The organism is Nonomuraea sp. NPDC049655, assembly GCF_044465465.1.
Taxonomy (GTDB): Bacteria; Actinomycetota; Actinomycetes; order Streptosporangiales; family Streptosporangiaceae; genus Nonomuraea.
The window spans coordinates 931,644-1,044,721 of sequence record NZ_JBITLS010000001.1 but is presented as its reverse complement, the minus strand read 5'-3'; the positions used below and the strand labels follow the sequence as shown (position 1 = coordinate 1,044,721).

Sequence of the window (113,078 nt, the reverse complement as noted above, 5' to 3'; positions counted from 1 at the left end):
CCACCAGCTCAGCCAGTACCCCCTCAGCATCTACGCCCGCGACCTGGTCCGCGGCGTCACGTACGCGCTGCCCCTGGCCTTCGTCAACTGGCAGCCCGGCCTCTACGTCCTGGGCCGGGACGACCCGTTCGGCACGCCCGGGTTCATGCGCTTCCTCGGACCGGCCGCCGCGCTGGTCCTCGCCCTGGCCGCCGCGGCGGCCTGGCGGCAGGGCATCAGGCACTACCGATCGACGGGGAGTTAACGATGATCGAGCTGCGCGAAGCGGGACGCTCGTTCAAGGTCAGGCGCACTGTCGTGCACGCCGTACGCGATCTGTCGTTCAGCGTGCCGGCCGGCGAGTTCGTCGGCTACCTCGGGCCCAACGGCGCGGGCAAGTCCACCACGATCAAGATGTTGTGCGGCATCCTCACCCCCACCACCGGCTCGGTGCGGGTGGCCGGGCTCGACCCCTCGCGCCGGCGCACCACGCTCGCCCGGCGCATCGGCGTGGTGTTCGGCCAGCGGACGACCCTGTGGTGGGACCTGCCGCTCAAGGACAGCTTCGAACTGGTCCGGCACCTTTACAAAGTAGATCGTGGAACCTTCCGGGTCCGGCTGGCCGAGCTGACCGAGACCCTCGACCTCGGCTCCTTCCTGCGCACCCCGGTGCGTCAGCTCAGCCTGGGGCAGCGCATGCGCGGCGACCTGGCCGCGGCGCTGCTGCACGCGCCCGACGTGCTGGTGCTGGACGAGCCGACCGTCGGCCTCGACGTGGTCAGCAAGGCCAGCATCCGCGGCTTCCTGAAGCGGCAGAACGCCGAACGCGGCACGACCGTGCTGCTGACCACGCACGACCTCGGCGACATCGAGCGCCTGTGCCGCCGGATCATGCTGATCGACCACGGCCGGCTGGCCTTCGACGGGACGCTCGCCGAGCTCATGGCCACGGCGCCGGAGCAGGCCACCATCGAGGACGTGGTGACCAGGCTCTACACCGGCACTCAGTAGTAGCCGCCCTCCTGCGTGGTCTCGTAGTCGTCGTCGTCGAGGTCGTCGTGCGGGCGCGACCAGCGGGAGGGCATCAGCACGGGGATGAACAGGACCACGCCGAGCAGGGCCAGCACGCCCGTGGTGAGCAGGGTCCTGTCGCCCGCGCCGGCGTCCAGGACGATCTGGTGGACCGACGCCTGGTCGGGGATGAGGGACAGCGCCCTGCCGGTGTCGAGGGCGTAGACGACGGTCCAGGCCAGCAGCACCATCGAGGGCACGAACGTGGCCAGCGGCGAGATCCGGCCGGCCACGACGAGGCCGACGACCAGCCCGACCGCGGCCATGGCGCCGAGGGCGATCCACATCTTCTGGTTGTCGGGCGGCGGCGGGGTGATCGCCGCGCTGGCGAGGGCCTGCTGCACGGCCCATCCGCCACCCCCGAGGACGGCCGCCGTGACCACGACGCCGATGAGCAAACCTGCTAAGTGCCGCAACGTTCTCACCTCAAATGTCAACGCGAATGTCAACGCGCTCGGCACGACCCTAGCGACAAATGCCATTTCCGGACCAGGCATCAGCCCGCCCGGAAGTTAGGGGTCTCATGCGAGGGAGCCTCGTGAGACCATGTGGCACACATGCGTGCGCGACTTCCCCTCCGGCTCGCGCGGACGGCCGCCTTCGCCGCCGTCTGCGTGACCCTCGCTGCCCTCGCCCACATGGCGGGCGGCGGCGGGCGTCCGGGGCCGTGGGCGGCTGCGCTGGGCCTGGTGGCGGTGTCCGGCCTGGGGCTGGCGCTGTCCGGCAGGGAACGCTCGGCGCCGCTGATCAACGTCGTGCTGGGTGTGGCGCAGTTCGGCCTGCACGAACTCTTCGCGGGCGGCAGCCCGTCCTCCTACGTCTTCGAGCACGGCCACGGCCAGGGCCTGGCCGTCAACGCGGGCATGCTGCTCGCGCACCTCACGGCGACCCTGATGACCGGCTGGTGGCTCTCGCGCGGCGAGATCGTGCTGTGGTCGCTGCTGCGCCGGCTGGGGTTGCGGCTCGTGCCGCCGCTGCTCGCGGTCGTGCCCGCGGTGCGGCCGGGCGTCCCGGTCGTGCACACCAGGGTGGTCCCCCCGCAGCCGGAGTTCCGGCACCGGGTGGCCAGGCGTGGTCCTCCACTTCCCGCCTGACCTGCTGACACCCGTAGACCCCTGTCATTTTCCGAAGTGGAGTTCCGCCATGTCCTTCGTCCGTCGCGCGGCGACCGTGCTCGCCGCCGCCACCGCCCTCACCGCCGGCCTGGCGCTGCCCGCGCTGGCCCACGTCTCCATCAACCCGGGCACCGCCGAGCAGGGCGGGTTCACCAAGGTCGCCTTCCGGGTGCCCAACGAGCGGGACAACGCCGCCACGACCAAGGTCCAGGTCAGCTTCCCCACCGACCATCCGCTGGCGTTCGTGTCGGTCAAGCCCGTGCCGGGCTGGGACGTCAAGGTCACCGAGGGCAAGCTGCCCAAGCCGGTCAAGACGGAGTACGGCGACCTGGAGGAGGCCGTCACCACGGTCGTGTGGTCCGGCGGCAAGATCAACCCGGGTGAGTTCCAGGAGTTCGAGGTGTCCATGGGCCAGCTCCCCAAGGACGTCGACTCGCTGACGTTCCCGACGAAGCAGACCTACTCCGGCGGCGAGGTGGTCGACTGGGCCGACGCGCCCAAGTCCGACGGCACCGAGGCCGAGCACCCCGTTCCCACGCTGAAGCTCGTCCCGGCCTCCGGCGACGACGACCACCACTCCGCCGCGAGCGCGCCGGCCTCGGCCGCGCCGGCCGCCGCCACGGGCCCGTCGGTGGCGCCGGTGGCGGCCTCCGCGGCCTCCTCCTCCGACGGCACGGCCCGCCTGCTGGGCGGCGCCGGGCTGGTCGTCGGCGTCATCGGCGTCGTCGTCGGCGCCCTGGGCCTGCGCCGCCGGTCGGCCTGACCCTCGCGCCCCTGACCCTCGCGACGCGGCGTCCCCGGCCGGGCATCCTCGCCCGGCCGGGGACGCGCCGCCCGGTCAGGACGTGATGTCCTTGCCGGAGAAGCGCGCCCACGCGATCGAGCAGAACAGCACGATGTAGGCGCCGAAGGCCAGCAGCCCGTCCCGCAGCGCCGACAGGTCCATCGGGCTGCGCAGCACCGCGTCGAAGTTGGTGAACCTGGTCGGCAGCAGGTACGGCGTCACCGCGCTCAGCTCGGGGAAGGCCCGCAGCACCTGGCAGACGACCACCAGCACGAGCGTGGCGGCCACCGCCCCGATGGACACCTCGGTGAACGTCGACAGCGCCAGCGCGACGGCCGCCAGCGCCGCCATGCCGGCCCCGACGTAGCCGACGGCGATGAGGATGCGCAGCAGCCCCTCGCCCATGGAGATCGTCGTGCCCGACAGCAGCGTCACCGGCCCGGCCGGGAACAGGATCAGCCCGGTGACCAGCGCCGACAGCGCCACCACCGCCGTGACGGCGTAGGCGAAGACGACCGCGTTGAGGTATTTGACGGCCAGCAGGCGGGTGCGTCCCGCGGGCGCGGCCAGCAGGTAGCGCAGGGTGCCGCCGCCCGCCTCCCCGGCCACCGAGTCACCGGCGACCACGCTGACGGCGACCGGCATCAGCAGCAGCACGAGGAACGAGAACGCGACGAACGTGAGCATGAGGCTGTTGCCCGCCACGCTCTGGATGAACCCGCCCATCCCGTCGCGGTCGTCGCCGCCGAACGCGCGCAGGGCGAGGCCGAGGACGGCCGGCACGGAGGCGAGCACGGCCAGCATCACCAGGTTGCGCGGCCGGCGGAAGGTCAGGCCCAGCTCCGAGCCGAGCAGCCGCCAGAACGCCCACCTCGCCCGCCGCGGGCCGTCGGCGGCGTCCGTCCCGGAGTCCCGCGCCGGGACGGCCGCGGCCTGTCGGGCCGGGTCCGGTGTGTGCCGCTCCACCGTGCGCAGCGTCTCGGTCACGGGCACCAGGCCGGGCATGCGCCCATCGGACCGGCCGTCCCGCGCCTGCGGCGCCCCGGTGTCCCGCGTCCGCGGCGCGTGTGTCCCAGCGTCCGGCGCCGAGGTGTCAGCCGTCGACATCGAAGCCCTCCCCCGTCAGTCCGACGAACACGTCCTCCAGGCTCGGCCGCAGCACGGCCAGCCCCCGTACGGCGACCCCTTCGCCGACCAGCGCGGCGTTGATCCGCTCCGGCGCGTGGCCGCCCAGCTCGGCCGTCACGTCGGCGTCGCCGCGCCGCACGTCGGCCAGCCCCAGCCCGCCGAGCACCCGCGCGGCGTCGGCCACGTCGGGTGTCTCGACCCGGACGCGCGTGGCCAGGCCGCCGTTCAGCGAGGCGATCGTGCCCTGGGCGGCCAGCTTGCCGGTCCGCATGATGGCGGCGTGCGTGCACATCTGCTCGACCTCGGCCAGCAGGTGCGAGGAGACGAAGACGGTGGTGCCGCCGGCGGCGATGTCCTTGACCAGCGCGCGCACCTCGCGGGTGCCCTGCGGGTCGAGGCCGTTGGTCGGCTCGTCCAGGACGAGCAGCTCGCGCGGGCCGAGCAGCGCGGCCGCGATGGCCAGCCGCTGGCGCATGCCGAGCGAATAGTTGCGGTAGCGCTTGCCGGCCGCGGCCGACAGGCCCACCCGGTCGAGCGCGGCGGCGACGCGCGCCCGCGCGGTGCGGCGCACCGCCGTGGGGTCGGCGGCGTCGAAGCGCATCAGGTTGGCCTCGCCCGACAGGTACGGGTAGAACGCCGGCCCCTCCACCACCGCCCCCACCCGGGGCAGCGCCCGCGGCAGCGGCAGCCCGAGCAGGGAGTGCTCCCCCTCGGTGGGCGCGATGAGGCCCAGCAGCATGCGGATGGTCGTGGTCTTGCCCGAGCCGTTGGGCCCGAGGAAGCCGAAGACCGAGCCGCGCGGCACCGCCAGGTCGAGCGCGTCCACGGCCACCTGGCCGCCGCGGAAACGCTTGGTCAGGCCGCGCGTGACGATGGCGTGCTCCCCGGAGGGCGGGGCCGCCCCGAAGGGCGCCCCCGCTTCCTGCGTGACGGCGGTGGTCACCTGACGCCCGCCGCCTGGGTGATCTCCTCCGGGGTGACCGCGCCGGCCAGCAGGCGGCCGTCGTCGGTCAGCAGGACGGTGACGAGCTTCGTCCTGATCAGCCGGCCCGAGCCCCACGTGCCGCTCACCGGCGTGGCCGACTTCAGGACGGTGTCGGCCAGCGCCCCCACGTCGGCCTTCGAGCCGTCGCCGGGCGTCGGGCCCTCGCCCGCCGCCGGACGGCCGGCCGCCGTGAGGTCCTCCGGCTTGAACGGCAGGACGGCCACGGTCGTCCACCCGTCGCCGACGACCTTGAGCTCGCCGGCGACCTTCTCGGCCTGCTCGGCGTGCTGCTCAGCGCGCTTGGCGTCGCCCAGCTCGCTGAGGTCCTTCTCCTCCACCTTGGCGCCCGCGGGCGGGGTGAAGGCGAAGTTCTCCGCGGCCGGCGGCGTGAACGTCACCTGGGTGAAGCCGACCTGGAAGGCCGGTTCGGCCGAGCCCTTGGCGTAGACCTGGACCTGGAGCGGGACGTAGGTCTCGCCGTCGAGCGCGAGCCGCACCTCCTGCACCAGCGAGCCCTCGTCCTTGGGGGCGAGGACGAGCTGGTAGACCGGACGGCCCGCCACCTCAGCGGTGTTGATCACGCGGACCGCGGTGTGCTCGCCGGCCTTGGCCAGCAGTTGCTCGGCCACCTGCGGCGGCGTCAGCTGGGTCGGCGGCGTGCTGGGCAGCTTGTGCTCCTGGCCCGTGCCCGGCTTGATGGTCAACCTGGTCGCGGTGTTGGTGGCGCTCTCCCAGTACCAGCCCTGTTCGCCGTTGACGATCAGGTTGGTCTCGTTCAGCTGGGTCGGCATGGCCACCCGGAACCGGTCGGCGCCGCCGTACCAGACCTTGATCTCGTGCGAGCCGGACAGCAGGCTCAGCGGCGACTCACCGCCGGTCTGGGGCAGCGACGGCAGGCCGAGCGAGGCCGTCTGCTGCACCGTGCCGGACATGGGCGGCAGGCCGCCTCCCTTGCTCGTCGCCGCCACGGCGTCGGCCAGCAGCTGCTGGGCCGAACGCTCGGGCAGGACGGGCTCGCCGCTCACCGCCGCGATGACCGGGCCGGCTCCGATCGCGCCACCGATCAGCGCCGCCGCGGCGATCGGGACTCCCCACCTCACGAACGTGCCTCTGCGCATCTCACTCCTTAACGGTATGTCGATGACCAGAGCCTGCGGCATGCATCCTGTGGCCGGCCTGAGACTGTCTGAGACGCCTCTCAGCCTTCTCAGCGGCGTCTCAGCTCAGGGACGGGAGAATCAGCACATGAGAGTACTGGTCGTCGAGGACGAGCGGCGGATGGCCGCGGCCCTCCAGCGCGGGCTGCAGGCCGAGGGGTTCGCCGTGGACCTCGCCCACGACGGCGAGGAGGGCCTGCACGCGGCCCGGCAGGGCGACTACGACGTCGTGGTGCTGGACATCATGCTGCCGAGGCTGTCGGGCTACAACGTGTGCAAGCAGTTGCGCGCGGAGGAGAACTGGGTGCCGATCCTCATGCTGTCGGCCAAGGACGGCGAGTACGACATGGCCGACGGCCTCGACCTCGGCGCCGACGACTACCTGACCAAGCCCTTCTCGTACGTGGTGCTGGTGGCCAGGCTCCGGGCCCTGCTGCGGCGCGACTCGGGGCGGCGGCCGTCGGTGCTGGCGGCCGGCGACCTGACCCTCGACCCGGCCCGCCGGAAGGTGCAGCGGGGCGAGACGCCGGTGGAGCTGACGCCGAGGGAGTTCGCGCTGCTGGAGTTCCTCATGCGCCGCCGTGACGAGGTGGTGTCGAAGTCGGAGATCCTGGAACACGTGTGGGACACCTTCGACACCGACCCGAATGTGGTCGAGGTCTACGTCGGCTACCTGCGGCGCAAGGTCGACGCCCCCTTCGGCAGGAACGCGCTGCAGACCGTGCGCGGCGCGGGCTACCGGCTGGCGGGCGACGGTGGCTGACACCCCGATGGCCTGGTGGCGGCGTCAGGGGCTGCGGTTCAGGCTGACGGTCGCGGCGGCCGCCGTGCTGGGGCTGGCGCTGGCTCTGTCGGCCTCGGTGCTGCTGTCGGTGCTCGACCGGGCGCTGATCGACACGGTCGACACCTCGACCAGGCAGCAGGCCCAGACCGTGCGCGTGGCGGCCGACGCCGGGACGCTGACCAGCCCGATCACCACGCACGACGGCACGATCGTCCAGGTGCTCGACCGCAACGGGCGGATCACGCACGTCACGTACGGCACCGACCGGCTGGTGCCGCTGCTGGACGCGGCGGCCAGGGCCAGGGTGCTGCGCGAGGGGCGGGCGACATTCCTGGACGGACGGCCGTACGCGATCCCGGGGCCGCTGCGGGTGGTGGTGCTCAGCGCCGACCACGGGCAGACGGTGCTGGCCGCCAGGCCGATCGGCGAGATCCAGACGAGCCTGGGCGTGGCCGGACGCGTCCTGCTGGTCGGCACGCCCGCGCTGGTCGTGCTGCTGGCGGTGGCGAGCTGGCTGATGATCGGCAGGACACTGCGCCCGATCTCGTCGCTGCGCCGGGTCGCCGCCGAGATCACGCACACGGCCCGGTCCCGGCGGCTGCCGGTGCCGCAGTCGCGCGACGAGGTGTACGCCCTGGCCACCACGCTCAACGGCATGCTGGCCCGGCTGGAGGAGGCCGAGCAGCGCCAGCGCGCGCTGGTCTCCGACGCCGCCCACGAGCTGCGCAGCCCGCTGGCCAGCATCCGGCTCCAGCTGGAGGTGGCGCTCGGCCATCCGGAGGGCCAGGAGTGGCGGGAGACCGCCGAGGGCGTGCTGGAGGACGCCCTGCGGCTGTCCAGGCTGGCCGAGGACCTGCTCGCGCTGGCCCGCCTGGACGAGCGCGGCGGCGTGCCGGCCCGCGACGAGCCGGTCAACCTCGACGAGGTGGTGCGCCAGGTCGCCGAGCGGTACGGCGAGGCCCGGCTGACCGCGTGCGACCCCGTGGTGGTGCGCGGGGACGCCCTCGACCTGAGCCGGGTGCTGACGAACCTGATGGACAACGCCGTCCGGCACACCTCCTCGAAGGTCGAGGTGGCGCTGACCGCCGACGGCGTGCTGACGGTGACCGACGACGGGCCCGGCATCCCCGAGCAGGACCGGGAGCGGGTGTTCAACCGGTTCACCCGGCTGGACTCCGGGCGCAGCAGGGACGAGGGTGGGGCCGGCCTGGGGCTGGCGATCGTCCGGGAGACCGTGCGCGCCCACGGCGGGACGGTGGTGCTGCAGGACGCGGCGCCGGGCCTGCGTGCCGTGGTCCGCCTTCCGGTGTCCCGCTAGGCGGGCGCCGGGGCCGAGCGATCGGCGGGAGCGATCGGCGGGAGCGATCGGCGGGAGCGATCGGCGGGGACGCTCGCCCGCGCGACGCGCTCGGGGCGCCGGCGGGCTGGGGGTCAACGGCGGGGACTGCGGGGGATCATGGAACGTTCCTGGTCAGGCGGCTGTGCCCTTCTCCGCGGTGGACAGGAAGTCCTGGGCGATGAGGGGCAGGCGGCGGCGTGCGTGCACCACGGCGATGACGCGCCGCACGGCCGGTTCGAGTGAGCGCACCACCAGGCCCGCCCTGGTGGCCTGGTCGGCCATGCCGCGGTACCACAGCAGCGAGGCCTGGCCGGCGCGGACCGCGTTCAGCCAGCCGTTGCGCTCGTCGGTCTCCAGGACGACCACGGGGGTGACGGCGTACTTGCCGAACATGGCGTCGAGCTCCCTGCGCCGCGAGCTGCCGCGGGCGGGCAGCGCCAGGCGCATGCCGTGCAGCTTGCCCATGGGGACCGGGTTGGGCAGGTCGAGCCCGGGCGGGGAGATCAGCACGATCTCCTGGCGTTCGAGCGGGTGGGTGATGAGGTCGGTGGGCACGGGCAGATCGGTGAGCCCGAGGTCGGCCCGCTGATCCCGGATGGCGCTGACGACGCCGTCGCGGCCGTCGCAGCGCACGATGTGCACGCGTACCCCTGGGTGCTCGGCCGCGTAGGCAGGGAGCAGCCGCCCCGCGAGTCCCGGTTCGAGACTCGGGGTGGAGGCGATGCGCAGTTCGGCCTCCGTCACGCCGGCGTGGTTGGCCAGGCCCTCGATCTCGTGCACGGCGTCGAGCGCCTCCCTCGCCAGCTTGACCACGCGGCGGCCCTGGGCGGTGACCACCACGCCGCGGCCGGAGCGGGCGAAGAGCGTCATGCCGAGCTCTCGCTCAAGATCGCGGATCGCGCGGGACAGCGCAGGCTGCGCGATGTAGAGCGACCTGGCCGCGTCGGTCATGGTGCGGTGCTCCGCAGTCGCGACCACATAGCGGAGCTGCTGGAGATTCATGCCAACGAAGCTAGGACACCGCCCTGCTCCGGGACCGGTAGATAGCGGAGATCACCTCGATTGATTTCGGATCGTGACCGAGTACCGCTACATCCGTGACGGGTGATAAATCAGTATGCTTTTGCCCCAAATTTGGCAAAGATCCTTTGGGGTCTGCCGCAAAGCCGTGCATTGCAGACAAGCGGGTTAACGGGGAGACACGGTGACAGCAAACGGGCAATATCCACCTCCGCCACAAGGGCCCGGGCAGCCCCTGCGGCCTCCTTCGCGGCCCTGGCCGCCGCCGGGCTACCGGCAGCCGCAGCCGCAGGGCGGTCAGCCCTACCCGCAGGCGCCGCCGACCCCGCCCCAGGGCCCTCCTCAGGGTCCGCCGCCCGGCCGTCCCTATCCGCCGCAGCACCCCCAGCCGCAGGGCTATCCGCCGCAGCCGCCGCCCCCGCAGGGCCCCCCTCAGGGTCCTCCGCAGGGCCCCCCGCAGCCTCCGCAGGGTTATCCGCCGCAGGGCCATCCGCCGCGCGGCCCGCAGTATCCGCCGCCGCAGTACGGGCAGCAGTACCAGCCGCCGCCCCCGCCGCCGCCGCCCATGCCGCCCATGCCCACGAGGCAGTGGCCGCAGCAGCCGAGGAAGAAGTCCGGCATGGGGGTCGCCGGCGTCCTCGGGGCGGTGTTCGGGTCGCTGGCGGCGCTGTTCGTGCTGATCGTCATCGGGGCGGCGCTGCTGAAGTCGTCCTCGCACCCGGACACGACCACGCCGGTCGCGCTCCCGTCGTACGAGCCGTCGCACACCGACGAGCCCTTCCCCAGCCACGAGCCGACGCACGACACCTCGTCGCAGGAGCCCACCCAGGAACAGACCCAGGAACCGACCCAGCAGCCCACCGAGCAGCCGACCGAGCAGCCGACCCAGGAGACGGTGACGCCGCCCAAGCAGGTCACGCTCAACACCAGCCTGAAGAACAACACCCTCTACCGGGCGGGCAGCCTGCCCCGGGTGAACTGCCGGGCGGGGAACACCAACATCTTCAGCCACAGCCAGCTCAAGGCGCTGATCCTGAAGACCGGCCGGTGCATGGACAAGGCGTGGGGGCCGATCCTGCAGCGGCAGGGCATCGCGTTCAGCCCGCCGAACTACGCCGTCGCGGCCGGGCGCGGACGGGGCGCGTGCGGCGACTATCCGTCGGCCGGGAGCATGGTGCCGTACTACTGCCCGCGCAACAACACGATCTACGCCTCCACCTCGGCGATGTCCAGGGGCAACGGCAACGCCCGCGGCTACGGGCAGATCATCTCCTGGCACGGCGGCATCATCAGCATGATGGCCCACGAGTACGGCCACCACGTCCAGAACATCACCGGCGTGATGGACTCCTGGTGGCAGGGCACCGTCAACTCCTCCAGCCAGAGCGGCAAGCTGGCGCTGAGCAGGAAACTGGAGCTCCAGGCCACCTGTCTCGGCGGCATGTGGATGCGTTCGGTCGCCTCGTCCTACCCGGTCCCGTCCTCGCTGCGCTCGCGGCTGTTCTGGTTCTACGCGCAGGTGGGCGACTACCCCGGCTATCCGCGCGACCACGGCACGCCCGCCAACAACAACCGCTGGTTCCGGCAGGGGTGGGAGCGGGACAAGACGTACCAGTGCAACACGTGGCTGGCGCCGTCCTCGACGACCTCCTGAGCGACACGTGGCGTTCATCTCATGTTGAAGAGTTGTCTCTGATGTCCAGGTATGGGGGCTAGAATCCTGGCAATCTTGTGCCCGACATGGGGCGAACGTCATTTTTTGCCTGGTAGGCGTGTGAAGGAGCCGGTGTGAGCAAGCGCGATCGGGTGGACGCCGTGCCCGGAGGCGCCAAACGGCGGACTCCACGCCCGCGCAAGGGCTCCTCCCCCACGCCGCGCTTCGCCAAACCCCTGACGACCGCCTCCGTCATCGGCTGGACGGCTCTGTCCGCCCTCGTGCCCGGCGCCGCGCATCTGCGGGCCGGGCGCCGTCGTACCGGGCTGATCATGATCGGCGCGTACGCGGTGCTGCTGCTCGCGGCCCTGGCCTTCGGCCTGACCCGGGATCTGAGCAACGTGACAGGCCTGGCCGAGGACGGCGCCATGGTCACGGTGATCGTCATCGCGGCCGCGTGCGCGCTGGCCTGGTTCGCCGTGATCGCCGTCTCGTACGTGGCGCTGGGCCCCAACAGGCTGAACCAGCAGGGCCAGGTGGTGACCGGGATCGTCGTGGGCGTGCTGTGCGTGGCCGTCATGTCGCCGTTCGCGCTGACGGCCAACTACGTGCTGGCCGGGCGGAACGCCGTCAACGCGATCTTCCCCTCGCACCCGGACCCGGAGAACCCCGTCCAGATCAAGAACCCCGAGGACCCCTGGGACGGCAAGACCCGGGTGAACTTCCTGCTGGTCGGCGGGGACGCCGCGGGCAACCGCGTGGGCGTGCGCACCGACAGCATGACGGTGGCCAGCGTGGACACCAGGACCGGCAACACCGTGCTGTTCAGCCTGCCGCGCAACCTGCAGCACGTGCGCTTCCCGCCGTCCTCGCCGCTGCACAAGCACTTCCCCAACGGCTACATGGCCGAGCTGCCCAACGGCGGCCTGCTCAACGAGGTCTGGCAGTACGCCAACGACAACCCGCAGCTCATGGGCGGCAAGAACCGCGGCCCCCGGGCCCTCATGGACGCCATCGGCTACACCCTGAACCTCAGGATCGACTACTACGCCCTGATCAACATGTACGGCTTCGCCGCCCTGGTGGACGCCATCGGCGGCCTGAAGATCCGGGTGGAGGAGGACGTCAAGTGGGGCGGCCACTTCGGCACCGCGGGCACGATCAAGGCGGGCTACCGCAAGCTGTCGGGCGAGCAGGCCCTGTGGTACGGCCGCTCCCGCGTCAACAGCGACGACTTCTCCCGCATGGGACGCCAGCGCTGCGTGATCGGCGCCTTCGCCCAGCAGGCCACGCCCGGCGTGATCCTGACGAACTTCACCAAGATCGCCGGGGCGGCCAAGCGGCTGGCCCAGACGAACATCCCGCGTCCGCTCGTCGCGCCGCTGGCGGACCTGGCGCTCAAGGTCAAGGACGCCAAGATCACCAGCCTGCAGTTCGTGCCGCCGGACTTCTACTCGGGCAGGCCCGACTGGGTCAAGATCCGCGCGGCCGCGAAGAAGGCGATCGCCGACTCCGACCGCTCCGCCCGCCAGGCCCAGACCGCCAACGTGACCGCGTCCCCCGGCTCCCCGACGGCCACGCCGTCGCGGACCCGCACGCAGGCCCAGGGGGGCACGCCGACCGAGACCCCGACCCGCAACAGCCAGCGGGGCGGCGCGAAGTCCCTGACGGAGCTGTGCGGCCTGTGACCGCCACGCCCGCCGGAGCCCGGCTCCGGCGGGAGCTCTGATCGGCGAAGGCCCGCGGCCTCGGGTCACTTCGTCAGGTGCCCGAGGATCCAGTCGGCCAGCGTGCCGGTGACCGTGCCGTGCTCGGAGTTGTCGGAGTCGCACTGGTAGTCGTCCAGCTCGCTGTGCTCCGGCGACAGGGCGGTGATGTCGGTGTAGAGGTCCACGGTCCAGTCCACGGGGTCGTACTGGAGCGCGACGGCGCTCACGGTGGGGACGAAGCAGGCCGACCGGAACCGGCCGGTGATCGGCGCGCCGAACGCGTCGGCGACCATGCCGTAGGAGGGCAGCGTGCCGCCGGGCGCCCCGTCGAAGGCCGCGACGTCGCTGGTGCGGCTGGTGCTGGCCCACAGCGGGACGGCCCGCATGCCGCCCACCCGCTGGCGGGCGCCCCGGTCCGGCTGGGTGCGCACGGTGGCGCCGGCCAGCCCGTCCAGGGCGGTCCACTCGAAGGCCAGGGCGTCGGGCGGGACGTTGCGGCCGGTGCCGTCGGCGGCGCCGTTGGAGACGCCGAGCTTGCGCGGCCTGAGCGGGAACCAGCCGGCGGCGCGCAGGTCCTCGATGAACGCCAGGCGCAGCGGGCTGGCCGTGGCGACCGGCCCGGAGTAGCGCTCGTCCTGGACCCAGCCCCACAGGAGCTGCTGCGCGGCGGGGCTCCTGATCAGCGCGGCCTGGCCGGGCGCGGCCGGCGCCAGGGCCTCGGCGAAGTAGGCGAGTTGTTGCAGGACGAGCGGGATCCAGGCGCCGTTGTGCGGGGAGTCGTAGGACAGGTAGGTCATCGTCTGGTGGTCCTCGCGGCGGCGTTCCATCTCCGCCAGCGCGTACCGGGTGACCAGGCCGCCCGCGCCGACGCCCCCGACGATCAGCGGCGTGGTGCCGAGCCGCTCGCGGATCGCGCGTCCCACGCACGTCGCCGCGACCCCGGCGTTGGCCTGGATGTGGGTGTGGCGGGCGGCGAAGCCGAGCAGCACGACGTCGATGCCCTGGGCGAGCAGCCGGCTGAGCAGCCGGTCGCCGTGCGGCGGGTACGGCGCGTCGAGCCGTCCCCACAGCCCGGCCAGGTCGCTGGGCCCGTGGCCGAACCCGTCGGCGAAGATCATGGGACGGACGAGCGCGTCGTGGCCCGCGGCGAGATGGACGGCGGCCGTCCCCGTGGCGAGCCGGCCCTGGTAGGGCCAGTCGGAGGTGAGCTCCCACCGCGCGTCGGGCGCGCGGTGCTCCCCGGAGCCGCCGGGGTCGTGCGCGAAGAACATCCCCGTGGGGAGCGCTCCGGCGACCTGTTGCGCGCGTCCGGCGGGCGCGGGCCCGGACTCCTGTGCCTGAATGCGCTCGACGTCGATCCTGGCCGCCCCTGCTGTCGCCATGACTGTCACCTTTTCTCGTGGGTTACCGGATGTGACCCCCGATTCGCGTGCCCGCCTTTCTGAATATCGTTCGATCTTTTTCCGGATTCGATGACGTCTCCAGCTCACCTCGCCCACGGCGACAAATCAACCCGCGCCGCCGACAATTCACCCTGACCGCCGGTCAAGGCATTACACAGGACCGCCGCGAACCATTTCCCTTTGTCACACGAGCGCGGTCTTTCGCGGCATCAGCGCCAGGGCGCCCAGGTAGAGCAGGGCGGCCACGATGAGCAGGCCCTTGTAGCCGATCACCAGCGCCAGGTATTCCAGGCAGCCGCCGACCATCGCGCCGAGCAGGTTCGCGCCGAAGGACGTGGTCGCGTCGGCGGTGTCGGAGAAACGTTTGGCGAAGACCACGTTCGCGGCGAAGATCGGCAGGAACGCCACCGTCACGGCCGCCACGGCGCGCAGCGGCACCGGCAGCGACAACAGCCACGCGTTGGGCACCAGCCAGGCCAGCAGCAGGCCGGCCAGCAGCACGGCGTACATGACGGGCAGCGGCGGGGTGCGGAAGCGGCGGGTCACCTCGACGGCGGCGAGCACGGCGACCAGCACCCCGGCGAAGACGATCGCGTTGACCACCCAGGTGGTGCCGAACAGCAGCGCGAAGCCCGTCACGCTCTTGGTCTCCAGCAGCATGAACGCCACCCCGAGCAGGAACAGGTCGGCGTAGGGCTTCATGCGCCCGTAGGGGCCCGCCACCACGCGGACGGCCAGCAGGCTGACGATGAGGATCAGGCCGAGGGTGATGATGTAGATCGGCGGGATCGTCCGGTCCTTCAGGTAGAGGAAGGGGCGGTCGTCGTCGGCGGGGGCCGGGGTGCCCGCGGCGGCGCCGGGCCACTGGCTCGCGCAGCGCTGGTCGGCGGCGGTCAGGCCGGCGGTGATGACGGCCTGCTGGCCGGCGGTGCTGACCACGTCGACGCACGGCTTGTGGCCGAAGGCGGTCTGCATGGTCGAGGCCAGCCGGTCGACCAGCCAGCTCTCGCGGTAGTAGTTGTACATCGAGAACGTGCCGCCCGGCCGCAGGTGGTCGCGGGCGGCCCGCATGGCCTCCTCGGTGAACAGGTAGCTCTCCAGGCGCAGCGAGCTGGCCCCGGACACGAGGGTGAGCGAGTCGGGCAGGGCGAACAGGATCAGGTCGTAGCGGTCGCCGCTGCGCTCCAGGAAGGCGCGGCCGTCGGTGATGTGGGTGGTGACGCGCGGGTCGGCGTAGGGCTTGTCGGGGTGCAGGCTGCCGCCCAGCTCGCGCAGCTTGGGGTCGATCTCGACGGCGTCGACGTGCTGGGCGCCCTTGGACAGCGCGATGGCCACGTCGGTGCCGCTGCCCGCGCCGACGATCAGCACGTCCTCGGGCGGCCTGGTGGTGCGCTCGTAGGGCAGCCCGTACTGGCGTTCCCACTGCAGACGGGCGTAGGCGGGCACGGCCTGCTGGTGCGGGATGCCGTTGACGGAGATGTCGGTGACCGGCACGCCGAGCATCTGCATCGCCTTGTAGGTCACCTTGTAGTACGGCGACCACAGAGCCCCGGCCGTCAGCGTCTCCGACAGCAGCAGGCCGGCGACCAGGAGTGAGGGCAGGACCACCAGGCCGAGGTAGAGCGAGCGGGGCCGGGGCACCAGGAGCAGGCCGTAGCACAGGGCCGCGACCACCCCCCAGAACACCGGCGGCGCCGACAGGAACGACAGCGCCGTGAACGCGGCGATGCCGCTGAGGCTGCCGATCAGGTCGTAGCGGTAGGCCTCCAGGCGCGGCAGCTCGGGGAAGCAGCGCCCGACCAGTTCGGCGGGCCCCATGAGCACCGCCGCCGCGGCGATGAAGATCACCGGCAGGATCAGCCAGGCGGGCGGCCCGACGGTGCCCAGGCTCGTCCAGTACAGGACGCCCTCGGTGTCGCGGTCGACCGTCACCGGGAAGGCCAGCACGAGGGCCACCAGGACGAGCAGGACGACCGGCGAGTAATACGGCTGGCGGCGCGAACGCCCCACGCGCAGAAATCCGAGCCCGATTCCCAGAAAAGAACCGAGCAGGACAAAATTGGTGAAATAGCTCAGATGAACGATGTTCGAGCCTGTCCATCTGATGAGCGCCAGTTCGAGGAAGAGCATGAAGGCACTGGCGAGGACGAGCCTCGGCCGGACCGGCAGCCAGTGTTGTCTTTCCCCGTCGGAAACCGGCGTCTGCGCCTGGAGCGTCATGATGCATCACCGTAGTGAACAGACCGAGGACAAGGAAGCCTGACGCCCCGGAAACAATTATGGTCCACTTCGCCACTTATGCGGTGTTTTCGCAGGTCACAACCACCGTAAGGGGGTGGACGCGCCTTGACGGATGCAGGAATGTTGGGTCGTTCGTTTGCCTCCATTACGTTCGGTGGTGACTCATGCGGGTCCTGATCCAGCTCCGTCCCTCCCCCGATCTGGTCGCGGCCGTCGCCGATCCCGGCCAGACCGCCACCACGGCCGACGTCGCCGACGGCCTGCCCGGCGTCGAACTCGACACGGCCTTCACACCGGTCGCCGTGCCGAGGCCGGTCCCCGCGGCCGGCGGCGATCCCCTCTCCCTCCACCAGCCCCTCGACTTCTCGCTGGCCCCCGAGGACGCCTCCGTGCTGGTCCGCGGCACGATCTCCGACGACGAGCTGACCTCGCGGGTCACGCTGCTGCCCACGCTGCGCCCCGACGTCGTCGGGGTGTTCGCCGACCCGGTGATCGAGTCCAGCCTGACCTGCGGCGGCGATCCGCCGGTGGGCGACTGGCACGACGTCGAACGCCTGCTCAACGTGGCCGGGCTGCACGCCGAGGGGCTCGACGGCGCCGGGGTGGCGCTGGCCGTCCTGGACACCGGCGTCAACGCCGCGCACGTGGCCCGCCAGCTCGGCCGCGGCGTCACGCTGGACGCCGAGCGGAGCTGGAACCCCTCCGGCGTCACCGGCCGGGCCGGCCAGTTCGAGGTCGACCACGGCACGATGTGCGCCTTCGACGCGCTCATCGCCGCGCCGCAGGCGTCCCTGATCGACGTGCCGCTGCTGCGATCGGCCCGGCCGGGCGGCTCGGCGCTCGACGGCCTGCTGTCGGACGCGGTGGCCGCCTTCACCCATCTGCGCACGGTGCTGGAGGCCCAGCCCGCGGCGTCCAGGTCGCTGGTGGTGAGCAACTCGTGGGGGTCGTTCTCCCCCGAGTGGGACTTCCCCGTCGGGCATCCGGGCAACTACTCCGACAACGCCGCCCACCCGTTCAACCTGGTCGTGGCCAGTCTCGACCGGGCGGGCGCGGACGTGCTGTTCGCGGCGGGCAACTGCGGCAGGCAGTGCCCCGACGGCCGGTGCGCCTTCCCCAACCGGCCCATCGGGGGCGCCAACTCCCATCCCAAGGCGTTGTCGATCGGCGGGGTCGACGTCAACGGCGAGCGGGTGGGCTACTCCTCGCAGGGGCCGGGGCGGCTGACCGCGCGCAAGCCCGACGTGTGCGCGTACACGCACTTCTCGGGGTCGCGGGCGTTCGGCGACGGCGAGCCGGACACGGGCACCTCGGCGGCGACGCCGGTGGCCGCCGGGCTGGTGGCCGCGGTGCGCACCCGGTGGCCGGCCGCCAAGCTGTCGCCGGCGCAGCTGCGGGCGCTGCTGCGGCGCACCGCCGAGGACCGCAGCGAGGTGGGCTTCGACTACGACTACGGCTACGGGACGGTCGATCCGGCGGGCATCCTGGCCGCGCTGCACCGGCGGGCCAAGGCCGCGGCCTGAGCACGGACCTGCCCACTCCCCTGGGCACGGGCGGGCGGGCCGTCCCGGAGCGGCCCGCTCACGCGGTCTCCCGGTTGAACACGCGGGCCCCGACGGTCAGGCCGACCACGGCGAGCCCCGCCGTGACGGCCACGCCGAGCCCGACCGTGCCGGTGGCGTAGTGCCCGGCGAACAGGTCGCGCAGCGCCTCCAGGACGTACCTGAAGGGGCTGAGGCGCGACAGCGCGTCCAGCCAGCCGGGCGCCATCGACATCGGCAGGAACGCGCCCGACAGCAGCACCAGCGGGATGACCGCCGTCGACATCACCGGCGCGAACAGCTGCTCGCCGATGGTCAGCGCGACGGCGTACGACAGGGCGGCCAGGCTCGCCCCCAGCACCACGACCAGCACGAACCCGGCCGCGAGCCCGGCCACCGGCACCCGCATCCCGAAGGCGAACCCGGCGGCCAGCACCATCGTCGTCTGGACGGCCATCGTCACGACGTTGTCGAGCACCCGTCCGAGCAGCAGGGCCAGGCGGCTGGCCGGGGTGACGCGCAGCCGTTCCAGCACGCCGAAGCGCTTGTCGAAGACCACCCCGAACCCGGCCAGCCCCATGCTCATCAGGCCGAGCTGGACGATCAGCCCCGGCACCAGCACCTCCCAGGTGCCGAAGGTGGCGAAGATCGGCCCGAACAGCACCAGGAACAGCAGCGGCTGGACGGCGCCGAAGACGATGCCGAGCTTCTGGCGCAGGGTGGCGCGCAGGGAGTGGCGGAACAGCACCCAGGTGTCGCGCAGCATCAGACCCCCGCCTCCTCGCGCAGCGACCGGCCGGTGATGTCGAGGAACGCCTCGTCGAGGGTGCGTCCCGCCTTGAGCTCGGCCGGGGTGCCCGCGGCGGCGATCCGGCCGTCGTCGATGATCAGCAGCCGGTCGCAGAGCGCGTCGGCCTCGTCCAGGTAGTGGGTGGTCAGGAAGATCGTCACGCCGTGCTCCTCGCGCAGGGAGCGGACGTGCTCCCACAGGTTGGCGCGGCTCTGGGGGTCCAGGCCGGTGGTCGGCTCGTCCAGGAAGAGCAGACGGGGGTCGTGCAGCAGGGCGAAGGCGATGTCGAAGCGACGTCGCTGCCCGCCCGACAGCGCGGCGCCCACTCGCCCCTCCAGACCGGACAGGCCGAGCCGGGCCAGCACCTCGCGGTACCGGGTCCTGGCCTCGGCCCTGGTCAGGCCGTACAGCATGCCCTGGAGCTCCAGTTGCTCGGCGAGCGGGGCCATGACGTTGACGCCGCCGCCCTGCGAGACGTAGCCGATGCGGCGGCGCACCTCGCGCGGGTCGCCCAGCAGGTCGCGGCCCGCCACGGTGGCGGTGCCCGAGGTGGGGCGGAGCAGGGTCGTCAGCATGCGCATGGTCGTGGTCTTGCCGGCGCCGTTGGGCCCGAGGAAGCCGACGATCTCGCCGGCCGCCACCGAGATGTCGACGCCTTTGACGGCCTCCACGCCGCCTTCGAAGGTCTTGGTCAGACCTGTGGTTCTCAACATGTGATCGCCTCCAAAATTAGGGTAGCCATAATTTTGGAGTCACTGCAAGTTCGGTATCATGGCGGCATGGAAGAGGGGCTGCGGGAGCGCAAGAAGCGGGAGACCAGGCAGCGCATCGCGGACGTGGCGATGGGCCTGTTCATGACGCGCGGGTTCGACCCCGTGACGGTGGCCGAGATCGCCCGCACCGCGGACGTGTCCGTCAACACGGTGTTCAACTACTTCCCGACCAAGGAAGACCTGTTCGCCGACCGGCAGGAGCTGGTGACCGACCTGCCGCAGCAGGTGGTGCGCGGGCGGCGGCCCGGCGAGAGCGTGGCGCGGGCCTTCCGGCGCGACTTCCTGGAGGCCCTCGACTCACGCCACTGGCGCTACGGCCTCAACGAGGGCGGCGACGTGTTCGCCCGCATCGTCAACGGCAGCCCGTCACTGGTGGCCAAGCTGCGCGAGCTGCACGTCGCGCGGGAGCGGGCGCTGGCCCGGGCCCTGGCCGACGAGCTCGACGCCGACCCCGACGACCTGACCCCGCAGATGGTGGCCACCCAGATCCTCGGCACGACCAGGATCCTCGGCACTCACGCGGTGACCCGGATGCTGGCCGGCGAGAGCTGGGAGACGATCGCGCCCGACCTGCGGGCCCAGGCCACGGCGGCCTTCGACCTGCTGGAGTCGGGCATCGGCGACTACTGCGTGCGGCCCTCAGTTGGAGAAGACGGCCGACAGGATGCCGGCCCCGAGCCCGAGGACCATGAACACGGCCCCGAGGATTAGCAGGATCGTGGCGATCATGCCGCAGATGCGGCCGGCCTGCACCGCGCCGCGGTTGTCGTAGGCGTAGCCGCTGGCGTCGATCTCCTTGAGCGCCTTGTTGCCCATCGACCAGGCGAACGGGCCGAGGATGCCGCAGACCACCAGGCTGAGGATGCCGAGCACGAGGATCGTGGTGCCGTTGGGGTGGCTCTGGGGCGGCGGCCCGTAATAGGACGGACCGTAGTTCGGATACGACATGCCCCTTGCGCCCCCTTGCCCCTGTGACTGTCAGGTGCGATTTATACCACAGGCACCTCCTTGATCATGTTGCTGCATCATGGAACGGCACATGACCGATCTTTAGGAGCTTGCCCCCGTGCGTGAACGCGTCCGCGCCTTCCTCGCCGACCGGCGTTTCCAGCGCTTCGTCGTCGGCGTCATCCTGGTCAACGCGGCCACCCTCGGCCTGGAGACCGTTCCCGCCGTCGTCGGGGAGTTCGGCCACCTGCTGGTCGTGATCGACCACGCCGCCCTCTACATCTTCGTGGCCGAGCTGCTGGCCAAGGTCTACGTCGAGCGTTCGGCGTTCGTGCGCGACCCGTGGAACCTGTTCGACACCCTGATCGTGGGCATCGCCCTGGTCCCGGCGACCGGCGGGCTGTCGGTGCTGCGCTCGCTGCGCATCCTGCGGGCCCTGCGGCTGCTGTCGGTGGTGCCGAGCCTGCGCCGGGTGGTCTCGGCGCTGCTGCGCGCCCTGCCCGGGATGAGCTCGATCGTGCTGCTGCTCTCCCTGGTCCTGTACGTCGCCGCCGTCATGGCCACCAAGCTGTACGGCGGCGACTCCCCCGAGCGCTTCGGCAGCCTGCCGACCTCGCTGTTCACCCTCTACCAGACGATGACCGGGGACGACTGGGGCAACATCGCCCGCGAGGTGATGGGCGCCCACCCCACGGCCTGGATCTTCTTCACCATCTTCATCCTGGTCTGCACGTTCGTCGTGCTGAACCTGTTCATGGCGGTCGTGGTCAGCGCCATGGACGAGGAGTCGGCCGAGGAGCGCGCCGCGCTGGAGCAGGACAACACCCTGCACACCCAGCGCATCCTGGAGGAGCTGACCGCCCTGCGCCGCGAGGTCGCCGAGCTACGCCGGCAGGACGTCGCCGGCTGAGCGCACCCGGTCAGCATGCTCGGAGCCGGTCCGGCCGGGCCGGTAGACCAGCCGCCACAGGGCCACGGCCAGCAGCAGCGTGACCGAGACGTACCCGGGGACGAGCCCCGACAGCGCGGCGACCCCCAGCGGCGCGAGGGCGGTGGGCACCGCCCACCCCCAGATCCAGCGCCATCCGGCGCGCAGGGCCACGCCGAGCACGGCCGAGGCGGCGAAGTACAGCGCCAGCCCGCCGCCCAGCACCCAGCCGGCGCCGTGGTGCAGGGACTGCGCCGGCTGGGCGGCGACGACGCCGAGCCCGGCCGCCGTGGCCGTCACCCCGGCGGTCATGGCGAAGTGCGCGGGCAGCGCGACGTACGGCGGCAGGCCGCGCTCGGCGGCCCCCGGCACGGTGGTCAGGCCGTACTGGAAGGTCAGCCACCACAGGGCGACGATCAGCCCGAAGCCGGCCGCGGCGGCGACGGCGAGCTCCGGCCCCCACGAGTGGCCCGAGGCCGAGACGACGACCTGCATGACCGCCTCGCCCAGCACGATGATCACGAACAGGCCGAGCCGCTCCCCCAGGTGGGCCGGGTCGAGCACGGCGGCGGCGGGCCTGGGCAGCGGGCGGGCCGGGCGGCCGGCCCTGACCCGGCGTTCCTCGCGCTCGGCCAGCCGGTGCGCCTGACCGCGCATCTCGGCCAGGAAACGCTCGGGCCGGCGGCTGTTGACGACGGAGAAGACCACGTCGAGCAGGATGCCGAGGGCCCACAGGCCGTAGCGCGTCGAGCCGTCCGCCCAGATGGAGGCGACCCAGGGGAACAGCCCGGCGCCGAGCTGGGCCGCCGGCCAGGCCGTCATGACCGTGCCGGCGTGCTGGATCGATCGGGAGGCGCTGATCCGGCAGACGATGTACGCCGCGATGAACCACCCGTCGTGCGTGCCGGCCGCCTTGTCGATCTCGTGGGCCACGTCGGGCGCGGCGGCGGCCATCACCGCGATGCCGAACATGCCGACCAGCATGCTGGGCACCCGCGTCTTGCCGGCCCGGACGTTGGAGTAGAGCGTCAAGGACGTCCAGACGCTCCACACCGCGTAGTAGAGCACCACGAACAGGACGACGTTCGTCCAGGTCGGATGCTGGAGCCGATGGGCGAGCTGGGCGACCGCCACGACGACGACCAGGTCGAAGAACAGCTCAAGCCAGCTCGCGTGGCGCTCTCCCGCTTCAGTCACGGCTAACGAGAATAGAACTCCACCACGAGCTGCTCGTCCACGGGGACCGCGATCTGCTCGCGCTCGGGCCGGTGCAGGAGGGTGACGCGCAGCTCGGCGTGGTCGACCGACAGGTAGGGCGCGACGCGCTCGTCGGCGTGCACGCCCTCGGCGGCGGCCACGAAGGGCTGCATCCGGCGCGAGCGCTCCCGCACGGTGATGACCTGGCCGGGTTTGACCAGGTAGCTGGGGATGTCCACCTTGCGGCCGTCCACGGCGATGTGGCCGTGGTTGACGTACTGGCGGGCGGCGTAGATCGACGGGGCCAGGCCGGCCCGCAGCACCAGGGAGGCCAGGCGGGTCTCCAGGATGGCGACCAGCTCGGCGCCCGAGGCGCCCGGCTTGCGCACCGCCAGGTCCCAGTAGCGGCGCAGCTGCCGCTCCGACACGTCGTAGTACCAGCGCAGCTTCTGCTTCTCCATCAGCCGCAGCCCGTAGTCGCCGGTGGTGCGGCGGTTGGTCTTGCGGCCGTGCTCGCCCGGCGGGTAGGGGCGCTGCTCGAAGTAGCGGACGGCTTTCCTGGTCAGCGGGACGCCCGCGCGACGCGACAGTCGCACCTTCGGGCCGGTGTAGCGCACGTTCACCTCGATGTGGTTAGGTAATCCTTACTTAGGTAAGGCTAACCTACCAGTGGATGTGATCTCAATGTTGCCCCTCGCCGAGCGGATCCGTACTCTCGCCTCGACCTCGACCCTGGCCAAGCTCACGGTGGACGGCGCCTGTTCCCCCGCCCGGGGCGGCGTGGACGAGAGCGGCCGCCCGGTGCTGCTGGTCCGGCCCGGCGAACCGCTGCACGGGTTGCGCGAGGACGCCGTGGTCGCGGTGAACCTGACGGCCATGCGGCAGCTCGGCGCGGTGACACACCCGCGGGCGATGATCGAGGTGCACGGATGGGCGGAGGCCGTGCCGGAGTCGCAGGCCCGCTCCGCGGCGGTGGCGGTGGCCGCGCACAGCGCCGACGAGGGCCTGTTCGACGCCCTGGAGCGGTACGGCCGTCCCGACGCCCCGCGCCTGCTGCGCCTGGACGTGGCCCAGGTCGTCTACCTGACCGGCCAGGAGTCCGGCCTGCTGGACGCCGACGACTACCTCGGCGCGGCCCCCGACCCGCTCACCGAGACGGCCGAACGGGTGATCGCGCACGTCAACGACTCCCACCGGCCGCAGCTCGCCGCGGGCGTGGCCAGGCAGCTCGGCGAGGAGCCCGGTGAGGTGTGGTTGTGGGAGCTCGACCGGTACGGCGCCACCGTGCGCGTGGACGAGTCGCTGGTGCGCTTCCCGTGGCCGGTTCCCGCCCGGTCCGGGCTGTGCCTGGAGACGGCGCTGCGCGGGCTGCTGTGCGGCTGTTGATCACGATTGACGCTGAATTTCCCCGCTGGACGTCCGCCATGGGCCGACCCGTGCCCGCACGTCACTACCATCGGGGTACGTGAGCGGAACCCATCGATCGACGACGCGGACCGCCTCCTCCCCGGCGGAGGGGGGCGCGCGGCGCGGGCGGGCGCTGATGGCGGCCGGGGTGCTGCTCGGCACGCTCATGCTGGCCGGGGCGGGGGCGCTGATGGGCGACGCGTTCAGCTCGCCCGGCCTCGACCCGGTGCACTGGCCGCACGACGCGAGCCGGACCTCCGGCGAGCCGGGGCCCGTCGCCGTGGGTTCGGAACAGGCCACGGCCACCCCCCTCACCCCCACCGCCACCGCCACGACCCGGCCCACCAGGGTCCGCACGGGGCCCGCCGTGACCGGTTCCACGCCTGAGGGCGTCCGGCCCGAGGGCGGGCGGGGGACGCGTAAGCCGCGCTCGACCACGTCCGGCGCCGTCCCCGGCGCCACCCCCGGCGCCGTCGTCACCTCCCCCGGCAGGACCCCGGCCCCCTCGCCGTCCTCGTCGCCCTCGCAGGGCTCTCGTCCCAGTCCTGCGCCGACGCCGTCCTGGAGCGCCGGTCCGGTGACGACTCCGCCGTCGCACCCGCACGGCACCCCGCCGGGCCGCCACCCGTCCAGGACCCACAAGCCCGGGAGATGACCATCCGTCGCCGGTGTGCGACGGGTGCCGACGGCGGTGTGCGGGCGGTTCAGCCGGCGTCGTGCGTCATGCCGCGCAGCAGGTAGCCGAGGCCCGTGGCGAAGGTGGCGTCCCAGTCGTGGCCGAGGCCGTGCTCGGCCAGCGCCGGGTAGCTGGCGGCCCGCTCGCGCAGGAACGCGTCGGTGTCGAGCCGGTCGCGGCGCTGCCAGGTGACCTGCATGATGACCGAGCCCATGACGTAGTTGGACAGGCTGTAGGCGGCCTGCGGGCCGTCCAGGCCGGCCCCGGACAGGGTGCGGTAGAGGAACTCGGTGCGCTCCAGGGCGTGGGGGCCCATGAGCGGGCGGTCGAGGATGGTGGCCGACCAGGGGTGGCGCAGCAGGGCGGCGCGCCAGCCGTCCATGAGGTCGCGCGCGGCGGCCCGCCAGTCGTCGTGCCCGCCGGGGAGCGGCACCTCGCCGAAGACGGCGTCGAGCGCCAGGTCCAGGACGTCCTCCTTGGTCCGGACGTGCCAGTAGAGGGTGGTCGAGCCCGTGTCGAGGCGTTCGGCCAGGCGGCGCATGGTCAGCCCGGCCACGCCCTCCTCGTCGAGCAGCGCGACGGCCTCGGTGACGATCCGGTCGAGCGTCAGCCTCGGCTTGGCGTCCTTGCGGGGGCGAACCCAAACGTTGTCCATCCGACGGATAATACGGTGTACGCGAACCGGATCGATGGTCTAGTAATGGAACATGGGTCATATCGAGGTGAGCGGCTTGACGTACCTGCTGCCGGACGGGCGTCCGCTGCTGCTGGAGGCGTCGTTCAAGGTGGGCGACGGCGCCAAGGCGGCGCTGGTCGGCCCCAACGGCGCGGGCAAGACGACGCTGCTCCGGCTGATCGCGGGCGACCTGCGGCCCGACGACGGGCGCGTCACCACCGGCGGCGGCGTCGGGGTGATGCGGCAGTTCCTCGGCACCGGCAGCGTGCGCGACCTGCTGCTGGGCGTCGCGCCCGCGCGGGTCCGGGCGGCCGCGGCCGAGCTGGCCCGCGCCGAGGCCGCGATCGGGCTGCGCGACGACGAGCCCCGGCAGCTCGCCTACGCCCAGGCCGTCGCCGACTACGCCGACGCGGGCGGCTACGAGCTGGAGGTGGTGTGGGACGCGTGCGCGACCGAGGCGCTCGGGCTGCCGTACGAGCAGGTCGCCGGCCGGAGCCTGGCCACGCTGTCCGGCGGCGAGCAGAAACGGCTCATGCTGGCGGCGCTGCTGCGCGGCCCCGACGAGATCCTGCTGCTCGACGAGCCGGACAACTACCTCGACGTGCCGGCCAAGCAGTGGCTGGAGCGGGCGATCAGGAGCTCGGCCAAGACCGTGCTGCTGGTCTCGCACGACCGGCGGCTGCTGGCCGAGGCGGCCGACCGCATCGTCACCGTCGAGGGCCGCGAGGTGTGGGTGCACGGCGGCGGCTTCGCCGGTTACGCCGAGGCCCGCAGGCGGCGTGGCGAGCGCCTGGAGGAGCGGCGGCGGCGCTGGGAGGACGAGCGGGCCCGGCTGCGCCGGCTGGTGCACGTGCTGCGGCAGCGGTCGGCGAACAACGACGCGCTGGCGGGGGCCTACCGGTCGGCGGTGTCCCGGCTGGAGCGCTTCGAGCGGGCGGGGCCGCCGAGCCGGCCGCCGAAGGAGCAGAACGTACGGATGCGGCTGCGCGGCGGGCGTACCGGGAAACGGGCCGTGACGTGCGAGAACCTGGAGCTGACCGGGCTGGTGCGGCCGTTCTCGGCCGAGGTGGCCTACGGCGAGCGGGTCGGCGTGCTCGGCCTGAACGGCACCGGCAAGAGCCACTTCCTGCGCCTGTTGGCCGGCGAGCCCGTCGCGCACACCGGCGTGGCCCGGCTGGGCGCCCGCGTCGTCCCCGGCCACTTCGCGCAGACCCACCTGCGGCCCGACCTGCACGGACGGCCCATCGGCGAGCTGGTGACGGAGACGTTCGCGCTGACCAGGAACGACGCCATGGCCGCGCTGGCCCGCTACGAGCTGGCGCCGGCCGGCGGGCAGCGGTTCGAGACGTTGTCCGGCGGCCAGCAGGCGCGGCTGCAGATCCTGCTGCTGGAGCTGTCGGGGGCGACACTGCTGCTGCTCGACGAGCCGACCGACAATCTCGACCTGGCCAGCGCGCAGGCGTTGCAGGAGGGCCTGAACGGCTTCGCGGGAACGGTGCTGGCGGTCACGCACGACCGCTGGTTCGCCGACGACCTGGACCGCCACCTGATCTTCGGCGCGGACGGCGTGGTGCGGGAGAGCCCCGAACCTCGCTGGGACCTCTAGCCGGCGCCGGCCAGGCCGCGCTCGCGGCGCAGCGTCGAGACGGTCATCGTCTCGTCGACCGCCTCGGGCGAGAGCACGTGGTCGAGCACCATCACCGCGCAGCCGCTGATGCCCGCGCCCGCGCCGAGCCGGCTCGGCTCGATGCGCAGCCGCCGGGTAGCCAGGGCGGTGGAGCGGCGGTAGACGACCTCGCGGATGCTCGACACCAGCGGGCCGAACGCCTCGGCCATGTCGCCGCCGAGCACCACGACCGAGGGGTTGAGGATGTTGACCGCCCCGGCCAGCACCTCGCCGATGCGGCGGCCGGCCGTGCGCACGATGGCCATCGTCTCGGCGTCGCCCGCGCGCACCAGCGCGGTCACGTCGGCGATGGTGCCGACGTCCTTGCCCGCCTCGCGCAGGTCGCGCAGCAGCGCGGTGCCGCTGGCGACGGAGTCGACGCAGTCGGTGTTGCCGCAGCGGCACAACACGCCGCCGCCGTCGAGCACGGGGATGTGACCGATCTCGCCGGCCGCGCCGAGCGCGCCGCGCAGGATCTCGCCGCCGGCGATCACGCCCGCGCCGATGCGGGTGGAGACCTTCACGAACATCAGGTCGCCGAGGTCGGGGTAGGCGCCGCGGTGCTCGCCGATGGCCAGCACGTTGACGTCGTTGTCGACGAGCACCGGCACGGGGAACCGCTCGCGGATGATCGGCGGGATGACCACGCCGGTCCAGGAGGCCATCACCCGGGCGCTCTCGGTGCGGCCCTGGGCGAACTCGACGGTGGCGGGCACGCCCATGCCGACGCCCCTGACGCAGGAGCCGGGGCGGTCGCCGAGCAGCTCGTCCCAGGTGTCCATGAGCAGCGGGAGCACGACGTCGGGGCCCTGCTCGACGTCGATGAAGAAGTCGCGGCCGGCCAGCTCGCGCCCGGCCAGGTCGCAGATCGCGACCCGGGTGCGGCTCGCGCCCAGCGCGGCGACCAGGACGACGCCGCCCCCGGCGTTGAACTCCAGCCGGACCGGCGGCCGCCCGCCGGTCGAGGGGGCGTCGGTGCGCTCGACGACCAGGCCGCGGTCGAGCAGCTCGCCGACGCGCAGTTGCACCGCCGGGCGCGACAGACCGGTCACGCGGCCGAGGTCGGCGCGCGTGACGGCCTCACCCGTGCGGATGAGGCGGAGCACCTCGCCACTCGTGGCGAGGGTCGCGGCGGTACGTCGAGGCATCGGCCAAGTGAATCACATGGGCTTCGGTAATGAAAAGTGAAGACTTTTTCATCTCAGATACCAAAACCCTGCTTGTGCACGACCCAAACTCTCGTTAGTGTCCGTTCTGTCCTTGCTTGGTAGATCAACGGAGCTTCGCCTTGTCCCCCCTCTCGACCGCCAGCCCCGCTCATACCGCCGATCTCGTCGTCTTCGGCGGCACCGGCGACCTGTCCATGCGCAAGCTGATCCCGGCGCTCTACCACAGCGACAGGGACGGCCGGCTGTCCCCCGAGACCCGCGTCATCGCCATGTCCCGGGGCGGGCTGACCGACGCCGACTTCCGCGGCAAGGTGGACGCCGAGGTACGCGACCAGGTCCCCGTGGACGACCCCGCCGTCTGGCAGCGCTTCCTGGGCCGCCTGAACCACGTCTCGGTGGACGTCGGCGGCGAGGACAAGTCGGGCTGGGGCGCGCTGACCAGGCTGCTGGCCGGTCACGAGCAGCGCGACCGGGTGTTCTACCTGGCCAGCCCGCCGATGACGTTCGGCCCCTTCTGCCGCGAGTTGGAGGAGGCCGGCCTGGTCACCCCGCTGTCGCGGGTGGTGCTGGAGAAGCCGCTCGGCCGCGACCTGCCCAGCGCCCAGCGGATCAACGACGAGGTCGGCGCCATCTTCGACGAGCGCCAGATCTTCCGCATCGACCACTACCTGGGCAAGGAGACGGTGCAGAACCTGCTGGTGCTGCGCTTCGCCAACGCCTTCCTGGAGCCGATCTGGAACTCGTTGTGGATCGACCACGTCCAGATCACCGCCGCCGAGACCGTCGGCACGCCGGGACGGCGCGGCTACTACGACCACGCGGGCGCGCTGCGCGACATGGTGCAGAACCACCTGCTCCAGCTGCTCACGCTGACCGCGATGGAGCCGCCGTCGCGCAACGACCGCGAGTCCATCCGGGACGAGAAGGTCAAGGTGCTGCAGTCGCTGCGGCCGATCGTGGGGACCGAGGTGGACCGGTTCACCGTGCGCGGCCAGTACACCGAGGCCGGCGGCATGCCGTCCTACCTGGACGAGCCCGCCTCCACGCCGACGACCGAGGCCTCGCGGCGGGTGGAGACGTTCACCGCGATCCGGGCCGAGATCAAGAACTGGCGCTGGGCGGGGGTGCCGTTCTACCTGCGGACCGGCAAGCGCATGCCGTACCGGCGGTCGGAGATCGTGGTGCAGTTCAAGGACGTGCCGCACTCCATCTTCCCCGGCGGCACGCCGAACCGCCTGGTGCTGCGGCTGCAGCCCGAGGAGGGCATCGAGCTGCACATCATGGCCAAGGAGCCGGGCGCCGGCGAGGTGACGCTGAAGCCGGTGCCGCTGTCGCTCAGCTTCGGCAAGACGTTCACCGCCCGGGTGCCGGAGGCCTACGAGCGGCTGCTGACCGACGTGCTGGCGGGCAACCCGACGCTGTTCATGCGGCGTGACGAGGTGGAGGCGGCCTGGCGCTGGATCGATCCGATCCTGGCGGCCTGGGAGTCCTCCGCCGACCTGCCCGAGCCCTACCCCGCAGGAACCACCGGCCCCGCCGGGGCCCACGAACTGCTCGGCCGCAGCGGTCGCGCCTGGCACGAGGAGGAAGACCTGTGAATTCCGTCATCCAGGAGATCACCGATCGGATCGCCGAGCGCAGCGCGGCCAGCCGTACCGCCTACCTGGCGCGGATCCGGCGCGACGGCGAGGCGGCGCGGGCCAAGGGCCCGGCGCGCGCCCACCTGGGCTGCGCGAACCTGGCGCACGGCTTCGCCGCCGCCTCCGACGAGGACAAGCTGATCTTGCGCGGTGCCGGGAGCGCCGCAAAGCCCGGCGTGGCGATCGTCACCAGCTACAACGACATGCTCTCCGCTCACCAGCCGTACGAGACCTACCCGCCCGAGCTGAAGGCGGCGGTGCGCAGGGCGGGCGGCGTGGCGCAGGTCGCCGGCGGCGTGCCCGCGATGTGCGACGGCATCACGCAGGGCCGCGCCGGCATGGAGCTGTCCCTCTACAGCCGCGACGTGATCGCCATGGCGGCCGCCATCGCGCTGTCGCACGACATGTTCGACTCGTCGCTGCTGCTGGGCGTCTGCGACAAGATCGTGCCTGGCCTGTTCATCGGGGCGCTGCACTTCGGGCACCTGCCGGCGATCTTCGTGCCGGCCGGGCCGATGACCTCCGGCCTGCCGAACAAGGTCAAGGCGCGCACCCGCCAGCTCTTCGCCGAGGGCAAGGTCGGACGGGCGGAGCTGCTGGACGCCGAGGCCGAGTCCTACCACTCCCCCGGCACCTGCACCTTCTACGGCACCGCCAACTCCAACCAGGCGCTGATGGAGGTCATGGGCCTGCACCTGCCCGGCTCGACGTTCGTCAACCCGCACACCGAGCTGCGGCACGCCCTGACCGAGGCGGCCGGCCGCCGCGCGGTGGAGATCACCGCGCACGGCCCGGAGTACACGCCGATCGGCGAGCTGGTGGACGAGAAGTCGATCGTGAACGCCTGCGTGGCGCTGCTGGCCACCGGCGGCTCGACCAACCACACGCTGCACCTGGTCGCCATGGCCGCCGCCGCGGGCATCGTGCTGACCTGGGACGACCTGGCCTGCCTGTCGCGCGTCGTGCCGTCGCTGACCAAGATCTACCCCAACGGCCAGGCGGACGTGAACCACTTCCGCGACGCCGGCGGCATGCAGGTGCTCATCGGCGACCTGCTGGACGAGGGCCTGCTCCACGGCGACGTGCTGACCGTCGCCGGCCCCGGCCTCGACCGCTACCGCGAGGCGCCCTCGCTGGTGGACGGCGAGCTGGTCTGGGAGCCGGTCACGGGCGGCAGCAAGGACCGCGACGTGCTGCGCCCGGTCGCCGAGCCGTTCTCGGCCGACGGCGGGATCCACATGGTCGAGGGCAACCTCGGCCGGGCCGTCAGCAAGGTGTCGGCGGTCAAGCCCGAGCACCTGGTGATCGAGGCCCCGGCCAAGGTGTTCGACGACCAGCTCGACCTGCTGCGCGCCTTCGAGGCCGGCGAGCTGGACGGGCAGGACTTCGTGGCCGTCATCCGCTACCAGGGCCCCAGCGCCAACGGCATGCCCGAGCTGCACAAGCTCACGCCGCCGATGGCGGTGCTGCTCGACCGCGGGCAGCGGGTGGCGATCGTCACCGACGGCCGCATGTCGGGCGCGTCGGGCAAGGTGCCCGCGGCCATCCACCTGTCGCCCGAGGCCGCCGACGGCGGGCCGATCGCGATCGTCCGCGAGGGCGACGTGATCAGGCTCGACTCGGCCGCCGGGACGCTGGAGCTGCTGGTGCCCGCCGAGGAGCTGGCCCGGCGCACGCCCGAGGGCCGGCCGCTGAGCGACGCGGAGTGGGTCGGCACGGGACGCGAGCTGTTCGCCACGTTCCGCCGCATGGCCGGGCACGCCGAGCAGGGCGCCGGGATCTTCGGGGTGAGCGGCGCCGAGTCGCCGCACCACGGCCCCGGGCTGGGCTTCCCCGCCGAGGCGGGCGCCTCGCACCTGGAGAGCGGCGCGCCCGTGGGCACGCGGGCCGCCGGGCTGGGCCGGTGAGCGTCCGTGGCATCCTTCCGGTGACGACGGCGTGCGATCTCGGCCCCGTCGTCGTGGGCATCGGAGGCGTGAGCATCGGAGGTGTGGGATGAGTGCCTTTGACCTTCCCTGGCTGGTCGCCGACATCGGGGGGACCAACGCCCGGTTCGGGCTGGTCACCTCGCCGCAGGCCCGGCCGTCGAACGTCGCGGTGCTGGCCGGCTCCGCCTACCCCACGCTGCCCGACGCCGTCGACGCCTATCTCGCCGAGCACGCGGGCGGGGCGCGGCCGGGTGCGGCGTGCCTGGCGCTGGCCGGGCCGATCGACGGCGACCGCTACCGGCTGACCAACTCGGCGTGGGCCGGGTCCGTACGCGACCTGGGCATCCCGTACGCGGTGCTGCTCAACGACTTCGAGGCCCTGGCCGTGTCGCTGCCCCACCTGGAGGGCCCCGACCTGGTGTCCCTGGGCGGCCCCGAGCCCTCCCAGGGCGTCAAGGCCGTGCTGGGCCCCGGGACCGGGCTCGGCGTCGGCGGGCTCGTGCCCACGGACCGGGGCTGGACGCCCGTCCCGGGCGAGGGCGGGCACGTCACGGTGCCGGTGATCGACCGGCGCGAGCTGGAGATCGTCCGGGTGCTGCAGGCCGAGGGGCTGCCGCACGTCGTGGCCGAGCACCTGCTGTCCGGCCCCGGCCTGGTACGCCTGCACCGGGCGCTGGCCAAGGTCAACGGCGTGACCGCGCCCGACCTGAACGCCTCCGACATCGTGGCCCGGCTCGACGACTCGCTCTGCGCGGAGACCGTCGAGGTGTTCTGCGAGATGCTGGGCAGCTTCGCCGGGAACGTGGCGCTCACCCTGGGCGCCAGAGGTGGGGTCTACCTGGGCGGCGGAGTGCTGCCCCGTATCGTGGAACGGGTGCGGACCAGCGGTTTCCGTGCCCGGTTCGTCGGCAACCCCGACATGCCCGGATACCTGGAGGCGATCGCCACCACGCTGATCGTCGCGCCCCAGCCGGCGCTCACCGGCGCGGCCGCCTGGCTGCGCGCGCGGGCCACCACCGAACTCGTGGGCTGAGGCCCACCCTGATCACCACTAGACGGCCGTGACCCCGGCCGATGAGGAGAAGACTCTGATGAGCTTGCTCGACCTCGCCCCCGTGATCCCCGTCGTGGTGATCGACGACGTGGCGACCGCCGTGCCGATGGCCGAGGCTCTCGTGGCGGGCGGGCTGCCCGTCATCGAGGTGACGCTGCGCACGCCGGCCGCGCTCGGAGCGATCGAGCGGATCGCCGCTGAGGTGCCGGGGGCCACGGTCGGCGCGGGCACGATCCGCACCACCGCCGACATCTCGGCGGCCGTGGCGGCCGGTTCCCGGTTCCTGGTCTCGCCGGGCACGACGTTGTCGCTGGTGGAGGCCCTGGAGTCCAGCGGCGTGCCGTACCTGCCGGGCGCGGCGACCGTCTCGGAGGTGATGGCGCTGGCCGAGCGCGGCATCAAGGAGCTGAAGTTCTTCCCGGCCGAGGCGGCGGGCGGCGTCGCGTACCTGAAGTCGCTGGCCGGGCCGCTGCCGGACGTGCGTTTCTGCCCGACCGGCGGGATCCGGGCCGAGAGCGCCGCCGACTACCTGCGGCTGCCGAACGTGGGCTGCGTGGGCGGCAGCTGGCTCACCCCCGCCGACGCGCTGGCCGCGGGCGACTGGGCCCGCGTGGAGAAGCTCGCCGCCGCCGCGGCGGCACTGCCCCGGTAGCTTCCAGGGCCGCCACGGCGGCCCTGTGCTTTCCTGCGCTCGTTCCCGGGCGACGGGCCTTGGCGTCGCCGCGCCTTCTCTCACTCGGGAACGGGCGCGCGCGTGTTGCGGCCCTTCTGGACGGTGATCGCGTGCGGCGGTCCTCGTGGACGGCGGCCGCGTGCGGGCACGCGTCGCCCTGGGCGGTGACGCTCCACCCGTACCGGCAGTACGCGCACTCCTCGACGCCTTCCACGCAGGTGCGGTGGGCGATCTCAGCGCCTCCGGCCGACCGCGTCCAGCAGGCGTCGCAGCCGGGGCGGCGTCGCCCCAGAATGCCCCGCCTTCCCGCCGCCCCGCCCTCCCGCCGCCCCGCCTCTCCGCCGCCCCGCTGCACGCAGGCGCTGCACACTGCCGGGCGCTCGCACCGGCGGTCCGTCCCGCCGATGCACCGGCAGCACAGGCACGCGTCAACGGCGGCGCGCGGCCGGTGGGCGCATATGCCGCAACTCTGGACCCTTCTCCCAAAACCCCCGCCGAACTGGCCCTTTCCGGACACTCGGAGATCATCAGCCTGCGCCGAACCGGTATTCGGACGTGTGACGGCGGGGTAGGGCAAGGAATGCCAAGCCGTAGCCCCGGGAAGCCCCATCCGCTCCTCGGAGAGCGAAAGGGAGCACCATGCCGCTGGAAACGGCCCGTCAGGAACACCTCACGCGCCCGGTGACGCCGATCGGGAGCCTGGAGCGGGGCATCGACATCCTCCTGGCGCTGAGCGCCGCGCCCCGGCCGGTCAGCCTGGCCCAGCTCAGCCGGAGCACGGGCCTGCCCAAGTCCACGGCCCACCGGATCCTGGGCGTGTTGTGCGCGCGCGAGCTGGCCCGGCGGGTGGGCACCGGCTACCTGCCCGGCCGGCAGCTGGAGACGATGGCCGGCATCGCCCGCAACCGCATCCCCGGGTCGCGGCGGGTGGTGCTGCCGTACCTGCTCTGCCTGCAGGAGACCACCCGCCAGACCGTCAACCTGGCCGTGACCGCCGGCCTGGAGGCCCGCTACGTCGAGCGCCTGTACGGCCACGACCGCGTCCGGTCCCGCTCCGACGGCACCGACCTGGCGCCGCTGCACTGCACGGCGACCGGCAAGGCGCTGCTGGCCTTCGACACCGGGCTGCGCGAGGAGGTGCTCGGGCGGGGCGGCTTCGAGCGGCTGACCAGCCGCACGATCACCGGCGTGGCCACGCTGGAGCGGGAGCTGGCCCAGGTCCGCCGGTACGGCGTGGCCTACGCCCAGGAGGAGTACACCGAGGGCGTGTCGTGCGTGGCCGCGCCGGTGTTCGGGCCGGGCGGCGGCGTGTGCATGTCGGTGGGGGTGGCGGCGCCGGGCCCGTCCGCGCCGCTGGCCCGGCTGGGCCTCACCGTACGCGGCGCGGCCCAGGCGATCTCGGCCGCGCTGGTGGTGGCCTGACGTGTTCCGGCCCCTGGAACGCTCCACGGGACGCGTCCCGAAAACGTTCCGCCCAGCGAGACCCCCGCTTGCGCACCCGGCGGACGGGCGATCGCATGACCCCATGGATCTCCTTCCCGTCCCGGCCACCAAGGAGGCGCCCGCGACCCCGCCGGATCAGGCCCGGACGACCCGAGGCACGCGGGCGCCGGCCGGAGACGGGGAGGCCACGCGTGCCTAGAGGCCTGCACAGGGCCACGGTGCTGGAGACCCTGCGCCTGGCCGGCGCCCTCCTGCCGGCGGGCACGCCGCACGCGACGGCCGGCCTCGACCTGCTGCGCTCCCGCTCCCTGCTGACCGGCCTGCACGTCCGGTACGGCGGCCGTCCGGTGCTCGTCCGCGGCCCGCGCCGCACAGCGCTGGTGGTGCTGTCCCAGCGGGACGCCGAACGCGTGTTGTCCGAGCCCGCCTTCGTCCCCACCGTGCGCGAACGGGCCGCCGGCCTGCCCTACGACGTGCTGCGGCCGGCGTTCGCGGAGGTGGCCCGGCAGGAGGCGGCCGCGCTGACGGACGGCGTCATCGACTACGCCCGGCTGGAGTCGTGCTGGCAACGGGTGGCGCGGCGGTGCGTCTACGGCGCGGGCGCGGCCGGCGACGAGGAGCTGAGCGCCCTGCTCGCCCAGGTCAGACGGGCAGGCAGGGGGCGGGCCAGACGCCGTCAGGAGATCCTTTCCGGCCGCTACGACGCCCGCATCCTCGACCACCTGCGCCGCGCCGAGCCCGGCACCCTCGCCGGTCTGCTCGCCGAGACCAGCGGGCCGGAGGCGCGCGGCCTGCGGCAGGCGGCGTTCTGGCTGCTCGGCTTCAGCGTGACCGCCGCCAGCCTCATGCGCACCCTCGCCCTGCTGGCCACCTACCCCGTCCAGCGCAAGTGCGCCCGCGCCGACCCCGACTACCTGCGCGCCTGCCTGCGCGAGGGCCTGCGCCTGTGGCCGCCGGTCCCGGCCCTGTCCCGCCTCACCACCGAGGAGACCGACTGGTACGGCGTCCCGGTGCCCGCCGGCACCCACGTGATCCTCCCGTTCGCCCCCCACCAGCGCAGCCCCCGCCTGCACTACGCCGATTCCTTCGCCCCCGAGATCTGGCTCGACGGCACCGCCGCCGGCGAATGGTGGGCCCTGCCGCGCTGCGACGGCGTGCACCTGATGCTGGGCGTCGGCACGGCCTTCCTGGGCGGGATCCTGGCCTCGGCCCGCCCGAAGGCGACCGGCCGGCCGCTGTCCCCGCACCGCCCGCTGCCCCAGACGCTCAACGCCGCCCGCCTGCGGGTGACGATGCGCCCGCTGAAGCGGCGTCCGGGCCAGAGCTGACCGGGCTTCGTCGCCACCGGGCGGCGGCTTCTCCGTTAGAGTCTGGGGTGGAAAAAGGCGTACCGGCGGAAGAAACGGTTCGGTTTGCGACGGGATGACGACGGCGAGAGGACGGCGACCGTGGGGCGCTCGGCAGGCACTCCGCTGAAGCCTGAGGATCCGCCGGCGATCGGCCCCTACGAGCTGTTGAGCCGTCTCGGCTCGGGGGGCATGGGCACCGTCTACCTCGCCAGGGGCGCCGACGGGGTCAAGGTGGCGCTCAAGGCCATCAGGCGTGACTTCACGGCCGACCCGGTCTACCGGGCGCGTTTCCACGAAGAGGTGTCCAACGCGCGCAAGGTGGCCTCGTTCTGCACCGCGCGGGTGCTCGACCACGGCGAGGACCGCGGGGTGCTCTACCTGGTCACCGAGTACATCGACGGCATCTCGCTGGAAGACCAGCTGATCGAGCACGGCGCGCTGCCGCCGTCGGTGCTGCACTCGGCGGCCGTGGGCGTGGCGGCGGCGCTGACCGCCATCCACGCCGCGGGGCTGGTCCACCGCGACCTCAAGCCGGCCAACGTCATGCTGACGCTGGCCGGGCCGCGAGTGATCGACTTCGGCTTGGCGCGCTCCACGCACGTCGAGTCCCGGCACACGAACGCCGGCATGGTGATGGGCACGCCCGGCTGGATCGCTCCCGAGCAGGTCTTCGAGGGGCACACCAGCCCCGCCGGCGACGTGTTCGCCTGGGGCTCGCTGATCGCGTACGCGGGTCTCGGCGGACATCCGTTCGGCGAGGGGGACGCGTACGTGATGGCGGCGCGGGCCCGTACCGCGCCGCCGGACCTGCGCGGCCTGCCCGCCCCCCTGGACCGGCTGGTCGCCGCGGCCATCCACCCCGACCCGGCGCGCCGGCCCGCGGCCAAACAGCTCCTGCTGGAACTGGTCGGCGCGGCCGACGAGCCCGCAGCCCAGCTGGCGGCCACCGAACACCTGACGAACGCCTGGAACCCCTCGGAGTTCCGCCCCCTCGGCCACATGCCCCCACCCGCCGAACGCACCGGCCCCCCGCACCCGCCCTCACCCGCCGAACGCACGGGCTCCCCCCATCTGCCCTCACCTGCGGAACGCACGGGCCCCCGCCCTCCGATGCGCTCCGCGTCGGGTTCTCGCCCCCCGATGCCCCCGTCCCCCGACCGGACGGGGTCCCGCTCCCCCATGCCACCCGCACCCGAACGCACGGGGGCGGGCTCCGCGATGCCGCCTTCCGCCGAGCGCACGGGCCCGCGTCCACCGCACGCCCCCTCCCCAGCCGAACGCACCGGCCCCCGCCCGCCCATGCCCGCCGCCGCCCCCGCAGAGCACATGGGGCAGCGGCCCCCCATGCCTTCGGGCATGGAGCACCCTGGGCAGCAGTCCCCCATGCCGTCGCCCGCCGAGCGCACCGGACCGCGTCCGCCGCAGATGCCCTCCCCTGCCGAACGCACGGGCCCTCGCCCGCCCATGCCCGCCCCCACGGAGCACCCGGCACCTCGCGCGCCGCAGATGCCGCCTCCCGTGGACCGGACCGGGAACATCCCGCTCCCCCACCACCAGACCACCGGCCAGGCCCCCCTACCTCCGCACACCACGGGCCAGGGACCGCTGCCCGGGTACTCGCCTCCGCGCCGCAAGCGCGGCGTGTTCACCGGCTGCATGACCGCGCTGGTGATCGTGATCGTCCTGTTCGTGGTGGTCCTGGCCACCCTGGCCTGGATCTTCCGCTCCCCCGCCATAGGCGAGGAGGGCCCGGTACAGGACGGAAAGCTGAAGTTCGCGGTAACCGGCACAAAGTGCCCCAAACCAGCGAAGTCCGCCTCCCGCCGCACCTGTCAGGTCACGGTGAAGGTGAACAACGTCGGCCCCGACGCCCGCGTCCTCTACCCCGGCCAGCAGAAGCTGATCGACGAGGACGAGGCCCTGCACGGCGGCAGCAAGCTCCTGGACAAGAGCGGTACGGAGATCACCCCGGTCCGCATCGCCCCGAGCCAGTCCTTCACCGGCACGCTGGTGTTCGACCTGCCGAAGAGCGCCGAGCCGGCGGGCCTCGAAGTACACGACTCAGGCCTGAGCGCCGGAGCCCGAGTAGCCCTGAGCTAACCAGCGACTCAGACCCAAGCGCCAGAGCACAACCAGTTCGGGGTCAACCAGCCACTCAGACATAAGCGCCAGAGCACAACCAGTTCAGGGTTAACCAGCCACTCAGACATAAGCCCCGGAGCCCGAGTAGCCCGGGGCAAACCAGAAACTCAGACCTGAACGCCAGAACACAACCAGCCCAGGGCTAACCCCCTACCCAGGCATAAGCCCCAGAGCCCGAGCAGCCCCGAGCTAACCAGCGACTCAGACTGACCCAGAGCCCAAGTAGCCATGGGCTAACCGAGAACCAACCCTCACATCCCGGCAAAACGCCGCCCTGGATCGCCACCCCTCACCACCTCGCACCGACCAGCTAGCCCCCACGCCAAGCCCTCTCCATCAGGGCCATGGTCTGGCGGCGGTGTGACGGCGGCGTCACTCGAAAAGGCAGGACTCCGGACAAGAAGGCACGGCTCGCGACAAGGGCACTCCCCCGTTCCGATGATTCCCAGGGCTCTTCCCCCTCAGAACCCCTGCTCCGGCGACACCACCCCTTCCATCGGGGCGCCGTCGGCGAAGTGGCGCACGTTCGCGGCCACACGTTCGGCCAGGCCGCGCCAGTAGGACGACGGCGGGTTCGCCGTGTGCGGCGTGATCAGGACGTTGTCCATGTGCCACAACGGGTGCCCGGACGGCAGCGGCTCCGGGTCGGTGACGTCCAGCGCGGCACCACCGATCCGTCCCTCACGCAGCGCCGTCACCAGGTCCTCGGTCACGACGAGCGCACCCCGGGCGATGTTGACCAGCCAGGCGTCCGTACGCATCAGGTCAAGCTCAGGAGCACCGATCATGCCCTTGGTGCTCGGCGTGGTCGCAGCGGCGAGCACGACGTACGCGGCCTCCGGCAGCGCCTCCCGATAACGGGCACGAGGCAGTATCCGGTGCGCACCGGGCGCCCGGCCGCTGTCGGTGACCGCGATCACCGGACAGCCGAACGGCTCCAGCATCCTGATGAGCGCCCGCCCGATGCCTCCACAGCCGATGATCGCGACCGTCGAGCCGGCGAACTCCCTCGACTCGTTCCTCCCCCACTCGGTGGCCCTGGCCAGCCGGGGCAGGTCGCGGGCCGCGGCCAGCATGAGCGCGAGCGCGTGCTCGGCGACGGGCACACCGTAGGAGCCGGTGGCGGCGGTGAAGACGGGCTCCTCAGTGATCACTCCTGCCTCGGCGTACCGCTCGACTCCCGCCGCGGGCAGCTGCACCCACCGGATGCCGTCATGGATCATGGACCGCAGCTCCTCGGGGCCGCCGCGCCCGTAGTAGACGATCGCCTCGGCCTCCTCCAGCGGCACGACGCTGCCGCCCGACCGCCGTACGGCGTCGACCAACATGGGGACCGGCTCCGGGCCGACGTGGACGGCGACGCTCATCGGGGTACCTCCGTGACGTGCTCGCGGCTGTCTGCCAGGATCTGCTCGACCTCGTCGCGGGCCCGTCCGACGATGTCCGCGGCGGCCTGCGCCGCCTCGGCAGCCCGCCCGGCGGCAACCGCTTCGGCGATCTCGTGGTGGAGTCCGATGGCGGTGGTCTCCAGGCGTTCGGGCAGGAGCAGCAGCTCGCGTCTGGCTTCGAGCAGCACTTCGGTCACCTCGGCGAGCTGGGCGAACATGCCGTTGCACGACGCGGTCAGCAGCACCCGGTGGAAAGCGGCGTCTGCCGTGACGTAGGCCTGGCTGTCACCCTTACGAGCGGCGGCGTCCATGGCACGGGCATGGGTGGCGAGCTCGTCCGGCACACGGAGGTCAGGCCTGGACGCGGCGAGCGCGGCGGCGGCAGGCTCGACCGCGGCGCGCAGCTCGGCCAGCTCACGCAGCTGCGCCTCACGCCCCGGCGAGGCCAGCCGCCAGCGGATCACCTGGGGATCATAGAGGTTCCAGGCGCTCATCGGCCGTACGGTGACCCCGACACGAGGACGGCTGGTGACCACGCGCTTCGACTCCAGCACGCGGACGGCCTCGCGTGCGACGGTCCGGGAGACCCCGTACCGCTCCTGGACGTCCTCCAGGCGCAACACCTGCCCCGCACGGATCTCCCCGGCCGCCAGCGACCTGCCGACCGCGTCGAGCACCTGCCCGTGCAGGCCGCGTAGTGTCTCCACGCTCATCGGGCCCCCGCCAGCCCGGCCAGCAGCGCCGCAACCCGTTCAACCGCGGCACCTGGGCCGCCCGAAGTCAGCGCCGATCCCATGCCGCAGGCCACGGCGCCGGCCGCGATCCACTCGGGCGCATCGTCCACGGTCACGCCGCCGGTGGGGATCGCCGGCGCCTGCGGAAGGGCAGCCCGCACGTCGCGCAGCCAGGCGGGTGAAACGCCCGACGCTGGAAAGATCTTGACTGCGTCCGCCCCCTCTTCCAGGGCACGAACGATCTCGGTCGGGGTCGCCACGCCCGGGAAGACCGGCACGCCGTAGCGGTGCCCGGCGCGGATCACCTCAGGGTGCAGGCTGGGTGAGACCAGGAAGCGCGCGCCGGCCTCCACGGCGGCCCTGGCAGCGGCCGGGTCGAGGACGGTCCCCGCCCCGACCAGCGCGTGGGGCCGCTGCTCGGTGAGCCTCGCCACGGCGCTGAGGGCGCGGGGCGTGGTGAGCGCGACCTCGACGGCACGCAACCCGGCATCCAGCACGGCCTCGGCCGACGTCAGGGCCGCCTCGGGCGTGGCGGCCCTGACGATGCCGAACACGCGTTGCTCTGTGACAGCCTGGACGATCTCCCAGCGGTACATGACTTCCTTCCTTGGTTTCCTCACCAGCGAACAGCTACGGCGAGCCGCCCTCCGTGGTGACGCACGATCCCCGCCTGGCCACCCGACGCCCGGCCCGCCTCCCCCCGAACCGCCTTCATCCCGACCTCGTCAGCTCATGGACGGACTCATTTCTCGCATGCCCACCTCAGCTCCGACCTCGTCACCCCACGACCGGACCGCCTCACGCATGCCCGCCTCCGCCAGAAATCGTCGGCTCCCGGACGGACCGCCTCTCACATGACCGCCCCAGCCCCGACCTCGTCACCCCACGACCGGACCGCCTCTCGCATGGCCACCTTCAGGTGAACCCGCCTCCACCGCACTTGCCGGTCCACCGTCGAAATGTCCTTCAGTCGCCTCAACCCGTAACAGGTCCCTTCGCCCGAGGCCCGCATCCTTCGATGGCCGCTTTCCGCATGCACGCTCTTCGAACCAGCAGCCCTCCACAGGCTCTCCGGCTTCGGCATACCGTCTTCGGATTCCCCGTTCATCGAGGCGACCGACATGGCGGCCTCACCCATCCGGACAAACCCCTCCAGCAGACTCGCAATTCACGTTCGCTCGTCCTCAACGGGCTCATGCGGCGCGAGAGGCCAGTTAGCGCAGGCCCCCGTCGCCATGTACATCATCAGCAGACCGACATCAGCGTCACGAACCTCCGGCGTGGACGGCCTCGAGCTCCGTACTCGACCGCCTTCGACAGGCTCGTGGTTGGTAGCAGAACGACTTCGATGAATCAGTGATCAGCAGTGGCGGTTCTTCGGCAGTGATCGCGCTCTTGGCGGCGGAGAATCTTCGGCTGGTTGGCGGGCTATCGATGGACCGTCTCGGCGTGCCCGGTGAAGGCGGCCAAGGCACGATCCAGGCCCGGCCGATCCGGAAGGCCGTCGGTGTCGGCGGCGCACTGGACGACGAGTGCCGCCACTGCCGCCGCCTCGCGCAGGCACACCTCGTACGACTCACCGCGCAACATCCCCGACAGGAACCCGGCGGCGAAGCCGTCCCCTGCTCCCACGGGATCGGCCACCGGCACCGTGAACGCCTCCTGCCGCAGCCCTGCGCACGTGGCGGACTTGTCCCGGTGCTTGACCACGGTGAGGCCGGGCAGCGTCGCCGGGTCGACGTGGAGCAGGTCGAGTTCGTCCTCACCGGCCAGCACCACGTCCGCCCTGGACAGGAGCGGCGCCACCCGCTCGCGCCACGCCGCGGGTTCGCCCAGCTTGTATCGGATGTTCGGGTCGATGGAGACGAGCGCTCCGGCCTGCCCGGCCAGCTCCAGCAGCCGCAGGGTCGCCAGGTGTGCGGAATCCGACAACATCGGAGTGATGCCCGTGACGTGGACGATCTTCGCCCCGTTCACCATCTCCAGGGTCAGCTCGTCCGGCCTCAACCTGGACGCGGCGGCCCCGGAACGGTAGTACTGCACGTCGATGGCCCGGAAGGGATGGCTGTCGCGCACCAGCAGACCGGTCGGCGCATCGGGGTCGATGACCGCGTGCCGGGTGTCGACACCCTCGGCTCTGAGCATGGAAAGGACCGCCCGGCCCGCCGGGTCAGCGCCGACCCGGCCGAGCCAGCGCACGTCATGGCCCAGTCTGGCAAGCCCCGCGGCCACGTTCGACTCCGCACCCGCGATGGAGCGACGGAACACCGTGGCACGCTCCAACGGGATACCGGGCTCGGCCAGCATCAGAAGCATGGCCTCACCGCACACCACGACGCTCATGACTCGCCCATCTCCTGTCGTTCCGGATCCGTCAACGGTGCTATCACGTCATGAAGGACAAGAGAAGGATCATTCAGGTCGTCTCGTAGGAGGAGGGCTGGGAGATGTCGATCCTGGATCGGTCGGGCAGAGCCAGCGCGGCGGCGAACCCGACCACCGCACCGACGATCATGAAGATCGCTATCGCCTGCCAGCCGTAGTCGTGCAACAACCATGTCGCGATCAGCGGCGCGGGGCCGCCGGCGATGATCGAGGCGAGCTGATAGCCGAGACCCGCGCCGCCGTACCTGAGGCTGGTCGGGAAGCTCTCGGCGATGAGCGAGGCCTGCGGGCCGTACTCCATGGCGTGCTGGATCTGCGTGATCATGATCGTCAGGAAGACCACCAGCACGACGCCGGTGTTGAGCAGCACGAAGTACGGGAACGCCACCACTGCCAACAGCGCTGCGCCGGTCGCGTAGACGAGCCGGCGGCCGACACGGTCGCTCAGGTGCCCGAAGAACGGGATCGCGATCAACTCCACCGCCGCCGCGCACGTCACCGCCGACAGCGCGACCGTCCGGGACAGGCCGAGCTGCTGGGTCACGTACGTGATGGCGAACGTCGTGTAGAGGTAGAACGGCATCTGCTCCGACACACGCAGCAACGCGCTGAGCACCACCTCCTTCGGATGCCTGCGCAGCACCTCGACGACCGGGAGCCTGACCACCTGCCGCCGTTCCAGCACCCGCGCGAACATCGGGGTCTCCAGCACCTTCAGCCGCACCCATAGGCCGACCGCCACCAGCGCCAAGCTGGCCACGAACGGCACCCGCCACCCCCAGTCCTTGAAGGTGTCGCCCGTCGTGGCGGCCAGCAGCGACATCGCGCCGGTGCCGAGGATCAGCCCGATGGGCACGCCCACCTGCGGCCAGCTCGCCATGAGCCCGCGCCTGCGCTGGTCGCCCCACTCCATCGACAGCAGCACCGACCCGCTCCACTCGCCGCCCACCGCGATGCCCTGCAGGACGCGCAGGACCACCAGGATGATCGGCGCGGCGATGCCGATGCTGTCGGTGCCCGGCAGCACGCCGATGAGCGCACTGGCCACGCCCATCGTCAGAAGGGTGACGATGAGGGTCGCCTTCCTGCCGATGCGGTCGCCCCAATGCCCGAAGATCGCCGCACCCACGGGCCGGGCCGCGAAGCCCACGGCGTTGGTCGCGAAGGCCGCGAGCGTGCCCGCGTACGGCGTGGACTTCGGGAAGAAGACCTCGGCGAAGACCACAGCGGCGGCCGTGTTGTAGAGGAAGAAGTCGTACCACTCGATGGCGGTGCCGACCACGCTGGCCGTCGCGGCCTTGCGCACCTGGGCTCTGTGCTCGGCGGTCGTTAATCCGCTGCTGCTCTCGGTCACGCTGCACCTCGAAGGCGTTCCTGGGCCGCGTCCGCGCCAACGGTTGCCTTACCCCGCGCCCGCGCCTCGAACCACCTCCGGCCTCCTCCCCCAGCGGGAAACCTCCGGCCATGGTCACGCCTCCCCTCTTCGGGACGCCCCCGTGACTCCGCCCGGCTGGATGCGGAGCCGAGCAGAACTCTAACACTCGTTAACTCGTGCGGCTACCGGCTTCACTGGGCGGCCACATCGGGCAAGGGCATGACTGAAAGGCCGTCAAGCAGGGGATTCACCTTCATCGCTGGGGTCGGGCAACCCGGCGAGGACGGCGTCGAGCGCGAACTTGAAGTGTTCGACCTGATCGGCCCGCAGGCGGGCGGCCTCGACCGCGTGATAGTGGGGATACCTGTCGGCGGGCAGCTCGGTCCAGTCCCGCGCGGCGGCCTCGTGCAGGACGAGATGCCCGACGCACACGCGCAGCACCGCCCCCTTCACATGATCCGCCTGGTCAGGAGGGAAGCCCGCATCCAAGAGGATCCCGAAGATGGCCTCGTGGAGGCTCATCACGGGCGCGCGCCGGGCGTATGTGGTGATGGACCAGACCGAGGCTCGGGGATGCTCCAGCGACTGCCTGACCATCGAGGCCATGAGCCCGCGAAGCTGATCCTTCCATCCCCCTTCACGAGGGGCCTGAGAGACGATCTTGCTGCACACCTCGTCCACGATGGCCTCCAGCAGCGACTCGCGCCCGTCGAAGTAGTGATAGATCGCCGTCGCCGTCACATCGAGACGTTTGGCCAGCTTACGCATGCTGATCCCGTGAGCGCCGTCCGCCTCGAGGACCTCCAGGCCGGCTTCCAGGATCTTGTGACGGGTGAGCATCAGAATTGACCTCGCGCTTAACACATGTTAGAAATCTAACGGCCGTTAACTCCGGACAGCTTATCCGAGGAGAGAGCATCCTCGGCTGCCGCTCTTACGTGCCGTCCAGTCATCCATCCATGGTCAGCCGCTCACTGGGAGACACCCCGTGTCCACGACATCCGAAGTGACAGCGCCGGCGACGGCCCCGCGCCGCCCAAGACGCCGGATCCTGATGCGAGCCCTGCTTGTGCTGCTCCTGCTCATGGTCCTCGCGGTGGCCGGCGCGGCCTACGCGGTGAACCGGGGCGGAGCCCCGCAGACAGCCGCCCACCTGGGCTCCGACCCCCAGCTCGGGGAACGCGAGACGTTCCCCATCCCCAAGGTCAACGCCCCCGACGTGGTCGGCTGGCCCTCCGGCAGAGCGCCGAAGGCACCGGCCGGCTTCATGGTCACGCGGTTCGCGGGCGAGTTGGAGCATCCCCGCTGGCTCTACGAGTTGCCCAACGGGGATGTGCTCGTGGCCGAGTCGGCCACCCTGCCCAAGGACCCGGAGTCCCCGATCATGGGGCTGTTCTACTGGCTGCGTCGCAACGACGGCTCGACCACCGAACGCAGCGCCAACCGGATCACGCTGCTGCGCGACACCGACGGCGACGGCGTGGCCGACTTCCGCAGCGTGTTCTTGGAGAACCTCAACCAGCCGTTCGGGATGGCGCTGCTGGCCGCGTCCGCCCCGTACTCGCTCGGCCCGGCGGCTCCGAATGGCACCCAGGCGGCCTTCTACGTCGCGGGCACGGACGGCGTCTGGCGATTTCCGTACAAGCTGGGCGAGACCCGGGTCACGGCCGCTGGGAAGAAGATCCTCGACCTGCCGGCCGGCGGCTACAACAACCACTGGACCCGTAACCTGTTCGCCGCCCCTGACGGCACCAAGCTCTACGTCACGGTTGGCTCCTCCAGCAACGCGGGCGAACATGGCCTGGATGCCGAACGACGGCGCGCCGCCATCCTGGAGATCAACCCTGACGGCAGCGGCGAGCGCATCCTGGCTTCCGGCCTCAGAAACCCCAATGGCCTGGCCCTCGAACCACAGTCCAGGACACTCTGGACAGTCGTCAACGAACGCGATCTTCTGGGCGACGATGCCGCACCTGATTACTTCACACGTGTACGCCCTGGTGACTTCTACGGCTGGCCGTGGAGTTATTGGGGGCAGCACGTAGACGAGCGGGTCCAGCCACGGCGTCCCGAGACGGTGGCTCGTGCGCTCCGCCCCGACTACGCCCTCGGCGCTCACACGGCTCCCCTCGGTTTGGCCTTCTCCGAGAGCCCCACGTTCCCCGAGGCCTACCGTGGCGGCGCCTTCATCACCGAACACGGCTCCTGGAACCGCGGCGATCCGGTCGGCTACAAGGTCGTGTACGTCCCCTTCAAGAACGGCATGCCCAGTGCCAAGCCCCAGGACTTCCTGACCGGATTCAAACCGGCCCCCGACGAGAGCACCACGTACGGCCGGCCGGTCGGAGTGATCACGGGCAAGAACGGCCGCCTACTGGTCGCAGACGACGCAGGAAACACCATCTGGCACGTCACGCCCCGATCGTGACCCGCGGGCAGGAGGGTGTCGCGGGCCTCGGGCAGCCGGTCCGGGCCGTGCAGGACCTTGCCCATGATCGCCAGGCCGTTCGCCTCACCAGCCCGGTGCTCCAGCTCGCGGCACAGGGCCAGCGAGCGGTTCAAACTGCCCTCGGCGTCGTAGAGGCGTCCCACCTCCAGGTAGAGGCAGCTGAGGTTGCCCCGTTTGACGGCCTGGGCCTGGGTATGGGCGATGGCCTCGCGAAGCATGAGGGCCCGTTCCAGATGATCGACGGCCTCGCGAAGCATGAGGGCTCGTTCCAGATGATCGACGGCCTCGTGAAGCACGGCCAGGTCGGCGTACGTGGCGCCGGCGTTGCACAGGGCTGCGGTGAGCGCCTCCTGCCAGCCGGTCTCCTCCGCCACACGCATGGCCTCCGCAAGGCGCGTGGCCTCCGTAAGGCGCGTGGCCTCCGTAAGGCGCATGGGCCTCCGTAAGGCGCGTGGCCTCCGTCAAGCGCATGGGCCTCCGTCAGGCGCATGGCCTCCGCGTAGTGGTGGAGGCCGGGCGGCGGTCCACCGCTGCCCGGCCTCCGGTCGTTCGATCAGGCGGCCGAAGACCCCGAGGACGCCGAAGGCGTCGAGGACAGGCGTTCCTCGCCGGGAGCGTCCCCCAGCGGAATCCCGCGGACGCTGAGCAGGAACAGCAGCGCGCACCCGCCCGTCAGGGCGATGTCGGCGACGTTGCCGACGAACAGCCCGCCGTAGTCGATGAAGTCCACCACGTGCCCCTGGGCGAACGCGGGCGGGCGGAAGAGGCGGTCGAGCAGGTGGGAGGTGGCCCCGCCGAGCAGCGCGCCCAGCACCACCCCCCAGGCCGGCGAACGCAGCCGCCGGGACGCGTACAGGATGCCGGCGACCGCCCCGGCGGCGGCCAGCGCGAACACCCAGGTCACGCCCTCACCCAGGGAGAACGCGGCGCCGGAGTTGAGCAGCAGCCGCAACGAGAGCAGCCGCGGGATCACGGTGATCTCCTCACCACCGGACAAAGCCGACAGCGCCCAGAACTTGGACGCCTGATCGACCAGGAGCACCACCGCGGCCAGCACGATCATCCACGCGCGAGGCCGCCTTCCCCGGCTGGTCTCCTGCGGGCCGCGTTCGTCCGACACTCTTGCCTCACAATCCATGGCTTCTCGCCCCGAATCTACCGAACCTTGGTCACGGCCACGCCCACCCGGAGCGGCCACGTTCACTCAGAGCTGGGTCGCCCTGCTGAGCAGTACTTTCTCGGTGATCGGGGATTCGTGGGTGCCCTCGACCGTGCACGCGTGCGCACCGGCGACCGCGCCCAGTGCGACGCACTCGGGGAGCGTCCGGCCGTTCAGCAGGCCGTACAGGAAGCCGGAGACGAAGGCGTCGCCCGCGCCGTTGCTGTCGGCCACCGGGCCGGGCAGGGGCGCGGCGGGAAAGGCCCGTACGTCGGCCGAGTCGCGGGTCAGGACGAGGCAGCCGTCCGCGCCCCGCGTGCAGACGACCGTGTGGGCGCGCCCCTCGGCGAGGATGTCGCGCATCGTGGCCGCCGGGTCGGCCAGCGCGGTGGCCGACAGGAACACCAGGTCGGAGCCGTAGGCGAAGTCCTTCTGGTAGTCGGCGACACCGTCCCAGTCGTGCAGGTCGGTGGAGATGGGGACGCCGTCGAGGTCGGGGTAGACGTGGCGGCAGAAGTCCATGATCGAGATGTGCGCATGCCTGGGCCGCGGACCGGCGTACAGCTCGCGGGGCAGCCGCTCCCCCGGCGTGACCTTGGGGTCGTGCAGGGAGGTGCGCCGCCCGTCGGGGCCGACGAGCAGCACGCTGCGCCGGGTGCCCGCCTGCGCCACCCCCCACCTGCAGTCGATGTCCCGCAGGGCGTGCCTGATCAGCGCGCCCTGCGGGTCGTCGCCGACGAGGTCGGCGAAGGCGACGCCGAGCCCGAGCGCGTGGCAGCCGAGGGCGACCCCGGCCCCGGTGTTCCCGACGCGGTCGACGACGGGCGGCACGTGGTAGGTGTCCTGGTACGGCAGAGGCAGCGCGGGCACGTAGACAGTGGTGTCCACCCCGGCGCCGCCGAGGACCAGCACGTCAGGCGTCATCGGTGGGTCGGCCTTTCACAGAGAGCGTCCGGGATCAGCGGTTGACCAGCGGACCGGAACCGGTGGAGCCGCGCACGACCAGCTCCGGCTGGAAGATCAGCTCGACGTGCTTGGCCGGCGCGCCGCTGACCTCCTCCAGCAGCGTCTGCACTGCGGCCGAGGCCATCGCCCCGATCGGCTTGCGCACGGTGGTGAGCGGCGGGTCGGTGAACGCGATCAGCGGCGAGTCGTCGAACCCGACCACCGACACGTCGCCCGGCACCGCCAGGCCCTTCTGCCGGCAGGCGCGGATCGCCCCGAGCGCCATCAGGTCGCTCGCGCACACGATCCCGGTGCAGCCGCGGGCCAGCAGCTGCGCGGCGGCGGCCTGCCCGCCCTCGACCGAGAACAGCGAGTGGGAGATCAGGTCGTCGACGTCGGTGGCGCCGAGCAGGTGGGCCATCGCCTGCTTGTAGCCCTCGATCTTCCTGATCACCGGGACGAACCGGCGCGGCCCGAGCGCGAGCCCGACGCGTTCGTGGCCGAGGTCGACCAGGTGCTGGACGGCCAGCCGCGCCGCGAGGCGGTCGTCGGGCGAGATGAAGGGCGCGTCGATGTGCTCGCTGTAGCCGTCGACCAGCACGATCGGCAGGCCGCGGTCGATCAGGCGGGTGTAGCGGTCCATCCGGGCGGTGGTGTCGGCGTGCAGGCCGGAGACGAAGACGATGCCGCTGACACCGCGGTCGACCAGCAGCTCGGTGAACTCGTCCTCGGGGGCGCCGCCGGGCAGCTGGGTGCACAGCACGGGCGTGTAGCCGTGCTGGGTCAGCGCCTTCTCGATGGCCTGCGCGAACGCCGGGAAGATCGGGTTGTCCAGCTCGGGCGTGACGAGCCCGATGAGCCCGTTGCTGCGCTGCCTGAGCCGGGGCGGCCGCTCGTAACCCATGAGGTCGAGGGCCGTCATCACCGCCTGCCGGGTGCCTGCCGAGACGCCGGGCTTGCCGTTGAGCACCCGGCTGACCGTGGCCTCACTCACCCCGGCCTGGGCGGCGATGTCGGCTAGGCGAGCGTGACCGTTCATGGAACACACTTTACTTTCCACCAGGCGGCCGAATCGGCTGCTCCGGGGACATCGGAGGCGAGCAGCAGCTCTCCCTCGACGCCGAAGTCGACGGGCGCGCCGGTCAGGTTGACGGTGCACAGCACGTCGCCGCGGGAGAAGACCAGTGTGCCCTCGGGCGAGTCGTGCCAGACCAGGTCGCCGTCCAGGGAGCGGCGCAGGCGCAGCGCGGCGCGGTAGAGCTCCAGGGTGGAGCCCGTGACGCCGTCCTGGGCCTGGACGCTGAGGTCCGCCCAGTCGGCCGGGATCGGCAGCCACGGGTCGCGCCAGCCGAGCTCGCGGGTCCACGGCAGCGGCACGCGGCAGCCGTCCCGCCCGCTGTCGGGGTCGCGCAGCCGCTGCGGGTCCTGGCACACCTCGTCCGGCAGGTCGAGCACCTCGGGAAGGCCCAGCTCCTCGCCCTGGTAGACGTAGGCCGAGCCGGGCAGCGCGAGGGTCAGCAACGCCGCGGCGCGGGCTCTGGCCAGGCTGCCGTAGCGGGTGACGTGCCGCTTGACGTCGTGGTTCGACAACACCCAGGTGGTGGGGGCGCCCACGGAGCCGGCCGTGGCGAGCGAGGAGTCGATCACCGCGCGCAGCTCGGCGGCGTCCCACGGGGTGAACAGGTAGTGGAAGTTGAAGGCCTGGTGGAGCTCGTCGGGCCGGACGTACATGGCCAGGCGTTCGGCGGTGGGCGCCCACGCCTCGGCGACGCCGATGCGCTCGCCGGGGTAGGAGTCGAGCACCCGCCGCCAGGCCCGGTGGATCTCGTGCACGCCGTCGTTGTCGAAGTACGGCACCGGCTCGCGGCCGATCATCCTGGTCTGGTTGGGGTGGCCGATGTCGGGCAGGCCGGCCGGTTTGACCATGCCGTGCGCCACGTCCACGCGGAAGCCGTCCACGCCCAGGTCGAGCCAGAAGCGCAGGATCGACTCGAACTCGCCGCGCACCTCGTCGTCGTCCCAGTTGAGGTCGGGCTGGGCGGGGTCGAACAGGTGCAGGTACCACTGGCCGTCCTCGACCTGCGTCCAGGCCGGGCCGCCGAAGATCGACTCCCAGTCGTTGGGCTGGTCGCGGAAGATGTACCGATCGCGCCGCTCGCCGCGCAGCGCGGCCTGGAACCAGGCGTGCGCCGACGAGGTGTGGTTCGGCACGACGTCCACGATGACGCGCAGGCCGTGGCCGTGAGCCTCGTCGATGAGCGCCTTGGCGTCGGCCAGGGAGCCGAACAGCGGGTCGACGTCCCGGTAGTCGGCCACGTCGTAGCCGAAGTCGGCCATCGGCGAGGTGTAGAAGGGCGTCAGCCAGACGGCGTCCACCCCCAGCTCGACCAGGTACGGCAGGCGATCGCGCACGCCTATCAGGTCGCCGACGCCGTCGCCGTTGCCGTCGGCGAAACTGCGCACGTAGACCTGGTAGATCACGGCGTCACGCCACCACATGTTCATGGATCTCCCCCCGGGTTTCCGCACCATGAAAGCCCTTGCCGCAAGTTTACGCAAGCCCTTCCATGCACCTCGTTTCGGGATTTATGGGTATACGGCCGCCTAAAACCCCTGGCCGAAACCCCGGCGAGTGAGATTCTTTATGTCAAGGGTGGACATCCAGCGTTAAGGCGCGATGTACTACCTCTTCAATCAGCCTCGTCACAGGTGACACGCGCGCAAGGTGTGGGCCCATGAGCTCGGTCGTTCTCGACAAAGTGACCAAGGTGTATCCGGGCGACTACCTGGCAGTCGACCGGCTGAGCCTGCAGGCCGAGGATGGCGAGTTCCTCGTCCTCCTCGGTCCTTCCGGTTGCGGCAAGTCCACGCTGTTGCGGATGATCGCCGGCCTGGAGGAGATCACGGAAGGCGATCTCTGGCTGGACGGCCAGCTCGCCAACCACCTGCCGCCGCGCGACCGCGACGTGGCCATGGTGTTCCAGAACGGCGCCCTCTACCCGCACCGGACCGTGCGCGGGAACATCGCCTTCCCCCTGGAGATCGCCAAGTCGGACCCGGCGATGGTGCGCGACCGCGTCACCGAGCTGTCGAAGGCGCTGCACATCGACGAGACGCTCGACCGCCGCCCCGGCACCCTGTCGGGCGGCCAGCGGCAGCGCGTGGCGATGGGCCGGGCGATCGTCCGGCAGCCGAAGCTGTTCCTCATGGACGAGCCGCTGTCGAACCTCGACGCCGGCATGCGCACCGAACTGCGGATGGAGATCTCCGCGCTGGTCAGGTCGCTCGGGGTCACCACGATCTACGTCACGCACGACCAGGTCGAGGCGCTCACCCTGGCCGACCGGATCGCGATCCTGAATCGCGGGGTCCTGCAGGACGTCGGCACTCCGGCCCAGATTTACAACGATCCAGCGACGGCGTTCGTGGCCGCCTTCCTCAACTCCCAGCAGTTGAACCTGTTGGCGGCCGGTGTCAGAACGCCGCAGAACCAGTACGTCATGCTCGACTTCGGCCCGCACCGGCTCACGATGCCCTGGAGCGATCCCAGGGCGTACGCGATCTCTCAGCACACGGGCGGGCAGGTGCTGGTCGGCATGCGTCCCGACGGGCTGGCGCCGGTTCCGGAGTCGTATGAAGGGCCGTCCTTCTACGGGCGGGTGCGGGCGCTGGAATACCACGGGCACGAGTGGCTGGCGTACCTGGAGTGCGGCATGCCGGCGATGCCGGTGCCCGAGCCGCCGGACCCGCGCGCCCGCCTCAACGGCGAGCGCAACGGCGCGGGCGGGCTGACCGGCATGGTGCGGCGGCTCTTCTCGCAGCGCGCGCCGGAGCACGAGGAGCAGGAGCAGGTCGGCCAGAACGTGGGCAGCGGCTTCCACCGCCGCTCTGACCTGATCGTCCGGCTGGGCAACCGGCCGATGTGGCGGGCGGGGGACGCGGCGAAGGTCGCGGTGGACCTGTCCCGCCTCATGATCTTCACCCTGGACGGCGCCCGCATCGACCCGCCGCGCCGCTGACCTCTGGCGCGCCTCGAAAGAACAGCGGTATCGACACCCCCGTCACCACCGTCGAGCGCACCGACCTGACGCCCCGCCGGACTCGCGCCGCACCCACCGTGCCGCGCGGGCCCGGCTTTCGCCATGCCCCGGCACAGCATCACCTTGACCAAGCGGACCTCGGTCCGTATCGTTGGCGACACTAAACGGACCGCAGTCCAGAAAGGTGTCCGCCATGTCCAGGTTGCTGCACATCTCCGTCTCACCCCGCGGCACGGAATCGATCTCCGCCGCCATCGCCGAGACGTTCGTCCAGGAGTACCTCGCCACCCACCCCGCCCACACCGTGGACCGCTTCGACCTCTGGGACGGCACGCTGCCCGAGTTCGGCCCCGCCGCCGCCCGCGCCAAGATGACGGTGTTCGGCGGCGGCACCCCCGCGGGCGAGGAGGCCGAGGCCTGGGCCGCGGCGGTCAGGACGTTCGAGCGCTTCGACGCCTACGACCGCTACCTGTTCAGCGTGCCGATGTGGAACGCGGGCGTGCCGTACAAGCTCAAGCAGTTCATCGACGTGGTCAGCCAGCCCGCGATGATCTTCGACGTGCACCCGGAGACGGGGTACCGCGCGCTGCTGACCGGCAAGCGGGCGGCCGTCGTCTACACCAGCGCGGTGTGGGGGCCGCGGCTCGGCCCGGAGTTCGGCGCCGACTTCCAGTCCACGTTCTTCGGCGACTGGCTGCGCTGGACGGGCATCGCCGACGTCCAGGAGATCCGCCACCACCCCACGCTCACCGGCTCCTACGACGCCGAGCGCAAGCAGGCCGACGAGCACGCCCGCCGCGTCGCCAGGACCTTCTAGACCGTCGCCGGGCTCCAGCGCGGACCGGCCGGGGTGTCCTCCACGGTCACGCCGCCGCGCGCCATCGCCTCGCGCAGCGCGTCCGCGATCTCGTACCGCCCCTCCCCCCGCAGCCGCGCGCGCAGGTCGAGCAGGGGTTCGACCAGGGGGCGCAGACCGGCGGTCGCGGCGGCCTCGCCCAGCCGGGCGATCAGCAGCCGCATCAGCTCCCGGGCCTGGCCGACCCCGCCGGCGTCCTCCTCGGTGTCGGCCGCCCACGTGACGATCTCCGCCTCCAGGTCGAGCACGAGCCGCGCCGCCGCCGCCAGGTCCGGCTTGCCGACCGCGTCCTCGAACGACTGCTCGCAGGAGCGGATCGTCTCCTCCAGCGTGACGGCGGGCCCCCCGGCGGCGCGGGCGGCGGGCGGTAACGGCGGGACCGCGCCGGACATGGCGCCCGCCGCCAGGCCGCGGACGGCGGCCAGGTTCGTCCGCGTCCCGGCCGGCAGGACGGTCACCGCCCCCGGACGCCGTACGGTCAGGCCGCCGCGCCCGGCCACCTCCACCGCCTCCGACTCCAGGTCGATGATCAGCGCCGTGTGCTCGTCGAGCCCCAGGACGGCGGTCTCCGGTGGCAGCTCCCGCTCCATCCGCGACAGCCGCCGCTCGCCCAGATAGCAGTAGCGGGTGTCGTGGGTGCCGCCCTCGGCGTTGTCGAAGTGGGGGATCAGCACGGCCCGCAGGCCCAGCTGCTCCAGCAGGCCGATCCCCTCGCGCCAGTGAGGCTCGGCGCCCACCTTGTAGATCTCGTAGACGGGCACGGTGGCCAGGCCCGCGGTGCAGGCGGCGGCCGAGGCCAGCACGGTCACCCCCTGCCGGGAGCGCACCCGGGCACGCAGGTCGCCGCCCACGCCGGAGGCGGCCCACCGGTCGAGCGCGTACGTGGGGCTGCCCGGCCCGGAGAACACCCAGTCGGCGCCCGTGATCGCGGTGGCCACTTCGACCTCCAGCCCGACGCTGCGGGCGAAGTAGCGGCGGGCACGGGCGGAGATGTCGGCGGCGTTCTCCTGGAAGGCGTAGGGCGTGTCGAGCAGCACGGCACGGGCCCCAGCGCGCAGCCCGTGGGCCACCGCGCGGTGGACCTCGACCATGGTCGGGCTCGTCTCCCCTGACCCCATGAGCACCAGCGAACCCGGCATGACCTCGGCCCCTTCCCACCCGCCGGCGACCGCGGGGCCCCGGCACGCGCCCTGACCAGCCCCGGGCCCGGCGAGCGCCCCGAGGAGGCCGCACGACGGCCCGGCGGGGTCCGCGCCGATGACCCGCACCCCATCTTGCACTCCACGAGCCGGCGGCACGAGCCCGGCGAGAGGATCGTGCCGGCCTACGCGGTGTGCCCCGAGCCGTCGCCCTGGCCGCCCACGGCCGAGGCTCCCGTGACGGGGACCGCGCGCGGCGCGGCGCCCGCGGCGGCGGACCGCCGGGTGACCCGCCGGCCCAGCGCCTGCATGGGGCGTTCGACGTAACGGTAGGAGAGCGCGCTGACGGCCAGGATCAGCGCCAGGGCCAGCCCGGCCATCGCGAGCTGGTACGGCAGCGGCGCCCGCCGCAGGTCACCGGTGACCTCCACGAAGTACTTCAGCAGCGGATGGTGCACCAGGTAGAGCGAGTAGCTGATCAGCCCGAGCCAGGTGAGCACCGCGGGCAGCCGGCGCCCGCGCAGCGCCATCGCGCCCGCGAAGGTGGCCGCCGCCAGCGCGATCGTGGTCAGCCACACGTCGGCCTCGACCCACCACCAGCCGCTCTCGATCGCCCACACCGGAGCCACGACGACCAGCGCCGCCGTCACCGCGACCGGCCACAGGCCGCCGCGCCCGCGCTCCCAGCGGTGGATCGCCGTGCCGGCGAACATGACCGCGACCACGGCCGCGCCCAGCCACGGCACCCGGCTGCTCAGCAGCAGCAACGCCAGCGCCATCAGCCCGAGCAGGCACGCCGCGGTCCGGCGGAACCAGCCGCCGACCACGCAGGCGAGCCCGGCGGCGAACACCGCGCACGACACGTACGCCGGCCATCCGCCCCGCAGCACCGCCCCCGACACCACCAGCCCCACCGCCACGGACGCCCCGGCGAACAGGACGGACACCAGCCCGCTGCGCTCGTGCGCCCCGATCAGGAACAGCGCCGTGACCAGCAGGTAGAACACCATCTCGTACGACAGCGTCCACATCGTGTCGGCCACGCCGCCCACGCTCACGACGTCGAGCAGCATGGTCGCGTGGGCCGCCACCGCGCTCCCGTCGCGCGGCACGCCCTCGCGCACCGGCACCCACCAGGACGCGGCCAGCACCAGCGCGATCACGGCCAGGTAGAGGGGGTAGAGGCGGAAGGCGCGGCTGGCCCAAAAGGCCCGCACGTCGCCGTGGCGTTCCAGCGAGGTCGGGATGATGTACCCGCTGACCAGGAAGAACACCAGGATGCCGTAGACGCCGAGACTGAACCAGTAGGGGCGCAGCGCGGGCAGGAACCACGGCAGCAGGTGCTCGGCGACCACCGCGAGCGCGCCGATGCCGCGCAGGGCGTCGAGCCAGGCGAGCCTGGACGGCGCGCCTGGCGTGGTCGGGTGGGGGGTCGCGGCGGTCGGCACCCGCCCCAACTTACCCGCAGCGGGCTAGGTGATGCGGTGGGTCGCCAGGGACGCGTGGTGGTCGGCTCCGTCGGGGCCGCAGGGGTCGGTGTGGACGGTGGCGGCGCGCAGGCGCGGCAGGTCGTGGATCAGGCGGTGCTCGGCCTCGACCGCCACGGCGTGCGCGTCCACGACCGACATGGCGTGGTCGACCAGGATCTCGACCTCGGCGTGCAGGGCGTGGCCGAGCCAGCGCAGGCGCACCGAGCCGACGCGCTCGACGCCGGGGACGCCGGCCAGGATGCGTTCGGCCTCGTCCACCAGGGCGGGGTCGACGGCGTCCATGAGACGGTGGTAGATCTCGCGGGCGGCGTCGCGCAGCACGAAGCAGATGGCGACCGTGATCAGCAGGCCCACGACCGGGTCGGCGATCGGGAAGCCGAGCGCCGCGCCGCCCGCGCCGAGGAGCACGGCCAGGGAGGTGAAGCCGTCGGTCCTGGCGTGCAGGCCGTCGGCCACGAGCGCGGCCGAGCCGATCTGGCGGCCCACGGTGATGCGGTAGCGCGCCACCCACTCGTTGCCGACGAACCCGGCCAGCGCGGCGGCGGCGACCCAGCCGAGCGCCCGGACGTCCTGGGGCTCGACGAGCCGCCGGACGGCCTCGTACCCGGCGAGCGCGGCCGAGGCGGCGATGAGCACGACGATGACGATGCCCGCGAGGTCCTCGGCCCTGCCGTAGCCGTAGGTGAAGCGGCGGGTGGCGGCCCGGCGGCCGAGCGAGAACGCGATGGCCAGCGGGACGGCGGTCAGCGCGTCGGCCAGGTTGTGCAGGGTGTCGCCGAGCAGCGCGACCGACCCCGACGCCACGACGATCACGGCCTGGACCACGGCGGTGAGCATGAGGACCGCGAAGGACACGGCCAGCACGCGCATGCCCCGGCTGCTGGACTCCAGGGCGCTGTCGGTTCTGGCGGCGCTGTCGTGGCTGTGCGGCGTTAACACGTGCGCGGCCTTGGCGGCCAGCGCCCTGAGCCCCCGCCGCTCCCCCGGACCGTGGCCATGCCCATGGCCATGCCCATGGCCGTGACCGTGACTGTGACCGTGCCCGTGACCGTGCGGATGGGTATCGGAGTCAGACATGAGCACCCCTTCGCTTGCGCGTCTCGTCCGCTCCGGCCAGGATATGTAGTCATGTACGCACGCGACAACGTCTCAGGTGCGGACCACTCGCAGGAGCAACCCACTCCCGCCCAGGTCAACGCCGCCGTGGACGCCTTCCGCATGCTCAGCGACGCCACCCGGCTCCGGCTGATGTGGGAACTGTCAGCCGGTGAGCTGGACGTGAACTCCCTGGCCGAGGCGGTCGGCGCGGCGCGCCCGTCGGTGTCGCAGCACCTGGCCAAGCTCCGGCTGGCCGGTCTGGTGGACACCCGCAGGGACGGCCGCCGGGTGCTCTACCGCGCCCGCGACGGGCACGTGCGGGCGCTCATCGCCGAGGCGCTGTCCCATGCCGACCACGAGGTCTCGGGGCTGCCCCGGCACGACTAGCTACCAGCCCACCCGGCCCTTGCCGGAGACGAGGGCGCGGGCGATCACCAGCCGCTGCACGTCGTTGGTGCCCTCGCCGATCGCCATCAGCGGCGCGTCCCGGTAGAGCCGTTCGACCACGAACTCCTGGGAGTAGCCGTAGCCGCCGTGGATGCGCATCGCCTCCAGCGACGCCTTCAGCGCCACCTCGGAGGCGAAGTACTTGGCCATGCCCGCCTCCATGTCCACCCGCTCGCCGCCGTCGGCCCGGGCCGCGGCCCAGTACGTGAGCAGCCGCGCGGCCTGGATCTCGGTGGCCAGGTCGGCGAGCTTGAGCTGGACGGCCTGGAAGTCGGCGATGGGCTGCCCGAACGCGGTGCGCTCGCGCGCGTACTCCAGGGCGGCGTCGTAGGCCGCCTGCGCGACGCCGACCGCGCGGGCGGCGATGTTGACCCGGCCGATCTCCAGCCCGCCCAGCACCTGCTGCATGCCGCGTCCCTCGACGCCCCCGAGCAGCGCCGAGACCGGCACGCGGACCTCGTCGAGCACGACCTCGCAGGTCTCGGTGCCCTTGTAGCCGAGCTTGGGCAGGTCGCGGCTGACGCCGAAGCCGGGCGAGGCCGGATCGACGAGCAGCACCGACATGCCCTTGTGGGCGGGCTCGGTGACCGAGGTCTTGACCAGGACGGGCAGCGGGTCGGCGTGCCGGGCGTTGGTGATCCACGTCTTGGTGCCGGTCACCACGTAGTGGTCGCCGTCGCGGACCGCGCGGGTCTGGATGCCCTGCAGGTCGGTCCCGGCGCCGGGCTCGGTGAGCGCGATGGCGGTACGCCGGACGCCCGCGGCCAGGTCGGCGAGGTGGAGGCGTTTCTGCTCGTCGGTGCCGTGTCTGGCGATCATCCAGCAGGCCAGCGAGTGGGAGCCGATCGTGCCGGCCACGCCCATCCAGCCGCGCGCGATCTCCTCGAAGACCAGCGCGAAGGAGACCATGTCCGCGCCGAGGCCGCCGTACTCCTCGGGGACGGTCAGCCCGAACAGCCCCATCTGCTTCATCTTCTCGACGATCTCGGTGGGGTAGCGGCCCGAGTGCTCCCACTCGGTGGCCACGGGCAGGATCTCCTTCTCCACGAAGGCGCGCAGGGTCTCGCGGAAGGCCTTCTGCTCGTCGGTCAGCTCGAAATCCATGGCCTCAGGTCCTCTGCGCGGGAGGGACGGTCGAGGCTCACGTTATTCGTCTGATGTTTGGCCGGTCAATCGTGCGGGCGCTCGGGCGGTCAGCTTGGCGACGACGTCCACGATGCGGACCGCGCGTTCCAGCTCGGCCCGGTGGAAGACGGGCCCGCCGGCGCGGGCGACGACGACGTGCATGCCCTGCGGGACGAGGGGCAGCAACATCAGCCGCAGGTCCGCCGAGTCCAGCGTGATCGCGCGCGGCGGCGGGTCGGGCAGGTTCAGCACCTCCGGCGCGGCCATCGAGGCGTGCCGGACGGCTCCGTCCTCGACCGCGACCGACCACTCGGCGCCGCACAGCGCGGGCAGGGCGTCCACCAGCGTGGCCAGGCCGCGCGCCGGTTCCGTCGCCACGTGCATGAGCAGGTCGTAGTCGGGGGCGGAGCCGGGCACGTCGCGGGTGGGCCAGACGCCCTCGACGCGTACGCCCGGCGTCGCGGACAACCGCTCGCAGACCTCCGTCGCGCTGATCGGGCCCGGCCAGGACACGATGAAGTCGTCCACGGCCCGGCCGGTCTCCCGTTCCAGCACGGTGACCTGCAGGATGTCGGCGCCGAGCGTCCCCAGCGCCTTCGCGACCTGGCCAAGGCCGCCCGGCCGGTCCGGCAGGGACACCCTCAGTCGCAGCAGCATTGGCCGCCCCCTTTCCCAGAGGCTCTCACAGTGCCGTGGACAGGTTTCGCGTATGTTCCACGGATATGTCGCGCATGCTGCGCTTATATCCCAGGATCCGGCGCTAAGTCCGGATTGTCGAACCTGGGTGGCGGTTTGAGCAGGTGTTTTCCCAAAAACGACCAAGGATCGTTCAAGGATCAGGCAGACCGATCCCCGCACGTGGGGATCGGGCGGGGGATCAGGCGGGGATCAGGCAAGGGATCAGGGTGAGGTCAGCCGGGGGTCAGGCGAACACGTCCTGCTGGTAGCGGCCGTCCGCCTCCAGGGCGGCCAGCCAGGCCGCGCCGTCCTCGCCGCCTTCTCCGCCCTCGCCGGCGTGCCGCCGGTGGACGTCCAGCAGCGCCTGGCGGACCGCCGGGGCCATGCGCAGGCCGTCGCCGCAGACGTACACGTACGCGCCCTGCTCCAGCAGCTCCCACAGCTCCTCGGCGTGATCGGCCACGGCGTCCTGGACGTACCGGTACGGATGCCCGGCCACGGCCGAGAACGCGGTGTGCACGTTCACCTCCGCGCGGGCGGCCCAGGCGGTCACCTCGTCCCGGTACAGCCAGTCGTGGTCGGGGTGGCGGCAGCCGGTGAACACCTCGGCCCGGCCGCCCGCCCCGCTCAGCGCCCGCTCCTCCAGGAAGCCGCGCAGCGGCGCGAACCCCGTGCCGGGGCCGACCAGGATCACCGGGGTGGCCGGATCGGCGGGCAGCCGGAACGGCGGCGCGGGCACGCGTACGTATCCGTAGAACACCTCACCGGGCCGCAGCCCGGCCAGGTACGCCGAGCACATGCCCTGGTAGGTGCCGCTGCCGGACCAGGCCGGCCCCTCGACCAGCCCGACGGTGAGCCGCACCAGGTCGGGGCCGGCCAGCGGCGAGGAGGACACCGAGTAGTAGCGCGGCCGGATCGGCCCGGCCATCTCCAGGAACACCGGCAGCGGCAGCTCGACGGCCGGGAAGCGCTCCAGCAGAGCCAGCGGCGAGACCCGCTTGGCCAGGATCTCGTCGGCGTAGTTCGCGGTCAGCTCGGCGAGCTGGCCGCGCGTCCAGGGGCAGCCGGTGTGCGCGGCCAGGGCCTCCAGGTCGGCCCTGGTGGCCACCTCCTGCAGCTCGGCGAACTCGGTCAGCAGCAGGCCGGCCGTCACCGGCGTGTCCACGGGCAGGTGGGTGGCGCCGGCGGCGCGCAGCCGCACCACCTGCTCGCGCGGCACCCGCAGGCAGCGCAGGGCCCACTCGACCAGCTCGGGGTCGTTCTTGGCGAAGACGGCGACGTGGTCGCCCGCCGTGTAGGTGACGCCCTCGGGCAGGCGGGCCACGATGGAGCGCACGCCGGGCCTCGGCGCCTCGGCCGAGAAGTCCCACAGCCCGGCGGGGTCGCCGGTCAGCTCCTCGTTGGACACGACGGTCATCGGCACGGCCCGCTCGGACACGACGGCCGGCCTGACCTCGCTCTCGCCGAGCACCTCCATCTCGTAGCGCGGCCCGGCCGCGCCCGCCGGGGCGCTGTACTCGTCGGCCAGCGCCGCCCACAGCCGGGCCGTCCACGCCGAGACGTCGCCGTCGAAGTCGCCGTCGGCGTCGGCCTCGCCGCGCTCGACGAGCGGCACCGCCCCGGCGGCGGTCAGCTTCTCGCCGGCCCGGCGCGGGAAGTCCTGGTACGTCGGCCACTGGGAGTTGCCGCAGCCGAGCACCGCCAGGCGCACGCCCGACAGGTCGGGCAGCTCCTCCAGGGCGTCGAAGCGCTGGGCGTTGTCGGGGGCCTTGCCGTTGTAGGAGGAGGCGACCACGACGAGCAGGCCCTGCGAAGGCGGCGTCAGGTCGTCCAGGGTGGTCAGGGTGGTGGCGAAGCCGGACCGGCCGGCCCGCTCGGCCAGCCGCTCGGCGATGTCGGCGGCGGTGCCCAGGTTGGAGCCGTAGGCGACGGTGAGCGGCACTCCGGTGACCGCGAGGTCGTGCCGCTCCCCCTCACCGGCGGCCTGGACGCCGGCGGCGGGGGCGGTGCGCTCGTGGGCGCGGCGCTCGCGCACCCGCAGGGTGAACCCGTCGGGCTTGATGGTCAGCGTCTGCTTGATCTTCATCCGGTAGGCGTCGGGGTCGGAGACGGCGAAGCGGCGCAGGATCATGGCCAGGGCGAGCCGGGCCTCGGTCAGCGCGAACTGGCGGCCGATGCAGGCCCGCTCGCCGTTGCCGAACGGCTTGTACGCCGCCGGGTGGTGGGCCTTCTTGTGCTCCGGCAGCCAGCGGTCGATGTCGAACTCCGCCGGCCGCTCCCACGCCTTGGGGTGGCGGTGCAGCGACGGCAGCAGCACGGCGACGCTCTGGTCGGCCTCGATCTCGTACCCGCCGATGGTGGTGGCCTCGACGGCGCTGACGGCGAAGGCGGGGATCGGCGACCAGATCCGCAGCGTCTCCTCCAGGATCCGGGGGATGACGTCGAGCTTCATGATCGTCTCGTAGCTGGGCGGCTCGTCGCCGGGCAGCAGGCGGTCGACCTCGTCGTAGGCCCTGGCCAGGGTGTGCGGGTCGCGCAGCAGGTTGTACAGGGCGAAGGAGAGCAGGCCGCTGGTGGTCTCGTGCCCGGCGATCAGGAAGGTGAGCACCTGGTTGCGGATGTTCTCGTCGGACAGGCGGCCGCCGGTCTGCGGGTCGGCGGCCGCCAGCATGAGGCCGAGCAGGTCCTTGGCGTCGCCGGCGCCCGCTCCGGGCAGCTCTGTGCGGCGCTGCTTGATCACGTCGTCCACCAGGGCGCGCATGGTCTCGATGTCGCGGCGGTAGGCGTCCTCGTGGCCGCGCTTCAGCTTGGTGACGAACGGGAGCTGCTGGTTGCGCAGCATGGCCTCGGTCAGCGCGCCGCCCATGGCCTTCAGGAACGGGTGCAGCTCGGGAGAGGCGAAGGAGTCGAACCGGAAGCCGAAGCCGGTCAGCGAGATCGTGTCCAGCGTGAGCCGGGTCATGTCGTCGGCCACGGGCAGGTCCTGCCCCTGGCGGCCGGCCCACGAGGCGACGAGCTGCTCGGCGACCTCCAGCATCTGCGGGTAGTACGCCTTCATCGAGCGCTGGCTGAAGGCGGGCAGCAGGATGCGGTGCGCCTGCCCCCACACCGGCTCGTGCGGCTCGGCGGTGAACAGGCCGTCGCCGCCGAAGTCGCGCACGATCGACAGCGGCGGCTTGATGCGCTTGACGAACCTGCTCTCGTCGCACACCTCCGCGACCAGGTCGGGGTCGTAGACGAGCACGATCGTGCGGCCGGCGACCTCCAGCCGGAAGATGCCCTCCTCGTACCGCTCGGCGACCTTGACGAAGTGCTCCACCGGCGAGTGGGCCGGGATCTGCAGCGTGTTGCCCAGGATCGGCAGGCCCTGCGGGGCGGGGATACGCCTCATGAGTGCTCCCTTCGGGTAGCCATACACCGTATGGCTGACGCTACCATACGCTGTATGGCAGTGAGCGCGCGCAGGGGAGCTCCCCTGAGTCTTGACGAGATCTGTTCCACGGCGCTTCGCCTGATCGACGAGGCCGGCGTCGAGGGGTTGTCGATGCGGAAACTGGCCGCCGAGCTCGACGTCAACCCCATGTCGGTCTACCACCACGTCGCGAGCAAGGAGGCGCTGCTGGCCCGCATCTGCGAGACGGTCAGCGTCCGGCTGCCGCTGCCGCCCGACGACGGCACCCCGTGGCAGGACCAGCTCCGCGCCCTGGCCCTGGCCTACCACCGGCACGCCCGGCAACATCCGGCCATGTGGAACTACCTGCACAACCACCCCGAGTTCAGCGAGGACCGGCGGCTGCCGCTGTGGCAGGCGCTCTACCGCATCCTGCGCGCCTCCGGGGTGCCCGAGGAGGAGCTGCGGCGGACGAGCGAGGTGCTGCACGCGTTCGTCTCGGGGTTCGTCTTCGCCGAGACGCGGGGGCACCTGAGCGGCGACCCCGAGGAGGTCGAGCGCAGCTTCGACGTCGCCCTGCACATGATCATCAATGGCCTGGCCGCCCGATGACGCCTGCGTTGGAAAGTCCAACCCGCTCACGTTAGAGTGAGTTGGAATTTCCAACGGACAGGAGGCCGCGATGCGCGACGCCGTCATCGTGCAAGCCGTACGCACCCCCATCGGCAAGGGCAAACCCGGCGGCGGGCTGCACGGGACGCACCCCGTCGACCTGCTCGCCCACGCCCTGCGCGCCCTGATCGAGCGCAGCGGCGTGGACCCGTCGCTGGTCGACGACGTGATCGGCGGCTGCGTCGACCAGGTGGGCGAGCAGGCCATGAACACCACCCGCTACGCCTGGCTGGCCGCCGGCTTCCCCGACTCGGTGCCCGCGGTCACGGTCGACCGGCAGTGCGGCTCGTCCCAGCAGGCCGTGCACTTCGCCGCGCAGGGCGTCATGTCCGGCGCGTACGACCTGGTCGTGGCCTGCGGCGTGGAGTCGATGAGCCGGGTGCCCATGTGGTCGAACGTGCCGCCGGGCGCCGACCCGTTCGGGCCCTCGGTGGCCGCGCGCTTCCCCGGCGGGCTGGTCCCGCAGGGCGTCAGCGCCGAGCTGATCGCCGCCAAGTGGTCGCTGAGCCGCGAGCAGATGGACGTCTTCGCCGCCGCCTCCCACGCCAAGGCCGCCGCCGCGGACTTCGGCGCCGAGCTCGCCCCGATCGCCGGCCTGGACCGCGACGAGTCGATCCGGCCCGCCACCACGCCCGAGATCCTGGCCGGGCTGCGGCCCGCCTACGCCGACCCCGGCTACGCCGAGCGTTTCCCGCAGATCAGCTGGTCGGTCACCGCGGGCAACGCCAGCCCGATCAACGACGGCGCGGCGGCCGTCCTGATCACCAGCTCCGAGACCGCCGCGCGGCTCGGCCTGCGCCCGCTGGCCCGGCTGCACAGCTTCGCCGTCACCGGCTCCGACCCGCTGCTCATGCTCACCGGCGTGATCCCGGCCACGGAGAAGGTGCTGCGTCGCGCCGGGCTCGCGCTGTCCGACATCGACCTGTTCGAGGTGAACGAGGCCTTCGCCAGCGTCGTGCTGGCCTGGTTGCAGGAGACGGGAGCCGACCCGGCGAAGGTCAACGTCAACGGCGGCGCCATCGCCCTCGGCCATCCGCTCGGCGCCAGCGGCGCCCGCATCACGACCACGCTCGTGCACGCCATGCGCACGCGCGGCGCCCGCTACGCCCTGCAGACCATGTGCGAGGCGGGCGGCCTGGCCAACGCGCTCGTGCTGGAGAACGCCGGCTGAGGCTCAGGCGGCGGCCCAGACGGCCTCGAACGCCGCCTCGGTGATCTCGGTCAGCTCCCAGATCTCCAGCGGCTGGTCGGTGAGGAAGCCGCGATCGTCCTGGAGCCGGCCCCACCAGTAGCGGTGGGCGACGCGGTCGGCGCCGACCTCGATCTGCCTGATCGCCCAGTGTTCGCCGTCGCCCTCGACGCTCTCGAACAGCCAGACGCGCCCACCGGGATCGGCGGTGTGCCAGAAGCGGTGGGGCACGTCGGCCTCGGCGAGCTGCTTGACCAGCGGCAGGCGAAGATCCGGGACCATGCCCCGTAGGCTACACCGCTACCGCTGGTAGGCCCCGGCGTCCGGCGCCCCGGACAGCGGCCGGCCCATCACGTCCTTGGCGAGGGCGGCGCCGCCGAACCAGGCGGGCGACAGCGGCAGGCCGCGGCCCAGCGCCGGGGAGCCCGGACGCAGGCGCAGGTCGGTGCGGGAGACGAACAGCGGGTCGGCCCTGACCGACTTCGGCCCCAGCTTGAAGGTGAGCTTGCGGCCGTAGTAGACGCTGCCGCCGTCGTCGACGCCCTTGCCGTCGGCCCAGCCCGCCTCGCCGCCGACCGCGATCACGTTGTTGCGCAGCCTGAGGATGGAGGGCGAGCAGCCGTCGTGGCAGGACCAGCCGATGGTGTCCTTGGCCGGCAGGTAGACCGAGTTGTGCACGGCGATCGTGCCCTTGACCGGGCCCACGACGTGGCCGGGGCCGCGGGTGATGAGGAAGGAGCCGCGGCTGCGGGCGGAGGTGACGACGTTGAAGGCGAAGACGTTGCCGGTGGCGGTCTTGCCCTTCTGGGCGCCGAGCTCGGTGAAGGTCTCGTTGTCGCGCGCGGTGTTGTAGATGACCCGGTTGCGGTCGCCGTTGAAGATCTCGACGGCGGCGCCGTCGGTGCCGTAGTCGTGGCTCTTGGCGTAACTGCCGGTGATGGTGTTGCCGGTCACCAGGTTGTCGTCGCCGTTGAGCAGCACGCCGAAGGCGCCGGAGTCGTTGTCGCCGCCCTCGTCGTCGACGCTCATGCGGTTGTTGCCGGTGAGCGTGCTGTCGCGGACGGTGTTGTGCGAGCCGGACGGCGTGACCCACACGCCCGCGGCGTTGCCGTCGGCCGCGACGCCGGTCAGCTCGATGTGGTGGCCGCCGAGCTGGAACCCGGCGAACCGGCAGCCGGTGGCGCGCAGGCCGCTGATCTGCCAGTAGGCGCCCTTGACGACCACGCAGTCGCGCTCGTCGCCGCTGATGCGGGGCAGGGCGCCGGTGCCGTGGGAGCGGATGACGATGGGCCGGGCGGCGGTGCCGCTCACGGTGAGCCTGAGCGGGCCGGTGAAGCTGCCGCCCCGCTTGAAGCTGACGATGTCGCCCGGCTTGAGCTCGGCGGAGCCGACCTTCTCCAGCGACTTCCACGGCTTGTCGGGGCTGGTGCCGGCGGCGGAGTCGTCGCCGGACCTGGAGTCGACGTAGTAGGTGGTGGCCGCCCTGGCTTCCGCGGCGGTCGGTACGGCGGTAAGAAGCGAAGCTGCGACGGCTACGGAGAGCAACCTCATGCGGGCACACCACTATCCAGTTGAAGACGGTACGGGGCCAGGCCATACCGTAGCGTGATCAGCGTGTGATGCGCCACACACTCACCGAAGGACCGTCCCCCGGGATCACGTCTCCGTCCTGGGCATTGTGGACGCCCTGGGCCTGCGTCCCGATGGGCAGCGCGGCGCCGGGCGCCCGGCGGACGGCCACCAGCAGCGACTCCTCGAACGTCTCGCGCGCGAAGACCAGGCAGTCGGCGTCGGAGTGCAGCCAGCGCAACCCTCCGTGACGCAGCGCGGGCTCGGCGCGGCGCAGCCCGAGCAGCTCGCGGTAGGCCGACAGGGTCGCCAGGTCCTGGTCGTGCGGCCGGTTCCAGGGCATGGGGGTGCGCGAGTGCTCCCCGTTGATCCCGGTCAGGCCGAACTCGCTGCCGGCGAAGACCATGGGCGTGCCGGGCAGCGTGGCCTGCAGGCCGAGGGCCAGCAGGTGGCGTTCGCGCGAGCCGGTCACCGTGCGGATGCGCGGCGAGTCGTGGGAGTCCAGGAGCTGCCAGGAGTGCGTGAGCGAGCGCCAGGACATGTGCGAGGCGAAGGACCTGAACGTGGCCAGGGTGTCGGCGCCGTCGCGCTCGGGCACGCCGCCCGGCACGCCGAGGAAGTGCGGCAGGTCCAGGTCGGGGCCGCGCAGCCAGGCCCAGACCGGACGGGTGAAGCCGCCGTAGTTCATGGTGCCGTGCCAGCCGTCGCGGTCGAGGTCGAGCGAGGCGTCGTGGTTGTGCTCGGCGATGAAGGCGGCCTCGGGGCCGAGCTGCCGGCGCAGCATGGCGGCGACCTCGTGGTTGCGGTCGTCGGCGCCGAGCCTGGCGGTCATGTTGGCGACGTCCACGCGCCAGCCGTCCAGCGGGCCGAGCCACTTCTTCAGCACCGCGCGCATGCTGGAGCGCACCAGCTCGCTGCCCCAGTTGAGCTTGGGCAGCGACTTGACGCCCCACCACGACTCGTAGTCGCCGGTGTCGGGGTCGAAGTAGAACATCTCCCGTTCGAGGGCGTTGACGTCGGAGACGGCGGCGGTGAACCATTCGTGGGCGTCGCCGCAGTGGTTGGTGGTGATGTCGCCGAGCAGGCGCATGCCGCGGGCGTGCAGCGCGCCGGACAGCCGGTGCAGGGCCTCGTCGCCGCCGAGCAGCGGGTCGACGTGCTCGAAGCTCGCGGCGTCGTAGCGGTGGTTGGAGCGGGCCGGGAAGATCGGCGTCAGGTAGACGGTGTCGGCGCCGAGGCCTTGGATGTGATCCAGGCGCCGGGTGATGCCGTCGAGGTCGCCGCCGTAGAACTGCTGGGCGGTGCCGGGGCCGCTGGGGATCACCGGGTCGCGGTCCCAGTCGCGCGGCAGCGCCCAGTCGGGCAGGTCCGGCATCGGGCCGGAGCGGTCGAAGCGGTCGGGGAAGATCTGGTAGACGATCGCGTCCGACATCCACGAGGGCGGCGCCTGGTGGCAGACCAGGCGGAAGTCGCTCGCGTCGGTCACGTCGTGGGCGACCGGTCCGGCCGCGGTCAGCCACAGCTGGCCGCGGCGGGTGTGCAGCAGGAAACGGTACGGGGTGACCGGGTTGACGGCGGTGATCTCCGCCTGCCACCACACGTCGTCCGCGCCGTAGCCGGCGACCGGCGTGCCGGTCCTGGAGTCGTCGACGCGGGCCTCGGCGTAGCGGGGCTCGCCGTCGCAGACGGTGCGCACGTGCACCCCGGTGATCCCGGCGGCGCGCGGCGCGCGCAGCCAGAGGGTCACCCGCGAGCCGAGCGCCGGTTCCCGGCTGGAGACGTAGAGAGCTGAGCCGTCGTGGTGCGGCTCGCCGACATGACGCAATGGACCTATCCCTTGACAGCCCCGGCCGTCAGGCCGGAGACGATGTACTTCTGCAGCCATAGGAACACGCTCACCGTGGGTACGGCGGTGAGCAACGTCGCGGCGGCGAACATGCCGAAGTTGGCGTTGCGGTGGTCGCCGGCGATCATGCCGTACATGCCGACGGCCAGGGTCTTGCTCTCGGGGTCGCGCAGGAACACGTTGGCCATGAGGAACTCGCTCATGATGCCGATGAAGGCCAGCAGCGCGGTGACCGCCAGGATCGGCGTGACCAGCGGCATGATGATCCGCCAGAAGATCTGCGCGTGGGTGGCGCCGTCCACGGTGGCGGCCTCGTCGAGCTCCTTGGGCACGGTGTCGAGGAAGCCCTTCATCAGCCAGGTGTTCACGCCGAGCGCGCCGCCCAGGTAGAGCAGCAGCAGGCCCCAGACGGTGTTGAAGCCGAACGCCGGGTACAGCTCGGTCACCCTGGTGAAGATCATGAAGATCGTGACGATGGCCAGGAACTGCGGGAACATCTGGATGAGCAGCAGCGCCAGCAGCCCGACCCGGCGGCCGGTGAAGCGCATGCGGCTGAAGGCGTAGGCGGCCAGCATCGACAGCAGCAGGCTCGCGAACGACGAGACCAGCGCGATGAACACCGAGTTGAAGAACCACCGGCCGAACGGATAGTCGTCGGAGGTGAGCAGGCCGGCGAAGTTGTTCAGGCTCGCCCCCGACGGCAGCAGGTCGGTGGAGGCCAGCGTGCCCATGGGGTTGATCGCGGCCGAGACCACGAACAGGATCGGGAACAGCGCGAACGCGCACACCGCCAGCACGAACACGTGCCTGAGCGCGATCCTCATGCGTAGACCTCCTCCTGCTTGCGGGTACGGCGGAAGGCCACGGCCGAGATGACCGCGACGATCGCGAAGATGAACACCGAGATCGCCGCCGCGAACCCGAACTGCGCCCCGCCCGCGCCGAACGCCAGCCGGAAGGTGTAGGTGATCAGCAGGTCGGTGGCCCCCACCTGCGGGCTCTCGGCCGGGAACGGCCCGCCGTCGGTGGTGAGCGCGATGGCGTTGAAGTTGTTGAAGTTGAACGCGAACGACGAGATCAGCAGCGGCGTCAGCGCGACCAGCAGCAGCGGCAGCGTCACCCGGCGGAACGCCTTCCACGGCGTGGCGCCGTCGATGGAGGCCGCCTCGGTCAGCTCGCGCGGGATCGCCTGGAGCGCGCCGGTGGTGACCAGGAACATGTACGGGAAGCCGAGCCACAGGTTGACCAGGATGACCGCGAAGCGGGCGGTGACGGGCTCGCCGAGCCAGTCGACGCTCAGCCCGAAGAACTGGTTGATCAGGCCGAAGTCGCGGTTGAACATGTCCCGCCAGACCAGCAGCATGGCGAAGGCCGGCATCGCGTACGGCAGGATCAGCGCGATCCGGTAGATCTTCGTGCCGCGCATGCGCGGGTGGTGCAGCGCCAGCGCCACGGCCATGCCGAGACCGAACGTGCCGGCCACGGAGGCCAGCGCGAACACCAGGTTCCAGCCCAGCACGCCGACGAAGTAGCCGGAGATGGTGGGGTTGGTCAGCACCCGGGCGAAGTTGTCGAACCCGACGTTCGCCTGCCAGCCCTGTGCCAGGTGCTCGCCCTCGGCGTTGACGAAGTAGCCCTGTGCCTCGTCGGCCGTCCAGGTGTCGCCGTTGCCCTTGACGCAGTCGCAGGCGGCGTCGTAGACCAGCGCGGCCTTGCCCTCCACGGCCCGGCTGAGGCCGTTGGCCTTGATCGCGCCGCCCGGCGTCGGCACGGACAGCGCCGAGATCTCCTGGCCGCGGGCGGCCGCCTCGGGCGCCTTCAGCACGGTCACGCCGGGGGCCGTCAGGACCTTGCCGGTGAGGCCGACCTGGGCGCCGGCGAGCGGGGTCAGCCCTTCGGCGGTGCCCAGCCGGACCTGCTTGGTCGTGGGGTCGACCAGCAGGAACACCAGCTCGTCGCCGCGCAGGGCGGCGGTCAGGCCGTACTCGGGCGAGCCGGGGGCCTGGCGCACCGAGCCGGTCTCGATGGCGGTGACCGCGTCGGCCTTGTCGCCGCGGTGCCCGTCGCCGAAGTTCGTGAACGCCGTGGTCACCGTGTAGAGCACGGGCAGCACCTGGAAGGCGATCAGGAAGACGGTGCCGGGAACGAGGTACTTGGCCGGGATGAAGCGGCGGGTCAGGTACAGGTAGGAGATGGCCGCGGCGGCCAGCCCCAGCAGCGTGAGCGAGACCCACGACTCCGCGGCGACCAGCGGCGGCGCGGCGTAGAGCAGGATCGCCGCGGCCACGGCCAGCACCGCGATCCTGCTCACCACGAACGCCGTGGTCAGCTCCCGGCGAGGCCGCGGGGACGCGGTGGTCCCCACGGCCTCGTGCACGTCCTGGGCCATGTCAGTTCTTGAGCGCGCCGTCGATGGCCTTCTGCGCGGCCGCGGCGGCCTTGGCGGCGTCGCCGCCCTTGACCACGGCGGTCTCCGCGATGCCGAACGGCTCCCAGATCGCGGCCATCTCGGGGATGGCGGGCATCGGCATGCCGCTCTTGCCGGCGTCCATGAACTTGGCGGCGTCGGGGTCGGCGGCCTGGACCTCCTGGAGGGCGGCGGTCAGCGCCGGGGGCCGCGGGTCGGCCTCGTACAGGGCCTTGGCGACGTCCTTGTTGGTGACGTAGTTGGCGACGAACTCCTGGGCCAGGGCCTTGCTCTTGCCCTTGGCCGCCACGAAGAACGACTGGACGCCGACGAACGGCGTGGCCGGCTTGCCGTCCTTGAACGCCGGGACGGGCGTGATGTCGTAGGAGATGCCGCCCTTCTTGACCTCGCTCATGGCCCACGGGCCGGAGATCAGGTAGGCGCACTTGCCGGCGGCGAAGTTGACGATGTAGTTCTCGTTGGTGACCGACGTCTTGAGCGCGCCGTCACCCTTCTCGCCGAGCTCCTTCAGCTTGCCGAACGCCTTGACCGAGCCCTCGGAGCCGAGCAGCACCTGCTTGGGGTCCGGGTCGCCGGAGGCGGTCTGGCCGAACAGCGCGCCGCCCGCGGAGGCGAACAGCGGGTAGGCGTGGAAGGCGTCGCCCTTGACGCCGACGGGCAGGCAGAGCACCTCCTTGACCTTGCCGGCCTTCTTCAGCTCCTTGCCCTTGTCGATCATCTCGTCGAGCGTGGCGGGGGCGTCGGGGGCGAGCTTGGTGTTGCGGATCAGGGCGATGTTCTCCACCGCGTACGGGGCGCCGTACACCTGGCCGTTGAAGGTGACCGCCTTCATGGCGATCTCCGAGAAGGCCGCCTTCTGCTCGTCGGTCAGCGTGACGGGGTCGATGGCGCCGTTCTGGACGAGGTTGCCGATCCAGTCGTGCGCGCCGATCATGATGTCCGGGCCGCTGCCCTGCTGGGAGGCGGTCAGGAAGGTCATCTGGTTGTCCTTGCTGATCTCCTTCACCTCGACGGTCACGCCGTTCTCGGTGCCGAACTGGTCGGCGAAGGGCTTGAGCGGCTTGACCCGGCTCGGGTCGGCCCAGATGACCAGCGTGCCGCCCGCCGCGGCGGCCGGAGCCGAGGCCGAGGCCGAGCCGCTGGGCTGCGCCGACGGGGCGGTCGAGCCGGAGTCACCGCAAGCCGTGGCGGCGAACGCGAGGGTGGAGAGGGCGGCCACTCCCAGGACCCGAACACGCATGAGACCTCCCGAGGTCATGGAGGAGCGGCGACGCCTGCGTGCGCCGCCGCCGAAGATCGTTTTCCGCCGCTGTTCACGGCTTACGTTTCCGGGACGTTAGCGGCTCTTTGCAAGAATTGGAAGAACTTGCGAAAGAGCGTTACCGGAACCACATCCGACCCGCGACGCGCTGACCTCGCCGCACCTCCGATAACGGGCGTACCGGGAATCTGCAACTTTCCGAAACTTGCACTTGACCTGTCGCAAGGACGCGCGACATCCTGCACCAGACATCACGGACATCGGGGGAAGGAAAGCCATGCTCGGCAACGACGACTGGTGGCGGGACGCCGTCGTGTACCAGGTCTACCCCCGGAGCTTCGCCGACGCCGACGGCGACGGCACCGGCGACCTGAAGGGCGTGCGGGAACGCCTGGGCCACCTCGCGCGGCTGGGCGTGGACGCGATCTGGCTGAGCCCCTTCTACACCTCGCCCATGGCCGACGGCGGCTACGACGTGGCCGACTACCGGGACGTGGACCCGATGTTCGGCACGCTGGCCGACTTCGACGCCCTGATCGGCGAGGCCCACGAGCGCGACATCCGGGTGATCGTGGACCTGGTCCCCAACCACTCCTCGGACCGGCACCCCTGGTTCCAGGCCGGCCTGCGCGACCGTTACATCTTCCGCGACCGGCCCAACGACTGGGAGTCGATCTTCGGCGGCCCGGCCTGGACCCAGGTCGAGGACGGCCAGTGGTACCTGCACCTGTTCGCGCCCGAGCAGCCCGACCTCAACTGGGACAACCCCGAGGTGCGCGCCGAGTTCCGCGACGTCCTGCGCTTCTGGCTGGACCGGGGCGTGGACGGCTTCCGCGTGGACGTGGCCCACGGCATGGTCAAGGCGCAGGGCCTGCCCGACGTGGGCCCGAAGGAGGGCCGCCAGGCCGAGATGCTGGGCGACGAGCAGGTGCCCTACTTCGACCAGGACGGCGTGCACGACATCTACCGGGAGTGGCGGCCGATCCTCGACTCCTACCCCGGCGGGCGGATGGCCGTCGCCGAGGCGTGGGTGTCCTCGCCCGAGCGGCTGGCCCGCTACGTCGGGCCGGACGAGCTGCACCAGGCGTTCAACTTCGAGTTCATGATGGCCGACTTCCACGCCAAGTCGTTCCGTACGGTGATCGAGAAGTCGCTGGCGGAGGCCGAGCTGGTCGGCGCGCCCACCACCTGGGTGCTGTCCAACCACGACAAGCCGCGCCACGTCACCCGGCACGGCGGACTGGCCCGCGCCCGCGCGGCGACGCTGCTCATGCTGGCCCTGCCCGGCTCGGCCTATCTCTACAACGGCGAGGAGCTGGGCCTGCCCGAGGTCCTCGACCTGCCCGACGAGCTGCGCCAGGACCCGGCCTTCCGGCGCACCGGCGAGAGCCGCGACGGCTGCCGGGTGCCGATCCCGTGGACGAGCGAGCCGGGCTGCGGCTGGCGCGACCCGTGGCTGCCGATCCCGCCGTCGTGGACGCAGCTGTCGGCCGAGGCCCAGGAGCACGACCCGGACTCGACGCTGAACCTCTACCGGGCCGCGCTCCGGCTGCGCAAGCAGCACCCGGCGCTCGGCGGCGGCACGCTGCGGTGGCTGGAGGCCCCCGAGGACGTGCTGGCCGTCCAGCGCGACCCGGGCCTGGTCGTGATGCTGAACACCGGCGAGCGCCCGGTCGCCCCGGTCGTGCCCGGCACGGTGCTGCTGGCCAGCGGCCCGCTGGCGGCCGACGGCTCGGTCCCGCCGGACACCACCGTGTGGATCCAGCGTTGAGGTTGGGGGAACCTTTCCCTTGACGCGGCATTTGGCGGCAATGACGGTTAGTAGTCTCGGGGAGTGCCACCCCTGTGGGCCCGCTCCCTGCGCGGACGCGTCACCCTCATCGCGACGGCCGTAGCCGCCCTCGTGCTGATCCCCGTGGGCGTCGCCGGGTGCATCGTCTCGCGCTCGCTGGTGACGGCCGGCGTCTACCGGGACACGCGGGACACCGCCGAGCGGGTGGCCTCGGAGATGCGCGCGGGCGGGCTGCCGCAGGGCGCCACGATCCCGGTGCCCAACCCGTCCATCGACCTGATCCAGATCGTCGGCACCGACGGCCGCGTCCTGGCCAGCAGCGACGCGGCCAGGAACCTGCCGCCGCTCAGCGACGTGCGACCCACCGCCGAGAGCCGGGTGGTCAACACCACCAACTGCCTGCCGACCGAGTGCGTGCACCTGTCGGCGGTCAAGGCCGGCATGTCGGAGGACTCCCCCATCGTCTACGCCGGCCGCAGCACCCCGGAGGTGCTGGCCTCGCAGACGCTGGAGGTGATCGTGTTCTCCCAGGTGGCGGTGCTGATCGCGCTCACCGCCTGGGCGACCTGGCTGGTCACCGGCCGCGCGCTGCGCCCGGTGGCGACCATGCGCGCCGAGCTGGACGCGGTCAGCGCCGGCGACCTGAGCCACCGGGTCACCCAGCCGGGCGGCGAGGACGAGGTCGCCATGCTGGCCAAGGCCGTCAACAACACGCTGGCCCGATTGGAACGTTCCGCGCTGCAGCAGCGCCAGTTCGCCTCCGACGCCTCCCACGAGCTGCGCACCCCGATCGCCGGGCTGCGCGCCCAGCTGGAGAGCGCCCAGCTCTACCCCGAGGACACCGACGTCGAGGCGCTGGTGGACAGCGCCCTGCGGGACACCGACCGGCTGGAGGCGATCATCACCGACCTGCTCCTGCTGGCCAGGATCGGCTCCCGGGTGGACGTGGCCAGGGAGCCGGTGGACCTGGCCCAGCTCGTCCGGCAGGAGCTGGCCGTGCGCAGCGACAAGCTGCCCACCCGGCTGGAGCTGACCGAGGGCGTGGTGGTCGAGGGCGTGCGCCTGCAACTGGCCAGGGTGCTGACGAACCTGCTGGACAACGCCCAGCGGCACGCCGAGACCATGGTGCGGGTCGTGGTCACCAGGGAGGCGGGCCCGGCCAGGGGCGGCACCGCCGTGCTGGCGGTGGAGAACGACGGCCAGGAGATCCGCGAGGCCGACCGCGAGCGCATCTTCGAGCGGTTCACCCGCCTCGACGCCGCCCGCAGCCGCGACTCCGGCGGCACCGGGCTCGGCCTGGCCATCGCCAGGGACGTGGCGATGGCCCACCGGGGCAGCGTGCGGGTGGAGGACCGTCCGGGCGGGGCGCGGTTCGTCCTGCGGCTTCCGGCCATCTGATGTCGAAAGCGTAGATTTCCGGCAGCCGGTTAGTGGATCATGCCCTCATGACGCAAGAAGTCCCCCAGGGCGTGGATCCTCACATCCCCAACACCGCGCGCATGTACGACTACTTCCTGGGCGGAAAGAACAATTTCCCGGCCGACCGTGAGCTGGCCGAGCTGGTGCTGAGCGCGATGCCGGAGGTCAGGGACGGCACGCGGGAGAACCGGCTGCTGATCGGCCGGGTGGTGCGGTACCTGTGCGAGCAGGGTGTCACCCAGTTCCTCGACCTGGGCTCCGGCCTGCCGGCCGCCGAGAACGTGCACGAGGTGGCGCTGCGGTACGCGCCGCAGGCCCGCGTGGTCTACGTGGACAGCGACCCGGTGGTGGCCGCCCACGGGCGGGCCCTGCTGGCCGGCCCCGAGCAGGTGGCCATGCTGCACGGCGACGTCCGGCGCCCGCGGGAGGTGCTGGACAGCCCCGAGGTGCGCGGGCTGCTGGACTTCGGCAGGCCCGTCGCCGTGCTCATGATGTTCCTGCTGCACCTGATCCCCGACACCGACGACCCGCAGGGCTTCGTGGCCGCCTACCGCGACGCGCTCGCGCCCGGCAGCTACCTGGCCCTGTCGCACGTCGGCACCGACCACGCGCCCGAGCGCGTGGCCCGCGTCAGCCAGTTCTACCGGCGGGCCAACGCGCCGTTCTGCCCGCGGCCGGGCAAGGAGATCGCCGCCTTCTTCGGCGACTTCGAGCTGATCCCGCCCGGTCTGGCCACGGGCAAGGGGCCGGAGCTCGGTTTCCCGTTCACCGACCCCGAGAGCCCGCCCTTCTACGACGACGACTTCGCCCGCATGGGGTACGCGGGCATCGGCCGCAAACCCTAGAGCTGCGAGCGCCGAGAGCCGGCAACCCTAGACGCGCGCGGCCTGCCGATCGGGCTCCGGCTCGGGGCGGTCGTCCTCCTCGTCGATCAGCGTGGACTCGTCGAACGGCGCCCGCCCGGCCAGCACCTCGGCGGCCCGCTCCCGGTCGAAGTCGCCGGTCCAGGTGCCGACCACGACGGTGGCCACGGCGTTGCCCGCGAAGTTGGTCAGCGCCCTGGCCTCGGACATGAACCGGTCGATGCCGACGATGAGGCCGACCCCGTCCACCAGCTCGGGGCGGTGCGACTGCAGGCCGCCGGCGAGCGTGGCCAGGCCCGCCCCGGTCACGCCCGCGGCGCCCTTGGAGGCGACCATCATGAACAGCAGCAGCGAGACCTGCTCGCCGACCTGCAGCGGCGCGCCCGTGGCCGAGGCGATGAACAGCGTGGCCATGGTGAGGTAGATGGCGGTGCCGTCGAGGTTGAAGGAGTAGCCGGTCGGCACGGTGATGCCGGCCACCGTCCGGCTCACGCCGAGGTGCTCCATCTTCGCGATCAGCCGCGGCAGCGCCGTCTCCGACGACGACGTGGACAGGATCAGCAGGAACTCCCGGCCGAGGTAGCGCAGCAGCGACCACAGGTTGACCCGGGCCACCAGCCACAGCAGCGCGCCCAGCACCACGCCCACGAACAGCAGGCAGGTGACGTAGAAGGCGATCATGATGATGGCCAGGCTCTTGAGCGCCTCGATCCCGGTGGCCCCGACCACGGCCGCGATGGCCCCGAACGCGCCGACCGGCGCGGCCCACATGACCATGGCCAGGATGCGGAACACCAGCCGCTGGACGTGCTCGACGCCGCGCAGGATCGGCGCGCCCCGCTCGCCCATGGCCTGCAGCGCGAACCCGGCCAGCAGCGCCACCAGCAGCGTCTGCAGGACCGAGCCCTCGGTGAAGGCCGACACCAGCGTGACGGGGATGATGCCGAGCAGGAAGTCGACCCCGCCGGTGGCCTCGCCCTTGGCCGCCTCGGCCTCGGCGGCCTGCCGGGCGGCGTCGGTCAGGTGCAGCCCGGAGCCGGGGTCGATGACGTTGCCGACCAGCAGGCCGATGACCAGGGCCACGGTGGACATCACCATGAAGTAGCCGAGCGCGAGGCCGCCGACCTTGCCGACCTTGGCGGCCTGGCGTACCGAGCCGATGCCGAGCACGATCGTGCAGAAGATGATGGGGCTGATCAGCATCTTGATCAGCGCCACGAACCCGGTGCCGAGGGGCTTGAGCTCCTTGCCCGCCTCCGGCCAGACGAACCCGACCAGGATGCCGAGCAGGACCGCCACGATGACGGCCAGGTACAGATAGCGAGTGCGATCACGCATGAGGGGTCTCCACCGCTTGGGAAAAAGGGGCTGGTCGTGCGACTATGCGGCTCGCTGTGACCCACGTCACGATTGAGTAAGTTTCGTTCACGCAAGGGGGGCTCATGCGCCGCTGGAGCCTGGCGGGCCAGATGCTGGTCCTGCAATTGGTCGTGGTCGCGGTCGCCGTGACGGGCTGCGCGGTGCTCGCGCTGGTGCAGGCCCACCGCCTGCTCACCGAGGAGGCCGGCGCCACGGCCAGGGCCGTGGCGGTCAGCGTGGCCGCCGCGCCGGGCGTGGCCGCCACCCTCGACGGCCCGGAGCCGACCCTGGCCCTGCAGCCGTACGCCGAACGGGTGCGCAAGGAGACCGGCGTCGACTTCGTCACCATCATGAAGCCGGACGGCACCCGCTACACCCATCCGAACCCGGCCGAGATCGGCCGGCGCTTCCTCGGCCACACCGGGCGGGCCCTGGCCGGCCGGACGTTCGTCGAGACCTACACCGGCACGCTCGGCCCCTCCAAGCGGGCCGTGACGCCCGTGTGGTCCGGCGGCCGGGTCCGGGCCCTGGTCAGCGCGGGCATCACGATCGACCGGATCAGCGCCCGGCTGCGCGACCAGGTCGCCTGGAGCGGCCTGGTCGCCGCCCTCGCGCTCGGCCTCGGCGCGGCCGGGACGTGGCTGGTCACCGCGCGCCTGCGCCGCCAGACCCACGGGCTCGGCCCGGTGGAGCTGGGCCGCATCCACGACCACCACGACGCCGTCCTGCACGCCGTGCGGGAGGGCCTGCTGCTGGTCGGCGGCGACGGCACGCTGACGCTGTGCAACGACGCCGCCCGGCAGCTCCTGGACCTGCCGCCGGACGCCGAGGGCCGGCACATGGCCGAGCTGGGCCTGTCGGCGCTGCTGGAAGGCCAGGAGGAACGCGTGCACCTGGCCGGCGACCGGGTGCTGGCCGTCAACGGCGCGGCCAGCAGGCTCGGCACGGTGGTGACCGTACGCGACCACACCGAGCTGCAGGCGCTGGCCGGGCAGCTCGACGCCGAACGCGGCTTCGCCGACTCGCTGCGCTCGGCCGCGCACGAGGCCGCCAACCGGCTGCACACCGTGATCACACTGGTCGAGCTGGGACGCACCGAGCAGGCCGTCGCGCTGGGCACGGCCGAACTGCGCGCGGCGCAGGAGCTGACCGACCGGGTGGTGGGCGCGGTGCGCGAGCCGGTACTGGCCGCGCTGCTGCTCGGCAAGAGCGCCGAGGCGGCCGAACGCGGCGGCGAGCTGCTGCTCACGCCCGACAGCGACCTCGACGACCTGGGCCTGGACCCGCGCGACCTGGTGACGATCGTCGGCAACCTGGTCGACAACGCCCTCGACGCGGCCACCCGGGTCGAGGTGCACCTGAGCGCGGACGGGGACGGGGTGGTGATCAGGGTGGCCGACGACGGGCCGGGGCTGACCGCGCCGGAGGCGTTCGCGAAGGGCTGGACCACCAAGGGCGACGGCCACGGGCTCGGGCTGGCGCTGGTCGGACAGGCGGTGCGGCGGCTGGGCGGCACGATCGAGGTGGCCGGGTCGGCGTTCACGGTGCGGCTGCCGGTCCCGGAGCGGGTCCGATGAACCGGCCGGACACCGGCCCACTCGCCGGGCCCGGAGCGGGCGCGGCGAGCGGGCCGGACGGGCCGGTCTCCGTGCTGATCGTGGAGGACGAGGAGATCACGGCCGAGGCCAACCGGGTCTACGTCGAGCGGGTGGCCGGGTTCGAGGTGGCCGGGGTGGCGCGTTCGGGCGGCGAGGCGCTGCGGTTCCTGCGCGGCCGGCCCGTCGACCTCATCCTGCTCGACCTGTACCTGCCCGACATGCACGGCCTGGAGGTGTGCCGCGCGGTGCGGGCCGGCGGGCTGCTGTGCGACGTCATCGCCGTCACCTCGGCGCGCGACCTGGCGACGGTGCGCTCGGCGGTGTCGCTGGGCGTCTCCCAGTACCTTCTCAAGCCGTTCACCTACGCGACCCTGGCCGAGAAGCTGGCGCGTTACGCCCGGTTCAGGCAGGACACCGGCGTGATCGTCGCCCAGGGCGACGTCGACCGGGTGCTCGGCACCCTGCGCGGCAGCTCCGAGCTGCCCAAAGGGCTGGCCCGCGACACCCTCGACGCCGTGTCGGCGCGGCTGCGCGAGCGGCCCGGCGGCAGCACCGCGCAGAGCGTGGCGCAGGCCGTCGGGGTGTCCCGGGTGACCGCCCGCCGCTACCTGGAACACCTGGTCGAGCTGGGGACGGCGGTGCGCGTGCCGCAGTACGGCGGGGTGGGCCGGCCAGAGTTGCTCTACCGGATCCCCATGGAAAGTTAATGGCGGTGACGCTGCCCGTTCAATCCGGGCCCTTAGCTTCTGGGTGCGATCCGATGCACTGAGGAGAAGTCACTTGCGAGTCCTGGCCGTTGTTCCCGCCCGCGGAGGTTCGGCGGGCGTTCCCCTGAAGAACCTCGCCCTGGTCGGGGGCGTCCCGCTGGTCACCCGCGCGGTACGGGCGTGCCTGCGGGCCGAGCTCGTCGACCAGGTCGTGGTCAGCACCGACCACCCGCAGATCGCCGAGACCGCCCGCGCGGCGGGGGCGACCGTGGTGGAGCGGCCCGAGGAGCTGAGCGGCGCGACCGCCTCCAGCGAGTCGGCCGTGCTGCACGCCCTGGACGCGCTCGGCGCGGACCCGGACGTGGTCGTCCTGGTGCAGTGCACCAGCGCGTTCATCGACCCCGAGGACCTGTCGGCGGCCGTGCGCAAGGTCCTGGACGGCGAGGCCGACTCGGTCGTGTCCGGGCTGCCGACGCACGAGTTCCTGTGGACGGCCGCGGGTGCGGGCGTCAACCACGACCCCGCCGTACGGCCGCGCAGGCAGGACCGCGAGCCGCAGTTCCGCGAGAACGGCGCCTTCTACGTCATGCGCACCGCCGGCCTGCGCGAGCACGGCCACCGCTTCTTCGGCGAGGTCGCCGTGCAGCCGGTGCCGCCGCAGCACGCCATCGAGGTCGACGACCCCGAGGACCTGGAGCTGGTGCGCGCCCTGGCGCCGTTCATCGACAAGCCCGAGCCGATCGACGTGGACGCGGTCATCACCGACTTCGACGGCGTGCACACCGACGACCGCGCCTACATCGACTCCGACGGCCGGGAGATGGTCCTGGTCAGCCGCTCGGACGGGATGGGCGTCTCGCTGCTGCGCCGCTCCGGGGTCAAGGTGCTGGTGATGTCCACCGAGCAGAACCCGGTCGTGGCCGCCCGCGCCCGCAAGCTGGGCGTGCCCGTGCTGCAGGGCCTGGCCGAGAAGCGCATCGTGCTGCGCGACTGGCTGGCCATCGAGGGCCTGGACCCGGCGCGCGTGGCCTACGTCGGCAACGACGTCAACGACCTGGGCCCGATGGCCGAGGTCGGCTGGCCCATCGCCACCCCCGACGCGCACCCGCGCGTGCGCGCCGCCGCCCGCGTGGTGCTGACCAGGCCCGGCGGCTCCGGCGCGGTGCGCGAGCTGTGCGACCTGGTGGTGGCCGCCCGGCCCGAGCCGCCCGTCGCCGAGGCCAAGGCCCGGCCGCGGCTCGGCCCGGTCGCGATCGGCGACGTGCTGGTCGGCGACGGCGAGCCGGTGTACGTGATCGGCGAGATCGGCATCAACCACAACGGCGACCTCGACCTCGCCCGCCGGCTCATCGACGTGGCGGCCGACGCGGGCTGCCAGGCCGTCAAGTTCCAGAAGCGCACCCCCGCGATCTGCGTGCCCGAGGAGCAGAAGGGCCAGATCAGGCAGACGCCGTGGGGCGAGATGACGTACCTGGAGTACAAGGAGCGCACCGAGTTCGGCCACGACGAGTACCGGCAGATCGCGAAGTACTGCGACGAGCGCGGCCTGCACTGGTTCGCCTCGCCGTGGGACGTGCCGTCCGTGGAGTTCCTGGAAGACATGGACGTGCTGACGCACAAGATCGCCTCGGCCAGCGTCGCCGACCACGAGCTGCTGCGCGCCCTGGCGGCCACCGGCAAGCCGATCATCCTGTCCACCGGCATGTCCACGCTGTCGGAGATCGACCAGGCGGTCGAGATCCTCGGCACCGACCGGCTGATCATGATGCACGCCACCTCCACGTACCCGCTGCCGCCGGAGGAGGCCAACCTGCGCACGATCACCACGCTCAAGGAGCGCTACGGCGTGCCGGTCGGCTACTCCGGGCACGAGCGCGGTCTGCAGATCTCGCTGGCGGCGGTCACCCTGGGCGCGGTCTGCGTCGAGCGGCACATCACGCTCGACCGCACCATGTGGGGCTCCGACCACGCCGCCTCGCTGGAGCCGTCGGGGCTGGAGCACCTCGTCCGCGACATCCGCATCATCGAGCAGGCCATGGGCGACGGCGTCAAGCGCGTCTTCCCCGGCGAGGAGGCGCCCAAGGCCCGGCTGCGCCGGGTGACCGTCTGAGTCATGACGCCGACCACTCTCTCCGTCGTCGTGCCGGTGCGTGACGGTGAGCGCTTCATCGCCGACGCGCTCACCTCGCTCGCCCGCAACGCCCGGCCCGACTTCGAGTTCATCGTCGTGGACGACGGCTCCGTGGACGCCACCCCGGACATCATCGCCGACTTCGCCCGCGACCTGCCCGGCCTGGCCGTGCTGCGCAACCCCGCCCCCGTGGGCCTGGCCGACGCCCGCAACACCGGGCTGTCGGCCGCCTCGGGGCGGTTCGTCACGTTCATGGACGGCGACGACTGGCTGGCGCCCGGCTACCTGGCCGGGCTGGTGGCGGCCATCGACGGGCTCGGCTGCGACTTCGTGCGCGTCGACCACGTCCAGGTGGAGGGGCGCAGGCGGGTGGTGCACCGGGCCCCGCTGTCGCGCCGCGGCGTCGTGCTCGACCCCCGCTCGGCGATCCTGCCGGCCGGGGAGCGGACCATGGTGGACTACCCGTACGCGTGGGCCGGGGTCTACCGGCGTTCGCTGCGGGACCTGCTGCACTTCCCCGGCTCACTGCACACCGCCGAGGACCGGCCGTGGATCTGGCGGCTGCACCGGGAGGCGGCCACGTTCGCGGTCGTGCCGATGGCCGGGGTGTTCTACCGGCGGCTGGTGTCCGGGTCGCTGACGCAGGTCGGCGACGAGCGGCAGCTGCACTTCTTCGACGCCTTCGAGCTGGTCCTCAAGGACCTGGAGCCGGAGTTCCTGCCCAAGGCGGCGCGCAACTTCTGCGCGCTGCTGGCCCACCACCTGGAGCTCGCGGGCCGGTTCACGCCCGCGCTGCGCGCCCGGTTCGAGGAGCGGGGCGCGCAGATGGTCCGCGGCCTGCCGCCCGCCCTGGTGGCCGACGCCGTGTCGCGGATGGCCGTCGAGCGGGAGGCCGTGCTGCGCGCCCTGGTGCCCGACATTCCCCCCAGCCCCCACGTCCGGATCCGCCGGGATCGGGAGGACTCCTGATGAAGGTCTTCTACGCCTCGACGCTGTTCGGCGCGATGTCGCTGGCCGCGGCCATCGACGACGGCCGCTTCGGCGCCGGCCGGCGCGTGCTGATCGTGTCGAACAACGCGGCGATCCCCGAGGTGTCGGTGCCGCTCGACGGCACGCCCGGCTTCGCCGCCCTGCGCTCGCGCTTCGACGAGGTGCACTCCTGGAACGAGCTGATCGCCCCGCTGCACCCCTCCGACTGGCGGGCGCGGGTCATCGAGGTGCCGATGTTCGAGCGGCTGATCCGCTCCCACCTGGCGCTGGACGACGTCGAGGAGCTGGTGCTGGAGTCGATCGCGGTGCCGCCCGCGCGCACGATCGCCGGCCTGGTGCGCGACTGCCCGATCACCGTCTACTCCGACGGCCTGATGAGCTACGGGCCGACCCGCGACCCGCTGCCCGCGGAGATCTCCCGGCGCATCGAGCGGCTGCTCCACCTGGACCTGGTGCCCGGCCTGACCCCGCTGCTGCTCAGCGAGTACGGCGTGCCGCCCGTGGTGCTGCCGCAGGAGCGCTTCCTCGCGGTCGTGGACGAGGTGGCCGCCACCGCGCCGGACCTGCGCGCCGGGCAGGCGGTCGTGCTCGGCCAGTACCTGTCGGCGCTGGAGATCGTCACGCCGGAGGAGGAGGCCGGGCTGCACGCCTCGATGCTGCGCGCGCTGGCCGCCCGCGGCTGCACCGACGTGGTGTTCAAGCCGCACCCGGCCGCCGGACGCCGGCACGCGCAACTGCTGCGCGCGGCGGCCGGGCCGCTGGGGGTGCGGCTGACGGTGGCCGGGGAGAGCGTGCCGGCCGAGGTGTGCTTCGCGACGCAGCGGCCCGAGCTGGTCGTGGGCTGCTTCTCCACCGGCCTGGTGACCGCCCGGCGCTACTTCGGCCTGCCGGTCGCCTCCTTCGGCACCGGCCTGGTGCTGGACCGGCTGACGCCGTACGAGAACAGCAACCGGGTGCCGGCCACGATCGTGGACGCGCTGCTGCCCCGGCTGAACGCCGACGGCGTGATCGACGAGCCGCCGCGCACGGACCTGCCCGCGCTGGTGCGCGCGGTCGGCTACTGCATGCAGGCCGACGCCTATCCCGAGCTGCGCCCGTCGGGCCCGGGGTTCGACGGGGCGTTCGACGGGCGCTACTTCAAGCGCAAGCGCCTGGAGACGCTGGGGCTGGCCGAGCCGCCCTCGGCGCTGTCCAGGCTGCGCAGGAAGATCAGGTCAGCGATCTGAGGTAGCGGCGCACCCGCCGCTTGGCCCGGTAGCCCGCCCGCAACATCGTGGGCGGCACCTCCACCCGCAACCTGGCCCGGCGGCGGGCCGCGGCGTGCTCGGGGCCGTCCAGCAGGGAGCGGGCGGGCGGGCGCGCCCCGTCCGCGGCCAGGCCGGTCAGCAGGGCCGCCCAGTCGTCGCGGCCGGCCGGGTGGAAGTAGTTGGCCTCGCACCAGCGCGGCTCGGCCGTGCGGAAGTCGCCCAGGGCCAGGTCGTCCAGCGTGCCGAGCAGGCCGCTGCCCTCGAACACCAGGTTGATCATCTCGGCGCTGACGCCGAAGTCGCTCAGCACCAGCGACGGCACGCCCATGGCGACGGCCTCCAGCGCGGCCGTCGAGCTGACCGTGACGAACCCTGCCGCCCGCGACAGCTGCTCGTGCATCGACCCGGCCGCGAACGTCAGCCTGCCCGGCTCGCCCATCTCGCGCCACAGCCGCTGGTAGTGGTGGCGTTCGTTGTGGGTCTGGCGCTCGTGCTCCAGGGCGCGCAGCTTGACCACGACCTCCAGGCCGGGCCGGCGGGCGGCCAGCTCGGCCAGCGCCGTCAGCACCCGCTCGCGCTCCTCTCGCGCCCGCGGCACCTTGGCCTGGGTGGCGAACACGACCCGGTCGCCGCCGCCGGACACCGCGCCGGGCCGCAGGAACGGCAGCCGGGCCAGCCCGACCGCCCCTCCCCCGCCGAGCCGGCCGGCGATCTCGGAGAACTCGGCCACCTCGCGCTCGCTGTGGACCACGAACAGGTCGCAGCCGCTGCGGAACAGCCACGCCTTCTCCGTGGCCGGCACCGAGATGCCGGGCAGCCCGCTGACGAACACCGGCCGTGCCCGGCCCGCCGGCCGCAGCCCGGCCAGCACGTCGGCCACCAGGACGTCCACCACCGGGCCCGTGCAGCCCACCAGGATCGCGTCGGGGCGGGTGCGCTCGGCCAGGCGGCGCAGCGAGCGCGCCGACAACACCGGGGGCGCCGCGCGCCCGCCCACCGCCGCCGCGATCTGCTCCGGCGAGGGCGCGATCGGGGTGCGCACCACCACCAGCTCGCTCTCGCAGCCCGCGGGCAGGTCGTCGAGCAGGCAGGCCGCCCACTTCAGATACGAGTCGGAGTCGGCTATCGCCAGCACCCTCACCTGGAAGCTCCTGTCAAATGCGATCGCAGGCCGGGGGCCGCCCTGCTCGTCCACCAGTCGTCGGGAACGTCCACCGGCTCGACCTCGACGCCGCGCGGGCCGAGCAGCACCCGCAGCGAGGTGATCGCGGTCGAGGGCAGGCTGAGCACCCGCTGCCCGGCGTCGAGGCCGCGCAGCGTCAGCTCGGCCGGCACGCCCGCGTCGTGCACGGTGATGCCGGGACGTTCGCCGATCAGCGCCAGGTCGACGGGGTCCTCGCGGCGGTGCGGGTAGTAGGCCAGCGGCTCGCGCCCGGCCAGGTCGGTCAGCCAGCGCAGGTAGTGGTCGCGGTGGACCAGGCCGTTGCGGACCAGGGACGTGCCGAGGACGACCGTGCGCTCGGCGGGCCCCTGGGCGCTCGGCGGCTGGGCGCGCAGCCAGGCGAAGTCATGGCGGACGAGGTCGACGCCCGCCCCCCGGACGGCGGCGGCCAGCTCGTCGGGGACGGGCAGGGCGGTGAAGACCGACACCCGGCTCATCCGCAGCCGCAGCGCGGCGGCCAGGCCGAGCAGGGCGCGCGCCCGCGAGGGGGTCGCCCGCGCCCGCAGCAGCGGCCGGAACGGCCCGGCGGCCAGCAGTTCGAGCAGCCTGAGCGTGGCCAGGCCGTCGTCCACGACGACGATGCGGCCGGGGTCGGAGGTCAGCCAGCGCATCTGGACCTTGCCGGAGAACGCGTCGCCCACGGCCTGGACGCGGCGCGGCATGCGCTCGCGCGGCTCGTCCAGCACCAGGCCGGCGGGCAGGTCGAGGCGGCGCAGCTCCTTGCGGGTGGCGCGCAGCGGGCGCAGGCCGGCGCGCGGCACGACCACGGTGTCCGGGCCGAGCAGCCCGGCATGGTGGGCCTCGACGGCGCACAGCATCTGGAGCGGAGACTCCACCCAGGCCGACGCCTGTCTGACCACTCTGTTTCCCCCAGCCGGTGGATGGCCTTGCACGACCCGCCTCAAGGTAGCCCGGCCTGCTTAAGCCGCAAGAAACGACACGTGAACAATGGAGGGTATGAACTCGCTGATGCTCAACACCGACGGTGTGCAGATACCACAGCTCGGCTTCGGCGTCTGGCAGGTCTCTGCCGACGACGCCGAGCACGCGGTGACGGCCGCGCTGCGCGCCGGATACCGGCACATCGACACCGCCGCCGCCTACGAGAACGAGGAGGGCGTCGGCCGGGCCGTGCGCGCCGCCGGGGTGCCACGGGAGAAGGTGTTCGTCACCACCAAGCTGTGGAACGGCGACCACGGGCGCGCCGAGCAGGCCTTCGACGAGAGCCTGGCCCGTCTGGGCCTCGACTACGTAGATCTTTTCCTGATCCACTGGCCGGTCCCGGAGCAGGACAGGTATGTGCAGGCCTGGCGGGGGCTGGAGAAGATCTACCGGGACGGACGGGCCAAGGCCATCGGGGTCTCCAACTTCACGGTCGCCACCCTGACCCGGCTGATGGAGGAGACCGACATCACGCCGTCGATCAACCAGATCGAGCTCCACCCGTACTTCCAGCAGCGCGAGATGCGGGCCTTCCACGAGGCCAACGGCATTCTGACCGAGGCGTGGAGCCCGCTCGGGCAGGGCAAGGGGCTGCTGGCCGACCCGGCGCTGCGCGTGCTGTCGGAGAAGTACGGCAAGACGCCCGCCCAGATCGTGCTCCGCTGGCACCTGCAGCTCGGCAACGTGGTGATCCCCAAGTCGGTCACGCCGTCGAGGATCGAGGAGAACATCGACGTGTTCGACTTCATCCTCGACACCGAGGACATGGCGGCCATCGGCGCGATGAACGCGGGGCGGCGGATCGGGCCCGACCCCGACTCGTTCAACCTGACCTGAGCGCTCTACGATCTCGGTCGTGCGAGATTTCACCTGGGGAATAGCGGCGACCGGCGGCATCGCGCGTACCGTGGGAGCGGCCATCGTGGCCGAGCCCGGCATGCGGGTGGCCGCCGTCGGCTCGCGGAGCCCGCTCAGGGCGCGGGCGCTGGCCGACGAGCTGGGCGCGGAGTCGGCCTACGGCTCCTACGAGGCCCTGTGCGCCGATCCGGCCGTCGACGCGATCTACGTCGCCACGCCGCACGCCCAGCACCTGGAGGTGGCCGAGGCGGCCATCGCGGCGGGCAAGTCGGTGCTGTGCGAGAAGCCGCTGGCGGCCGACGTGGCCGACGCCGAGCGCATGGTGGCGCTGGCCCGCGCGGCCGGGGTCTTCCTCATGGAGGCCATGTGGATGCGCTTCAACCCGCTCATCCAGCGGGTGGCGGCCGATCCGCGCTTCGGCGAGATCCGGTCGGTGCGGGCCTCGTTCGGCTTCGCGCTGCCCTACGACCCCGCCCATCGGCTGTGGGCGCCGGAGCTGGGCGGCGGGGCCCTGCTCGACCTGGGGATCTACCCGTTCGGGCTGGCCCAGCTGCTGCTCGGCATGCCCGCGGAGCTGCGCATGGCCGGCTCGCTGGCGCCCAGCGGCGTCGACGCCGAGGCCGGCGGGCTGCTGCTGTACCCGGACGGGCGGCGCGCCCTGGTGGACGTGTCGCTGCTGGCCCATCACGCCAACGACGCGAGCGTGGTGGGCACGTCGATGCGGGCCGACATCCTGGCGCCGTTCTGGGCGCCGCGGCGGGTGCTGCTGTCGGGGCCGTCGATGGAGACGGAGGAGCTGGTGCTCGACCCGGCCGACAACGGTTACGCGGGCGAGCTGCGCGAGGTGCGCGCGGCCACGATCGAGGGCCGCACAGAGAGCGCGATCATGCCGCTTGACGAATCCCTTGCCATGATGGGGCTTCTGGCCGAAGCGCGGGCGCAACTCTCCTAGCTGGACCTTTAGCCACTTGCCTTGCTCTTGCCCGATGTATTACCTTGTGGGGCATCTCGCGGCAGACGTCCGGTTTGTCCGGCTTTGTCCAACCATCGCAAGACATTTCACAGGATCGTCCTGTGACCGCTGAATCCGCCTTCGGGCGGAACCGGGGACCCACGTCCTTTGGGGTGAATCGGCACTTCGGTGCCGTAGGGCAGCTTCCACGTCCGAACCCGTCAGCTAACCCGGTAAGCGGCATGGAAGCAAGGAGTCAATGCCCTCGATGGCCACGCACCGTCCCATCCGTGCCCCGAAGATCACCTACGCTCACGCCGCGCTCGGCGCGGCCATCCTCGCCTCCGCCATCGGCGCCCACGCCACCGCCGCCGCCGCCGACAGCGCCGGCCCGGCCGCCGCGGCCGGGCACTCGGCCGTCGCGCCGCAGACCGCCGCCCAGACCCGCAAGGCGGAGGAGACCCAGGTCAACGTCACCGCCCAGCAGGTGCTGGCGATGGCCAAGGCCCAGGTCGGCACCTCCGAGAACGCCTACGGCGGCGGCACCAAGTTCCAGAAGTGGTACGCCGACTCCCAGCGCGCGGCGGAGACCATCGCCCGCGACGGCGGCACCCGCGCCATGTACCTGAACGCCCCCTGGTGCTCGATCTTCGTCTCCTGGGTCGGCGAGCACACCGGCGCCCGCCCGCAGGTCGGCTGGGACGCCTGGACCGTGGCCCACGCCAAGTGGTTCGCCGCCAACGACCGCTGGGGCGCCGAGGCCAGGCCCGGCGCGGTGGTCTTCTTCTCCTGGGGCGGCAGCAAGAGCCTGGACGCCATCCAGCACGTCGGCTTCGTCGTCAAGGACAACCAGGACGGCACGATCTCCACGATCGAGGGCAACACCGGCAACGGCAAGGTCGAGGAGCGCGTCCGTCCGAAGTCGCAGGTCGTCGGCTACGGATACCCGCAGTACGCGAGCTGACCTTCCCCCGCTCCGAGCGCGCGTCCCCGTACGAGGGACGCGCGCTCGCCGCGTCTCAGGGCCGGACCGCCAGCAGCGAGTACAGGATCGGCAGGTGCGAGTCCCCGAACGGGAACCGGTACCGGCCGTCCGCGCCCTCGGCCAGCAGGCCGCGCGGGTCCATGTCGGTCTCGACGTGCTCGCCCAGCTCGGCCACCGTGAACCCGGCCCGCGCCGCCGCCGTGACGATCTCGCCCACCGAGTGCGGGTACTCGACCGCCTCGTGGGCCTCGGTCACCACCGCGGCGTCGGCGTACGTCCCGGTCACCGTCTCCCGGTGGGCCTGGCCGCCGCCGTAGGGCCAGTCGGCCACCAGCGGGTCGAGCGAGGACACCGTCTCGTAGGCCGGATGCAGGTCGACCAGCACCAGCCGCCCGCCCGGCCGCAGCGCCATGGCCGCGCCGCGCATCCAGGCGTCCAGGTCGCCGATCCAGCACAACACGCCGTACGTGGCCACCGCCAGGTCGAAGCCGCCGGCCAGCGACTCCGGCAGCCGCTGCGTGTCGGCCTCGACGAACGTGGCCGCCAGCCCGGCCCTGGCCGCCAGGTCGCGGGCGCGCGCGACCGCCACCGGGGAGAAGTCGACGCCGGTCACCCGCGCTCCGAGCCGTGCCCAGCTCAGCGTGTCCAGGCCGAAATGGCATTGCAGGTGGAGCAGGTCCCGGCCGGCGACGTCGCCGGCCAGGCGGCGTTCAAGCGGGTAGAGGGTCTGCCGGCCGGCGAGGAAGGCGTCGACGTCGTAGAACCGGTCGGCGGAGGTGGAGCCGTGGACGCGGGCGCGCTCGTCCCAGAGGGCCCGGTTGGGGACGGGGGCGTCTTGTGCGGGTTGGTGCATGGGGCGAGGATGGCACATCGGCCACCCGGCCGCACGACCGGTACGGTGCCCTGGAAGCGGACGGTCCGCGCCCGCGTGTCGATCCGGCCGGCGCCCGTTCGACGCTTCGGCGAGGCCGGCTCCGCCCCGGGGCCGCGGACGGAAGGGACGGCAGGATGAAATTCATGATCGTCGGCAAGGCCAACGGGGAGACCGAGGCCGGGGCGCTGCCCAGCCAGGAGCTCGTCGACAACATGCACGCCTACAACGAGGCGCTGGCCAAGGCCGGGGTGCTGCTGGCCGCCGAGGGGCTCTACCCGAGCTCGCAGGGCGCGCAGATCGCCTACAGCGACGGCCGGGCCACGGTGATCGACGGCCCGTTCGCCGAGGCCAAGGAGCTGATCGCGGGGTTCTGGCTGATCCAGGTGAAGTCCAGGGAGGAGGCTCTGGAATGGGCCATGCGCGTGCCCGTCCCCGAGGGCTATGACGGGATCGGCCTGGACGTGTGGCGGGTGTACGACGCCTCCGACGCGCCCGACGCGGCCTCGTCCGACCCGGCGGAGGTCGAGCGGGAGAAGGCCATGCGCCGGCGTCTGGGCGGGCGGGAGAGCTGACCTCGGCTTGCGGACCCCGGACGGTGCTGGTGTCATGAGCCGGTGATGGCTTCCGACACCCACCGGGCGATCGAGGCGGTCTGGCGGATCGAGGCGCCCAGGCTCATCGCCGGCCTGGCCGGGCTGGTCCGCGACGTCGGCCTGGCCGAGGAGCTGGCCCAGGACGCGCTGGTCGCGGCCCTGGAGCAGTGGCCGGAATCCGGCGTGCCACGCAACCCGGGCGCCTGGCTGATGACGGTGTCCAAGCGCCGCGCCGTCGACCTGATCCGCAGGAACGAGCGGATGTCCCGCAACCTGGCCGAGCTGGGCCACCGGCTGGAGACCGCCGGGGAGCCGCCCGAGCCCGACGAGATCGAGGACGACCTGCTGCGGCTGGTCTTCACCGCCTGCCATCCGGCGCTGTCGATGGAGGCGCGGGTGGCCCTGACGCTGCGGGTGCTCGGCGGCCTGAGCACCGACGAGATCGCCCGCGCGTTCCTGGTGCCCGAACCGACCGCCGCCCAGCGGATCGTGCGGGCCAAGCGCACCCTGGCCGACCGGAAGGTCCCGTTCGAGGTGCCGCAGGGCGCCGAGCTGGCCGGACGCCTGTCGTCCGTGCTGGAGGTCATCTACCTGATCTTCAACGAGGGGTACTCGGCGACCGCGGGCGACGACTGGATGCGGCCCGGCCTGTGCGAGGACGCGCTGCGGCTGGGCCGGGTACTGGCCGGGCTGATGCCCGCCGAACCCGAGGTGCACGGGCTGGTCGCGCTCATGGAGATCCAGGCGTCCAGGGCGGCGGCCCGGGTGGGCCCGTCCGGGGAGCCGGTGCTGCTGCTGGAACAGGACCGCACCCGGTGGGACCGGCTGCTCATCGGCCGCGGGCTGGCGGCCCTGGCCCGAGCCGAGAGCCTGGCCGAGGAACGGGCCGCGAGCCTGGCCGCGGAGGGGGCCGCACGCCTGGGCGAGGAGCGGGCGGGCGTGGCGGGGGCGTACACGCTGCAGGCCGCGATCGCGGCCTGCCACGCCCGCGCGTTCGACCCCGGCGACACCGACTGGGTGCGCATCGCCGGCCTGTACGAGTCGCTGGCCCGGCTGGCCCGCTCCCCCGTCGTCGAGCTCAACCGCGCGGTGGCGCTGTCGATGGCCTACGGCCCGGCGGTGGGCCTCGACCTGCTCGACCAGATCGTGGACGAGCCGGCGCTCAAGGGTTACCACCTGCTGCCGAGCGTCCGCGGCGACCTGCTGTTCCGGCTGGGCCGGCGCGGCGAGGCGCGGGCCGAGTTCGAACGGGCGGCCTCGATGACCCGCAACTCCCGCGAGCGCGCCCTGCTCCACGAACGCGCCGCCGCCTGCTGAGCCCCGCATCAGGCTGAGGCCCGGACGTTGTGGCTACGCGCCTCGGCTGTCGATCATCATCGTGACCAGGCTGGACCTATGCTGAGCCAATGACCGACAACGGCGCCCCCACGAGAAGCTCGGGCGCTGAAGAGCCTGGCGTTGACGCGAAACTGCCCGCGACCGTGCGTATCGCCGGGGTTGTGTTGAGAAGGGTGGAGAGCCCTCCATCGCTGGCCTGCTGGACCGGTTACTTCCCGGAGCCGGCAGGCGCGGTCGAGACCGGGCTGAGTCTGGTGATCGAGCCGGCCGCCCCGCCAGAAGAGGCCACCCTCCATTTCGCTCACGACGTCGTGAGCCACTTCGATGTCTTCGTCGACCGAGCTTTGGAGTACTGCCGCACCCGACTCCGGGAATCGCACTTCGAACTCACGACTGAGGAACTGAGCTGGCTCGACCTTCCGGAGTTGCCGCTGGCAGGTCCCGAAGCAACCGTGTGGGCCGACCAAACCTGGGCAATCCGTTTCACGGAGAGCAGGCTCCGGCTGGCGGACCCCTACGGAATCCTCGTGACGTTCGACGGAAGGCAGCCTGTCGACGTCGAGGGCCTCGACGTCGAGCAATGAACCGCGCGACGCGCCATGGGGCGTGTGTTCACGGGTGGCGGCTGGGTCGGTTGTCCCAGCGGTGGGGTTGTCCAGGCCCGGCGGATCAGGCCGCGTAAGAACGCGTCGATGACCGTTGCGTGGTGTTCGTGGCAGCGGGCGAGGCGCTGGAAGGCGTTCTGCCAGGCATGGGTACGCTCCCCATGCCACCTGTCGCTTGCCTGGACCGGTGCCTTCTCGCCCTTGTGCGCGATCCGGCCGTCCAGGCCACGTTCGGCAAGCAGGGGGCGGGTCTTGTCGGAGTCGTAGCCGGCGTCCAGGTGCACGGTGATGTCGTCGGGCAGGGGCCGGAGGTCGTTCAGCAGGTCCAGTGGTGCGGATCGTCGTGGCCGAGCACGTCGCATTCCATGATCGCCAGGACTCGTACCCGCTCTGCCACCAGTCTCCCCAACCGCCCCTCTCCGCGCAGCCACTGAGCCGGACGCCGCCGACGCCGCGCCGGACGCCGCGGGCGGGCCCCGAGTCAACTCGTTGGAACGCTCCAGAAGATCGTCACGCTCCGTGACAGCCGCACCTGACCGGGAGCAAGCCCGGAGGGTCCGGGCGACATGCCCTTGATGCGGCACGAAAGATGTCTCTTGAGGTGGGAGCGCTCCCAAACAGCCCTTCACACCCTTCATCCCCTTAAATCCTGATTCTGGGTGGCAAAACGCACGATTGGTAACGGTTCCGTTTCGGCGGATTGACGGACACAGCCGGTAAGTGCACCCTTTGTGGGAGCGCTCCCAAACACTCCCACCGCGGCGGAGCGCGTGCCGCGGTGCACCTCCCATCAGTCACCCGAGAAGGGGTCTCCCATGATGATCAGCAAGCGTCGCGGCCTGGCCGCGGCCTCAGCCCTGGCCGCGGCGGCGCTGACCGTCGCGTCGTGCGGCAGCGGCGACACGCCGGCCGCCGGCAACAGCCCCGCCTCCTCCGCGGCGGCGGCCGAGCCCGTCACCATCCGGGTGCAGACCTTCGGCGGCGGCTCCAACTTCGGCTACAAGAACGCCATCGAGAAGTGGAACGCCGAGCACAAGGACATCCAGATCAAGGAAGAGCACCTGACCGACCAGTTCGAGCAGCAGTACTGGCCCCAGATGATCCAGTGGCTGCAGTCCGGCAACGGCGCGGGCGACGTCGTCGGCATCGACGAGGGCGGCATGGGCCTGGCCAAGGCGCACCCCGAGTGGTGGGCCGACCTGAAGGAGTACGGCCTTGAGGGCCGCAAGGCCGACTACCCCGCCTGGAAGTGGGAGAACGGCGTGACGGCCGACGGCAAGATCTTCGGCCTCGGCACCGACATCGGCGGCATGAGCCTGTGCTACCGCACGGACCTGTTCAAGAAGGCCGGGCTGCCCACGGACCGCGAGAAGGTCGCCGCCCTGTGGCCGACGTGGGACGACTTCATGAAGGTCGGCCAGCAGTTCCAGGCGAAGGTGAAGGACACCAAGTTCACCGACGGCACCAACACGCTCTACAACGTGGTGCTGTACCAGGAGGCGGCCAAGAACGGCAACGTCGCCTACTTCGACAAGGACAACAACCTCATCGTCGACAAGAACCCGGCGGTGAAGGCGGGCTTCGACTTCGCCTCCAAGCTCAGCCAGTCCGGCCTGACGGCCAAGCTGCGCAACTTCACCGACGAGTGGGCGGCGGGCACCCAGAAGGGCGCCTTCGCCACGGTCGGCTGCCCGTCCTGGATGCTCGGCGTGGTCTCGGGCAACGCCGGCGACGGCATGAAGGGCAAGTGGGACGTCGCCTCGGTGCCCGGCGGCGGCGGCAACTGGGGCGGCTCGTGGGTGGCCGTGCCCAAGCAGTCCAAGCACCCGAAGGAGGCCGCGCAGGTCGCCGACTACCTGACCAGCGCGCAGACCGAGGCGAGCATCTTCACCGACTTCGGCAACATGCCGAGCAACAGCAAGGCCCAGGCCGACGCCGCCGTGCAGGGCGCGAAGAACGAGTTCTTCAGCGACGCCCCGATCGGTGAGATCTTCGCCAAGTCCGCGGAGAGCCTGCAGCCGGTGTTCCTCGGGGTGAAGCACGCGCAGGTCAAGAACGCGGTCGAGTCGGTCATCCAGGGCATGGACGACGGCTCGGTGGCCTACGACAAGGCCTGGCAGCAGCTGGTCGACGACGCGGTGAAGGCCGCGGGCTGATCTTCCCCCGCCCGGCCCGCCGCCGGCGGGCCGGGCTTGCCGCTGAAAGGTCTGTTATGAGCCTCGACACCCTTCCGCGGGCGGCGCGGAACCACCATCGCCGCGATCGCCCGCCCGGCCGCCTCTGGCGTTCTCGACTCGACGTCAAGGCCATGCCGTACGCCCTGGTGTCCCCGTACTTCCTGCTGTTCGCCGCCTTCGGGCTGTTCCCGCTGGCCTTCACGCTCTACTACTCGCTCTACGACTACGACCTGGCCGGCGACACCAAGTGGGCCGGGCTGGGCAACTACGCCGCGCTGCTGGCCGACGAGGACTTCTGGAACGCCGTCACCAACACCGTCGGCATCTTCCTGCTGGCCACGATCCCGCAGATGCTGATGGCGCTGTTCCTGGCCAACGCGCTGAACAAGAAGCTGCGCTGGCGGCTGCCGATCCGCATGAGCGTGCTGCTGCCGCTGGTCACCTCGGTGGTCGCGGTCGCCGTGGTGTTCACCCAGCTGTTCGCGCGCGACTGGGGCCTGGTCAACTGGGTCCTGGGCTGGTTCGGCGGGGACAAGATCAACTGGCGGGCCGAGCGCTTCCCGTCCTGGCTGGCCATCGCCGCGATGGTCGACTGGCGCTGGACGGGCTACAACGCCATCATCTTCCTGGCCGGCATGCAGACGATCCCCAAGGACCTGTACGAGGCCGCCGCCATCGACGGCGCGTCCCGGCGGCGCCAGTTCTGGCAGATCACGCTGCCGATGCTGCGCCCGACCATGATCTTCGTGGTGCTCAACTCCACGATCGGCGGCCTGACGCTGTTCTCCGAGCCGACCACCTTCTACAACGGCAACGTGGACGGCGGCTCGCAGGGCCAGTTCCAGACGGTGGCGATGTTCGTCGTCAAGCAGGGCTTCCGCGAGTTCGACTACGGCTACGCCGCGGCGGCCGCCTGGCTGCTGTTCCTGCTGATCCTCATCGGCGCGGCCGTCAACTTCCTGTTCGTCCGGCGGATCGGAGGCGCCAAGTGACCGGCTGGAAACCGACCGTCATGACGCGGGTCATGCTCGGGGTGGCGATCTTCCTGTCGGCGTTCCCGCTGTACTGGATGCTCGTCATCGCCTCGCGCACGAACTCCGACGCCGTGTCGGTGCCGCCGAAGTTCCTGCCCGGCGGCAACCTCGGCGAGAACATCGTCGCGGTGCTGGAGAACGAGGACGCGCACTTCCTGCTCGGCCTGACCAACTCCTTCTTCAGCGCGGCGATCGTCACCGTGTCCGTGGTGATCATCTCCACCCTGGCCGGGTTCGCCTTCGCCAGCCTTCAGTTCAAGGGCCGCAACATCCTGCTGCTGCTCGTGCTGCTGACGATGGCGGTGCCGCTGCAGCAGATGGGCGTGGTCCCGCTCTACCGCATGATGGTGAGCCTGGAGTGGACCGGCACCCTGAAGGCCATCATCCTGCCCTACCTGCTCAACGGGTTCGGCGTGTTCCTGATGACCCAGTACACGCGCCAGGCCGTGCCGAACGAACTGGTCGAGGCGGCCAGGGTGGACGGCGCGGCGACGCTGCGGATCTGGTGGAACGTCGTGCTGCCGGCCGTGCGTCCGGGCATGGCGGTGCTCGGCATCAACACCTTCATGCTCATGTGGAACGACTACATGTGGCCGCTGATCGTGCTGACGCCGGACAACCCGACCGTGCAGATCGCCATCAACTCGCTCAACGCGCGCTACTCGACCAGCTACTCGCTGATCTTCGCGGGTACCGCGCTGTCCATCATTCCGCTCATCGCGGTATTCGTCGCATTCGGCCGCCAGATCGTCGGCGGACTCATGGAAGGTGCGGTCAAGGCGTGACGACACAAGAGGAACAGATTCGTCCCGGGCTGCGCTTCCCTCCCGGTTTCGCGTTCGGCGCGGCCACCTCGGCGTACCAGATCGAGGGCGCGGTCACCGAGGACGGACGCGGCCCGTCCATCTGGGACACCTTCACCAAGACCCCGGGGCGGGTGCTCAACGGGCACCACGGGGACGTGGCCATGGACCATTACCACCGCTACCGCCAGGACGTCGCCATCATGGCGGACCTGGGCCTGACGGCCTACCGCTTCTCGGTGTCCTGGCCGCGGATCCAGCCGACCGGCTCGGGCGCGGTCAACCAGAAGGGCCTGGACTTCTACAAGCGGCTCACGGACGAGCTCCAGAACAACGGCATCGACCCGTGGCTGACCCTCTACCACTGGGACCTGCCGCAGGAGCTGGAGGACAAGGGCGGCTGGCCCAACCGCGACACGGCCTACCGCTTCGCCGAGTACGCCGCGATCGTGCACGAGGCGCTGAAGGACCACGTCCACACCTTCAGCACGGTCAACGAGCCGTGGTGCGCCGCGTTCCTCGGCTACGCCTCGGGCGAGCACGCCCCGGGCCGGCGTGAGCCGCGCAACGCGATCAGGGGCGCGCATCACCTCAACCTCGCCCACGGCCTGGCCGTCCAGGCGATGGACGCGCGCCGCGCCGGCGGCTGCGTCAACCTGTACGCGATCTCCCCCGAGACCGGCAGCGAGGCCGACCTGGACGCGGCCCGCCGCATCGACGGCCTGCAGAACCGGTTCTTCCTGGACGCGCTGCTGACCGGCCGCTACCCCGAGGACGTCCTGAACGACATCCCGATCGACGACGACCTCGTGCGGCCGGGCGACATGAAGACCATCAACGCGCCGATCGACGTGCTGCTGGTCAACTACTACAGCCGCTTCACGGTCTCCGGCGCGCCCGGCGGCAGGGCGTCGGCGGCGGCGGCCCCCACGGACACGGCCTCGCCGTGGGTGGGCAGCGAGCACGTCTCGTTCGTCAACGGCGGCCGGCCGGTCACCGCGATGGGCTGGGAGATCGACGAGGACGGCCTGGTGGAGGTGCTCACCCGGGTGGCGCGGGACTACCCGCCGATCCCGATGGTGGTCTCCGAGAACGGCGCCGCCTTCGACGACGTGCTGGCCGACGGCCGCATCCACGACGCGCAGCGGCAGGCGTACGTGGAGGCGCACCTCGGCGCGTGCCGGCAGGCGATCGACGCGGGCGTGCCCCTGCAGGGCTATTTCGCCTGGTCGCTGATGGACAACTTCGAATGGGCCTGGGGCTACGGCAAGCGTTTCGGCCTGGTCCACGTCGACTTCGACACCCAGGAGCGGCTGCTGAAGGACAGCGCGCACTGGTACTCGGAGATCATCCGGCAGAATAGGCGACATGAACCGACCGACTCTTGAGGCAGTCGCGGCTCGGGCCGGTGTGGGCCGGGGCACGGTGTCGAGAGTCATCAACGGCTCGCCGAACGTCAGCGCCAAGGCCCGCGAGGCCGTCGAGCTGGCCATCCGCGAGCTGGGCTACGTGCCCAACAGGGCGGCGCGTGCCCTCGTCACGCGCCGCACGGACACGGTCGCCCTGGTGGTGTCGGAGTCCCAGTTCCGGGTCTTCGACGAGCCGTACTTCGCCGGCACCATCCGCGGCATCGGCTCGGCGCTGGCCGAGACCGGGCTGCAGCTGATCCTGGCGATGGCGCGCTCCCCCGAGGAGCACGAGCGGCTGGAGACCTACCTGACGGGGCAGCACGTCGACGGCGTGCTGCTGCTGTCGCTGCACGGCGCCGACCCGCTGCCGGGCAGGCTGGAGGAGATGGGCGTGCCGACCGTGCTCGGCGGCAGGCCCGTCGGCCTCGACCCCTACAGCTTCGTGGACATGGACAACCGGGCGGGGGCCCGGCAGGCGGTCAAACACCTGCTGGGCCTCGGCCGGGGCGCGATCGCCACGATCGCCGGCTCCCAGGACATGGGCGTGGGCGTCGACCGTCTGGCCGGCTACCGCGACGCGCTGCTGCCCTCGGGGCTGCCGGAGATCGTGGCCTTCGGCGACTTCTCCGAGGAGAGCGGCGCCACCGCCATGCAGGAGCTGCTGGAGAGCCATCCCGATCTCGACGCCGTCTTCGCCGCCTCCGACCCGATGGCCCTGGGCGCGATGCGCGTGCTCAAGGCCGCGGGCAAGGCGATCCCGGGCGACGTCGCCGTGATCGGCTTCGACGACTCCAAGGCCGCGCTGCACGCCGATCCGCCGCTGACCACCGTCCACCAGCCCACGGAGGCCATGGGCCGCCAGATGGCCCAGCTCCTCGTGGCCCGTATCAACGGCGAGGAGCTGCGCCAGCCCGTGGTGATCCTCGACACGCACCTGGTTCGCCGAGAGTCTGCCTGACCAGGCGTTATCCTGGCCCGGCTCGCTCGCACGCCCGACGAAAGGACCTTCTCCCGTGCCCCAGCTCGAAGGCGGCGGCTACACCGCGCAGCTCAGCCCGCGCGGCGCCGCGCTCAGAACGCTCCGGCACGGCGGGCGCGACCTGGTGACGACCTGGCCCGAGCAGGGCCCGGTCCCCTACTTCGCGGGCACCGTCCTGGCCCCCTGGCCCAACCGGGTGGGCGGCGCCCGCTACACCTTCCAGGGCCGCTCGCACCGGCTTGAGGTGACCGAGCCCGACCGCGGTCACGCGCTGCACGGCCTGGTCGCCGTCGTCGACTGGAAGGTGGCCGAGGCCGGGGCCGATCGGGCGCGCCTGACGTACGAGCTGGCCGGGGCGCCCGGTTACCCGTTCACGCTGGCGCTGTCGGCCGAGCACCGGCTCGACGCGGGCGGCCTGACCACGACGGTCACGGCCCGCAACACCGGCGAGGCCGACGCCCCCTACGGCTGCGGGCCCCACCCGTGGCTGCTGGGCGAGGAGCTGGAGCTGCCCGCCGCCCGCTGCCTGACGACCGACGACCGGCTGCTGCCGGCCGGCCTGACCGACGTCGCGGGCACCCCGTACGACTTCAGGAAGCCGCGCCCGGTCGGCGACACCGTGATCGACCACGCCTTCACCGGGCTCGACCGCGGCGAGGTTCGGGTCGGCGGGGTGCGGCTCGCCTGGGACCCGGCGGTGCTGCCCTGGGTGCAGGTCTGCACGAGCCGGCAGCTCGGCTACGAGGGCGTCGCGGTCGAGCCGATGACCTGCCCGCCCGACGCCTTCAACTCCGGCACCGACCTGGTCGTGCTGCGGCCGGGCGACGAACACGTGGCGAGCTGGACGATCAGCGTCGCCTGAACCCGGAAGGGGCCTCGCGTGGACAGCAGGACCAAGCGCCGCTTATCGCCCGCCGAGCTCGACGCGCTGGCCAGACGGGCCGTGGGGGCCGGTGTCTTCACGGCCGTCGAGCTGACCGACGGCTACGCCAACGCCGTGTGGCGGCTGACCCTGGAGGACGGCCGCGAGGTGGTGCTCAAGCTCTCCCCCTCGCCCGACCTCGACCAGCTCAGCTACGAGCGCAACCTGCTGCGCATGGAGGCCGCCGCCTACGAGCTGGCCGCCGCGGCGGGCGTGCCGATGGCCGAGCTGCTGGTGGCCGGGTTCGACGACCCGGTGCTCGGCGGCGACTACCTGATGCTGACCGCGCTCGACGGCGTCTCCTGGAACGACGTCAAGCCCGAGGGCGAGCAGGCGCTGCGCCGGGAGCTCGGCCGCCACCTGGCCGCCTTCAACGCGGTGACCGGCGAGGTGTTCGGCTACCCGCACGCCGGGATCGTCGGCTCGACCTGGCGGGAGGCGTTCCTGGCCATGGCGGGCGCGCTGCTGGCCGACACCGAGCGCTACCCGGCGCCGCTGCCCCGCCCGGCCGCCGAGATCATGGCGGTCTTCGAGCGGGCCGCGCCGGTGCTGGACGAGGTGACCACGCCGTGCCTGGTGCACTTCGACGTGTGGGCCGGGAACGTGTTCCTCGACCTGACCGGCGAGCCGCGCATCCAGGCGATCATCGACCACGAGCGGGCGTTCTGGGGCGACCCGATCGCCGAGTTCGTCACCCCGACGATCTTCGACGAGCTGCGCGAGGACGACCCGCTGCTGGCCGGCTACCGCGAGGTGACGCCGCTGGAGCTGACCTCCTCGGCCCGCGTCCGACTGGACCTGTACCGCGCCTACCTCTACCTGATCCTGCTGGTGGAGAACGGACCCCGGCAGTACCCGGAGTCCGAGTACGCCAGGGTCCGCGATCTGGCCGTCAGCTCACTGACGGACGTCCTGGACCGCCTCGTACGGCTTCCCCTTGACGCCCGCTGACAGCTTGCCGCACTGACCGCCGCCCGCGCCGTTCACCTGGTTCGGCACGCCGAGGTCGGCCGGCCCGGGGGTGTTGCCGGTGCAGGCGAGCGCGCCCTTGACCGTGGCGCCCGACAGGATCGGCGCGGTGTTGCCGGTGAGCACGGCCGCGCCGCGCAGCTCGGCGCCCACGACCGTGAGCCGGCCCGCGCCGGTGACGCTGAGCGCGCCGTCCACGCGCGTCCTGATCAGGTGCACGGCGGCGGGCCCGGCGGCGGTGAGCGTGCCGCTGATCCGGCCTCCGTCGGTCACCAGCGAGGCGCCGGCCTTGACCGTGACCGGGCCGGTGACCTGGGCGTCCTTCAGGCAGGTGACGCCGTCGGCCACGGTGAGCGGGCCCCGGTGCGCGCCGGTGACCGTGCGGTCGCAGGCGGGCGGCGGGGCGATGGTGGTGACGGTGAAGCTCTTGGCCTGCCCGTAGTTGCCGGCGGCGTCGATCGAGCGGTACTCGACGGTGTGCCGGCCGCGCGGCAGCTTGCCGTAGACCAGGGAGTCGATGACGGTGCCCTGCTCGGTGAACGTCCAGGGCAGCTCGGAGGAGGTGGGCCAGCCGAAGTAGTTGAACCAGCCGTCGCCGTCCACCCGGGACTCCGAGACCACGTAGCCGTCGCGGTCGTCGTCGCCGGTGAGCTTCATCGTGAACGGGCCGTTGTAGACGTAGGTGTCGCCGGAGCGGGCGAGCGGCTCGGACAGCTCGTACCCGGTGGTGGGCGCGGCGGCGTCGACCTGCCAGGTCAGCGTGGTGGCGCCGAGGGTGGCGGTGAGGGTGTGGGCGCCGGGCGCCAGGTCTGCCGCGCCCAGGTCGAACTCGGTGCCGGTGCCCGCCGGCCGGCCGTCCAGCGCCCAGGCGACGGCGGGGACGGACGCCGCCGGGTGGGTGGTCTCGACGTACACGACGGCCTCGCGTCCGGCCGGGCGGTCCGTCGGCGTGGACGACACGACGGCGGCCTGGACGCCGTCGGGCGGCGTGGTGAGCGTGGTGTCCACGGTCCAGGTGCGGGTCCGGCTCATGGCGGTCCGGATCGCCGGGTCCCGGACGAACTCCGTGGGGTCGGCGACCGTGGCCGTGACCGTGTGCGTGCCCGCGGCCAGGCCCAGCGTGCGCAGGTCGAGGACGTCGGCGTCGCCGGGCAGGTTCTTGCCGTCCACGGCCCAGGTGGTGGTCAGCGAGTGCCCGGCCGGGCGCATCGGCTCGACCCAGAGCACCCGGTCGGCCCCGACGGGCGCGGCGGTGGGCGTGGAGTCCTGGATCAGCGTGGTCTTGGCGGTGATGCGCTGGGTCATGACCTCGCGGCTGACCTGGTCGAAGTAGTAGCCGAGGGTCTTCATCATGGAGTGCCTGCTCGGCCGCCACACGCCGCTGGTGTAGTACAGGCCGCCCTCGTAGCGGGCGATCGGGCCGCCGGACTCGCTGTCCTCGCCCAGCCACCGCCACCACTTGCGGCGCTGGTCGAGCATCTGCTGCTCGGTCAGCAGGCTGTGGTGCGCGCTGGAGGGCTCGGAGCCGCCGTAGGTCCCGCCGGGGACGCCGCGCTGGTAGTAGTCGTACTCGTCCTGCAGGCCGCCCAGGGAGTGGCCGAGCTCGTGCGGGCTGATCAGGGCGGACATGGAGTTGCTGCCCGAGGCGGTGGCGTAGCTGCCGCCCGCGCCGCCGTAGGTGCCGCTGTTGGCCAGGGCGAGGATCTGCCGGTTGCCCGACGTCGTCCCGGTGACCAGGTTCGCGAACCGGGTGGCGGCGGAGTTGTCCATGGTGATCAGTCGCTGCACGCTGCCGGGGTTGCAGCCGCCCCAGAAGCCCATGCTCAGCGGGGTGGTACGGCGGGGCGCGTCCAGGCCGGGGTCGCAGCTCACGCCGGACTCGCCCGAGACGATGTCGATCCGGTAGACGTTGATGTAGTCGCGGTAGGTCTTGAACGGCTCGATCGACCACATCACGTTGAGGTGCCGGTCCACGTCGGCCCGGAACTTCGCCTGCTCGGCCTCGGTGTAGCCGTCGCCCATGACGATCAGGTTGAACCGCTTGGCCGGGGCGCCGGTGACCTGGACCGGCACGACCGTGGCCGCGCCGGGCCCGTCGGCGGCCGCCGACGCATGGGCGGATGGGACATATAGGACGGCGGCGGCCAGTACCAGGGCCGCGAATCTACGCATGTCATGCACTATCGGCCCGATAGATCCGGCAGTCTCATCCCATAAGGGCATAACTCCGGAGTGATAGCTTCTGCGGGATGCAGCTCGAACTGAGACATCTCAGGACGCTGCGCGCCATCGCCGACCACGGCAGTGTGACCAGGGCCGCGGCGGCGCTCGGCGTCTCCCAGCCCGCGCTCACCGCCCAGCTCGGCCGGATCGAGCGCCTGCTCGGCGGGGCGGTCTTCACCCGCGACCACCGCGGCGTGGCGGCCACCGCGTTCGGGGAGTTCGTGCTGGCCAGGGCGCGGGTGGTGCTCGCCGGGGTGGACGACCTGCTGGCGGCGGGGCCGTACGAGCTGGCCGGGCAGGCGATCCGGGTGGGCGGCTTCGAGAACCCCGTCGTCGTGCCCCTCGTCGCGAACCTGGCGGGCGCGCTGCCCGAGGCCCGGATCACGCTGCAGACCGAGCACTACGTCCGGGTGCTGGTGGACATGGTGGCCAACGGACGGCTCGACGTGGCGCTGGTGGCCGACTACCCCGACCACGAGCTGCGGCTCGGCCCGGCCATGGGGATGGGCGTGGTGGCGGTCGAGCCGGTGTTCGTGGCGCTGCCCGCCGCCCATCCGCTGGCCGGGCGTACCGAGGTGGAGCTGGCCGAGCTGGCGGGCGAGCCGTGGGTGCTGCCGCCGCCCGACGGGATGGGCTGGCCGGAGCACCTGCTGGAGGCGTGCCGGCGGGCCGGGTTCACGCCACGCGGGCGGTACCAGCTCGTGGAGGCCGGGGTGCGGCGGGAGCTGATCGCGGCCGGGCACGCGGTGTCGGCCTGCCAGGCGCTCTACGACCCGGGCGAGCGGGTGTCGGTGCTGCCGCTGCGCGGGAACCCGCTGTGGATGCGTCAGGTGCTCATCTGGCGGTCGTCGTTCGCCGCGCACGCGCCGGCGCTGCTGGACAGCGCCCGGGCGGCCCATGCCGCCGTGGCGGCCCGCAGCCCGGTCTACACCGCCTGGACCGCCCGCTACGGCCGCCCGCCCCTCCCCTCCTGACCCCACCCCCTCCCACCGCCCCTCCGGCACGCCGAGGGGCGCGGGGGGTTGCTCATTTCCGGGGACGTGGCACAATCTCATTGGGTGATGAATTATGACTTGTGTGATAGCCGGAGGCGGTCCCGCCGGGGCCGTGCTCGGACTGCTGCTGGCCAGGGCCGGCGTCGAGGTCACGCTGCTGGAGAAGCACGCCGACTTCCTGCGTGACTTCCGCGGCGACACGATCCACCCCTCCACCCTGCGCGTGCTGGCCGAGCTCGGCCTGGCGGAGGACTTCCTGAAGCTGCCCCACCGCAAGGCCCACGAGCTGCGGCTGGTGACCGACACCGGCGACATCAGGCTCGCCAGCCTGCGCGGCCTGCCGGGCGGCTACGACTACATCGCGTTCGTGCCCCAGTGGGACTTCCTCAAGCTGGTCACCACGGCCGCGAGCGCGTACCCGAACTTCCGGCTGCTGATGAACGCCGAGGCCCACGACCTGATCCGCGAGGGCGGGGCCGTGCGCGGGGTGCGTTACCGCGACCCGTCCGGCGAGCACGAGCTGCGGGCCACGCTGACCGTGGCGGCCGACGGGCGGCACTCGGCGCTGCGCGCCCGCGCCGGCCTGGTCCCCCAGGACCTGCACGCGCCGATGGACGTGGTCTGGTTCCGCCTGCCCCGGCACGACGACGACCCCGACGACACGTTCCTGCGCATCTCCAGCGGCCACATGATGGTCGCCATCAACCGGGAGACCTACTGGCAGCTCGCCTACCTGATCCCCAAGGGCGGCTTCGGGCGGCTGACCGGGCAGGGCGTCGACGCCCTCAGGCGGCCGGTGGCCACGCTGCTGCCGTACCTGGCCGACCGGGTCGGGCAGATCGAGGGCTTCGACGACGTCAGCGTGCTCACGGTCGCGCTCAACCGGCTGCGCCGCTGGCACCGCCCGGGGTTCCTGTGCATCGGGGACGCCGCGCACGCCATGTCGCCGGTGTTCGGGGTGGGCATCAACCTGGCCGTCCAGGACGCGGTGGCCGCCGCCAACCTGCTGGCCGCGCCGCTCGCCGCGGGCCTGCCGATCCCGGAGTCCGTCCTGCACCGGCTGCAGCGGCGGCGCATGCTGCCCACGCGGGTCACCCAGGCGGCCCAGCGCCTGGTGCAGAACCAGGTGATCACGCCGGCGCTGGGGCGGCGGTTCGACGCGTCCAGGATGCCGCGTGACCTCACCAGAATTCCGCTGTTCAACCGGCTGCCGCGGCGTTTCATCGGCCTCGGGGTGCTGCCTGAGCATGTGAAGTCTCCCGAAAGCTGATAAATGCATTCTCACAACGTGGACAAGAGGGTCGGTGGGGCCGGGTCAGTGGAATACCCTCGTATCTCGTGAGCAGCAATCTCGTGGATCTCGATTCCTGGCGAGCCCTTCCCGCGGCCCAGCAGCCCGACTGGCCCGATCGCGGTGAGCTCGACAAGGTCGTCGCCGAGCTCGGCGGCCTGCCCCCGCTCGTCTTCGCCGGCGAGTGCGACCAGCTCAAGAGGCAGCTGGCGGCCGTCTCGCGCGGAGAGGCGTTCGTCCTGCAGGGCGGCGACTGCGCCGAGACCTTCTCCGGCGCGACCGCCGACAACGTGCGCAACAAGCTCAAGACGTTGCTGCAGATGGCGATCGTGCTGACCTACGCGGCGAAGGTGCCGGTCGTGAAGATCGGCCGGGTGGCGGGCCAGTTCGCCAAGCCGCGGTCGAAGGGCACCGAGATCCGCGACGGCGTGGAGCTGCCGGCCTACCGGGGCGACATGGTCAACGGGTTCGAGTTCACCCCCGAGTCGCGCGAGCCCGACCCGTGGCGGCTGCTCAAGGCGTACCACTCCTCGGCGGTGACGCTCAACCTGGCGCGCGCCTTCACCAAGGGCGGCTACGCCGACCTGCGCCAGGTGCACGCCTGGAACCAGGACTTCGTGGCCGAGTCGCCCGCCGGGCGCCGCTACGAGCAGCTGGCCCGCGAGATCGACCAGGCGCTGGCCTTCATGCGGGCCTGCGGGGCCGAGCCCGAGGAGTTCCACACGGTCGAGTTCTACTCCTCCCACGAGGCGCTCATCCTCGACTACGACCGGGCGCTCACCCGCATCGACTCGCGCACCGGCCTGCCCTACGACGTCTCGGCGCACATGGTCTGGATCGGCGAGCGCACCCGCCAGCTCGACGGCGCGCACGTCGACTTCTTCGCCGGCATCCGCAACCCGATCGGCGTCAAGCTCGGGCCGACGACCTCGCCGGAGGAGGCGCTCGCGCTGATCGAGAAGCTCAACCCGGACAACGAGCCCGGCCGGCTCACGTTCATCACCCGGATGGGCGCGTCCAAGATCCGCGAGCACCTGCCCACCCTGGTCAAGGAGGTCACGGCCGCCGGCGCCCAGGTGGCCTGGATCTGCGACCCGATGCACGGCAACACCTTCGAGGCGCCGAGCGGGCACAAGACGCGCCACTTCGACGACGTGCTCGACGAGGTGGCCGGGTTCTTCGAGGTCCACCGCGCGCTCGGCACCCACCCGGGCGGCATCCACATCGAGTTCACCGGCGACGACGTCACCGAGTGCGTGGGCGGCGGCCACGAGATCGTCGAGGGCGACCTCGGCACCCGCTACGAGACGGCCTGCGACCCGCGGCTCAACCGCGGCCAGTCCCTCGACCTCGCCTTCCGCGTGGCCGAGCTCTACCGGGGCTGAGCTCTACCAGGGCTGGGCTCTACCAGGGCTGAGCTCTACCAGGGCTGAGCTCTACCAGGCTGGGCGCTACCAGGGCTGGGCCGTGCCGCTGAGGGCGGGGGCCGCCCTGGGTGAGCCGGTTCCGCGCGGCGCGGGTTCGTGACGCGCGCCGCGCGGACAACCGAACCGAATTCCAGTGCGGGCGGGGTCGGCGAGGCTATGATCACCCGAAGGACCGAAATTTCGGGAGAAATCGTGGACAGTGCCCCCGAGGGGGTCGACCCCAACGTCCCCAACGTCGCGCGGATGTACGACTACTACCTCGACGGCAAGGACAACTTCGCGGCCGACCGCGCCGCGGCGGAGCAGATCCTCAAGGTGTTCCCCAACACCAAGGAGGCCGCCCGCGCCAACCGGGCGTTCCTGCAGCGGGCCGTCCGGCATCTGGTGGACTCGGGCGTACGGCAGATCGTCGACCTGGGCGCCGGGCTGCCGACCCAGGGCAACACGCACGAGATCGCGCCCGAGGCCCGCGTGGTCTACGTCGACTACGACTCGGTGGTGTGCGTCCACGGCCGGGCGCTGCTGGCCCGTACGGACAACGTCGACATCCTGCAGGCCGACATCCGCGAGGTGGACGCCCTGCTGGACAAGCTGGGCGCGCTGATCGACTTCGACCAGCCGGTGGCCTTCCTCATGCTGGCGATCCTGCACTTCATCCCCGACGAGCAGGCCCACCCCATCGTGGCCCGGCTGCGCGAGGTCAGCGCCCCCGGCAGCCACCTGGTGATCAGCCACGCCATCGACGCCAGGCCCGACACCACCCCGCAGGCGCTGGAGGTCTACAACCAGGCCACGGCCGCGCTGAGCCTGCGGACCGACAAGGAGATCCTGACCTTCTTCGAGGGCTACGAGCTGGCCGACCCCGGCCTGGTCTTCCCCCAGGACTGGCGTCCCACCGAGCCGCCCGCCCTGACGAACGGCACCGACGTCGGCTACGTCGGCGTCGCCCGCAAGCCCTGACGGACGGCCGGATCGCGGCCCCCGGTCCGGGCCGCGGTCAGGGGCCCGGTCAGGGGCCCGGTCAGGGGCCCGGTCAGGGGCCCGGTCAGGGGCCCGGTCAGGGGCCCGGTCAGGGCAGGGCCGCCAGGAGGTGTCGCACCCGGGCCGTCGGCGGCCCGGCCGGCACGGCGAGGTACGTGCGCACCTCGGGCTCGTCCAGGCCGGCGTAGGCCACGCCGCGGATCGGCGGCAGCTCGTCGAAGACCGGGTAGAACAGCGTCCACGACGGCGGGCCCGAGGCCAGGTCGATGAGCGTGTCGTGCAGGCCGGTGAAGGCCGGGCCGCGCGGCGGGTCCACGCCCGCCCGCGCCAGGGCCCCGGTGACCAGGTCGTGGAAGGGCGGGTTGCGCTCGCGGGGGGCGAGCCGTACGGGCAGCTCGCCCAGCTGGGCGAGGCTGAGCGTGCCGGAGCCGGCCAGCGGATGGGCAGCGGGCAGCGCCACGACCAGCGGCTCGGTCCAGGCGGGGAAGAACTCCAGGCCGGGCGCGGCGTCCACCAGACGCACCAGCGCGGCGTCCAGGTCGCCGGAGCGCACCGCCGCCAGCCGCTCGGCCAGCCCCTGTTTGGCGAGCCGGACCCGCAGGCCGGGGTCGAGCCGGTCGAGCATCGGGTACAGGCGGGTGCCGGGCGCGGCGGACACGCCGAGCCGCAGGGTGGCCTCGGCCAGATGGCCGGTGACCGCCCGGCGGGCCCGTTCGGCCGCGGCGAGCACCTCGCGGGCCTCGGGCAGCAGCCGCTCCCCCGCCTCCGTCAGCCGCACGTGCCGGGTCGACCGGTCGAACAGGCGGGCGCCCAGCTCGCGTTCCAGCCTGCTCACCTGCTGGCTGACCGCGGGCTGCACGATGTGCAGCCGCTCGGCGGCCCGGCCGAAACCGCCCTCGTCGGCGACGGCGACGAAGTAGGCGAGCTGCCGCAGCTCCACTGTGTCTCCATTCATCATGATCTGTGATGACTGTCCAGGAGAACGTCTCCTGGTTCGCCCGCTCTTCCCGCGATGGACTGGCCGACATGAACGGGAGTGGATCGATCGGGATCAGGCTGGGCGCGCTCTTCGGCCCGGCCGTGTTCGGCGTCACGGCGGCCGGGGTCGCCCTGCCGGACGTCGCCGCCGCACTGGGGGCGCGTCCTGGCGCGGTGGTGTGGGTGCTGACCGCGCACGCGCTGGCGCTGGGCATCGGGACGGCGCTGTTCGGGCGTCTGTCGGACGCGTGGGGGGTGCGCCGCACCCTGCTGCTCGGCTCGGCGGTGCTGGCGCTCGGGGCGCTGGCCTGCCTGGTGGCGCCGTCGCTGGGCGCGCTCGTGGCGGCGCGGGCGGTGCTGGCGGCCGGGTCGGGCGCGCTGTCGGCGGTCGCGCTGAACCTGGCGGCGACGGCCGAGCCGGAGCGCCGTCAGGCGGTGCTGGCCTGGTTCGGCAGCGCCATGGCGGTGTTCTCGGCGGGCGCGACGCTGGCCGGCGGGCTGGTCACCCAGGCGTTGTCGTGGCGGCTCACGCTCGCGCTGCCCGCGCTGGCGCTGGTGGCGGTGCCGTTCTGCCTGCCGGTGGCGCGGCGGGCGGGGTCGGGCGGCCGGGTGGACGTCGTGGGCGCGGGGCTGCTGGCGGCGGGCGTGTCGGCGTTCCTCGTGCTCGTCCAGTCGGCCAACCTGGGGCTCACCTGGCCGGTCGCGGCGCTGGCCGGGGCGGTGGCGGTGCTCGCGGGGGCCGCGCTGGTCCGGCGCACCCGTACGGTCGCGGGCGGGTTCGTCCCGCGTGACCTGCCGGCCGACCGCGTCTTCCGCGGGGCCGCCCTCATCGGCGTCGGCGTGTACGGCGGCCTGTTCGCCACCATGTGGGCCGCCCCCCAACTCCTGGCCGGGGTGCACGGGTGGAGCGTGCCGGCGATCGGCGCCTGGCTGCTGCCGGGCGCGCTGGTGGGCGTGGTGCTGGCCAGGATCGCGGGCACCCGGTCGTGGCTGCTGCCCGCGGTGGCCGCGGCGTTCGCGCTCTGCCTGGTCGCGGCGGGGCTCGCCGGAGCGCTCACCGGCGGGCAGCACGGGCACGGCGGGCCGGCGGGATGGGCCGCGGTGCTGCTGGTGGTGGCCGCCTCGCTCGGGTTCCCGGCGTTCTCGCTGGCGCAGGTGGTGATCACGGCCCGGATGTCGGCGAGCTTCCCGGTGGAGCGGCGCGGCGGCGCGATGGGCCTGCTGAACCTGACGTTCTTCGTCGGCGGCGGGATCGGGCTGGGCGTGGCGGGCGCGTTGTCACGCCTGGCCGGGCTGCCCGGCACGCTCGTGGTGATCGCGCTGTTCCCGCTGGCCGCCGCCCTGGCGCGGGCCGGGCGACGCGAGGGCCCCGCCGTGCCGGCGGGGCCTGCCGGGGTCAGTTCTGCTCGGCGTTCTTCAGCTCCTCGCTGAGCTCGGCCCGGATCGCGTCCATGTCGAGGGCGCGGACCTGGCGGATCAGGTCCTCCAGGGCCGGGGCCGGGATCGCGCCGGCCTGGGCGAAGACCACGATGCCGTCGCGGATGGCCATCAGCGTGGGGATCGAGGTGATGTCGAAGCCCTGGGCGAGCGCCTGCTCGGCGTCGGTGTCGATCTTGCCGAAGGTGATGTCGTCGTGCTTGTCGGAGGCCGCCTCGAAGATCGGCCCGAACTTCTTGCACGGCGGGCACCACGTCGCCCAGAAGTCGAGCAGCACAATGCCCTTGTCGGCGATGTCGTTGAAGTTCTTCTCTGTTACTTCGATGGTCGCCACAAGTGGCTCCTCGCTCTTCGGTGAAATTGCAACCGTGTCAACCACGTACCCCCCACCAGCATTCCATGCCCTGAGGGCCCGCAACCCCGCTGCGGCGGGCGATCCGGAACGCCGGAAGGCGCGGCCCGCGGGCCGCGCCTTCCGCACGGGTCAGCGGCCGCCGGGCAGGGTCAGGCCGATCACCAGGGGGTCGTGGTCGGAGGAGCGGTAGGCGTCCGGCTGGTAGAGGCCGGGCGGGTTGAACTCGGTGTTGTAGTCGCGGATGCGCGGCTCGTCGGAGTTGATGTGCCAGATCGTGGTGCTGGTCACCCGCTTGAGCAGCTGCTTGCCGGCGAAGGCGTGGTCGAGCTCGCCGGCCAGGCCGTCGAACAGGTAGCTGTAGCGCTGCGCCTGCGGCACGAACCGCTTGGTGAGGCTGGTCAGGCCGCCGGCCTCCAGCGTGTCGATCGGGTCCTCCTCGCCGTAGGCGTTGAGGTCGCCGAGCACCAGCGGGTTGGGCAGGTCCTGGTCGCCGATGATGCCGAGCAGCGCCTGCGCCTGCTTGACGCGGGTGGGGTTCCAGCAGCTCTGGCCGTCGCCCTGGTCGGCGTCGGGGCCGTCGGCCGGGCAGCTGCCCTTGGACTTGAGGTGGTTGACGATCATGGTGAACGGCTGGCCGCCGCCCTTCCTGCGGAAGGTCTGGATCAGCGGCGGACGGCTGAAGACCGGGTCCTGGGAGGCTCTGGTCTCGCCGACCGGGGTGAGCTTGCCCGGCTTGTAGATCAGGCCGACCTGGATGAGGTCCGTGCCGGGGTAGGGGTGGCTGAGCGCCGCGTACGTGCCGGCGCCGACCTCGGCGTTGACGGCGTCCACGAGCGCCTGCAGCGCGGTCTGGCCGTTGTTCTCGACCTCCATCAGGGCGACCGCGTCGGCGTCCAGGCCCTTCAGCGCGGCCACCAGCTTGGCGAGCTGCCGCTGCTGCTCGCCGGCGTTGCTCGCGCCGCGCGAGCCGATGGTGGTGAACCAGTTGAGGGTGTTGAACGAGGCCACCTTCACGTTGCCCACCACCGGGAAGGGGCGCGGCGTGCGCGGGTTGGCGTCCAGGTAGGCGATGGGCTGGGTGGGCTGGAGGCGGTACTCGCCGAAGCCGTACCCGAGCACGCCGGTGACGCCGGCGGCCACGGTGCCCGCCCGCGTGACGGGCGGCAGCGTCGCCGGGTTCTCCCGGTTGGAGCCGTCGTCGATGAGCAGCGAGCGGCGCGTGTCGGCGGCGGGGTCCACGCCGGGCCGGTCGGTGGGCTGGTACAGCCGGCCGTGCGCCGACACCGTGACCTCGCCGAAGCGGCCCAGGTTGTAGTTGTCGTCCACGGTGAGCGGCTGCGGGAAGGTGAGCAGCATGTTCTCGACGGCCTCCAGGCCGTCCGCGGCCGGGGGCAGCGTGTACGGCTGCGCCGCCACGCTCCCGGTGCCGCAGACGTCCACGGCGGTGACCGGGGACAGCTCGGTCCAGCCGTTGAACTCGGTGGCCTTGCCGGTGACCAGGACGCGGTCGCCGGTCTTGACGTCCTTGACGGACTCGCGGGCGAAGACGAACAGGCCCTCGGAGGTCCTGGGGTCGGCGTCCGGCCGCGGGTCCTGGAGGAAGAAGCCGCTGAGCTGGTCGGTCCGCTGGAAGTCGCCGGTCACGATGCCTTCGACCCGTACGGTCTGGCCGGTCAGGGGGCCGGTGTCGCCGCTGCCCTGCACCTCGGCGACGCGGCGGTCGGCCGGGGTGTCACAGGGCGCCGCCGCCGTGTCGGCGATGGCCGGGGTGGCGGTCAGGGCGCCCGCCACGAGGGCAGCGAGTGCTGCTCGGGATAAAACGCGCATGACCGGCACTTTAGAGGGATTATTGACCGCATATTTCCACACAAAAGTGGATAGAACATTAAATCATCGAACCTTGACATCGGCGGCACGCGGGTATGACCAGTGCATGGACTGGGTCACCTGCGCGTTTTCTGCTGCCTGCCCCGGAATCGCCCAACAGCCGTCCGGCCTGTGCCTGGCGCATCTGCCGGCCGAGGACCTGCCCGCCGTCCTCGCCCGGTTGTCCCCCGGCAGGCTGCTCGACCTCCGCGGCACCACCGTCAACGGCGACCTGCTGTCGCGGGTCCTGGAGGCGACGAGTTGCAGACCGGGCCGCGCCCGGCTCGACCGGGCCAGGTTCACCGGCGACGTCAGGCTGTCGGGCGTGACGTTCGCCGGGGACGTGTCGCTCGACGGAGCCAGGTTCGAGCGGCTCGCCTCCTTCTTCGGAGCCCGATTCGAGGGCAACGTGTCGCTGGCGGCGGCCAGGTTCACGCGCGAGCTGTCCTTCCACGGCGTACGCGTCCGGGGGCACGTCTCGCTCGACCGGGCCGTGATGTCCCGCGACGCGCTGTTCGGCCAGGCCGTCTTCGAGCACGGGCTCTCCTGCGAGGGCGCCCGGTTCGACGGCTACGCCACCTTCGACGACGCCCGCCTGGGCACCGGCGCCACGTTCCGCGGGGCCAGGTTCGGCCGGACGCTCTCCTTCCGCAAGGTGCGCGGGCAGGCGGGGTTCGACTACGCCCACTTCGCCGGGGACGCCTACCTGTCGGCCTCCGGCAGG

Annotated in this window: 99 protein-coding genes, 1 pseudogene and 1 riboswitch (2 of these 101 cut by a window edge); of the genes and pseudogenes, 55 read left to right on the top strand and 45 right to left on the bottom strand. The window is 72.2% G+C overall.

Annotation, left to right across the window (positions count from 1 at the left end; translation table 11 throughout):
- Both ACIBQ6_RS04810 and ACIBQ6_RS04805 read left to right on the top strand, forming a co-directional pair.
- Nucleotides 1–244 carry the end of an ABC transporter permease gene (locus ACIBQ6_RS04810; protein ID WP_397210290.1) on the top strand. 545 nt of this gene lie to the left of the window's left edge, so the window shows 244 of its 789 coding nt (coding positions 546–789); the start codon falls outside the window, past its left edge; its stop codon occupies nt 242–244.
- Nucleotides 245–246: 2 nt separating this feature from the next.
- On the top strand, nt 247–990 hold the full coding sequence (locus tag ACIBQ6_RS04805; RefSeq protein ID WP_397210288.1) for an ATP-binding cassette domain-containing protein: 744 nt from the start codon (nt 247–249) through the stop codon (nt 988–990).
- Here ACIBQ6_RS04805 and ACIBQ6_RS04800 read toward each other — a convergent pair.
- Nucleotides 984–1,475, bottom strand: coding sequence for a hypothetical protein (locus ACIBQ6_RS04800; RefSeq protein ID WP_397155971.1), 492 nt, complete (start codon nt 1,473–1,475; stop codon nt 984–986). The genes ACIBQ6_RS04805 and ACIBQ6_RS04800 overlap by 7 nt on opposite strands.
- Nucleotides 1,476–1,607: 132 nt before the next feature.
- On the opposite strand from ACIBQ6_RS04800, the gene ACIBQ6_RS04795 reads away from it, so the two are divergent.
- Together ACIBQ6_RS04795 and ACIBQ6_RS04790 are read left to right on the top strand one after the other, a co-directional pair.
- Nucleotides 1,608–2,144 (top strand): MFS transporter, encoded by a 537-nt coding sequence (locus ACIBQ6_RS04795; RefSeq protein ID WP_397210287.1) that lies wholly within the window; start codon nt 1,608–1,610, stop codon nt 2,142–2,144.
- A gap of 49 nt (nt 2,145–2,193) precedes the next feature.
- Nucleotides 2,194–2,928, top strand: a complete 735-nt coding sequence (locus tag ACIBQ6_RS04790; RefSeq protein WP_397210285.1) for a YcnI family protein — start codon at nt 2,194–2,196, stop codon at nt 2,926–2,928.
- Nucleotides 2,929–3,003: 75 nt separating this feature from the next.
- Here the strand turns inward: ACIBQ6_RS04790 and ACIBQ6_RS04785 are convergent, their stop codons facing one another.
- The 3 genes from ACIBQ6_RS04785 to ACIBQ6_RS04775 all read right to left on the bottom strand — a co-directional run bounded on the left by ACIBQ6_RS04785 (nt 3,004) and on the right by ACIBQ6_RS04775 (nt 6,180).
- A complete protein-coding gene (locus tag ACIBQ6_RS04785) occupies nt 3,004–3,954 on the bottom strand; it encodes an ABC transporter permease (protein WP_397210283.1) in 951 nt (316 codons plus the stop codon).
- Between the two features lie 88 nt (nt 3,955–4,042).
- The gene (locus tag ACIBQ6_RS04780) at nt 4,043–5,020 is read right to left on the bottom strand and encodes an ABC transporter ATP-binding protein (RefSeq protein WP_358292838.1); all 978 of its coding nucleotides are present in this window, start codon (nt 5,018–5,020) and stop codon (nt 4,043–4,045) included.
- Nucleotides 5,017–6,180 (bottom strand): DUF2092 domain-containing protein, encoded by a 1,164-nt coding sequence (locus ACIBQ6_RS04775; RefSeq protein ID WP_358292841.1) that lies wholly within the window; start codon nt 6,178–6,180, stop codon nt 5,017–5,019. The genes ACIBQ6_RS04780 and ACIBQ6_RS04775 overlap by 4 nt, the downstream gene beginning before the upstream one ends.
- A gap of 127 nt (nt 6,181–6,307) precedes the next feature.
- On the opposite strand from ACIBQ6_RS04775, the gene ACIBQ6_RS04770 reads away from it, so the two are divergent.
- On the top strand, nt 6,308–6,982 hold the full coding sequence (locus ACIBQ6_RS04770) for a response regulator transcription factor (RefSeq protein ID WP_352328085.1): 675 nt from the start codon (nt 6,308–6,310) through the stop codon (nt 6,980–6,982).
- On the top strand, nt 6,975–8,321 hold the full coding sequence (locus ACIBQ6_RS04765) for a sensor histidine kinase (RefSeq protein WP_397210281.1): 1,347 nt from the start codon (nt 6,975–6,977) through the stop codon (nt 8,319–8,321). Before ACIBQ6_RS04770 ends, ACIBQ6_RS04765 begins: the two co-directional genes overlap by 8 nt.
- Before the next feature lie 153 nt (nt 8,322–8,474).
- On the opposite strand, the gene ACIBQ6_RS04760 is transcribed toward ACIBQ6_RS04765, so the two are convergent.
- A complete protein-coding gene (locus ACIBQ6_RS04760) occupies nt 8,475–9,344 on the bottom strand; it encodes a LysR family transcriptional regulator (protein ID WP_358292844.1) in 870 nt (289 codons plus the stop codon).
- 592 nt (nt 9,345–9,936) lie between these two features.
- Here ACIBQ6_RS04760 and ACIBQ6_RS04755 point away from each other — a divergent pair.
- Together ACIBQ6_RS04755 and ACIBQ6_RS04750 are read left to right on the top strand one after the other, a co-directional pair.
- Entirely contained in the window at nt 9,937–11,016 is a 1,080-nt protein-coding gene (locus ACIBQ6_RS04755; RefSeq protein WP_397210279.1) for a neutral zinc metallopeptidase, read from the top strand.
- A 134-nt stretch (nt 11,017–11,150) separates the two neighbouring features.
- On the top strand, nt 11,151–12,704 hold the full coding sequence (locus ACIBQ6_RS04750; RefSeq protein WP_397210277.1) for an LCP family protein: 1,554 nt from the start codon (nt 11,151–11,153) through the stop codon (nt 12,702–12,704).
- Nucleotides 12,705–12,769: 65 nt separating this feature from the next.
- Here ACIBQ6_RS04750 and ACIBQ6_RS04745 read toward each other — a convergent pair whose 3' ends face one another.
- Nucleotides 12,770–14,107, bottom strand: coding sequence for a hypothetical protein (locus ACIBQ6_RS04745; protein ID WP_397210276.1), 1,338 nt, complete (start codon nt 14,105–14,107; stop codon nt 12,770–12,772).
- A gap of 204 nt (nt 14,108–14,311) precedes the next feature.
- On the bottom strand, nt 14,312–16,138 hold the full coding sequence (locus tag ACIBQ6_RS04740; protein WP_397210275.1) for a spermidine synthase: 1,827 nt from the start codon (nt 16,136–16,138) through the stop codon (nt 14,312–14,314).
- A gap of 395 nt (nt 16,139–16,533) precedes the next feature.
- Here ACIBQ6_RS04740 and ACIBQ6_RS04735 point away from each other — a divergent pair, with 395 nt between their 5' ends.
- Complete coding sequence (locus tag ACIBQ6_RS04735) at nt 16,534–17,892, top strand: S8 family serine peptidase (protein WP_397210272.1); 1,359 nt, start codon at nt 16,534–16,536, stop codon at nt 17,890–17,892.
- A 58-nt stretch (nt 17,893–17,950) separates the two neighbouring features.
- On the opposite strand, the gene ACIBQ6_RS04730 is transcribed toward ACIBQ6_RS04735, so the two are convergent.
- Both ACIBQ6_RS04730 and ACIBQ6_RS04725 read right to left on the bottom strand, forming a co-directional pair.
- Nucleotides 17,951–18,676, bottom strand: a complete 726-nt coding sequence (locus ACIBQ6_RS04730; RefSeq protein WP_358292861.1) for an ABC transporter permease — start codon at nt 18,674–18,676, stop codon at nt 17,951–17,953.
- Nucleotides 18,676–19,413 carry an ATP-binding cassette domain-containing protein gene (locus tag ACIBQ6_RS04725; protein ID WP_358292864.1) on the bottom strand — a complete coding sequence of 246 codons (738 nt, stop codon included), beginning with the start codon at nt 19,411–19,413 and terminating at the stop codon, nt 18,676–18,678. The genes ACIBQ6_RS04730 and ACIBQ6_RS04725 overlap by 1 nt, the downstream gene beginning before the upstream one ends.
- Before the next feature lie 66 nt (nt 19,414–19,479).
- Between ACIBQ6_RS04725 and ACIBQ6_RS04720 the strand changes: the two genes are divergently transcribed.
- On the top strand, nt 19,480–20,184 hold the full coding sequence (locus tag ACIBQ6_RS04720) for a TetR/AcrR family transcriptional regulator (RefSeq protein ID WP_397210270.1): 705 nt from the start codon (nt 19,480–19,482) through the stop codon (nt 20,182–20,184).
- Here the strand turns inward: ACIBQ6_RS04720 and ACIBQ6_RS04715 are convergent.
- Nucleotides 20,113–20,421, bottom strand: a complete 309-nt coding sequence (locus ACIBQ6_RS04715; RefSeq protein ID WP_358292870.1) for a DUF4190 domain-containing protein — start codon at nt 20,419–20,421, stop codon at nt 20,113–20,115. The genes ACIBQ6_RS04720 and ACIBQ6_RS04715 overlap by 72 nt on opposite strands.
- Nucleotides 20,422–20,539: 118 nt before the next feature.
- On the opposite strand from ACIBQ6_RS04715, the gene ACIBQ6_RS04710 reads away from it, so the two are divergent.
- Nucleotides 20,540–21,331: an ion transporter gene (locus ACIBQ6_RS04710; protein WP_358292872.1), complete on the top strand. Its 792-nt coding sequence runs from the start codon at nt 20,540–20,542 to the stop codon at nt 21,329–21,331.
- Here ACIBQ6_RS04710 and ACIBQ6_RS04705 read toward each other — a convergent pair.
- Entirely contained in the window at nt 21,305–22,546 is a 1,242-nt protein-coding gene (locus ACIBQ6_RS04705) for a low temperature requirement protein A (RefSeq protein ID WP_397210267.1), read from the bottom strand. The genes ACIBQ6_RS04710 and ACIBQ6_RS04705 overlap by 27 nt on opposite strands.
- Before the next feature lie 2 nt (nt 22,547–22,548).
- Nucleotides 22,549–23,163, bottom strand: a complete 615-nt coding sequence (gene rpsD / locus ACIBQ6_RS04700; protein ID WP_358293658.1) for a 30S ribosomal protein S4 — start codon at nt 23,161–23,163, stop codon at nt 22,549–22,551.
- Between the two features lie 67 nt (nt 23,164–23,230).
- Here rpsD and ACIBQ6_RS04695 point away from each other — a divergent pair, with 67 nt between their 5' ends.
- Together ACIBQ6_RS04695 and ACIBQ6_RS04690 are read left to right on the top strand one after the other, a co-directional pair.
- Nucleotides 23,231–23,932, top strand: a complete 702-nt coding sequence (locus ACIBQ6_RS04695) for a DUF2470 domain-containing protein (RefSeq protein ID WP_397210266.1) — start codon at nt 23,231–23,233, stop codon at nt 23,930–23,932.
- 79 nt (nt 23,933–24,011) lie between these two features.
- Complete coding sequence (locus tag ACIBQ6_RS04690; RefSeq protein WP_397210264.1) at nt 24,012–24,608, top strand: hypothetical protein; 597 nt, start codon at nt 24,012–24,014, stop codon at nt 24,606–24,608.
- Nucleotides 24,609–24,657: 49 nt separating this feature from the next.
- On the opposite strand, the gene ACIBQ6_RS04685 is transcribed toward ACIBQ6_RS04690, so the two are convergent.
- Nucleotides 24,658–25,284, bottom strand: a complete 627-nt coding sequence (locus ACIBQ6_RS04685; protein ID WP_364333598.1) for a TetR/AcrR family transcriptional regulator C-terminal domain-containing protein — start codon at nt 25,282–25,284, stop codon at nt 24,658–24,660.
- Between the two features lie 52 nt (nt 25,285–25,336).
- Here ACIBQ6_RS04685 and ACIBQ6_RS04680 point away from each other — a divergent pair, with 52 nt between their 5' ends.
- The gene (locus ACIBQ6_RS04680) at nt 25,337–26,911 is read left to right on the top strand and encodes an ATP-binding cassette domain-containing protein (protein WP_397210262.1); all 1,575 of its coding nucleotides are present in this window, start codon (nt 25,337–25,339) and stop codon (nt 26,909–26,911) included.
- Here ACIBQ6_RS04680 and ACIBQ6_RS04675 read toward each other — a convergent pair.
- Nucleotides 26,908–28,119, bottom strand: coding sequence for an ROK family transcriptional regulator (locus ACIBQ6_RS04675; protein WP_358292888.1), 1,212 nt, complete (start codon nt 28,117–28,119; stop codon nt 26,908–26,910). The genes ACIBQ6_RS04680 and ACIBQ6_RS04675 overlap by 4 nt on opposite strands.
- 140 nt (nt 28,120–28,259) lie before the next feature.
- Here ACIBQ6_RS04675 and zwf point away from each other — a divergent pair, with 140 nt between their 5' ends.
- From zwf to ACIBQ6_RS04640, 7 genes are all read left to right on the top strand, one after another.
- Nucleotides 28,260–29,738 (top strand): glucose-6-phosphate dehydrogenase, encoded by a 1,479-nt coding sequence (zwf, locus tag ACIBQ6_RS04670; RefSeq protein WP_397210261.1) that lies wholly within the window; start codon nt 28,260–28,262, stop codon nt 29,736–29,738.
- On the top strand, nt 29,735–31,687 hold the full coding sequence (gene edd, locus ACIBQ6_RS04665; RefSeq protein ID WP_397210260.1) for a phosphogluconate dehydratase: 1,953 nt from the start codon (nt 29,735–29,737) through the stop codon (nt 31,685–31,687). Before zwf ends, edd begins: the two co-directional genes overlap by 4 nt.
- 88 nt (nt 31,688–31,775) lie before the next feature.
- Nucleotides 31,776–32,741 carry a glucokinase gene (glk, locus tag ACIBQ6_RS04660; protein WP_397210258.1) on the top strand — a complete coding sequence of 322 codons (966 nt, stop codon included), beginning with the start codon at nt 31,776–31,778 and terminating at the stop codon, nt 32,739–32,741.
- Between the two features lie 58 nt (nt 32,742–32,799).
- Nucleotides 32,800–33,414: a bifunctional 4-hydroxy-2-oxoglutarate aldolase/2-dehydro-3-deoxy-phosphogluconate aldolase gene (gene eda / locus ACIBQ6_RS04655; RefSeq protein ID WP_352351613.1), complete on the top strand. Its 615-nt coding sequence runs from the start codon at nt 32,800–32,802 to the stop codon at nt 33,412–33,414.
- Nucleotides 33,415–34,074: 660 nt separating this feature from the next.
- A complete protein-coding gene (locus ACIBQ6_RS04650; RefSeq protein ID WP_397210256.1) occupies nt 34,075–34,857 on the top strand; it encodes an IclR family transcriptional regulator in 783 nt (260 codons plus the stop codon).
- 212 nt (nt 34,858–35,069) lie between these two features.
- Nucleotides 35,070–36,206: a cytochrome P450 gene (locus tag ACIBQ6_RS04645; protein WP_397210254.1), complete on the top strand. Its 1,137-nt coding sequence runs from the start codon at nt 35,070–35,072 to the stop codon at nt 36,204–36,206.
- A gap of 120 nt (nt 36,207–36,326) precedes the next feature.
- Nucleotides 36,327–38,327 carry a protein kinase gene (locus tag ACIBQ6_RS04640; RefSeq protein WP_397210252.1) on the top strand — a complete coding sequence of 667 codons (2,001 nt, stop codon included), beginning with the start codon at nt 36,327–36,329 and terminating at the stop codon, nt 38,325–38,327.
- Between the two features lie 503 nt (nt 38,328–38,830).
- Here the strand turns inward: ACIBQ6_RS04640 and ACIBQ6_RS04635 are convergent.
- The 6 genes from ACIBQ6_RS04635 to ACIBQ6_RS04610 form a co-directional block, all read right to left on the bottom strand.
- Entirely contained in the window at nt 38,831–39,736 is a 906-nt protein-coding gene (locus tag ACIBQ6_RS04635; RefSeq protein WP_397210250.1) for a D-isomer specific 2-hydroxyacid dehydrogenase family protein, read from the bottom strand.
- On the bottom strand, nt 39,733–40,470 hold the full coding sequence (locus tag ACIBQ6_RS04630) for a FadR/GntR family transcriptional regulator (RefSeq protein ID WP_397210248.1): 738 nt from the start codon (nt 40,468–40,470) through the stop codon (nt 39,733–39,735). Before ACIBQ6_RS04630 ends, ACIBQ6_RS04635 begins: the two co-directional genes overlap by 4 nt.
- A complete protein-coding gene (locus ACIBQ6_RS04625; protein WP_397210246.1) occupies nt 40,467–41,087 on the bottom strand; it encodes a bifunctional 4-hydroxy-2-oxoglutarate aldolase/2-dehydro-3-deoxy-phosphogluconate aldolase in 621 nt (206 codons plus the stop codon). Before ACIBQ6_RS04625 ends, ACIBQ6_RS04630 begins: the two co-directional genes overlap by 4 nt.
- 832 nt (nt 41,088–41,919) lie before the next feature.
- Nucleotides 41,920–42,834, bottom strand: coding sequence for a sugar kinase (locus tag ACIBQ6_RS04620; RefSeq protein WP_397210244.1), 915 nt, complete (start codon nt 42,832–42,834; stop codon nt 41,920–41,922).
- 73 nt (nt 42,835–42,907) lie between these two features.
- A complete protein-coding gene (locus tag ACIBQ6_RS04615) occupies nt 42,908–44,230 on the bottom strand; it encodes an MFS transporter (RefSeq protein WP_397210242.1) in 1,323 nt (440 codons plus the stop codon).
- 255 nt (nt 44,231–44,485) lie between these two features.
- A complete protein-coding gene (locus ACIBQ6_RS04610; RefSeq protein ID WP_364333638.1) occupies nt 44,486–45,091 on the bottom strand; it encodes a TetR/AcrR family transcriptional regulator in 606 nt (201 codons plus the stop codon).
- Nucleotides 45,092–45,347: 256 nt separating this feature from the next.
- Here ACIBQ6_RS04610 and ACIBQ6_RS04605 point away from each other — a divergent pair, with 256 nt between their 5' ends.
- Together ACIBQ6_RS04605 and ACIBQ6_RS04600 are read left to right on the top strand one after the other, a co-directional pair.
- A complete protein-coding gene (locus ACIBQ6_RS04605) occupies nt 45,348–46,679 on the top strand; it encodes a PQQ-dependent sugar dehydrogenase (RefSeq protein WP_397210241.1) in 1,332 nt (443 codons plus the stop codon).
- Nucleotides 46,676–47,146, top strand: coding sequence for a hypothetical protein (locus ACIBQ6_RS04600; RefSeq protein WP_397210365.1), 471 nt, complete (start codon nt 46,676–46,678; stop codon nt 47,144–47,146). Before ACIBQ6_RS04605 ends, ACIBQ6_RS04600 begins: the two co-directional genes overlap by 4 nt.
- A 107-nt stretch (nt 47,147–47,253) precedes the next feature.
- Here ACIBQ6_RS04600 and ACIBQ6_RS04595 read toward each other — a convergent pair whose 3' ends face one another.
- The 4 genes from ACIBQ6_RS04595 to ACIBQ6_RS04580 form a co-directional block, all read right to left on the bottom strand.
- A complete protein-coding gene (locus ACIBQ6_RS04595) occupies nt 47,254–47,820 on the bottom strand; it encodes a signal peptidase II (RefSeq protein ID WP_397210239.1) in 567 nt (188 codons plus the stop codon).
- A gap of 84 nt (nt 47,821–47,904) precedes the next feature.
- On the bottom strand, nt 47,905–48,783 hold the full coding sequence (locus tag ACIBQ6_RS04590; protein WP_397210237.1) for a carbohydrate kinase family protein: 879 nt from the start codon (nt 48,781–48,783) through the stop codon (nt 47,905–47,907).
- A 34-nt stretch (nt 48,784–48,817) separates the two neighbouring features.
- Complete coding sequence (locus ACIBQ6_RS04585) at nt 48,818–49,843, bottom strand: LacI family DNA-binding transcriptional regulator (protein WP_352328468.1); 1,026 nt, start codon at nt 49,841–49,843, stop codon at nt 48,818–48,820.
- Entirely contained in the window at nt 49,840–51,309 is a 1,470-nt protein-coding gene (locus ACIBQ6_RS04580; protein ID WP_358292941.1) for a glycoside hydrolase family 13 protein, read from the bottom strand. The genes ACIBQ6_RS04585 and ACIBQ6_RS04580 overlap by 4 nt, the downstream gene beginning before the upstream one ends.
- A gap of 230 nt (nt 51,310–51,539) precedes the next feature.
- On the opposite strand from ACIBQ6_RS04580, the gene ACIBQ6_RS04575 reads away from it, so the two are divergent.
- Entirely contained in the window at nt 51,540–52,823 is a 1,284-nt protein-coding gene (locus ACIBQ6_RS04575; protein WP_397210236.1) for an ABC transporter ATP-binding protein, read from the top strand.
- 214 nt (nt 52,824–53,037) lie between these two features.
- Complete coding sequence (locus tag ACIBQ6_RS04570; RefSeq protein ID WP_397210235.1) at nt 53,038–53,661, top strand: FMN-dependent NADH-azoreductase; 624 nt, start codon at nt 53,038–53,040, stop codon at nt 53,659–53,661.
- Here the strand turns inward: ACIBQ6_RS04570 and ACIBQ6_RS04565 are convergent.
- The 3 genes from ACIBQ6_RS04565 to ACIBQ6_RS04555 form a co-directional block, all read right to left on the bottom strand.
- Nucleotides 53,658–54,839 (bottom strand): hypothetical protein, encoded by a 1,182-nt coding sequence (locus tag ACIBQ6_RS04565; RefSeq protein ID WP_397210233.1) that lies wholly within the window; start codon nt 54,837–54,839, stop codon nt 53,658–53,660. The genes ACIBQ6_RS04570 and ACIBQ6_RS04565 overlap by 4 nt on opposite strands.
- A 185-nt stretch (nt 54,840–55,024) precedes the next feature.
- The gene (locus tag ACIBQ6_RS04560) at nt 55,025–56,287 is read right to left on the bottom strand and encodes an acyltransferase family protein (protein ID WP_397210231.1); all 1,263 of its coding nucleotides are present in this window, start codon (nt 56,285–56,287) and stop codon (nt 55,025–55,027) included.
- A 24-nt stretch (nt 56,288–56,311) separates the two neighbouring features.
- Nucleotides 56,312–57,406, bottom strand: a complete 1,095-nt coding sequence (locus tag ACIBQ6_RS04555; RefSeq protein WP_397210229.1) for a cation diffusion facilitator family transporter — start codon at nt 57,404–57,406, stop codon at nt 56,312–56,314.
- A gap of 51 nt (nt 57,407–57,457) precedes the next feature.
- On the opposite strand from ACIBQ6_RS04555, the gene ACIBQ6_RS04550 reads away from it, so the two are divergent.
- Nucleotides 57,458–57,814, top strand: a complete 357-nt coding sequence (locus ACIBQ6_RS04550; RefSeq protein ID WP_357969218.1) for a metalloregulator ArsR/SmtB family transcription factor — start codon at nt 57,458–57,460, stop codon at nt 57,812–57,814.
- Here ACIBQ6_RS04550 and ACIBQ6_RS04545 read toward each other — a convergent pair whose 3' ends face one another.
- From ACIBQ6_RS04545 to ACIBQ6_RS04535, 3 genes are all read right to left on the bottom strand, one after another.
- Nucleotides 57,815–58,978: an acyl-CoA dehydrogenase family protein gene (locus ACIBQ6_RS04545; RefSeq protein WP_397210228.1), complete on the bottom strand. Its 1,164-nt coding sequence runs from the start codon at nt 58,976–58,978 to the stop codon at nt 57,815–57,817.
- 42 nt (nt 58,979–59,020) lie between these two features.
- Nucleotides 59,021–59,656, bottom strand: a complete 636-nt coding sequence (locus tag ACIBQ6_RS04540; RefSeq protein WP_397164333.1) for an amino acid-binding protein — start codon at nt 59,654–59,656, stop codon at nt 59,021–59,023.
- 265 nt (nt 59,657–59,921) lie between these two features.
- Nucleotides 59,922–63,068, bottom strand: coding sequence for a bifunctional cytochrome P450/NADPH--P450 reductase (locus ACIBQ6_RS04535; protein WP_397210226.1), 3,147 nt, complete (start codon nt 63,066–63,068; stop codon nt 59,922–59,924).
- A gap of 54 nt (nt 63,069–63,122) precedes the next feature.
- Here ACIBQ6_RS04535 and ACIBQ6_RS04530 point away from each other — a divergent pair, with 54 nt between their 5' ends.
- Nucleotides 63,123–63,680, top strand: coding sequence for a WHG domain-containing protein (locus ACIBQ6_RS04530; RefSeq protein WP_358292969.1), 558 nt, complete (start codon nt 63,123–63,125; stop codon nt 63,678–63,680).
- Nucleotides 63,681–63,750: 70 nt separating this feature from the next.
- Entirely contained in the window at nt 63,751–64,911 is a 1,161-nt protein-coding gene (locus tag ACIBQ6_RS04525; RefSeq protein WP_358292972.1) for a thiolase family protein, read from the top strand.
- Nucleotides 64,912–64,914: 3 nt separating this feature from the next.
- Here ACIBQ6_RS04525 and ACIBQ6_RS04520 read toward each other — a convergent pair whose 3' ends face one another.
- The 6 genes from ACIBQ6_RS04520 to ACIBQ6_RS04495 are packed head-to-tail and all read right to left on the bottom strand — an operon-like array spanning nt 64,915 to nt 72,012.
- Nucleotides 64,915–65,211: a hypothetical protein gene (locus tag ACIBQ6_RS04520; protein WP_397210224.1), complete on the bottom strand. Its 297-nt coding sequence runs from the start codon at nt 65,209–65,211 to the stop codon at nt 64,915–64,917.
- Between the two features lie 18 nt (nt 65,212–65,229).
- Nucleotides 65,230–66,480, bottom strand: a complete 1,251-nt coding sequence (locus ACIBQ6_RS04515) for a right-handed parallel beta-helix repeat-containing protein (RefSeq protein WP_358292978.1) — start codon at nt 66,478–66,480, stop codon at nt 65,230–65,232.
- 58 nt (nt 66,481–66,538) lie between these two features.
- Nucleotides 66,539–68,323 carry a glycoside hydrolase family 13 protein gene (locus ACIBQ6_RS04510; RefSeq protein ID WP_397210222.1) on the bottom strand — a complete coding sequence of 595 codons (1,785 nt, stop codon included), beginning with the start codon at nt 68,321–68,323 and terminating at the stop codon, nt 66,539–66,541.
- Between the two features lie 5 nt (nt 68,324–68,328).
- A complete protein-coding gene (locus ACIBQ6_RS04505; protein ID WP_397210221.1) occupies nt 68,329–69,168 on the bottom strand; it encodes a sugar ABC transporter permease in 840 nt (279 codons plus the stop codon).
- Nucleotides 69,165–70,733, bottom strand: a complete 1,569-nt coding sequence (locus ACIBQ6_RS04500; protein ID WP_397210219.1) for an ABC transporter permease subunit — start codon at nt 70,731–70,733, stop codon at nt 69,165–69,167. The genes ACIBQ6_RS04505 and ACIBQ6_RS04500 overlap by 4 nt, the downstream gene beginning before the upstream one ends.
- Before the next feature lies 1 nt (nt 70,734).
- Complete coding sequence (locus ACIBQ6_RS04495; protein WP_358292986.1) at nt 70,735–72,012, bottom strand: maltose ABC transporter substrate-binding protein; 1,278 nt, start codon at nt 72,010–72,012, stop codon at nt 70,735–70,737.
- A 298-nt stretch (nt 72,013–72,310) separates the two neighbouring features.
- Here ACIBQ6_RS04495 and ACIBQ6_RS04490 point away from each other — a divergent pair, with 298 nt between their 5' ends.
- The 3 genes from ACIBQ6_RS04490 to ACIBQ6_RS04480 all read left to right on the top strand — a co-directional run bounded on the left by ACIBQ6_RS04490 (nt 72,311) and on the right by ACIBQ6_RS04480 (nt 76,089).
- Nucleotides 72,311–73,804, top strand: coding sequence for a glycoside hydrolase family 13 protein (locus ACIBQ6_RS04490; RefSeq protein WP_397210217.1), 1,494 nt, complete (start codon nt 72,311–72,313; stop codon nt 73,802–73,804).
- 63 nt (nt 73,805–73,867) lie between these two features.
- The gene (locus ACIBQ6_RS04485) at nt 73,868–75,223 is read left to right on the top strand and encodes an ATP-binding protein (RefSeq protein WP_358292990.1); all 1,356 of its coding nucleotides are present in this window, start codon (nt 73,868–73,870) and stop codon (nt 75,221–75,223) included.
- A gap of 47 nt (nt 75,224–75,270) precedes the next feature.
- Complete coding sequence (locus tag ACIBQ6_RS04480; RefSeq protein WP_358292992.1) at nt 75,271–76,089, top strand: SAM-dependent methyltransferase; 819 nt, start codon at nt 75,271–75,273, stop codon at nt 76,087–76,089.
- Between the two features lie 27 nt (nt 76,090–76,116).
- Here ACIBQ6_RS04480 and ACIBQ6_RS04475 read toward each other — a convergent pair whose 3' ends face one another.
- Nucleotides 76,117–77,445: a cation:dicarboxylate symporter family transporter gene (locus ACIBQ6_RS04475; protein ID WP_387669825.1), complete on the bottom strand. Its 1,329-nt coding sequence runs from the start codon at nt 77,443–77,445 to the stop codon at nt 76,117–76,119.
- A 104-nt stretch (nt 77,446–77,549) separates the two neighbouring features.
- On the opposite strand from ACIBQ6_RS04475, the gene ACIBQ6_RS04470 reads away from it, so the two are divergent.
- From ACIBQ6_RS04470 to ACIBQ6_RS04450, 5 genes are all read left to right on the top strand, one after another.
- Entirely contained in the window at nt 77,550–79,043 is a 1,494-nt protein-coding gene (locus tag ACIBQ6_RS04470) for an ATP-binding protein (RefSeq protein ID WP_397210215.1), read from the top strand.
- Entirely contained in the window at nt 79,040–79,771 is a 732-nt protein-coding gene (locus ACIBQ6_RS04465; protein WP_358292998.1) for a response regulator, read from the top strand. The genes ACIBQ6_RS04470 and ACIBQ6_RS04465 overlap by 4 nt, the downstream gene beginning before the upstream one ends.
- 73 nt (nt 79,772–79,844) lie before the next feature.
- Complete coding sequence (locus ACIBQ6_RS04460; protein ID WP_397210213.1) at nt 79,845–81,881, top strand: N-acetylneuraminate synthase family protein; 2,037 nt, start codon at nt 79,845–79,847, stop codon at nt 81,879–81,881.
- Nucleotides 81,882–81,884: 3 nt separating this feature from the next.
- A complete protein-coding gene (locus ACIBQ6_RS04455; protein WP_358293003.1) occupies nt 81,885–82,871 on the top strand; it encodes a glycosyltransferase family 2 protein in 987 nt (328 codons plus the stop codon).
- The gene (locus ACIBQ6_RS04450) at nt 82,871–84,118 is read left to right on the top strand and encodes a polysialyltransferase family glycosyltransferase (protein WP_358293006.1); all 1,248 of its coding nucleotides are present in this window, start codon (nt 82,871–82,873) and stop codon (nt 84,116–84,118) included. Before ACIBQ6_RS04455 ends, ACIBQ6_RS04450 begins: the two co-directional genes overlap by 1 nt.
- Here the strand turns inward: ACIBQ6_RS04450 and ACIBQ6_RS04445 are convergent.
- Nucleotides 84,102–85,280, bottom strand: coding sequence for a DUF6716 putative glycosyltransferase (locus ACIBQ6_RS04445; protein WP_358293008.1), 1,179 nt, complete (start codon nt 85,278–85,280; stop codon nt 84,102–84,104). The genes ACIBQ6_RS04450 and ACIBQ6_RS04445 overlap by 17 nt on opposite strands.
- Complete coding sequence (locus ACIBQ6_RS04440; RefSeq protein ID WP_358293011.1) at nt 85,277–86,221, bottom strand: hypothetical protein; 945 nt, start codon at nt 86,219–86,221, stop codon at nt 85,277–85,279. Before ACIBQ6_RS04440 ends, ACIBQ6_RS04445 begins: the two co-directional genes overlap by 4 nt.
- 97 nt (nt 86,222–86,318) lie before the next feature.
- On the opposite strand from ACIBQ6_RS04440, the gene ACIBQ6_RS04435 reads away from it, so the two are divergent.
- From ACIBQ6_RS04435 to ACIBQ6_RS04425, 3 genes are all read left to right on the top strand, one after another.
- On the top strand, nt 86,319–87,140 hold the full coding sequence (locus ACIBQ6_RS04435) for an aldo/keto reductase (protein ID WP_397210211.1): 822 nt from the start codon (nt 86,319–86,321) through the stop codon (nt 87,138–87,140).
- A gap of 19 nt (nt 87,141–87,159) precedes the next feature.
- On the top strand, nt 87,160–88,113 hold the full coding sequence (locus ACIBQ6_RS04430) for a Gfo/Idh/MocA family protein (RefSeq protein WP_397210210.1): 954 nt from the start codon (nt 87,160–87,162) through the stop codon (nt 88,111–88,113).
- Nucleotides 88,114–88,230: 117 nt separating this feature from the next.
- Nucleotides 88,231–88,368, top strand: a riboswitch (cyclic di-AMP (ydaO/yuaA leader).
- 13 nt (nt 88,369–88,381) lie between these two features.
- Nucleotides 88,382–89,077 (top strand): CHAP domain-containing protein, encoded by a 696-nt coding sequence (locus ACIBQ6_RS04425; protein ID WP_358293019.1) that lies wholly within the window; start codon nt 88,382–88,384, stop codon nt 89,075–89,077.
- A gap of 55 nt (nt 89,078–89,132) precedes the next feature.
- Here ACIBQ6_RS04425 and ACIBQ6_RS04420 read toward each other — a convergent pair whose 3' ends face one another.
- Entirely contained in the window at nt 89,133–89,951 is an 819-nt protein-coding gene (locus ACIBQ6_RS04420) for a class I SAM-dependent methyltransferase (RefSeq protein WP_397210207.1), read from the bottom strand.
- A gap of 155 nt (nt 89,952–90,106) precedes the next feature.
- Here ACIBQ6_RS04420 and ACIBQ6_RS04415 point away from each other — a divergent pair, with 155 nt between their 5' ends.
- From ACIBQ6_RS04415 to ACIBQ6_RS04405, 3 genes are all read left to right on the top strand, one after another.
- Nucleotides 90,107–90,544, top strand: a complete 438-nt coding sequence (locus ACIBQ6_RS04415; protein WP_397210206.1) for a YciI family protein — start codon at nt 90,107–90,109, stop codon at nt 90,542–90,544.
- A 45-nt stretch (nt 90,545–90,589) separates the two neighbouring features.
- On the top strand, nt 90,590–91,882 hold the full coding sequence (locus ACIBQ6_RS04410) for an RNA polymerase sigma factor (protein ID WP_397210204.1): 1,293 nt from the start codon (nt 90,590–90,592) through the stop codon (nt 91,880–91,882).
- A gap of 89 nt (nt 91,883–91,971) precedes the next feature.
- A complete protein-coding gene (locus ACIBQ6_RS04405) occupies nt 91,972–92,487 on the top strand; it encodes a hypothetical protein (RefSeq protein WP_397210202.1) in 516 nt (171 codons plus the stop codon).
- Between the two features lie 28 nt (nt 92,488–92,515).
- Here the strand turns inward: ACIBQ6_RS04405 and ACIBQ6_RS04400 are convergent.
- Nucleotides 92,516–92,810: pseudogene (locus ACIBQ6_RS04400) on the bottom strand (IS5/IS1182 family transposase); the annotation flags it as partial.
- A 513-nt stretch (nt 92,811–93,323) separates the two neighbouring features.
- On the opposite strand from ACIBQ6_RS04400, the gene ACIBQ6_RS04395 reads away from it, so the two are divergent.
- The 7 genes from ACIBQ6_RS04395 to ACIBQ6_RS04365 are packed head-to-tail and all read left to right on the top strand — an operon-like array spanning nt 93,324 to nt 100,783.
- Nucleotides 93,324–94,664 carry an extracellular solute-binding protein gene (locus ACIBQ6_RS04395; protein ID WP_358293029.1) on the top strand — a complete coding sequence of 447 codons (1,341 nt, stop codon included), beginning with the start codon at nt 93,324–93,326 and terminating at the stop codon, nt 94,662–94,664.
- A 56-nt stretch (nt 94,665–94,720) separates the two neighbouring features.
- Complete coding sequence (locus tag ACIBQ6_RS04390; protein WP_358293031.1) at nt 94,721–95,677, top strand: sugar ABC transporter permease; 957 nt, start codon at nt 94,721–94,723, stop codon at nt 95,675–95,677.
- Nucleotides 95,674–96,504 (top strand): carbohydrate ABC transporter permease, encoded by an 831-nt coding sequence (locus ACIBQ6_RS04385; RefSeq protein ID WP_358293033.1) that lies wholly within the window; start codon nt 95,674–95,676, stop codon nt 96,502–96,504. The genes ACIBQ6_RS04390 and ACIBQ6_RS04385 overlap by 4 nt, the downstream gene beginning before the upstream one ends.
- A complete protein-coding gene (locus ACIBQ6_RS04380; RefSeq protein ID WP_358293036.1) occupies nt 96,501–97,910 on the top strand; it encodes a GH1 family beta-glucosidase in 1,410 nt (469 codons plus the stop codon). Before ACIBQ6_RS04385 ends, ACIBQ6_RS04380 begins: the two co-directional genes overlap by 4 nt.
- Nucleotides 97,891–98,889: a LacI family DNA-binding transcriptional regulator gene (locus ACIBQ6_RS04375; RefSeq protein ID WP_352325792.1), complete on the top strand. Its 999-nt coding sequence runs from the start codon at nt 97,891–97,893 to the stop codon at nt 98,887–98,889. Before ACIBQ6_RS04380 ends, ACIBQ6_RS04375 begins: the two co-directional genes overlap by 20 nt.
- Nucleotides 98,890–98,944: 55 nt before the next feature.
- Nucleotides 98,945–99,772, top strand: a complete 828-nt coding sequence (locus ACIBQ6_RS04370) for an aldose 1-epimerase family protein (protein WP_358293039.1) — start codon at nt 98,945–98,947, stop codon at nt 99,770–99,772.
- 18 nt (nt 99,773–99,790) lie between these two features.
- Nucleotides 99,791–100,783, top strand: a complete 993-nt coding sequence (locus ACIBQ6_RS04365) for an aminoglycoside phosphotransferase family protein (RefSeq protein ID WP_358293041.1) — start codon at nt 99,791–99,793, stop codon at nt 100,781–100,783.
- Here ACIBQ6_RS04365 and ACIBQ6_RS04360 read toward each other — a convergent pair.
- Nucleotides 100,730–102,973: a M64 family metallopeptidase gene (locus ACIBQ6_RS04360; RefSeq protein WP_358293044.1), complete on the bottom strand. Its 2,244-nt coding sequence runs from the start codon at nt 102,971–102,973 to the stop codon at nt 100,730–100,732. The two genes, ACIBQ6_RS04365 and ACIBQ6_RS04360, sit on opposite strands and share 54 nt — an antisense overlap.
- A 77-nt stretch (nt 102,974–103,050) precedes the next feature.
- On the opposite strand from ACIBQ6_RS04360, the gene ACIBQ6_RS04355 reads away from it, so the two are divergent.
- The 4 genes from ACIBQ6_RS04355 (at nt 103,051) to ACIBQ6_RS04340 (ending at nt 107,697) form a co-directional block, all read left to right on the top strand.
- The gene (locus tag ACIBQ6_RS04355) at nt 103,051–103,998 is read left to right on the top strand and encodes a LysR substrate-binding domain-containing protein (RefSeq protein WP_397210199.1); all 948 of its coding nucleotides are present in this window, start codon (nt 103,051–103,053) and stop codon (nt 103,996–103,998) included.
- A gap of 94 nt (nt 103,999–104,092) precedes the next feature.
- On the top strand, nt 104,093–105,289 hold the full coding sequence (locus ACIBQ6_RS04350; protein ID WP_358293049.1) for an FAD-dependent oxidoreductase: 1,197 nt from the start codon (nt 104,093–104,095) through the stop codon (nt 105,287–105,289).
- A 68-nt stretch (nt 105,290–105,357) separates the two neighbouring features.
- The gene (locus ACIBQ6_RS04345; RefSeq protein ID WP_352351730.1) at nt 105,358–106,695 is read left to right on the top strand and encodes a class II 3-deoxy-7-phosphoheptulonate synthase; all 1,338 of its coding nucleotides are present in this window, start codon (nt 105,358–105,360) and stop codon (nt 106,693–106,695) included.
- Between the two features lie 234 nt (nt 106,696–106,929).
- Nucleotides 106,930–107,697 carry an SAM-dependent methyltransferase gene (locus ACIBQ6_RS04340; protein ID WP_358293052.1) on the top strand — a complete coding sequence of 256 codons (768 nt, stop codon included), beginning with the start codon at nt 106,930–106,932 and terminating at the stop codon, nt 107,695–107,697.
- 109 nt (nt 107,698–107,806) lie between these two features.
- On the opposite strand, the gene ACIBQ6_RS04335 is transcribed toward ACIBQ6_RS04340, so the two are convergent.
- A complete protein-coding gene (locus tag ACIBQ6_RS04335; protein ID WP_358293054.1) occupies nt 107,807–108,658 on the bottom strand; it encodes a LysR family transcriptional regulator in 852 nt (283 codons plus the stop codon).
- Nucleotides 108,659–108,684: 26 nt separating this feature from the next.
- On the opposite strand from ACIBQ6_RS04335, the gene ACIBQ6_RS04330 reads away from it, so the two are divergent.
- Complete coding sequence (locus ACIBQ6_RS04330) at nt 108,685–110,127, top strand: MFS transporter (protein WP_397210196.1); 1,443 nt, start codon at nt 108,685–108,687, stop codon at nt 110,125–110,127.
- Here ACIBQ6_RS04330 and ACIBQ6_RS04325 read toward each other — a convergent pair.
- The gene (locus ACIBQ6_RS04325; protein ID WP_352351738.1) at nt 110,093–110,467 is read right to left on the bottom strand and encodes a thioredoxin family protein; all 375 of its coding nucleotides are present in this window, start codon (nt 110,465–110,467) and stop codon (nt 110,093–110,095) included. The genes ACIBQ6_RS04330 and ACIBQ6_RS04325 overlap by 35 nt on opposite strands.
- Nucleotides 110,468–110,617: 150 nt before the next feature.
- Nucleotides 110,618–112,315 (bottom strand): ExeM/NucH family extracellular endonuclease, encoded by a 1,698-nt coding sequence (locus tag ACIBQ6_RS04320; RefSeq protein WP_397210194.1) that lies wholly within the window; start codon nt 112,313–112,315, stop codon nt 110,618–110,620.
- 106 nt (nt 112,316–112,421) lie between these two features.
- Here ACIBQ6_RS04320 and ACIBQ6_RS04315 point away from each other — a divergent pair, with 106 nt between their 5' ends.
- On the top strand, nt 112,422–113,078 hold the 5' portion of the coding sequence (locus ACIBQ6_RS04315; protein ID WP_397210193.1) for a pentapeptide repeat-containing protein. 714 nt of this gene lie beyond the right edge of the window; the window shows 657 of its 1,371 coding nt (coding positions 1–657); it begins with the start codon at nt 112,422–112,424; the stop codon falls past the right edge of the window.

Bases quoted from the DNA above. Each gene is read 5' to 3' on its own strand.
- ACIBQ6_RS04805 (WP_397210288.1), top strand. From the start codon at position 247: ATGATCGAGCTGCGCGAAGCGGGACGCTCGTTCAAGGTCAGGCGCACT.
- ACIBQ6_RS04795 (WP_397210287.1), top strand. From the start codon at position 1,608: ATGCGTGCGCGACTTCCCCTCCGGCTCGCGCGGACGGCCGCCTTCGCC.
- ACIBQ6_RS04790 (WP_397210285.1), top strand. From the start codon at position 2,194: ATGTCCTTCGTCCGTCGCGCGGCGACCGTGCTCGCCGCCGCCACCGCC.
- ACIBQ6_RS04785 (WP_397210283.1), bottom strand. From the start codon at position 3,954: ATGCCCGGCCTGGTGCCCGTGACCGAGACGCTGCGCACGGTGGAGCGG.
- ACIBQ6_RS04775 (WP_358292841.1), bottom strand. From the start codon at position 6,180: ATGCGCAGAGGCACGTTCGTGAGGTGGGGAGTCCCGATCGCCGCGGCG.
- ACIBQ6_RS04770 (WP_352328085.1), top strand. From the start codon at position 6,308: ATGAGAGTACTGGTCGTCGAGGACGAGCGGCGGATGGCCGCGGCCCTC.
- ACIBQ6_RS04760 (WP_358292844.1), bottom strand. From the start codon at position 9,344: ATGAATCTCCAGCAGCTCCGCTATGTGGTCGCGACTGCGGAGCACCGC.
- ACIBQ6_RS04755 (WP_397210279.1), top strand. From the start codon at position 9,937: ATGCCCACGAGGCAGTGGCCGCAGCAGCCGAGGAAGAAGTCCGGCATG.
- ACIBQ6_RS04745 (WP_397210276.1), bottom strand. From the start codon at position 14,107: ATGGCGACAGCAGGGGCGGCCAGGATCGACGTCGAGCGCATTCAGGCA.
- ACIBQ6_RS04735 (WP_397210272.1), top strand. From the start codon at position 16,534: ATGCGGGTCCTGATCCAGCTCCGTCCCTCCCCCGATCTGGTCGCGGCC.
- ACIBQ6_RS04730 (WP_358292861.1), bottom strand. From the start codon at position 18,676: ATGCTGCGCGACACCTGGGTGCTGTTCCGCCACTCCCTGCGCGCCACC.
- ACIBQ6_RS04725 (WP_358292864.1), bottom strand. From the start codon at position 19,413: ATGTTGAGAACCACAGGTCTGACCAAGACCTTCGAAGGCGGCGTGGAG.
- ACIBQ6_RS04720 (WP_397210270.1), top strand. From the start codon at position 19,480: ATGGAAGAGGGGCTGCGGGAGCGCAAGAAGCGGGAGACCAGGCAGCGC.
- ACIBQ6_RS04715 (WP_358292870.1), bottom strand. From the start codon at position 20,421: ATGTCGTATCCGAACTACGGTCCGTCCTATTACGGGCCGCCGCCCCAG.
- ACIBQ6_RS04695 (WP_397210266.1), top strand. From the start codon at position 23,231: ATGTTGCCCCTCGCCGAGCGGATCCGTACTCTCGCCTCGACCTCGACC.
- ACIBQ6_RS04685 (WP_364333598.1), bottom strand. From the start codon at position 25,284: ATGGACAACGTTTGGGTTCGCCCCCGCAAGGACGCCAAGCCGAGGCTG.
- ACIBQ6_RS04680 (WP_397210262.1), top strand. From the start codon at position 25,337: ATGGGTCATATCGAGGTGAGCGGCTTGACGTACCTGCTGCCGGACGGG.
- ACIBQ6_RS04675 (WP_358292888.1), bottom strand. From the start codon at position 28,119: ATGCCTCGACGTACCGCCGCGACCCTCGCCACGAGTGGCGAGGTGCTC.
- glk (WP_397210258.1), top strand. From the start codon at position 31,776: ATGAGTGCCTTTGACCTTCCCTGGCTGGTCGCCGACATCGGGGGGACC.
- eda (WP_352351613.1), top strand. From the start codon at position 32,800: ATGAGCTTGCTCGACCTCGCCCCCGTGATCCCCGTCGTGGTGATCGAC.
- ACIBQ6_RS04650 (WP_397210256.1), top strand. From the start codon at position 34,075: ATGCCGCTGGAAACGGCCCGTCAGGAACACCTCACGCGCCCGGTGACG.
- ACIBQ6_RS04635 (WP_397210250.1), bottom strand. From the start codon at position 39,736: ATGAGCGTCGCCGTCCACGTCGGCCCGGAGCCGGTCCCCATGTTGGTC.
- ACIBQ6_RS04630 (WP_397210248.1), bottom strand. From the start codon at position 40,470: ATGAGCGTGGAGACACTACGCGGCCTGCACGGGCAGGTGCTCGACGCG.
- ACIBQ6_RS04625 (WP_397210246.1), bottom strand. From the start codon at position 41,087: ATGTACCGCTGGGAGATCGTCCAGGCTGTCACAGAGCAACGCGTGTTC.
- ACIBQ6_RS04620 (WP_397210244.1), bottom strand. From the start codon at position 42,834: ATGAGCGTCGTGGTGTGCGGTGAGGCCATGCTTCTGATGCTGGCCGAG.
- ACIBQ6_RS04610 (WP_364333638.1), bottom strand. From the start codon at position 45,091: ATGCTCACCCGTCACAAGATCCTGGAAGCCGGCCTGGAGGTCCTCGAG.
- ACIBQ6_RS04590 (WP_397210237.1), bottom strand. From the start codon at position 48,783: ATGACGCCTGACGTGCTGGTCCTCGGCGGCGCCGGGGTGGACACCACT.
- ACIBQ6_RS04585 (WP_352328468.1), bottom strand. From the start codon at position 49,843: ATGAACGGTCACGCTCGCCTAGCCGACATCGCCGCCCAGGCCGGGGTG.
- ACIBQ6_RS04580 (WP_358292941.1), bottom strand. From the start codon at position 51,309: ATGAACATGTGGTGGCGTGACGCCGTGATCTACCAGGTCTACGTGCGC.
- ACIBQ6_RS04575 (WP_397210236.1), top strand. From the start codon at position 51,540: ATGAGCTCGGTCGTTCTCGACAAAGTGACCAAGGTGTATCCGGGCGAC.
- ACIBQ6_RS04570 (WP_397210235.1), top strand. From the start codon at position 53,038: ATGTCCAGGTTGCTGCACATCTCCGTCTCACCCCGCGGCACGGAATCG.
- ACIBQ6_RS04565 (WP_397210233.1), bottom strand. From the start codon at position 54,839: ATGCCGGGTTCGCTGGTGCTCATGGGGTCAGGGGAGACGAGCCCGACC.
- ACIBQ6_RS04555 (WP_397210229.1), bottom strand. From the start codon at position 57,406: ATGTCTGACTCCGATACCCATCCGCACGGTCACGGGCACGGTCACAGT.
- ACIBQ6_RS04550 (WP_357969218.1), top strand. From the start codon at position 57,458: ATGTACGCACGCGACAACGTCTCAGGTGCGGACCACTCGCAGGAGCAA.
- ACIBQ6_RS04545 (WP_397210228.1), bottom strand. From the start codon at position 58,978: ATGGATTTCGAGCTGACCGACGAGCAGAAGGCCTTCCGCGAGACCCTG.
- ACIBQ6_RS04540 (WP_397164333.1), bottom strand. From the start codon at position 59,656: ATGCTGCTGCGACTGAGGGTGTCCCTGCCGGACCGGCCGGGCGGCCTT.
- ACIBQ6_RS04535 (WP_397210226.1), bottom strand. From the start codon at position 63,068: ATGAGGCGTATCCCCGCCCCGCAGGGCCTGCCGATCCTGGGCAACACG.
- ACIBQ6_RS04530 (WP_358292969.1), top strand. From the start codon at position 63,123: ATGGCAGTGAGCGCGCGCAGGGGAGCTCCCCTGAGTCTTGACGAGATC.
- ACIBQ6_RS04525 (WP_358292972.1), top strand. From the start codon at position 63,751: ATGCGCGACGCCGTCATCGTGCAAGCCGTACGCACCCCCATCGGCAAG.
- ACIBQ6_RS04520 (WP_397210224.1), bottom strand. From the start codon at position 65,211: ATGGTCCCGGATCTTCGCCTGCCGCTGGTCAAGCAGCTCGCCGAGGCC.
- ACIBQ6_RS04515 (WP_358292978.1), bottom strand. From the start codon at position 66,480: ATGAGGTTGCTCTCCGTAGCCGTCGCAGCTTCGCTTCTTACCGCCGTA.
- ACIBQ6_RS04505 (WP_397210221.1), bottom strand. From the start codon at position 69,168: ATGAGGATCGCGCTCAGGCACGTGTTCGTGCTGGCGGTGTGCGCGTTC.
- ACIBQ6_RS04500 (WP_397210219.1), bottom strand. From the start codon at position 70,733: ATGGCCCAGGACGTGCACGAGGCCGTGGGGACCACCGCGTCCCCGCGG.
- ACIBQ6_RS04495 (WP_358292986.1), bottom strand. From the start codon at position 72,012: ATGCGTGTTCGGGTCCTGGGAGTGGCCGCCCTCTCCACCCTCGCGTTC.
- ACIBQ6_RS04490 (WP_397210217.1), top strand. From the start codon at position 72,311: ATGCTCGGCAACGACGACTGGTGGCGGGACGCCGTCGTGTACCAGGTC.
- ACIBQ6_RS04480 (WP_358292992.1), top strand. From the start codon at position 75,271: ATGACGCAAGAAGTCCCCCAGGGCGTGGATCCTCACATCCCCAACACC.
- ACIBQ6_RS04475 (WP_387669825.1), bottom strand. From the start codon at position 77,445: ATGCGTGATCGCACTCGCTATCTGTACCTGGCCGTCATCGTGGCGGTC.
- ACIBQ6_RS04470 (WP_397210215.1), top strand. From the start codon at position 77,550: ATGCGCCGCTGGAGCCTGGCGGGCCAGATGCTGGTCCTGCAATTGGTC.
- ACIBQ6_RS04465 (WP_358292998.1), top strand. From the start codon at position 79,040: ATGAACCGGCCGGACACCGGCCCACTCGCCGGGCCCGGAGCGGGCGCG.
- ACIBQ6_RS04455 (WP_358293003.1), top strand. From the start codon at position 81,885: ATGACGCCGACCACTCTCTCCGTCGTCGTGCCGGTGCGTGACGGTGAG.
- ACIBQ6_RS04450 (WP_358293006.1), top strand. From the start codon at position 82,871: ATGAAGGTCTTCTACGCCTCGACGCTGTTCGGCGCGATGTCGCTGGCC.
- ACIBQ6_RS04435 (WP_397210211.1), top strand. From the start codon at position 86,319: ATGAACTCGCTGATGCTCAACACCGACGGTGTGCAGATACCACAGCTC.
- ACIBQ6_RS04425 (WP_358293019.1), top strand. From the start codon at position 88,382: ATGGCCACGCACCGTCCCATCCGTGCCCCGAAGATCACCTACGCTCAC.
- ACIBQ6_RS04420 (WP_397210207.1), bottom strand. From the start codon at position 89,951: ATGCACCAACCCGCACAAGACGCCCCCGTCCCCAACCGGGCCCTCTGG.
- ACIBQ6_RS04415 (WP_397210206.1), top strand. From the start codon at position 90,107: ATGAAATTCATGATCGTCGGCAAGGCCAACGGGGAGACCGAGGCCGGG.
- ACIBQ6_RS04410 (WP_397210204.1), top strand. From the start codon at position 90,590: ATGGCTTCCGACACCCACCGGGCGATCGAGGCGGTCTGGCGGATCGAG.
- ACIBQ6_RS04405 (WP_397210202.1), top strand. From the start codon at position 91,972: ATGACCGACAACGGCGCCCCCACGAGAAGCTCGGGCGCTGAAGAGCCT.
- ACIBQ6_RS04395 (WP_358293029.1), top strand. From the start codon at position 93,324: ATGATGATCAGCAAGCGTCGCGGCCTGGCCGCGGCCTCAGCCCTGGCC.
- ACIBQ6_RS04390 (WP_358293031.1), top strand. From the start codon at position 94,721: ATGAGCCTCGACACCCTTCCGCGGGCGGCGCGGAACCACCATCGCCGC.
- ACIBQ6_RS04375 (WP_352325792.1), top strand. From the start codon at position 97,891: ATGAACCGACCGACTCTTGAGGCAGTCGCGGCTCGGGCCGGTGTGGGC.
- ACIBQ6_RS04360 (WP_358293044.1), bottom strand. From the start codon at position 102,973: ATGCGTAGATTCGCGGCCCTGGTACTGGCCGCCGCCGTCCTATATGTC.
- ACIBQ6_RS04355 (WP_397210199.1), top strand. From the start codon at position 103,051: ATGCAGCTCGAACTGAGACATCTCAGGACGCTGCGCGCCATCGCCGAC.
- ACIBQ6_RS04350 (WP_358293049.1), top strand. From the start codon at position 104,093: ATGACTTGTGTGATAGCCGGAGGCGGTCCCGCCGGGGCCGTGCTCGGA.
- ACIBQ6_RS04330 (WP_397210196.1), top strand. From the start codon at position 108,685: ATGACTGTCCAGGAGAACGTCTCCTGGTTCGCCCGCTCTTCCCGCGAT.
- ACIBQ6_RS04320 (WP_397210194.1), bottom strand. From the start codon at position 112,315: ATGCGCGTTTTATCCCGAGCAGCACTCGCTGCCCTCGTGGCGGGCGCC.